Origin of the sequence: Streptomyces similanensis (assembly GCF_039543625.1) — a bacterium.
In the GTDB taxonomy this organism is placed as follows: Bacteria; Actinomycetota; Actinomycetes; order Streptomycetales; family Streptomycetaceae; genus Streptomyces; species Streptomyces similanensis.
In genome coordinates this window covers 1-115343 of record NZ_BAABKC010000001.1, presented here as the reverse complement: position 1 = coordinate 115343, position 115343 = coordinate 1, and the positions used below count along the sequence as shown (strand labels likewise).

Below are 115343 nucleotides of genomic sequence, written 5' to 3'. Positions count from 1 at the left end.
CCGATATGTCGAACGCGAGGATGTTTCCCTGGCCCGTTCGGTACGCGATCTCGGGCGCCGCGGCGGGACAGGGGCGCTCCGGTGTGGTGGTCGCGAAGACGAGGCCGTCGACCGTGTCGATCCCCGCGGACCGCAAGGCGTTCCGGGCGGCTTCGCAGGCCAGGTCGAGCGTCGAGGTCTCGGGGGTCACCCGTCGACGCGATTCGATTCCGGTACGGGTGCGAATCCATTCGTCACTGGTGTCCAGCACTTCCACCAGCGCGGCGTTGTCGACGCTGTGCGAGGGAAGACAGGTACCCAGTCCCGCGATGACGGCCGAGGCCCGTTCTCCCGAATTACTCCGGGCACTTTTGCCGAGGCATGACGCGCTCATACAGCCGCCTCCCGAAGTGCGTGCGTGATCCGCACAGCAGACCCGTGGCATGAGGTGATGCGATGGTGCGGCGACCGTACCCATTCCCGGATCAGGGCACAACCGTCCGGAGGCGACATCCCGGCAGCACCGGAACAGAATTGCCGTGCCGTCTTCCACGACCCCTCCTGAGCCGTGTCGCCGCAGGTCAGGGAGCGGAGTTGTTCAACTGGTGCGACGACGCAGTTGAACGAAGGGTGTGGTGAGCGCCGCTGATTGATTAGCCTCCGATGACGTCGCTGATCGGGGGATGGCCCTGACCGACCGCCTGCTTTGACTACTTCGGAAGGGACCGCGTGGTGACGAATCCATTCGACGACCCCGATGCCAACTACTATGTATTGGTCAATGAGGAGGGGCAGCACTCTCTCTGGCCGGTCTTCGTGGACGCGCCGGACGGCTGGAAGACCGTGTTCGGCGAGGCGGGCCGCACGGAGTGCCTCGACTACATCGAGAGGTCCTGGACCGACATGCGACCCAAGAGCCTGATCGAGGCCATGGAGAGCAGCAAGTAGGAATACGGAAAACCTGTGCCCGGTCCGACGGCGACGTCGGACCGGGCACAGGTCTTTTCCCGCCCGGGACGAGACGGTGCGGTGCGGTGCGCGGTGCGCGGAGGGGGCAGCGGCGGCGCGGCAGGCCGCGCCGCCGCTGCCCCGGGGGCCTCAGCCCGCCGGGCTGGGTGCGGGCACCTCCGCGCCGGCCTGCCGCGGCAGGCCGGGCAGGGCGTCCGCCAGCCGCTCCATCGTCTGGTCCAGGATGAAGTGGCCGGCCTCGATGTGGTGGACCGTGAACGCGGTGCTCGTCTCCTCGCGCCAAGCCGCCAGTCCCTCGAAGTCCACGAAGGGATCGTGCCGGCCGCCCACGGCGGTGATCGAAACGTCCAGCGGCGCCGCGCCCCGGGGCGCGCCCTCCTCCGCGATGCGGAAGTCGGCGCGCAGGGTGGGCTCGAAGACGTCCATGATCTCGGGGTCGGCGAGCACGGACTCGTCGATCCCGCCGTACAGCGCGACCCGTTCGAAGAACGCCTCGCGCGGCAGCAGATGGATGCCGTCCGAGGAGTGCCGGGCGGGCCCCACGATGGAGGAGACGAACAGCGCGGCGGGAAGCCTGCCCCCTCGGTCACGGATCCGGCGCGCCAGCTCCAGCGCGATCAGACTGCCCGAGCAGTGCCCGAGGAAGACGAACGGCCGGTCGGTCAGCGGCGCGATCACCGGTTCGAGGGCGTCCACCATCAGGCGCAGCTCCTCGAAGGGCCGCTCGTCGATCCGGTTCTCCCGCCCCGGGTAGCGGACGGCGCACAGCTCGGCCTCGGGGGGCAGACGCCTGGCCCACGGCGCGAACACGGCCGCCCCGGCGCCCGCGTGCGGGAAGCAGAACACTCTGATCCCCGGGTCGGCGACCCGTCGGGGACGTACGATCCAGCGCTTGGCGGACAGGAGCGCCCGCGGGTCCGGGGCCGGGGAGACGCCCGTCATGTCACACCACCCGCCAGGCGAAGACGGTGTGCAGATCGGTGGTGCGGTACTCCGCGGCCTGGCGGACGGAGGTGGTCAAGCCCTGGCTCTCCAGGAGGGAGACCACCGCGTCGAGTGCCCCGCCGCGATCGGCGACCTCGACGGCGGCGTTCGCGATCCCCGGCCACAGCCGGTCGCCGACGCCCTGGAGGACCCGCAGCTCGAATCCCTCCACGTCCACCTTGAGCAGGTCGACGCGGTCGATGCCGGCCCGCCCGGCGAACGTCTCCACCCGCTGCACGTCGCAGCGCACCAGCCGCCGTTCGCCGAGGCTGTCGTCCACGAGGTCCTCGGCCTCCTGGATGAACTCGTCCCGGAACTCCTCGTCGAGCGCGTCCGCGGCACTGGTGATGAACGCCGACGCGAGCACCTTGTCGACCGCCGGGTCGGCGTCGAAGCCCGACATCATCGTGTAGTGCGGGTAATAGGTCAGCTCGCGCGACTGGTCCTCGTCGCCCAGGGCCAGGTTGTGGACATGAACGCCGGGCAGGTGCCCGGCGTTGCGCCGGAGGGCGTCGAAGACGTCGGGCGCCGGTTCGAAGGAGAACACCCGCGCCCCGGGCCACCGTTGCGTCGCGAAGAGAGTGAACAACCCGATGTTCGCCCCGACGTCCAGAATCACCGGCTTCTCGGGTATGCGCCAACCCTGCGGCGGGATGTAGGACTCGTCGTCGAAGATCTCGCCGTACAGGTAGTCCGTCTCGTTCCCGTTGAGGCTGAAGACGTGCATCCCGTTCGGGAGCCTTCTCCTGTCCAGAGCTGTGGGAGTTCCTCCACCTGGTGTCATCGCACCGAGATTAGGGTGCCGCCGACTCCGGCACCGGCAGTACGGGAGGCGATCCCGAGGCGGTTTCGCCGGTCGCCCGGCCGGGGCCCGGGCCGGGGCGGTACGCGCCGCGCGCCCTGCCGACGAGTCGCCGCCGGAACTGCCGATCACGGCACACGCGGCCTCGTACCGTACTCGGGTGATTCGGCGACGTGGAGGAGCGCACATATGGCTGGGACACAGGATCACGCCGTCCGGCCGCGGCCGATGACGCCCACGGCCCGGATCGTCGCCCCGCCGGACTGGGGGATGGGCGACGGCGACGGCGACCGGTCCGCCACGGCCTGGGCGGCCCTGCCGTCCGACGCGCCCGCCGACGAACGGAGCCTGCGGGCGGCGCTGGCCGTGACGCTGCGGCGCTACGAGGGCGAGGACGACCGGGAGGTCGTCGTCGGGTCCGTCGAAGGCGCCGTGGCGGTCCGGGTGAGCGGCGCCCTCGGCGAGCTGCGCGACCGCCGGCACCCCTCCTCGGAGCAGCCGGTGGTGGCCGGCACGCTGCCCGAGTGCGACGAGGAACCGCCGTACGCCGACGAGGCGCACCCGGCCGCACGTGTGCCGGTCTTCCCGCTGACGTTCTCCCCGGTGCGCCGGGCGGACGGCCGGCTGTGGCTGCGCTGCGACCATCTGCTCAGCCACGCCGGCCGTGCCACCGCCGAGCAGCTGACCCGGCATGTCGCCCACGTCTACGGGCAGGTGACGAACGCGCCGGAGACACCCGCCGCCGACGTGGAGCTGTTCGACGACGACGAACGGCGCCGCATCGTGCGCCTGGGGGCTTCCGCGCCCGCGCCGCCCCACCCGGCGCGGACCGTGCACGAGACCTTCGCCCTGGTCGCGGCCTCCGCCCCCGACGCCCTCGCGGTGACCGACGAACACGTCGAGCTCACCTATGAGCAACTCGACGGGCTCGCCGACGTGTTCGCGGCCGCGCTGCGCACCCGGGGGGTCAGCCCCGGCGACCGGGTCGGCGTGTGCCTGGACCGCTCGGCGGAACTGGTCGCGGTGCTGCTGGGTGTGCTCAAGGCCGGCGCGGCCTACGTCCCGATCGACCCCGCCTACCCGGCGGAACGCGCCATCCACATGCTGGACAACGCGGCGGCGCGGCTGCTGGTGACCCGGTCCGGCGAACTGCCGCGGCAGGGCGAGCACCACCAGGTCACGCCCGACGGGCTGCTCGAGGACGACGTCACCGACGCGCCGGACGGCCAGGGGGACGCCGACGGCACGACCACGGCCTACGTGATCCACACCTCCGGCTCCACCGGGCGGCCCAAGGGCGTCGCCGTGCCGCACGCCAACGTCCTGAGTCTCGTCGAGGCGACCCGCACCGACCTGGGTCTGGGCGCGGCGGACGTCTGGACGTTCTTCCATTCGAGCGCCTTCGACTTCTCGGTGTGGGAGATGTGGGGCTGTCTGCTGACCGGCGGCCGCCTCGTGGTCGTGCCCCACCTCACCTCCCGCGATCCGGAACAGTTCCGCGCACTCGTGGCCGCGCACGGGGTCACCGTCCTGAACCAGACGCCCTCGGCGCTCGCCAACCTGCTCACCGTCGACTACGCGGACCTTCCCGTACGGCTGGTGATCCTGGGCGGGGAACCGCTGGACGCCAGGATGCTCCTGCCCTGGTTCGACGCGTACCCCGACGGCCGGTGCCGGGTGGTGAACATGTTCGGCATCACCGAGACCACCGTCCACGTCACCGCGCAGACGGTCACCCGTGACCTGGCGCTGGGCGCGACGCGCTCGGTGGGCGCGCCGCTGTCCGGATGGCACGTGTACGTCCTGGACCCCGCGGGGCGGCTGCTCCCGCCCGGTGCCGCGGGCGAGATATGCGTCGGCGGCGCCGGTGTCGCCCAGGGCTACGTCGGCCGGCCCGGCCTGACCGAGGAACGGTTCCGGCCCGACCCGTACACCGACGGCCGGATGTACCGCAGCGGCGACCGGGGCCGGCTGCGTCCGGACGGGTCCCTGGAACACCTCGGGCGCCTCGACAACCAGGTGAAGATACGGGGCTTCCGGATCGAACTGGACGAGATCCGCACGGTGTTGCTGGAGGACGCGGCGGTGCGGGCCGCGGCGGTCGTCGTGGGCTCCGCGGACGGCGGCGGCTCCTCCGGCAAGCGCCTGGACGCCTACGTGGTGCTGGACGGCGGTGATGTGCGGGCGGTGCGCGAGCACGCCGCCGCCGTCCTGCCCGACTACATGGTCCCGGCGACGGTGACCGCGGTGGACGCGCTGCCCCTGACCACGAGCGGCAAGGTCGACGTGGCGCGGCTGCCGCGTCCCGAGATCACCACGAGGGCCGCCGAGGACCACACCCCGACGGCCGACGACGCCCTGGCCTCCTGGCTGCAGGAGCTGTGGGCCGGCCTGCTGGGCTTCCCGATCGGGCTCGACGACGACTTCTTCGAGGCCGGCGGGAACTCGATGATCGCGGTGAAGACCTCGGCGGCGATGCGCGCCGAGGGCATGCCCACCCTGCGGCTGCGCGAGTTCTACCGCCATCCCACCGTGCGCCAGGTGGTGGCGGCCCTCAGGACGGCGCAAGCGTGACCGGCCCCGCGCACCGGCGGCGCACCACCTCGGCGACCCCCGTCCGGGGCGCCGGGGCCGGCGGGGCCGGCGGGACCGGAGAGAGATGGACCGGCCGCGGGTGGCCGGGCCCGGCGTTCGCCGCCCCGTCCGGCCGCGGGTGGCCGGGCCCGGCCTTCGCTGCCCCGTCCGGCCGCTACGGCACGTGGGGCACGTGGGGCACGTCCGGCGGCGCCGCGCTCACGACGTCAGCGGCTGGACGTCGCGCAGCGGGGACCACGAGAGCGGCACACCGTAGGACGGCGGCTGCGGACCGGACTCGCCGCGAAGGAGGTGACGTATCAGGTTGAGGACCACGAACCGCTGCGCCTCCCCCGGAGCGGACTTGACGCGGCGCACCAGCCCGCGTGCCCGCAGGTCGTGAACGGCGCTCGCCGCGTCCGCGCCGGAGCCGGCGAGGAGTGCGACGGCGTCGCTCACCGACCAGGGCCCCGAGCCGGCCAGATCGCGCAGGGCGGCCAGCTGGAACGACGGGAGCGAGGCGAGGGCCTGACGCAGCCAGGCGACGAGCGGGGAACCGTTCCCGGACGGAGGTGTCACCAGTCGCGCCGGTGACACCTGGGCCATGCGCAGGAGTTCGGCGGGTTCGTAGATGAGCAGCCAGGAGACGGCCGATTCGAGCGCCGCCGGAATTCCGTCCAGGAGCCAGCAGACGCCGGCGACCGCGGCCACCGTCTCCGGCGACGACGCCTTCTCCGGGTACAGCAGGGCGCAGTGCGAGAGCACGTACCGCAGCACGGGGGAGTCGGCGGCGAGCGCCGCACCCGCCGCCGGGCGGTCCCACTCCGGAACGTCGAGGGGAAAGAGCGTGAAGGTGATCTCCCCGGCGCGCCCGGCTGCGAGGTCGCGGGATTCGATCAGCACCCGAAGGCCCCGGCAGAGCCGCACGAGCGCCCGCAGGTCCCGCTGGTCCCGCTCGTCGAGGTCACGGCCGTCCACGACGAGGAGGACGTCGTCCGCGGCCAGGCGTCCCGCCACGTCGTCCAGCGCGGCGCCGCACCCGATCACCTCCGCGACCCGGCTCACGAGCCGGCGCGGCGCACCGTGCCCGGACCCGGGCGCGCCCCCCGCGCGGTCGAGGAAGACCACCGGGACGAGTCCGGTCCGGTGCAGCTCGCCCGCGACGTTCTGGAGGAGCGTCGTCTTGCCCATGCCCGGGGCGCCCGTCACCCTGACCAGCTGATGGCCGGTGGACCGCAGCAGCCCGATCAGCGAGGCCGTCTCCTCCGCCCTGGCGATGGACGAGGCGAGGGTGGCCGGCGGCGCCGGCAGGTCGTCGTAGAGCGACCGGACCTCCCTCGGACCGGCGACGGCCTCCAGCTCCGCCCGCCGCACTCCGTCCAGCCGCAGGGCGTCGGCGAGCAGCCGGACCGTCTGCACGCGCGGACTGCCGGTGCGCTCGAGTTCGAGGTCGCGAATGGCCCGAATGCTCACCGTCGATATCTCGGCGAGCTGGCTCTGTGTCATTCCTGCGCGTTTCCGCGCGTTGCGCAGCATGGAACCGAACTGCGTCGTCGACATGCGATCGGCGGCCAATGCTCCCCGCTCTCTCTCCCCTTGGACACGGCTCATCCCGCCATACCGTACGCAGGCCCGACTTGTGGTGTCAGCGGCTTGACGCGGGCGTCGCGCCCGAGCGTCCCGGCGGTTTCGGCGGCACACGATCGGGGCCTCTGTTCAAGTGAGTCGCCGCCTCAGTTGAACACGTCGCCCGACCACCTGGATCGTCGTCGCGAGCCCATGCCGCCCGCCGCCCGACGGTATTGATCAGGCACCTGATGTCGCGCATAGTGAACCGCGGCGGTCGTGGCTCCTGCCCGGGTGAACTGTGTCGGTACGAGCGCACCGTAGGGCGCGCGCGGCAGCCGGGCAGCCGGTCACCGGTCAGCAGGCGGGTGACCGCCGGCCGGGGATTCCACAACGCGCTACCGGGGATGTCGGAACATCTCTTCGCAGCTTTGTCATTGAGGACTGGACGGTAATTCAGCATGCCTCGACGGCTGCTGCTCTCCGCTGCTCCAGTCGATGAGTCGGATCGGTTGGGGTGTGCAGGGATGGCTGCATCTGAAGGCGAATACCAGGAACTCATGGCCGGCCAGCTCGCTGTCTGGTACGCACAACAACTCGACCCCGAGAACCCGGTCTACAACATCGCCGAATACGTGGAGATACGCGGCGACCTCGACGCCGGCCTCCTCGTACGAGCCCTGCGCCACACGGTGCACGAGGCCGAGACGGCCCGGCTGCGCTTCCGCGTCGAGGACGACGTTCCGCGGCAGTACCTGGGCGACGCGGACGAGCATCCCGTCGAACTCGTGGACCTCACCGCCGAACCCGACCCGCACGCGGCCGCCGAGACGTGGATGCGGGCCCGACTGCGCCGCCCGGTGGACCTCACCGGCGGCCCCCTGACCGGCTACGCCGTGATCAAGGCCGGCCCGGACCGGCACTACTGGCTGCACTGCGCGCACCACCTCGTCATGGACGGACACAGCGGCCGGCTGTTCGCCGACCGGCTGGCGCGCGTCTACACGGCCCTCGCGGAAGGCCGCGACCCCGGGCAGGACCACCCCCTGGAGCCGATCACGGTGCTCCTGGACGAGGACCGCGCCTACCGGTCCTCCACCACCCTGTCCGAGGACCGGGAGTACTGGCTCGACGCGTTGTCGGACACCGCCCGCGCGGGGCGCGCCGACGGGCACGGGCCGCGTACGCTGCCGCAGGCGCCGGTACGGCACTGGGGCGAGGTCGGCTCCGACGAGGCCGCCGGCCTCAAGCGGGGCGCGCGCAGGCTGCGGACCACCCTGGCCGGCCTGACCATCGCCGCCGCCTGCCTCTACCACCACCGCACCACGGGCGCGCGGGACATCGTCGTCGGCGTCCCGGTGGTGGGCCGCGTCGGACGCCGGGCCCTCGCGGTTCCCGGCATGACGTCGAACATCCTGCCGATCCGGGTCTCCGTCGGCCGGACGACGACGGTGGCGGACCTCCTGGGGCAGATCGCGGCACGGATGCGCACCGCGACCCGGCACCAGCGCTACCGGTACGAGGACATGCTCCGCGACCTCAAGCTCCTCGGCGGCGCCCCGCTGTGCGACCTGGTCGTCAACGTCATGTCGTTCGACTACCGGCTCCGCTTCGGCGACTGCACGGGCACGGCCCGCAACCTCGCCAACGGCCCCATCGACGCGCTCAGCATCGACGTCTACGACCGGCTGGACGGCGCCGGCCTCCAGGTCGACGTCGACGTGCACCGCGGCGCGCGCGACCTGGAGCCGGAGGAGGAGATCTGCCCGCGCTTCCTGCGCATCCTGCGCAGCCTCGCCGGGGCCCAGCCGGGCGACCCGGTCGGCCGGATCGACGTCCTGTCGGCGCGGGAGCGGACGCGCGTCCTCGCCGACTGGAACGACACCGCGGCCGGCGCGGCGCCCCCGCCGTCGGTGGTGGAGCTGTTCGAGACGCGGGCGGCGCGGACGCCGGACACGGCCGTCGGCGGCCCCGGCGGCTCCCACGGCGACGGGATGTCCTTCGCCGAGCTGGACGCGCGGGCCAACCGGCTGGCGCGGTACCTGACCGCTCAGGGCGTGGGCCCGGAATCCGTGGTCGGTCTGCGCACGGCGCGGGACGCCGACGCGGTCGTGGCGACGCTGGCGGTGTGGAAGGCCGGCGCCGCCTGTCTGCCGATCGACCCGGAACTGACGGCCGAGGAGACCACCCGTCTGCTCGCCGACAGCGGGGCGGAACTCGTCGTCGGCGGCCCCGGCGGCGTACCGGACCCGCTGCCGGCGGGCCGGTTCGGGGTCGTGGACCTGGACGATCCGTCGGTGGCGGAGCGGGTGAACGGCCTGGACGCCGGTCCGTCGGCCGTCCGTGTGCCGGGCCAGGCCCTGGCCCAGGTGATCGCCGTGCCGGACCCGACGGGGCGGTCCGTCCCCGTCGGGCTCACCCACGGCGCGCTGGCCAACTACGTCGCCTGGGCGGCGGACGCGTACGCGACGGAGCACGGGACCCGGGTGCCGCCGTACGCGACCCCGCCGGTGCGCCCGAGCGTGCTGCACGCGCTGCTGCCGCAGGCCGCGACCGACGAGAGCGGCCGCGCCGGGAGCACCGTCCACGACGGCCCTCAAGCGCTGCTGGGCTGCTGCGTCCACGCGACGGGGACCGGCGCCGGGCAGGACGGCCCGGACGCGCTCCGGCGCCCGCTGGCGAACAACCGGGCGTACGTGCTGGACGCCGCGCTGCGGCCGGTCGCGCCGGGCGTGCCGGGCGAGCTGTACGTGGCCGGCGCGGGAGTGGCGCGCGGATTCCCGGGCCGGGCCGGGGCGACGGCGCGCCGGTTCGTCGCCGATCCGTTCGCGGCGGACGGCTCCCGGATGTACCGGGCCGGGGTCCGGGTGCGCTGGACCACCGCCGGCGAACTGGAGTTCCCGGCCGACGCGGAGCCGGACCGGCCGGGTGAGCCGGCGGCGGAGCGGCCCACGGGCGCGGACGCGGGCCACGGCCCGGCCGACGCCCGCACGGAGCTGCTGTCCGCGCTGTTCGCCGAGGTCCTGGACCTGGACAGCGTCGACGTCGACGACGACTTCTTCGACCTGGGCGGGCACTCGCTGCTGGCGACGCAGCTGGTGAGCCGCATCCGCAGCACCCTGAACGTCGAACTGCCCATGCGGGCCGTGTTCGAGACGCCGACGATCGCGGGCCTCGCGGGCAGACTGGCGGGCGCGGACGAGGCACGGGTGGTGCTGGTGGGACGTGAGCGCCCCGAGCGGGTGCCGCTGTCGTTCGCGCAGCGCCGACTGTGGTTCCTGAGCCGCCTCGAAGGCCCCAGCGCCACCTACAACACGCCGATCGTGCTGAAGCTGTCCGGCCGGCTGGACGCCGCGGCCCTGAAGAGCGCGATGCGTGACGTGCTCGGCCGCCACGAGGCGCTGCGCACCATCCTGCCCTCCGACGACGGTGAGCCGTACCAGGAGGTCCTCGGCCCGGACGAACTCGACTGGGAGCTGGAGGAGATCACCGTCCACGACTCCGGCCGGGCCTACGAGCAGCTCTCCCGGATGACCGACCTGCCCGAACTGGCCGCGTCCGCCGAGGAGACGCTGTCGGAGCTGGCGAGCGCCGTGGTGGACGCGGCCGGCCACGTCTTCGACCTGGCGGCCGAAGTCCCGGTGCGCGCCTGGCTGTTCCGGACCGGCCGCGAGGACGAACACGTGCTGGTGGTGCTGGTGCACCACATCGCGGGCGACGGCTGGTCCATGGGACCGCTGGCGCGGGACATCTCGACGGCGTACACCGCGCGGTGCGCGGGCCGGGCGCCCGGCTGGGACCCGCTGCCGGTGCAGTACGCGGACTACACCCTGTGGCAGCGGGAGCTGCTGGGCTCGGACGACGACCCGGGAAGCCTGCTGTCGCGGCAGGTGGCGTACTGGCGTGACGCGCTGGCCGGGACACCGGAGGAGCTGGACCTGCCGACGGACCGGCCGCGCCCGGCGGTGGCCGGCCATCGCGGCCGCACCGCCACCTTCAGCGTGCCGGGCGAGGTGCACGCGCGGCTGCTGGAGCTGGCACGGGCCGAGGGCGTGACACCCTTCATGGTGCTGCACGGTGCGCTGGCGGCGCTGCTGTCCCGCCTGGGCGCGGGAGCGGACGTGCCCATCGGGTCGGCGGTGGCCGGCCGCATGGACGAGGCGCTGGACGACCTGGTCGGCTGCTTCGTCAACACCCTCGTCATCCGCACCGACCTGTCCGGCGATCCGACGTTCACCGAGGTGCTCGGCCGGGTGCGCGAGGCCGGCCTCGGCGCCTTCGAGCACCAGGACGTCCCCTTCGAGCGCCTGGTGGAGGAACTGGCCCCGCAGCGCTCCCTCGCCCGCCACCCCCTCTTCCAAGTCGTCCTCACCATGAACGACATCGCCGACGGGCTGATCGAACTCCCCGGGCTGCGCGCGGAGATGATCTCCACCGCGCGCCCCGCGGCCAAGTTCGACCTGGACGTGATGGTGGGCGAGGCGTTCGACGCCGACGGCGCGCCCGCGGGCATCCGGGGCGCGCTGACCGCGGCCGCGGACCTCTTCGGCGAGGGCGCCGCCCAGCGGATCGCGGCCTGGTTCGTCCGGACGCTGACAGAACTGGTGACGGCTCCCGCGACCCGGCTGAGCCGGGTCGCGGTGCTCTCGCCGGACGAGCGGGAACGCGTCCTGACCGGATGGAACGACACCGCCTCCCAGCCGGCGGACGTGCTGCTGCCCGCGCGGTTCGAGGCCCAGGCGGCGCGGACGGCCGACGCGGTGGCCGTGGTGTCGCCCGGCGGTTCGGCGTCGTTCGGGGAACTGGACGGGCGGGCCAACCGGCTGGCGCACTACCTGCGGGCACAGGGCGTGGGCGCGGACTCGGTGGTGGGTCTGTGCCTGCCGCGCGGCGTGGAGACCCTCACCGGCATGCTCGCGGTGTGGAAGGCGGGCGCGGCCTACCTGCCGCTCGACCCGGGCCAGCCGGCGGAACGCATCGCGTTCATGCTGCGCGACAGCCGGGCCGTGCTGACGCTGACCACGGAGGAGATCCTCGACGAACTCCCCGCCGGCCGGCAGCGGCTGGTGGCGATCGACGGCATGATGGTGGCGGCGCAGCTCGCCGCCGCGCCCACGACGGCGCCGGGCGTCGAACCGCTGGCGCGGCAGCTGGCGTACGTGATGTACACCTCCGGTTCGACCGGGCGCCCCAAGGGCGTGGCGGTCACGCACGGGGCCCTGGCCAACTACGTCGCCTCGGTGCCGGCCCGAGTGGGACTCGGCGCGCCGGGCGGCCGGTACGCGGTGCTCCAGGCGCAGGCCACGGACCTCGGGAACACGGTGGTGTTCGCGTCCCTGACCACGGGCGGCGAACTCCACGTACTCGACGCGCGGACGGTCACCGACCCGACCGCGGTCGCCGCCTACCTGGCCGAGCACCGGATCGACTTCCTGAAGGCGGTGCCCTCGCACGTCGCCGCGCTCGGCCCCGACGGCGCGCTGCCCGCCCGGACGCTGGTCCTCGGCGGTGAGGCGGCCTCGCCCGACCTGGTGCGCGCACTCCTCGCGGCCGCCGGGGAGCGGGCGGTCTTCAACCACTACGGGCCCACCGAGACGACGATCGGCGTCGCCACCACACGTCTGACCCCGGAGCACGCCGCCTCCGGAGTGATCCCGGTCGGCACCCCGGCCGCCAACACCCGGCTCTACGTCCTGGACGCCGCACTGGAACCGGTGGCGCCGGGCGTGGTGGGCGAGCTGTACGCCGCGGGCGCGCAGCTGGCGCGCGGCTACCTGGGGCAGCCGGCGCTGACCGCCGAACGCTTCGTGGCGTGCCCGTTCGCCGCCGGCGAGCGCATGTACCGCACGGGTGACCGGGCCCGCTGGACCGCCGACGGGCAGCTCGTGTTCGTCGGTCGGGTCGACGAGCAGACCAAGATCCGCGGGTTCCGGATCGAGCCGGGCGAGGTGCGCGCGGTGCTGGCCGGCCACCCCCAGGTCGCCCGGGCCGCGGTGGTCGCCCGGGAGGACGTCCCCGGCGAGGTGCGCCTGGTCGCCTACGTCGTCGCCGACGACGAGGACACCGACCACGCCGCGCTCGCGGCCGCGCTGCGGGCCTTCGCCGGTGAGCGCCTGCCGGAGCACATGGTGCCGTCGGCGGTGGTGGTCCTGGAGACGCTGCCCCTGACCGGCAACGGCAAGCTCGACCGCGCCGCCCTGCCGGCCCCCGACTACGCGGCGGCCGCCGCGCGCTCCCGCCGGGGCCCGGCCGATCTCCGCGAGGAGATCCTGTGCGGTGCGTTCGCCGAGGTCCTGGGCCTGGAGAGCGTCGGCGTCGACGACGACTTCTTCGAACTGGGCGGGCATTCGCTGCTGGCCACCCGGCTGGTCAGCCGCATCCGCACGGTACTCGGCGTGGAGATGGAGATCAGGACGCTCTTCGACGCCCCGACCCCGGCCGGTGTGGCCGCGGGCCTGGCCGGAGCGGAAGTGGCCCGCGCCGCGCTGGCGGCGCGGCAGCGGCCGGAGCGGACACCGCTGTCGTACGGGCAGCGCAGGCTGTGGTTCATCGGCCAGCTGGAGGGCCCGAGCCAGACCTACAACAGCCCGGTGGTGGTGCGCCTCACCGGGCAGCTGGACCGGCAGGCCCTCGGGCAGGCGCTGACGGACGTCATCGGGCGGCACGAGGTGCTGCGCACGGTGTTCCCCGTCGCGGACGGCGAGCCCTACCAGCGGGTCGTGCCCGTCGGCGCGCTCGACTGGGACCTCACGGTGGTCGAGGTCGGCCAGGGCGGGCAGCCGCAGCGGGACGACCGCCTGCTGGACCTGGACGCCCTGTCGTGGACCGAGTCGGTGATCGACCTGCCGACGATCGAGCCGTCCCCCGAACTGCCGTCCGGACAGGTCGCCCCCGGCGATCTGGCGGCGGCGATGGCCCGGGCCGCCGGTTACGCGTTCGACCTGTCGGTCGAGACGCCCGTGCGGGCGTGGCTGTTCGCGGTGGGCCCGGACGAACACGTACTGGTGCTGGTGGTGCATCACATCGCGGGCGACGGCTGGTCGATGGGACCGCTGGCGCGCGACGTGTCGGTGGCCTACGGGGCGCGGTGCGAGGGTCGGGAGCCCGGGTGGGACGCGTTGCCGGTGCAGTACGCGGATTACGCGTTGTGGCAGCGTGAGCTGCTCGGCTCCGAGCAGGACGCGGACAGCTTGATGTCGCGTCAGGTGGCATACTGGCGTGAGGCGTTGGCGGGGGCTCCGGAGGAGTTGGGTCTTCCGTTCGACCGGCCTCGTCCGGTGGCGGCGTCGCATCAGGGGCATACGGCGGTGTTCGAGATGCCGTCGGAGTTGCACGCGCGGATGGTCGAGGTGGCCCGTGCCGAGGGTGTGACGGTGTTCATGGTGTTGCAGGCGGCGTTGGCGGTGACGTTGTCGCGGTTGGGCGCGGGGACGGACATTCCGATCGGTTCGGCGATCGCGGGGCGTACGGACGAGGCGCTGGACGAGTTGGTCGGCTGCTTCGTGAACACGTTGGTGCTGCGGACGGATCTGTCGGGTGATCCGTCGTTCGGGCAGGTGCTGGAGCGGGTCCGGGAGACGAGTCTTGCCGCGTTCGGGCATCAGGACGTGCCCTTCGAGCGGCTGGTGGAGGAACTGGCGCCGGCCCGGTCGCTGGCCCGGCACCCCCTCTTCCAGGTCGTCCTCACCAAACTGAACGCCTCGTCCGGGTGGGAGTCGGACGCGGCCACACTGACGCTGCCCGGAATCCGGTCCACACCGCTCTTCCTCGGCAAGCCCTCCGCGAAGTTCGACCTGGACGTGATGGTCGAGGAGGAGTTCGACGCACAGGGCGAGCCCGCAGGCGTGCGAGGAGCGGTGACCGTCGCCGCGGACCTGTTCGACGCCGCCGCGGCCGGACGACTGGCGGAGCGGTTCCTCCGTGTCTCGTCCGAGCTGACGGAGGACCCGTCGACGCGCGTGAGCGCGGCCGATGTGCTGGGGGCGGAGGAGCGGGATCGGGTGGTGGTGGAGTGGAACACCACGGAGGTGCCGGTGGCGGCTTCCACGGTGTTGGGGCTGTTCGAGGAGCGGGTGGTGCGGTCGCCGGGTGCGGTGGCGGTGGTGGACGGGGACGGGGTGGTGTCGTTCGGGGAGTTGGATGCGCGGGCGAATCGGCTGGCGCATTATCTGCGGGCGCAGGGTGTGGGTGCGGAGTCGGTGGTGGGGTTGTGTCTGCCGCGGGGTGTGGAGATGGTGGTGGGGATGCTCGCGGTGTGGAAGGCGGGCGCGGGCTATGTGCCGGTGGACGCGGGACTGCCAGCGGAGCGGGTGGCGTTGGTCCTGCGGGACAGCGGCGCGGTGCTCACCCTGACCACGGAAGAGATCCTGGACGATCTCCCGGCGGGACGGCACCGTCTGGTCGCGGTGGACAGTCCGCTGACCGCGATGCAGCTCGCGGCCGCCTCTGAGGCGGCGCCGGGGGTGGAGATACGTCCGGGGCAGGTGGCGTATGTGGTGTTCACGTCTGGCTCGACCGGGCGGCCGAAGGGTGTGGCCGTTACGCATGGCGGGCTGGCGAATTACGTCGCGTCGGTGCCGGAGCGGGTCGGGTTCGATGGCGGTGGCCGGTTCGCGGTGTTGCAGGGTCAGGCGACGGACCTGGCGAACACGACGGTGTTCGCGAGCCTGACGGGCGGGGGTGAGCTGCACTTCCTGGACGAGGAACTCGTCACGGACCCGGCCGCGGTGGCCGCGTATCTGGCGGAACACGACATCGACTGCTTGAAGGCGGTGCCGTCGCATGTGGCGGCGCTGGGCGCTGAGTCGGTGGGGTCGGTGGGGTCGTTGGTTCTGGGTGGTGAGGCGGCTTCGCCGGAGTTGGTGAACGGCCTGTTGGACGCGGTCGGTGAGGGTTCGGCGGTGTTCAATCATTACGGGCCGACGGAGACGACGGTCGGTGTGGCGACGGTGCGTCTGTCGCGGGAGTTGGTGGCCAGTGGGGTGGTGCCGGTGGGTGCTCCGGTGGCGAATACGCGGGTGTATGTGCTGGATGAGCGGTTGCGTCCGGTGCCGGTGGGTGTGGTGGGGGAGTTGTATGTGGCGGGTGCGCAGGTGGCGCGTGGTTATGTGGGTCGGGCTGGGCTGACGGGTGAGCGGTTCGTTGCGTGTCCGTTCGGTGGTGCGGGTGAGCGGATGTATCGGACGGGGGACCGTGCCCGGTGGTCGGGTGAGGGCAATCTGGTGTTCGCGGGGCGTGCGGATGAGCAGGTGAAGATTCGTGGGTTCCGGGTGGAGCCGGGTGAGGTGCAGGCGGTCGTGGCCGCGCATCCGCTGGCCGAGGGGGCCGCGGTGGTCGCCCGGGAGGATGTTCCGGGGGATGTCCGCCTGGTCGCCTACGTCGTCACCGACGAGGTGGACGAGACGGATGCCGCTGAACTGTCCGCCTCGGTGCGGGAGTTCGTGGCGGGTCGGTTGCCGGAGTACATGGTGCCGTCCGCGGTGGTCGTACTCCCGGAGCTGCCGTTGACCAGCAACGGAAAGCTCGACCGCAAGGCGCTTCCCAGCCCCGAGTACGCGGCTGCGGCGTCCGATTCGAGTCGGGCCCCCGTGTCGCTGGAGGAGGAGCTCCTGTGCCAGGCGTTCGCGCAGGTGCTGGGACTGCCCGCGGTGGGTGTGGAGGACGACTTCTTCTCTCTGGGCGGGCACTCCCTGCTCGCGACCCGGCTGGTGAGCCGGATACGGACGCTGCTCGGCGTAGAAGTGGGCATCCGTGAGCTGTTCGAGGCTCCCACGGTGGCGGGACTGGCCGCACAGCTGGCGGAGGCCGGCGAGGCGCGTGCCGCCTTGGTGCCGCTGGGGCGCCCGGAGCGGGTGCCGCTGTCGTACGGGCAGCGTCGGCTCTGGTTCATCGGCCAGTTGGAGGGTCCGAGCCAGACCTACAACAGCCCGGTGGCGCTGAAGCTCACCGGACGGCTGAACCGGCAGGCGCTGGCCGACGCGCTGCGTGACCTGATCGTGCGCCACGAGTCCCTTCGGACGGTCTTCCGCGTGGTGGACGGCGAGCCGTACCAGCACGTCCTGGACGAGGACGAGATCGCCTGGGAGCTGCCGGCGGCCCCGATCACCTCCGCCGAACTGCCCGACGCGCTCGCTCGGATCTCTTCGCACGCCTTCGACCTCGCCACCGAGGCGCCGCTGAAGGCGTGGCTCTTCGAGGTCGCTCCCGAGGAACACGTGCTGGCCCTGGTGGTGCATCACATCGCGGGCGACGGCTGGTCGACCCGGCCGCTGGCGCGCGACGTGTCGATGGCCTACGCGGCGCGGTGCGAGGATCGGGAGCCCGGGTGGGACACGTTGCCGGTGCAGTACGCGGATTACGCGTTGTGGCAGCGGGAACTGCTGGGCTCCGACGACGACGCGGACAGCTTGATGTCACGCCAGGTGGCGTACTGGCGTGCGGCGTTGGCGGGGGCTCCGGAGGAGTTGGGTCTTCCGTTCGACCGGCCTCGTCCGGTGGCGGCGTCGCATCAGGGGCATACGGCGGTGTTCGAGATGCCGTCGGAGTTGCACGCGCGGATGGTCGAGGTGGCCCGTGCCGAGGGTGTGACGGTGTTCATGGTGTTGCAGGCGGCGTTGGCGGTGACGTTGTCGCGGTTGGGCGCGGGGACGGACATTCCGATCGGTTCGGCGATCGCGGGGCGTACGGACGAGGCGCTGGACGAGTTGGTCGGCTGCTTCGTGAACACGTTGGTGCTGCGGACGGATCTGTCGGGTGATCCGACGTTCGGGCAGGTGCTGGAGCGGGTCCGGGAGACGAGTCTTGCCGCGTTCGGGCATCAGGACGTGCCCTTCGAGCGGCTGGTGGAAGAACTCGCGCCGGCCCGGTCGCTGGCCCGGCACCCCCTCTTCCAGGTCGTCCTCACGATGCACAACACCGCGGAAGCGACCGTGTCGCTGCCCGGTCTCGACGTCGAGGTCCTGCCGACCGCTCGTCCGGCGGCCAAGTTCGACCTGGACGTGATGGTCGGTGAGTCGTACGACGCCGACGGGGCGCCGATGGGCGTGCACGGAGCGGTGACGGTCGCGACCGATCTCTTCGACCCGGAGACCGCCCGGACGCTGGCCGACCGCTGGGTCGGAGTGCTGGACCGGTTGCTGGCCGAGCCCGAGTCGCGACTGTCGACGGTGGACGTCGTGGACGAGGCCGAGCGAGATCGTGTGGTGGTGGAGTGGAACGACACGGCGGTGGAGTTGCCGCAGGTGTCGGTGTTGGGGCTGTTCGAGGAGCGGGTGGTGCGGTCGCCGGGTGCGGTGGCGGTGGTCGACGGGGACGGGCGGGTGTCGTTCGGGGAGTTGGATACGCGGGCGAATCGGCTGGCGCATTATCTGCGGGCGCAGGGTGTGGGCGGGGAGTCGGTGGTGGGGTTGTGTCTGCCGCGGGGTGTGGAGATGGTGGTGGGGATGCTCGCGGTGTGGAAGGCGGGCGCGGGCTATGTGCCGGTGGACGCGGGACTGCCGGCGGAGCGGGTGGCGTTGGTCCTGCGCGACAGCGGCGCGGTGCTCACCTTGACCACGGAGGAGATCCTGGACGATCTCCCGGCGGGGCGGCACCGTCTCGTCGCGGTGGACAGTCCGCTGACTGCGATGCAGCTCGCGGCGGCTGCGGAGACGGCGCCGGGGGTGGAGATACGTCCGGGGCAGGTGGCGTATGTGGTGTTCACGTCCGGGTCGACCGGGCGGCCGAAGGGTGTCGCGGTCACGCACGGCGGGCTGGCGAACTATGTGGCGTCGGTGCCGGAGCGGGTCGGGTTCGGTGGGGGTGGCCGGTTCGCGGTGTTGCAGGGTCAGGCGACGGACCTGGCGAACACGACGGTGTTCGCGAGCCTGACGGGCGGGGGTGAGCTGCACTTCCTGGACGAGGAGCTGGTCACGGACCCGGCCGCCGTAGCCCAGTACCTGACCGAGCACCGGATTGACTGCTTGAAGGCGGTGCCGTCGCATGTGGCGGCGCTGGGTGCCGAGTCGGTGGGGTCGGTGCGGTCGTTGGTTCTGGGTGGTGAGGCGGCTTCGCCGGAGTTGGTGAACGGCTTGCTGGACGCGGTCGGTGAGGGTTCGGCGGTGTTCAATCATTACGGGCCGACGGAGACGACGGTCGGTGTGGCGACGGTGCGTCTGTCGCGGGAGTTGGTGGCTGGTGGGGTGGTGCCGGTGGGTGCTCCGGTGGCGAATACGCGGGTGTATGTGCTGGATGAGTGGCTGCGCCCGGTGCCGGTGGGTGTGGTGGGGGAGTTGTATGTGGCGGGTGCGCAGGTGGCGCGTGGTTATGTGGGTCGGCCTGGGCTGACGTCGGAGCGGTTCGTTGCGTGTCCGTTCGGTGGTGCGGGTGAGCGGATGTATCGGACGGGGGACCGTGCCCGGTGGTCGGGTGAGGGCAATCTGGTGTTCGCGGGGCGTGCGGATGAGCAGGTGAAGATTCGTGGGTTCCGGGTGGAGCCGGGTGAGGTGCAGGCGGTCGTGGCCGCGCATCCGCTGGCCGAGGGGGCCGCGGTGGTCGCCCGGGAGGATGTGCCCGGGGATGTCCGCCTGGTCGCCTACGTCGTCACCGATGAGGTGGACGAGACGGATGGCGCTGAACTGTCCGCCTCGGTGCGGGAGTTCGTGGCGGCCCGGTTGCCGGAGTACATGGTGCCGTCCGCGGTGGTCGTGCTGCCGGAGCTGCCGTTGACCAGTAATGGGAAGCTGGATCGTAGGGGGTTGCCGGCGCCTGATTATGGTGCGGCTGCGACGGCGGACAGTGGGCGTGGTCCGGCGACGGTGCAGGAGGAGATTCTGTGCCAGGCGTTCGCAACGGTGCTGGGTCTGTCGGCGGTGGGTGTGGACGACGACTTCTTCACGCTGGGCGGTCATTCGCTGCTGGCGGTGGCCCTGGTGGAGCAGTTGCGGGGGCAGGGTGTGTCGGTGTCGGTGCGGGCGTTGTTCCAGACGCCGACGCCGGCGGGTCTGGCCGCGGTGGCGGCTCCGGACGCGGTCGAGGTGCCGGAGAACCGGATACCTGAGGGCGCCGAGCACCTCACACCGCAGATGCTGCCGTTGGTGGACCTGGACGAGGCCGAGGTGGCGCACATCGTCGGGCGGATCCCGGGCGGCGCGGCCAACATCGCCGACGTCTACCCGCTCGCCCCCCTCCAGGAAGGCATCCTCTTCCACCACCTGGTCGCCGACCAGGAGAACCGCGACGTCTATGTGCTGCCGATCGTGCTCGAACTCGACTCGCGGGAGCGGCTGGACACGTTCCTCGGGGCGTTGCAGCGCGTGGTGGACCGGCACGACATCTACCGCACCGCGATCCTCTGGGAGGACTTGCGCGAGCCGGTCCAGGTGGTGCTGCGCGAGGTGGAGCTGCCCGTCGAGGAGTTCGTGCCCGATCCCGAAAGCGGCGACTCCGTACGGCAGTTGCTGGCGCACGCCGGAGGGTGGATGGACCTGCGCAGCGCTCCGCTGATCCGGGCGCACATCGCCGCCGAGCCGGGCAGCGGGCGGTGGGTGTGTCTGGTCCGCATCCACCAGACGGTGCGCGACCACACGAGTCAGGAAGCCCTGCTGCGTGAGCTGGGCGCGTTCCTGTCCGGGCGGGGCGACGCGCTGCCGGCGGCCCTTCCGTTCCGGGACTTCGTGGCCCAGGCCCGGTTGGGTGTGCCGAGGGAGGAGCACGAGCGGTACTTCGCCGAGCTGCTCGGGGACGTGCACGAGACCACGGCTCCGTACGGGCTGCTCGACGTGCACGGCGACGGCGCCGACGCGGACCGCGCGCGGTGGTCCGTCGAGGAGGAGCTGGCCGGCCGGGTGCGCAGGACGGCGCGGTCGCTGGGCGTGAGCCCGGCCACTCTGTTCCATCTGGCCTGGGCGCGGGTCCTGGCGACGGTCAGCGGCCGCGACGACGTCGTGTTCGGCACGGTGCTGTTCGGGCGGATGAACGCCGGCGCCGGAGCCGATCGTGTGCAGGGGCCCTTCATCAACACGCTCCCCGTACGAGTGCGGGTGGGATCGGCCGAGGTGCGCGACGTCCTGCTCGGCCTGCGCGACCAGCTGGCGGAGCTGCTGGCGCACGAGCACGCGCCGCTGGCTCTGGCGCAGCGGGCCAGCGGTGTGCCGGGCGGCAGCCCGCTGTTCACCTCGATCTTCAACTACCGGCACCATCAGACCGCCGACCAGGCGCCGAAGCCGGGCGGCGGCGCCCTGCTCGAAGGCGTGAACCCGCTGCTGACCCGCGAACGGACCAACTACCCGGTCGCGGTGGCCGTCGACGATCTCGGTTCGGGCTTCGCCCTCACCGTCGACGCGGTGGCTCCCGTGGACGCCGAGTCCGTCTGCGCCATGCTGCACACCGTGGTGGACAACCTGGTGGCGGCGTTGGAGGACGCGCCCGAGACGCGGTTGGCGGCCATCGAGTCGATGCCGGCGCACGAACTGCGGCGGGTGCTGCGGGAATGGACCGGCGGGCAAGCGCCGGTCGCCGCCGAGACGGCGTCGGAGCTGTTCGAGGCGCAGGCGGCCAGGACTCCCGACGCGGTGGCGGTCGCGTCCGGTACGACCGAGGTGTCGTACGCGGAACTCGACGCGCGGGCCAACCGCCTGGCGCACCGGCTGAGGGCGCACGGGGTGGGCGCGGAGTCTGTCGTGGGCCTGTGCCTGCCGCGCGGCGTCGAGGCGATCGCCGCGATCCTGGCCGTGTGGAAGGCGGGGGCGGCGTATCTGCCGCTGGACCCGGAGTACCCGGCCGAGCGGCTGGCGTTCATGCTCTCGGACAGCGGAGCCGAAGTCGTCGTCGGACGCAGTGGTCTGACGCGGCGGTTCTCCGCACCCGGGCCGCGGGCGCTGAACCTGGACGACCCCGAGGTGGCCGCAGCCCTGGAGACCGCGCCGGTGACACCTCCCCGGGTGAGCACGGTGCCCGACCAGATGGCGTACGTGATCTACACGTCCGGTTCCACGGGGCGGCCCAAGGGGGTGGCGGTGTCGCACGCCGGGCTCGCGAACCTGGCCGCCGCACAGACGGACCGGTTCGCCGTGCACGGGTCGAGCAGGCTGCTCCAGTTCGCGTCGATGAGCTTCGACGCGGCGGTCTCGGACGTGGTGGTGGCCTTGTCGTCCGGCGCCTGCCTGGTGGTGGCCGACGCGGAGGAACTCCTGCCCGGCCCCGGGCTGGCGGGAGTCCTGTCCCGGCACGCGGTGACGCACGTGACCCTGCCGCCGGCGGTGCTGGCCGAGATGTCGCCCGAGGACCTGGCGCCGGTGTCGACGCTGGTCTCGGCCGGTGAGGCGCTGGACCGGGAGCTGGTGGCGCGCTGGGCGCCGGGACGGCGGCTGGTCAACGCCTACGGGCCGACGGAGACGACGGTCTGCGCGACGATGTCCCAGGTGCTGGCGCAGGGCGACGTCCCGGACATCGGCGGTCCGATCCGCGGCGTGCGGGCGTTCGTCCTGGACGAGCGCCTGGCCCCCGTGCCGGTCGGGGTGGCGGGCGATCTGTACGTCGCCGGCTCCAGCCTGGCCCGCGGGTACGTGGGACGGCCGGAGCTGACGGCCGAGCGGTTCGTCGCGTGCCCGTACACGCCGGCCGGAGAGCGGATGTACCGGACGGGCGACCGGGTGCGGTGGACGGCCGACGGCCGGCTGGTGTTCGCCGGCCGGGCGGACACCCAGGTGAAGGTCCGCGGCTTCCGCGTGGAGCCCGAGGAGATCGCGGCCGTGCTGACCGGGCACCCCGCGCTGGCCCGGGCCGCCGTCACCGTGCGCGCGGATGCCGCGGGAGACGGCCGGCTGGTGGCCTACGTCGTCCCCGCGGGCGACCGGGCCGACGTCGACGACCGCGCGCTGGGCCGGACGGTGCGTGACCATGTCGCGGGGAAACTGCCGCAGTACATGGTGCCGTCGGCGGTTGTGGTCCTCGACGCGTTGCCGCTGACGGTCAACGGCAAGCTGGACCGTGCGGCGCTGCCGGAGCCGGAGGTCTCCTCGTCGGCGGGGACGGGCCGGGAACCGGCCACGGACGAGGAGCGGATCCTGTGCGAGACCTTCGCACGGGTGCTGAACGTGCCCGTGGTGGGTGTGGACGACGACTTCTTCGCGCTCGGCGGTCACTCGCTGCTGGCCACCCGCCTGGTCAGCCGGGTGCGCACGGTGCTGGGCGAGGAACTGCCGATCCGTACGGTCTTCACCTCGCCCACGCCGGCCGGGCTCGCGGGCTGGCTCGCCGGCCGGGGGAGCCACCGGCCGAAGGCCAGGCCCGCGCTGCGCCGTATGCGTGGGCGGGAGAACGAGTGAGGGAGCTGTCGCGCGGCGACTGACCGCGCCGGGACGGCCGTAGGCCGGTGAGCCCGTCCCGCCCGACCGGGCGGGGCGGGCTCCCGCCCGTGCGGATGGCCCCCGTCCGGCCTTCCGGGTCTCCACGAGGAGGCCGGAAACCCGGGCGGGGGCCACGTGTGTTGGGCCCTGCCGGGGGTGTCGCCCGGCGTACCAGGACCAACGCCCCGGCCCGAGGACGGACGTGCCACCCCGGGTCCCGGAACGCATGAACCGCACGGACCGGGGCCGGGCGGTTCACGTGAGGTGGCGGGTGTTCCGCCGGGTGCTACTCGGTGCGCAGCGCGGTGGCCGTACGGGTCCTGGCCGCCCAGCTGGCCGGGACCAGCGCGCCCAGCATCGCGAGCACGACGCCGCCCAGCCCCAGCAGGAGCAGCTGGCCCGGACCGTACACGTCGATGACCGACGCCGGCATGCTGGTGCCCACGGCACGTCCCATCACGGGCATGACCAGGCGGTGCAGCAGGTATCCCACCGGCACGCCCAGCAGTCCGCCGATCACGCCGATCGCGGCCACCGAGGCGAGCACGAGACTCACCGTCTGCCGCGGCGACATGCCGATCGCCTTGCACACACCCAGGTCGTGGACGCGTTCGCGGGTGTCCAGCACGACGGAGTTGAGCACGCCGAGGCCGGCCACGGAGACCAGCATCAGGGTGAGCAGCACCGCCATCGCGTCCATGATGAGGATGACGCCCTTCTGGTCGGCGGGCGGCACGGTCGTGGCGTCGCCGCCCAGCGGCTGCACCAGCGCCGCCACCTTCTGGGCGTACTCGTCGGCCGAGACGCCGGAGTCGACGTCGACGAGGAACGTGTCGGGCCGGGCCGACGGGAAGTCGGCCATGTCCGCGTGGATCTCCAGCTCGTTGCCCGAGGTGTCGAAGGTCTCGCCCACGATCCGCAGGTCGGCGCTCTCCTTCTCGTAGGTCAACCGCACCGTGTCGCCGACCTTGGTGCTGGTCCGCTCCAGGAAGCGGGACGGCACCACGACCTGCCCCCGGCCGGTGATCCAGTGCCCGGAGAGCATGTCGTAGCTGCCGGCGCGCGAGTCGCCCTCGTAGAGGCTGGCCTGGACCGAGCCGGAGACCCCGGCCACGGCGACGTCGGTCTGGAGCTTGCCGTAGTAGGACTTCAGCCCGGCCACCGACTTGATGGCGGCGCGCACCTTCGCCGGGTCGGCGACCTTGGGCCGGGACGTGGTGGCGGTGCTGCTGGCGGGGGACGGGCTCGGGGCCTCGCCTGCCACGGGAGGCGGCGGCGGGGGAGCCATGCTGTTCAGCCTGACCGTCGTGACCGTGACCGCGGCGCGGCTCTCGGGGTCCTGCGAGGAGCCGACCGCGCTCAGGGACGAGGTCAGTCCGACCGCGAAGGTCGCCGCGACCGTGCCGAACGCCACCGCGAGCAGCATCGCGAGGGCCCGCACCGGATGGGTGAAGGGGGTGGCGAGGCCGTAGGTCACCGGCCGGGGCAGCGGCAGCCGTCCCAGCGCCCGGTGCGCCCACTGCCCGCGTCCGGTGCGCGGCGCCCGGCCGACCGCGATGGCCTCGACCGTGTGCAGCCGTCCGGCCCGCAGCGCGGGAACCAGCGCCGCGAGCGCCACGACGAGCAGTGCGGCGGCCGGCACCGCGATGTCCACCCACCAGGCCACCGACAGCGACACGGTGCCGTACACCGACTCGGTGTCCGACAGCAGCGGCACCGCCAGGACGTTGCCCAGCACCACTCCCACGGCGATGCCGGCGCCGGCCGGGATCAACGCCTGGGCCACGTAGGCGCGGACGACCTCGCGCGGGGTGAAGCCGATGGCCTTGAGGATGCCGATCCTGCGCAGACTGGTGCCGACCGCGCCGCTGATCACACTGCTGACGATGATCACCGACATGACGATGCCGAGCACGCCGAACGCCATCACGAACGGGACGGTCGCCGCCGCGCCCTGGTCCGCCGCGCGCTTGGTGTCCAGCCAGGACTGCGTACCCAGCATCGCGCCGGGCCCCACGGCGGCGGCGAGCTTCGCCCGGTCGGCGAGGATCTGCCGCGCCGTGCCCGCGGAGTCGAAGCGGTAGAGCATCTGGCTCGTCACCGGGCTGCCCTGCGCCGCCAGCGCGTCGACCTGCTCCGGAACCGCCCAGGCGTCGGCGGTCCTGCTGGCCGACACGGCGAAGCCGACGATGGACAGGGTCGGGGCGTTCGCGGTGTCCGACGTCCTCAACGAGGAGCCGATCTCGAACGAGGGTCCCTCGAACGAAGCGCCGAGCACGATCTCGCCCGGCTTCTGCGCCCAGCGGCCCGACTTGAGTTCCACCCGGTCCACGTCACCGTCCGGGCCGGACCGCCCGACCAGGGTCAGCGTGGGCATCTGGAAGCCCGTCCGGTCCACCGGCCGGAACGCCGTGGACGGGTACGGTCCCGCGCTCGCGGTGACGCCGTCCAGGTTCCCGGTCCCCGCCAGCTGCGCCGCGCTCGCCTTGGCCGGATCGAACTGCGCGGTGATGTGCGCGCCCCGCTGCCGGCCGAAGGCGTGGTCGAAGGGCGCGGCCGCGGCGACCATCAGCGACCCGGCGACCACGGCCGAGGCGACGGCCATCATGGTGGCCACGGCGATCACCAGCGTCTGCACTCTGCGCCGGCCCACTCCGGAGCGTACGACCCGGCCCAGTGCGCCGTTCCCGAATACGCTCATCGGACGGCCCGCGCGTACGTGTCGAGGGCGAGGTGACCGTCGACCAGGTGGATCGTGCGGCTCGCGCACGCCTCCGCCAGCGCCAGGTCGTGCGTCACCAGCACGATGCTCTGGCCGCCGCGGTGCAGGTCCACCAAGAGGTCGCGGACGTCGTGACCCGAGGCGGTGTCCAGCGCGCCGGTGGGCTCGTCGGCGAGCAGCAGCGCGGGGCGGTTGATCAACGCCCGCGCCACACCGACCCGTTGGCGCTCGCCTCCGGACAGCCGGCCCGGGTAGGCGCGGGCGTGCTTCTGGATGCCCAGCATCTCCATCAGCTCGTGCGCGCGGGCCGCGGCCGCGCGCCGGCTCGTCCCGGTCAGCTGGGCCGGGAGCTGGATGTTGTCGATGACGGTGAGGTCGTCGAGCAGGTTGAAGAACTGGAAGGCCATGCCGATGTACTCGCGACGGAACTTGGCGAGGGCGTGCTCGCTCAGCTGGTCGATCCGCCGGCCGGCCACGATGACGGCGCCGTCGGTCGGCTTGTCCAGGCCGGCGATGAGGTTCAGCAGCGTGGACTTGCCGCTGCCCGAGGGGCCTGTCACGGCGAGGGCCTCACCCTGGCCGATGCTGAGCGTGAGCGGTCCGAGCGCCGGCGTGCCGGCGCTGTCGTAGCGCTTCGACACACCCTCCAGTTCGATCACTTGATTCATCGGGTTGTCCGTCCTTACGGTCGCGAGAGACACATGCCGTTGCCGACCCTGTGAACCTAGAGGCTGTCAGCTGTGGGGCGCGTCGGCCGCGGAACCCACATCAAGCCCTTCCAGCGGATGATCCAGTCGCGGACTCCTACCTGAGGAGTAGACCTCAGGGCCGATGCCCTGGTCGAACAGGCGGACGCCGACCGGGCGCCGGGCGCAGCACAATGTGGGGATGGAGACGGAAGACCGGCGCAGCCGACGTCAGCGGCTCGTCGACGCGCTGCGCCCCGAGGTGAAGCCCGGCCGACGCCAGCAGCTCCTCGACGCGCTGCGCCCCGAGGCGAAGGCCGCCCCGCTGTCCAGGCGAGCGGTGCGCGTCGACGTGGTGCTGGCGGTCGCGCTGACCGCCCTCGCCCTGTTCGTCGCGGTGCGCTACCCCGGCAACGGGCCCGCGAACATCAACCCCCCCAAGGTGGACATCGGCACCGGGGTCCCGGCCCCGCCCGCGCCGCCCGGCCCCGGCCCCGGTCAGGCGCCCGTGGACGAGCATCCTCCGCCCGTGCCCTGGACCCTGGTCGTCCTGTCGACGCTACCGCTGGCGCTCCGGCGCCGCTACCCGCTGGCCATCTTCGCCGCGGTGCTGGGCGCGGCCCTCGCCATCGGCGCCTCCGCCTCCTGGATCACCGTCCTGGCGTGCGTCGTCGGCGCCTACAGCGCCATCGTGTACAGCCGTTACCGGATCATGGCGATCGCCGTGCTGGTGATCGCCGCCGCGCTGTCCGGCTTCGCCTTCCGGCACGCGGACCCGGTGCTCCCGGGCTGGTCCAGTCCGGGATTCGTGCTGCTGGTGGCCGGGATGCTGGCCAGCCTCGTCCGTTTCCTGCAACTGCGGCTGGCCACCAGCCGGGACCGGGTCACCGAACTGCAGCAGGCCCAGGAGGAGGCCATGCGCCGGGCCGTGGAGGAGGAGCGCGCCCGCATCGCCGCCGAACTGCACGACGTCGTGACCCACAATGTGAGCGTGATGGTGATCCAGGCGGGCGCGGCCCGAAAAGTGATGGACGTGGTGCCCGAGCAGTCCAAGGAGGCGTTGCTGGCGGTCGAGGCGGGCGGCCGCGCCGCGATGGCCGAACTGCGCCATGTGATGGGCCTGTTGGCGGCTCCTGACCACGAGAGGCCGGACGGCCTGGAGCCCCAGCCCGGGCTCGCGCAGCTCGACGGGCTGGTGCAGCGGGTGCGCGCCGCCGGAACGCCCGTGAGCGTCGGCGTGTCGCTGCCGCCGGAGCCGCTGCCACCGGGGGTGGACCTCGCGGCGTACCGCGTCGTGCAGGAGGCGCTGACCAACACGATCAAGCACGCGCGCGGCGCGCGGGCGTCCGTCGCCGTCGGGTACACCGACGACTGCCTGGAGATCGAGGTCACGGACACCGGCGGCGCGAAGGACTCCCCGCCGGTGGAGAGCAACGGCCGGGGCCACATGGGCCTGCGGGAGCGGCTGGCCGTCTACAAGGGCGAGCTGACGGCCGGCCCGACCCGCACCGGCGGCTACCGGGTCGCCGCCCGTATCCCGAGGAGCGCCGAATGACCGAGGAGCGGGCGCCGCTGCGCGCCGTCATCGCCGACGACCAGGCCCTGGTGCGCACCGGTTTCAAGATGATCCTGGCCGCGGACGGCATCGAGGTGACGGCGGAGGCCGCCGACGGGGCGGAGGCCGTGGCCGCGGTCCGCCGCACCCGGCCCGACGTGGTCCTCATGGACATCCGGATGCCGGAGATGGACGGCATCGAGGCCACCCGGCGCATCCTCGGCGGCGACGGCGCGCAGGAGACCCGGGTCATCATCCTCACCACGTACGACCTCGACCACTACGTCTACGCCGCGCTCACGGCCGGCGCCAGCGGCTTCCTGCTCAAGGACGTCACCCCCGAACGCCTGGTCTCCGCCCTGCGGTTGGTGCGCTCCGGCGACGCCCTCCTCGCGCCCACGATCACCCGGCGGCTGATCGAGCGCTTCGCCCAGCACGACGAACCGCAGACCCTCGCCCCGCACCGCGACCTGTCCGGGCTGACCCCGCGCGAACTCGAGGTGCTCCGCCTGCTCGCGACGGGCCTGAGCAACGCCGAACTCGCCGCCCGGCTGTTCCTGAGCCCGACCACGGTCAAGAGCCACGTCGGCCGCATCCTGTCCAAGCTCGACCTGCGCGACCGCGTCCAGGCCGTCGTCTTCGCCTACGAGACGGGCCTGATCGCCCCGGGCGGCGGCGCCTGAGACCACGTCAGCAGTGCGTGCGGCGCCCGGTGGAGGGCGCCCGGCCGGCAGGGCGTTCCGCATTCCGGGTCACGCCCGGCCGGCCCACACGCGCACGCGACTGCCCCGGCTCGATGACGACCGTCAGGGAACGTCGAGGACAGGACTAGACCTGTCCCCGTATATCACGTTCCTCTATCGATCGAATATCACGTTCCTCTACCTGAGGGCTCGACAACCACTGGAGTTGAGCCTGATCCTTGGTGGTAACGCGTGGGCAACATCGCGGAACGGGGTGGAAGGCGATGGTCGAGGTGACGCGGCTGCCATGGGCAGGACGCGGTTCGGGCGGGGACGGCGCGTGCGCCGCACCGGGCCCTTCACCGTTGCGGTCCGAGGATTCCGCTTCGCAGACTCCGCCGAGCTGATCACAGCTCTCGATCCCGTCGGGTGGTGCGCCCGGTGCGTGTGCCGGGACGCCGGCGCGCCCGGTGGTGCTCAACCTTCCGGTTGTCGCGTGCGTCATGTCCTGTGAGCTGTCAATCAACGGGGTAGCAGAATGAATCAGCAGGTCGACGTCCCTCCAGGATCCGCGGGTTCGGTCTTAGTCGGAGCAGCCGCCACCGGAGTCGACGCCCCCCGCGGCGCCGGCCCGACGGAACCCATGATGCCCACGCAGAGGAACGGGCCGGCGGGGGAAGAAGTACCCATATCATCGATCATGCCGGGCGTCTCCTTGCGGTCGCAGGGCCCGGACCGGGAACACGTGGCGCGCCTCGCCGAGGTGGAAGGCCCCCTCCCGCCCATTCTCGTCGACCGCCGCACGCTGCACGTCATCGACGGAATGCACCGTCTGATGGCCGCCTTCGTCCGGGGCGAGCGGGTCATCCGGGTCGAGTACTTCGAGGGCAGCACCGAGGACGCGTTCCTGCGGGCCGTGCAGGCGAACGTGACGCACGGCCTGCCGCTCTCGCAGGCCGACCGACGGGCGGCGGCGGCGAGGATCGTCAAGTCGCACCCCCATCTGTCGGACCGGGCGATCGCGCGCGCGTCCGGCCTCGGGGCCAAGTCGGTGGCCGCCATCCGCCGGCAGTCCGACGGGGTGGTGCGACTGCACGCCAGAATGGGCAGGGACGGCAAGGTCCGCCCGCTCAGCAGCGACGAGGGGCGCAGGCGGGCGGCGGAGCTGATCGCCGAGCGTCCGGACGCCTCGCTGCGTGAGATCGCGCGTCTGGCGGGGCTCTCCCCGGCGACCGTGAGCGATGTGCGCAGACGGCTGCGGGTCGGCGAGGCCCCGGTGATCGCGCCCGACCGCGGAGCGGGTCAGGACGCGCCGGAGTCGTCCGTCCCGCAGGTGCGCGGGCTGCCCACCGCGCACCGGCAGGAGCCGCACGACACCGACCCCCACCACATGCTGGAGAAGCTGCTGCGCGACCCGGCCCTGCGCCACAAGGAGGAGGGCCGGAACCTGCTGCGCCTGCTGCACCAGAACGCCGTCGGGATGCGGCAGCGGTCCGAGCTCACCGCGGCGGTCCCGCCGCACTGCGGCGCCCTGGTGGTGAACCTGGCGCGGCAGTACGCGGAGACCTGGCGGGAGTTCGCCCGCAGCCTCGACGAACAGATCCAGTCGTCGAGTCCGCCGGCGGTGGGCGAGTGAGCGACGCCTGACGGCGCGGCCGCCGCCGTACGGACCAGGTGTGCCGGCCGACGCCGCGATCAGCCGATCGCGGCGTCGGCCGGCCGCGCCAGGAACGCGTCGAGGGCGGCGAACACCGCCGACGGCTCCTCGCGGAGGGGCAGGTGTCCCGCGCCCCGGACGAGCTCGAACCGCGCGTCCGGGAACGCGGCCGCGTAGGCACGGCCGTAGGCGGGGGTCGCCACCCGGTCGTTCTCGCCCCAGATCACCTGGACCGGGCAGGCCACGGCGGACAGCCGGGGCAGCAGACCGGGGTCGCCCAGGTGCGGACCCGCGTAGGCGTGCAGGGCGGCCGGCTGCCGCGCGGCGGGGCCGCCGCGCGGCGCGGGCGCACCGGCCGCGGGTACGGGTCCGGCCGCGGGCGGCGGTCCGCCGGGCGGCGTGATCGGATGGCCGGGCACCTGCGGCCCGATGGCGTCCATGAGCACCAGTCGGCCGATCCTGCCGTCGCGATCGCCGAGGGCGCTCTCGACGGCGACCCACCCGCCGAAGGACGTACCGACGACCGTGACGTCGCGCACGTCGAGCAGTTCGAGCAGGTCGAGGTGGAGTGCGGCCAGGGCGGCCACGGAGTCCAGCGCGTCGGGCCGCGGGGTGTCGTCCCAGCCCGGGTGGGTGGGCGCCAGCACCCGGTGGGCGGCGGAGAGGTGGTCGATCAGGGGCGCGACGCTGTCGGGGCCGGGACCGCCGTGCAGCACGAGCACCGCACCGCCGGTGCCGGCCTCCCGCAGCACGAGGTCGAGGCCGGGACGGGGCCGGACGATACGCGGCAGCGGCGTGGTCATGGTCTCCTCCCGTGGGGCGCGGTCGTCGGGGCGGTGCGGGCGGCGGTCACCGGTCGGCCGGGCCGCTGGTGAAGAAGCCGATCATCTTCTCCAGGCCGTCCTGGCCGAACATCGTGTCCAGGCTGCCGGCGGACTCGGCGGCGGACGCCTCGCCGCGCGGGAAGAGCGCCTCCTCGTACGCGGTCAGGGCGGCCTCCCGGTCGCCGGGGTGCGCGGCGATCGCCCCGGCGAGTTCGGCGCCGTCGAACATGGCCAGGTTGGCGCCCTCGCCGGCGAAGGGCGACATCAGATGCGCGGCGTCGCCCAGCAGCGTCACCCCCGGGGTGCGCGCCCAGCGGTGCCCGACCGGCAGGGCGTGGATGCGGCGCGGCACCAGCGGGCCGTCGGCGTCGGCGACGAGGGCGCGCAGACCGTCGTCCCAGCCCTCGAAGTGGGCCAGGACGGCGGCCTTGGCGGCAGCGCTGTCGCCGAAGTCGATCGTGTCCACCCAGTCCTCGCCGGTCTTGAGCGCGGTGTACACGTGGAGGCTGCCGTCGGTCTCCCGGTGGGCGAGGAACCCGCGCTCGTTCCCGAGGCAGATGAAGAATCCGCCGCCGACGACGGCGGCGCTGCGCGGATGGCGGGTGTCGGCGTCGAGGAGGTCGGTCTCGACGAAGGAGACGCCGGTGTAGGCGGGCCGGGCCGCGGAGACCAGCGGCCGGACGCGGGACCAGGCGCCGTCGGCCCCGATCAGCAGGTCGGTGGTGATCGTGGAGCCGTCGGCGAAGGTCACCGCGTGGCGTCCGCCGTCCAGCGGGCGGGCGCCCGTCACCTTGCTGCCCCAGCGGATCGTGCCGTCCGGGAGGGAGTTGAGGAGCAGGTCCCGCAGGGCGCCGCGGTCCACTTCGGGGCGGGTGCCGCTGTCGTCGTCCGCCGTGGAGACGTGGACGGTGCCGTCCGGTCCGAGCAGCCGCATCGCCTGACCGCCCTCGTGGATCAGCGCGCGGAACTCCTCGTGCAGACCGGCGGCGCGCAGCGCCTTCTGCCCGTTCTCCTCGTGGATGTCGAGCATGCCGCCCTGGACCCGGGCCCGGGCCGACGCCTCCCGTTCGAAGACGGTGGCCTCGATGCCGTGGGTGTGCAGGACCCGGGCCGCGGTCAGGCCGCCGAGGCCGCCGCCGACGACGGCGATGGGGTGGTGGGTGCTCATCTGGCTCCTCCTGGAGTGGTGCGTACGCCGAGGACGACCGCGGCGGCCGGGAGATCCGGCGCGGCGGTCCGTCCGGACGCCTCCGACCGTAGCGAACATGTTCGTGACGAACAAGTTCGTACCAGGGTGTGCGCGTGCCCGGCGCTCCGGAAGCGCGACGGCGCCCGGGCCGCGCGGAGGCTCAGTCCGCCCCGGGCAGCGGGGTCCCCAGGATGCCGTTGATCAGCGCGTCGAAGCCCCAGGACAGCCGGTCCTCGACGGGTCCGGTGAGCAGCTCGGGCAGATGGGCCCTGATCATGGGATGGGAGGTCTCGTCCACGGTGTGCACGGCCTCGGCGAGGGCGTTCCAGTCGTCCGCCACGGCCGGGTCGTGCGCCTGGGTGCCGTGTTCGGCGGCGGTGGCCGTGGCGTACTGCAGCAGCTTGTCGACCCCCCAGGCGGCCTGCCCCCGGCCGGCGCCGCCGCGGGAGAGCAGGCCGAGGACGCGTTCGACCAGGTCGAGGTAGTGCGCGCCGCTGGGGCGGGCCACCAGCGCGGAGCGGGCCAGCTGCGGGTGCGCGAACAGGAGGCGGGTGTAGGAGGTGAGCACCGCGACGAGCTGGTCGCGCCACGCCGGCCCGGCGTCGTCGACGGCGAGGTCGACCTCCCCCAGCAGGGCGTCCAGCACCGCCGCGTGCAGTTCGGCGGTGTTGGCCACGTACACGTACAGCGACGCCGGACCGGTGTCCAGCTCCTGCGCCAGGCGGCGCATCGTCACCTTCTCCAGCCCCTCGGCCCGCATGACGCGCACGGCGGCGTCCACGATGCCGCGCCGGGTGAGGGCGGGCTTGGCGGGCCGCTCGCGGCGGCTCGCCGGTTCTCTCCTGACAGTCATGTCCTCGATCGTAACGAACATGTTCGCACTCGTTCGTCGGGCCCGCGGCGGAGCCGTACGACATGACCTGGACGCGTTCACAAGGGCATTCGTTTACGTCCTCTTTGCCGACGCATGGTGATCTGGCCCGCGTCGAACCACGCATCCGGTCATCGGACGCCCCAAGGAGTCACCTCATGCGCAGACCCACCCGCCGCCACCTCACGGTCGCGACCGCCCTCGTCGCCGCGACCACCGCCGCGGTCGCGGTCACCACGGCCGCCGGCGCCTTCGACGGCAAGGAGCAGGCGAAGCACGCGATCCAGGGCGGGAAGGCGAAGAACGTCATCCTGCTCATCGGCGACGGCATGGGCGACTCGGAGATCACCCTCGCCCGCGACTACTCCGTGGGCGCCGATGGCCGCCTGAACATGGACAAGTTCCCGCTCACCGGCGCTTACACCACGTACGCGGTGCACGCCGACGGCACGCCGGACTACGTCACCGACTCCGCCGCCAGCGGCAGCGGCTGGGCCACCGGAGTCAAGACGGTCAACGGCCGCATCTCCAAGACCCCCGGCACCGACAAGCCGGTGCGGACCCTGCTGGAGCTGGCCCAGCGCAACGGCTACGCCACCGGCAACGTCACCACCTCCGAACTCACCGACGCCACCCCGGCCGTCCTCGCCTCCCACGCCACCGACCGCTCCTGCCAGGGCCCGGCCGACATGGCCAAGTGCCCCGCCGACACGATCGCCGCCGGCGGTCCGGGCTCGATCGCCGAGCAGGAGGTCGCCCACAAGGTGGACGTCCTCTTCGGCGGCGGCAAGCAGCGCTTCGACCAGAAGGTGACCGACGGCCGGTACAAGGGGCTGACGGTCGGCCAGCAGGCGCAGCGGCTCGGCTACCAGATCGTCACCGACGACGCGTCCATGAAGGCGGCCAAGCCGGGCCGGCCGGTCCTCGGTCTCTTCGCCCCGGTCAACGTGCCCACCGAGTGGACCGGCAGGACGGCGGCGGTCGGCGGTACGGACCCGCAGCGGTGCGTCACCTCCAACCCGAACCGCCCGGCCACCACCCCCAGCCTCGCGGACTCCGCCACGAAGGCGATCCAGCTGCTGGAGGCTAAGCAGAAGGCGAACCGCTCCAAGCAGGGCTTCTTCCTCCAGATCGAGGGCGCCTCCATCGACAAGCAGGACCACGCCGCCGACCCCTGCGGCCAGATCGGTGAGACCGTGGCCTTCGACCGCGCGGTGAAGGTGGCCCGCGACTACGCGGCCAAGCACCCCGACACCCTGGTCGTCACCACCGCCGACCACGGCCACACCAGCCAGATCGTGCCCCTGGAGGCCACCCCGCCCGGCCTGTCCTCCACGTTGATCACCGACGAGGGCCAGCAGCTGAAGGTCAACTACTCGACCAACACCCCCGGCCAGTCCCAGGAGCACACCGGCACCGAGGTCCGCATCGCCGCCCAGGGCCCGCAGGCCTACCGCGTCCTCGGCGTCACCAACCAGACCGACCTGTTCACCACGGTCCGCGAGGCGCTGCGGCTGCGCTGAGCGCGGCCGAGCCGCGTGAACGGCGCGGGCGCCGGCGGCCACTGCCGGCGCCCGTACCGCGCCGCGGGTGTGTCGCGCCACGTTGTCTCACGGCGCGGTGGCGCGTTGCCGCACGGCGTGGCGGTGCGCTGCCGCGCGGTCGGGCCGGTCGGGGCGGGGTCTGCGGCCGGGGCCGCATCCTCGGGCGACCACCGGGAGTTGTCGTCCGCGCGCGTTCGTCGTCGGATCACCGGGCGGGTCCCCCCGAGTGCCGTCGCGTGCTCTTCCGGAGCGGTGCGCGATGCGGTGGGATGGGGCGCCATGAGCGCAGACGGAGCCGCACGCGCCGACGGTCACGCCGACGGCCCCGCCGACGGGAACTCCGGCGGACACCCCGGCGGAGTGAATCCCGCCGCCGGTGACCGCGTCCGCCCCCGCCCGCTCCGCCTGGCCGCGCGGGCGGTCGCGGTCGTGGTCACCCTGGTCGTGGTCGGCGCCCTCGCCGTGTTCCTTCTCAGCGTCCGGGTCGACGGGGAGAGCATGGAGCCGACGCTGAGGGACGGGGACCGGCTGCTGGCGATGCCGGGGTCGGGCGACGACGTCCACCGGTTCGACGTGGTGCTGATGCGGACACCGGGCCGGGACACCGTGCTGGTGAAGCGGGTGATCGGCCTGCCGGGCGACCGGGTGGCCATCGAGACGGCGCCGGGCGGCCGGCGGCGGGTCCTGCTCCAGGAGGGCGGTGCGGGGCCCTGGTACCGGCTGATCGGGCCGGGACCCGCGAAGACCGGCGGTGTCGACGCCTGTTGCGGTCCGGACGGCCGGCGCAGCGACCGGGCCGCCCCGCGCACCGTTCCGGCCGGACGGTTCTTCTTCCTCGGCGACCACGCCGACCGTTCCGCCGACTCCCGGACGTACGGGTGGGCCCGGCTGGCCGACGTGTCCGGGCGCGTCAGTCTGCGCGTCTGGCCGTTGGGGGCCGCGCGCGGACTCGGGCCGGGGCCGCGGCTGGAGCCCGTGCCGGACGCACCGGGCGCGGCGCCGGTTCAGCGCGCGGGGTAGCCGGCTATCCGGGCCACGCTCTCCGCGATCCGGCGGGCCGACTCGGCCGGTGACGTGTCGGACTGCATGACGTGGCTGGCGGTGAGCCGGATCGCCGCCTGCACGGCGAGCGCGCGCGAGGCGGGGTCGATCTGCGGCCAGGCACCTGCCGCGTAGGCGTCGGCGGCGGCCTCGGCGGTGGCGAAGGCGGCCTCGGGACGCGTGGTCAGGTAGCGGAGCATCCCGTGGTCGACGCTGCTGGAGAACATGGCCTGGACCAGCGGGTTGTCCGCCGCGAGCCGGAGGGCGAACTCGACGGCGGCGGCCACCGCGGCCCGCAGATCCCCCGGGTGCCGGGCGAGGCTCAGTTCGATGCCGCGCATGCAGCGTTCGACCTCGCGCTGGAAGAGCGCCTCACCCACCTCGTCCTTGGAGCCGAGTTCGCTGTAGAGGGTCTGCCGGCTGACACCCGCCGCCGTCGCGAGGTGCGACATGCGCAGCCGGTCGAATCCGTGCTCGGCGACCAGTGCGTAGGCGGTGTCGAGCAGATGCTCTCTGAGCAGTGACCGGACGGTCTCACGGAACCTCGCCATCGGACGATGGTAGAGCCTGCGGGCGGGGCGCGAACCCCTCGTCCCGGGCCGGGGCGGACTTCGCGCAGCGCTGTGACCAGCGGTGAGACTTTTCGTCAACAAGCTTTGTCTGCAGCCGTCTTGACACTTGCTGACAGGTCGTCCAATTCTCGGACAGGCAGCGCCAGAGTGTCAGGCGGCGCACCGGGGCCGGGTGCGGCGCGTGGAACGCGCACGCCCCGCCACGGCCTGGAATCCGCATCCGCGCGGGAGCGCGGCTCACGGACGGAGAGCACATGCGAGACACCTCGGGAGGCGTCACCCGCTGGCGGAGATCGGCCGTCGTCGCCGTTCCGGCCGCCCTCGCCGTGGCCGGCATGGCCGCGGCCATGCTCCAGGGCGCCCTGGCAGCCAACCTCTCCCTCACCAACGTCCCCTTCACCCTGTCCTCGAAGTCCGTCGCGGCCCCCGGCGGCATCGCCGCCGCGCTCACCACGGTGGACACCGGCAAGAACACCACCGCCGCCTCGGTCGGCATCCCCAAGGCCGGCCTCGACGGCATCTGCGTGCACGCGGCGCAGAAGATCGGGCTGCCCGTCATCGGCGACCTCGGCACCTGGTCGCTGAACATCTCCTCACCCGCGGCCGAGACCCCGCTCACCACGGAGGAACTGGCGTCGGGCAAGGGGCTCCAGGCCGACAAGCTGGTACTGGACGCCCAGGCCGTGAAGGCCGCGCGGGCCCGGCTGAACGCCTCCGAGGGCAGCCCCAACGTCATCGGCGCCGCAGCCGACGGCCCGAACATGCGCTCGGCCGGCATCAAGAACGGCGTCCCCGGCCAGTTCGGCCTGGACGCCACCGGCGGACTCACGGACATCAAGGCGCTGCACGCCGACGCCAACGGCGCCACCCTGTCCGGCGCCATCACCCTGCCCGACCTCACCATCGGTCTGGCCCACGGCGACAAGAGCTGCTGACGACCGGGGGCGCGGCACGGCCGCCGCCCCCGGCCCCGGCCCCGGGAGCCGCCCTCGGCCTCCGCCCTCCCTCCACCGTTCAGGTACCGCGAGGTCGCACCATGACGTCTCCCGCGCCGCACCCGTCCGACTCCGAGTCGCCCGCCTCCGGCCCGTCCGCCTCCGGCCCGTCCGCCTCCGGGCCGTCCGCTTCCGGGCGGTCCGCTCGGGGTGCCGTGCGCCGTGCCCGTTCGGGATTCCGGCGGTGGCGGCGGACGCGGCCGTTCTGGGCGGCGCTCTGGACCGGGCTCGGCGGCTTCGTCATCCTCTTCCTGCCGCTCGCCCCGCTCGGCCGGATCCTCCAGGTCGGCATCGGCGGCATCGCGGGCATGGCGGCCGGGGTCCTGCTCCTGGCCATGGCCCTGCTGATCCTGCTCATGCCCGGGCAGCGCTATACGGCCGGGGTGGTGGCGGTCGTGGCCGGGGTGGCCTCCTTCCCGCTCACCAATCTCGGCGGCCTGGTGGTCGGCATGTTCCTCGCCGTGCTGGGCGGTTCGATGGCCGTCGGCTGGGTGCCCGAACGCCCGCCCCGGCGCCGCCTGTTCCGCCGCCCGCGGAGCGAGAGCGCCTCCTGACCCGCACCGCCCCACCTCACCCCCACCCCGACACCGACTGGAGTAGGCCCATGCGGCTCAGTGATCCCCTGCGCGGGGCCTCGGCCCGGCTCGCGCACCTGCGCTCGGCCGGTGCCCGCCAGGCCGCGGACTGGAACGAACGGATGCTGGCGCAAGCCGGTGACGGGACCCGGCGGGGCACCCGCTGGGGGCGCAGCGCGCTGGCCGCCGTACCGGCCGCGGTGGCGGTCGGGGCCCTCGGGACGGCCCTCGCCGGGGGCGCGCTGGCCGCCGGGTTCAACATCACCCACCAGCCCTTCACCCTCACCTCCAACGGAGTCTCCGGCACCGGGTTCGGCGCGATCGTGAACACCCCGGCCGTCGGCGAGGCGGACGGCACCACCAGCACCCGTACCGGCATGACCCGGGTCGGCTTCTCCCAGGCACGCCTGGCGGGGCTGTGCGGGATCGTCCACCAGAGGTTCGCGGGGGTGCCGTACTCGCTGCTGCTCACCGCCGGGCAGAAGGTCGAGGAGGGCTCCTCGGGGAGTTTCACGCCGGACATCGAGGCGAAGAACCTCTATCTCCAGGCCACCGATCTCGGCTCGCGGGGCGCCACCCGGCTGGAGAACACTGTCATCGGCCAGTCCGCCGACCAGGTCTCGGTGGCCGGCAAGCCGCTGTCCGGAGCCCAGCCCGGAGCCTTCGGCCTGGGCTCCGCCGGAGGCGAGGGCGGGGCCTCGATCAGCCTGCGCGGGCTGGTGGCGCAGGCGCACGACGCGGAGATCGCCGGATCGATGGAGCTGCCGGGGCTCAACCTCCGGGTCGTCCCCGGCTCGGCGACGTCATGCTGAGCCCGGCCGGTCGGCACCCGGCGCGGGAGGCCGCGGACGAGGAGCGCGTGGCCGGCCGGGCCGGCCCGGCGCGCGGCGGGCGGGTGCGGGCGGCGGCGGTCCGCGCGCGCCGGTGGTTCCGGGCGTTCCGGCGGACCCGGCCGTTCTGGGGCGCCCTGTGGATGGTGGCCGGCGGCTGGACGGTGCTCAAGTTCTCGCTGGCGCCGATGCGGCTGGTGGTGAGCACCGGGTTCGACGGCATCGCCGGGTATCTGCTCGGCGGCGGGATGATCCTGTGCGGGCTGATTCCGCTCGCGGCGCCGCGCCAGCGGTTCACCTTCGGCATCCTCGGTTCGGTCCTCGCGGTGGTCTCGCTGGTCGCCTCCAACCTGGGCGGCTTCCTGGTGGGCATGGCCCTCGGGGTGCTCGGGGGAGCGATGACGGTGGGCTGGGGCCCCAAGCGGACGCCTCGCCGCCGACAGGCGCCGGGGGACCCGGCATGACCGCGCGCCGAGGGGGACGTACCGCCCTGATCGCACTGGCGTTCGTGGTGGCGGCCGGATCGGCGGTGGGGCCGCGGCGGGTCGCCGAGGCCGCCGGGGCGCCGACGGCGGGGAAGTCCGCCGCGGACGCGGGCGACGCCCCGTTCCTGCCCCCGGCGCAGCCGCTGCGGGTCACCATCGACGAACTGGTCGCCCAGTCGATGCGGGTGAAGAACGACGTCACCATCCGCCTGGCCGACGGCTCCCAGCGGGTGACCACCCGCTACACCTTCACCCGGCTCGTCGTCACCCACCACATGAAGGTCGTCCACCCCGGTGCCGACGGCGCGCCCACCGTCACCATCGACGTGCCGCACGAGGGCAGTCTCGGCGGCTACGACGGTTTCCTCCAGCCGCAGGAGACGGTGATGTGGGGCGACATCCACCAGGTGTGCCTCAACGTCGTGGTGCGCATCTGCGGCGTGCAGGGGCTGCTCAACGCGTTCGGCTCGGTGATCCCGCTGACGGCGGGCGCCTCGGACTTCGACGGCACGATCTACGCCATCCGCGCCACCTCCCGCCACCCCGGGCCCGGCAACACCGCCGACCCCGTCCACCTGCCCGGAACCATCACGGTGACGCCATGACCGAGCCCGCACACCCGCCGCACGCCCGCGAGCCCGCCCCGGCCGTCGAGGGCCGGACCCACTGGCGCCGGGCGTCCCTGCTGGCGGCGCCGGCCGCCGTGGCCGCCGCGGCGCTGGTCGCGTCGATGGCCACCGGCGCCCTGGCCGTCGAGTTCCGCGCCCAGGGAACGCCGCTCCAGCTGACCACCAGCAGTCTCTACGGGCACGCCTACGGGGCCGCCACCGTCGACCAGCCGGTGACCAGGGCCGACGGCTCCGCCGGCACTGTACCGGTGCTGCGGATGGCGTTCGCGGACGGCCGGGTCAACGGCCTGTGCCTGAGCCAGCGGCAGCGCGCCCTGGGGATGACGTACACGGTGCTGCTGACCCTGGACGACAAGGACCCGGCCACCTGGGAGGTCCGCACCGGGCCGACCGTGATCGACCTGGTCTCGGCGAGCGGGGTGCTCGACCTGGACGGCGTGGTGGACATCAACGTCAACGGCCGGGACGCGGGGGCCGGGGCCGACGGGCCGGGGGTGGCGCTGGGCAGCGGACCGGACCGGTTCGGACTGCGTGCCGACTACGCCAAGTTCCACTCGATCGACGCACGGATCCAGGACATCCAGATCCCGGGGGCGCTCACCACACCCGGTCTGACCATCGACGTCCGGCCGGGCGCCGTCCAGTGCCCCGCGCCGCAGCCGCCCAAGGGCACACCCGCGGGGCCGTGAGCCGGATCGGGCGGGGCAGACCGGACCCCGCCGAGACCCGGGGCGGACGGGTGTGTCAGGCGATGGGACGCCGTACCGGCGCGGCGGCCTCCTCCGTGGCGGCCAGTGAGGCGAGCAGCCGCAGTCCCTCCTCCGAGGGCGAGCCGGGTTCGGCGGTGTAGACGGTCATGCCGAGGCCGGGCTCGGCGGCCAGGTCCAGGACCTCGTAGGCGAGGGTGAGGTCGCCGACCGCCGGGTGGCGGAACCGCTTGGTGCCGGTGCCGTGGCGGCGGACGTCGTGCGCGCCCCACCGGGTGCGGAACTCCTCGCTGCGGGTGGACAGCTCCCCGACGAGGTCGTGCAGGTCCTTGTCGCGGGGGTCGCGGCCGGCCTCGCGGCGCAGGATGGCCACCGCCATGCCCGCGAACAGCTCCCAGTCGGGGTAGAACCGGCGGGAGGCCGGGTCGAGGAAGTTGAAGCGGGCCAGATTGCCCTGGTTGTCCGGGTTGGCGAAGAGGTCGGCGTAGAAGGCGCGGGCGAGCCGGTTGGCGGCCAGGACGTCCGTCCGGCCGTTGCTCACCACCGCGGGCCCCGCCGTGATCGCGTCCAGGGTCCACTGAAGGCCGCGGTGCGGCGTCCACTGCCGGGCGGTGGGCCGGCGGCGGGGGCGGGCGAGGGCGTCGGAGCCGTCGGCGGCCTGGGCCAGGGACAGCAGGTGGGCGCGTTCGGCGTCGTCCAGCTGGAGCGCGCGGGCGACGGCCTCCAGGACGGCCGGGGAGACGCCGGCGAGGACGCCGCGCTCCAGCTTGGCGTAGTACTCCACGCTCATGTCGGCCAGCGCGGCGACCTCGCTCCTGCGCAGCCCGGGCACGCGCCGCCGGGATCCGGCGGGCAGGCCGGCCCGCTCCGGGGTGATCTTCGCTCGCCGCGAGGTCAGGAACTCGCGGACCTCCGCACGGTTGTCCATGCCCCGACCGTACGTCGCGCGCCGCCCCGCAAGGGTGTACCAGCGGTACACCTTTCGGCGGTGACTCGTTCGGCTCCGGCATCGCGGGTTACCTGGTAGGAGGCGCCCCCCGACGGCCACGGTCGCGGCGGGGGCCCGGGGCCCGCCCCGCGCGCGGCCCCTCCCTCCCCCCTCGTGTAAGGACTTTCCCGATGCGCGGAGCAGTGATCCACGCCCCTGGCGACATACGTTTCGAGACCCTGCCCGACCCGAAGATCGTCGATCCGACGGACGCGATCATCCGGACCGCCGTCACCTGCGTGTGCGGCTCCGACCTGTGGGCCTGGCGCGGCCTGGACGCGACCGACGAGGCGCATCCGATGGGCCACGAGTACGTGGGCTTCGTGGAGGAGGTCGGCCCGGAGGTGACCGCGGTCCGGCCGGGCCAGTTCGTCGTCGGCTCGTTCGCGACCTCGGACAACACCTGCGCCAACTGCCGCAACGGCTGGCAGTCCAACTGCCTGAACCGCGAGTTCATGTCCACCTGCCAGGCCGACTATGTACGCATCCCCAACGCCCAGGGCACCCTGGTCGCCACCGACGAGGTGCCGGGCGAGGAGTTCTGGCCCGGTCTGCTGGCCGTCTCCGACGTGATGGGCACCGGCTGGTACGCCGCCGACGCCGCCGAGGTGAGGCCCGGCTCCACCGCCGTGGTCGTCGGCGACGGCGCGGTCGGGCTGTGCGCGGTGATCGCCGCGAAGGAGAGGGGCGCGGAGCGGATCATCGCCATGAGCCGCCACGAGAGCAGGCAGCGGCTCGCCCGCGCGTTCGGCGCCACCGACATCGTCACGGAGCGCGGTGACGAGGGCGTCGCCCGGATCAAGGACCTCACCGACGGGATCGGCGCCGACTCCGTCCTGGAGTGCGTCGGCACCGCCCAGTCCATGAGCCAGGCACTGCGTTCGGCCCGGCCCGGCGGCAACGTCGGCTTCGTCGGCGTGCCCCACGAGGTCGCCGTGGACGGCCAGGAGCTGTTCTTCTCCCACGTCGGCCTGCGCGGCGGCCCCGCCCCGGTACGCCGCTACCTGCCCGACCTCATCGACCGCGTCCTGAGCGGCCGCATCGACCCGGGCCGGGTCTTCGACCTCACCCTGCCCCTGGACCAGGTCGCCGAGGGCTACCGGGCCATGGACGAGCGCCGCGCGATCAAGGCCCTCCTCAAGCCCTGACCCATCCCCGGCCCGCCTCCGTCCGCCGCAGCACGAGCGGCACCGGCAGTTCAAGCGGCACCAACAGCACAAGCGGCACCAGCAGCACCAGCAGCACCAGCAGCACAAGGAGCAGTCACCCCGTGCAGATCACCCGCAGTTCGATCGCCACCGTCAAGGGCCCCGCCGACTGGTTCACCGGCGACGTCTACATCGACGCCGTCGCCGCGGCCCCCGCCCCGTCCCGCGTCAGCGCCAACCTGGTGCACTTCATGCCCGGCGCCCGCACCCACTGGCACCGCCACCCGCTGAGCCAGACCGTCTTCGTCACCGAGGGCGTCGGCCTGTGTCAGCGCCGGGGCGGACCGGTCGAGGTCATCCGGCCCGGCGACCGCGTCCTGTTCGAGGCCGACGAGGAGCACTGGCACGGCGCCGCCCCGAACCGGCTGATGGTCCACCTGGCCCTCAACGAGGCCGACGCCGACCACGACGTCGTGCACTGGCTGACTCCCGTCACCGACGAGGAGTACGCCGCCGCCCCACCCACCGACTGACCCGGGCGGCACGACCGCCGGGGGCCGCGATGCGGCCCCCGGCGGTCTTCGTATGGGACCCGTCAAAGCCGTGACCTGGGACGTAAGAGGGCCGTCAAGGGGTGGTCCGGTCCGGGCGACGCGGAGGTTTCCTCTGAGTGTCCCCGTTTCCCCTTCGCACCTCTCGGGAGTTCACGATGGCCGATCTGGCCTTCGTCGTCACCGTGCTCGCGGCCTTCGCGCTGGTGGCACTCGTCGCCAAGGGGGTGACGAAGCTGTGACCGCCGAGAACGTCGTCGGCCTGATCGCGGCCGTCGCCCTGCTGGGCTATCTCGTCCTCGCCCTGCTCTTCCCGGAGAGGTTCTGAGCGCCGACATGGGTCCCGTCACGTCAGGCGTGCTCCAACTGCTCGCCCTCATCGGCGCACTCGCGCTGGTCCACCTACCCGCCGGCTCCTACATGGCCCGGGTCTACTCCTCCCCACGCCATCTGCGGGTGGAGAAGTGGCTCTACCGGGGCATCGGCGCCGATCCCGACGCCCAGATGACCTGGCCGGCGTATCTGCGTGCCGTCCTCGCCTTCTCGGCCGTGGGCGTCCTCCTCCTCTACCTGCTCCAGCGGCTCCAGGGCGTCCTGCCCGGCTCGCTGGGCTTCTCCTCGGTCGATCCGGCGCAGTCGTTCAACACGGCCGTGTCGTTCGTGACGAACACCAACTGGCAGTCGTACTACGGCGAACAGACCATGGGGCACGTCGTGCAGACGGCCGGTCTGGCCGTGCAGAACTTCGTCTCGGCGGCCGTCGGCATGGCCGTCGCGGTCGCGCTGGTCCGCGGCTTCGCCCGCTCTCGCACCGGCGAACTCGGCAACTTCTGGGCCGACCTGGTGCGCGGCACCCTGCGGATCCTGGTGCCGGTCGCCGCCCTCGCGGCGGTGGTGCTGGTCGCCTGCGGCGCGATCCAGAACTTCTCCGGCATCCACGAGGTCGGCCAGTTCATGGGCGGCTCCCAGCAGTGGAACGGGGGCGCGGTGGCGTCCCAGGAGGCCATCAAGGAACTGGGCACCAACGGCGGCGGCTACTTCAACGCCAACAGCGCCCACCCCTTCGAGAACCCCACCCCCTTCAGCAACCTGCTGGAGATCTTCCTCATCCTGGTGATCCCGTTCTCGCTGACCCGCACCTTCGGCCTGATGGTCGGCAGCGTGCGGCAGGGCTACGCGATCCTCGCCACGATGGCCACCATCTGGGTCGGTTTCGTCGCGCTGATGATGTGGACCGAGTTCGCCCACCACGGACCGGCGCTCCAGGCGGCGGGCGCGGCCATGGAGGGCAAGGAGGTCCGGTTCGGCGTCGGCGGCTCGTCCCTGTTCGCGGTGTCCACGACGCTGACCTCGACGGGCGCGGTGGACTCCTTCCACTCCTCCTTCACCGGCCTCGGCGGCGGGATCGCCATGCTCGGGATGATGCTCGGCGAGATCGCGCCCGGCGGCACCGGCTCCGGCCTCTACGGCATGCTGATCATGGCCGTGATCGCGGTGTTCATCGCCGGCCTGATGGTCGGCCGCACCCCCGAGTACCTGGGCAAGAAGATCGGCGGCCGGGAGATGAAGCTCGCCGCCTGCTACCTCCTGGTCACCCCCACCCTGGTCCTGGTGTGCACCGCCGCCTCCATGGCGCTGCCCACCCCGCCGCACTCCATGCTCAACTCCGGCGCGCACGGCTTCTCCGAGATCCTGTACGCCTTCACCTCCGCGGCCAACAACAACGGCTCGGCCTTCGCCGGGCTGAACGCCGACACCGACTGGTTCAACACCATGACGGGTCTGGCCATGCTGCTCGGCCGCTTCCTGCCGATGGTGTTCGTGCTGGCGCTGGCCGGCTCGCTGGCCCGGCAGCAGCCCGTACCGGTCACCGCCGGCACCCTGCGCACCGAGAAGCCGCTGTTCGCCGGCCTGCTGGTGGGCGCGATCCTGATCATCACCGGTCTCACCTACTTCCCGGCCCTCGCGCTGGGACCGCTCGCCGAAGGGCTGGCGTGATGACGACCCGTACCGAGAATCCAGAGGACTCCATGTCCACAGCCACCCCCGCCCGCGCGCCGCACGGCGAGGCCCCCACCGGGCGCGGGCCCGCCGAAGGCCGGGTCGGAGCGGGCCTGTTCGAGCCCGGCCGGCTGGTCAGGTCGCTGCCCCAGGCCGTCCGCAAGCTCGACCCGCGGGTGATGGTCACGTCGCCCGTGATGTTCGTGGTGTGGGTCGGCTCCCTGCTCACCACCGCCTTCTCCTGTGCGCACCCGGGCGACTGGTTCGGCTGGACGATCAGCGCCTGGCTGTGGCTGACCGTCCTGTTCGCCAACCTGGCCGAGGCCGTCGCCGAGGGCCGCGGCAAGGCCCAGGCCGACACCCTGCGCAAGGCGAAGACCGACACGGTCGCCCGGCGGCAGGTGGACGGCCGCGAGGAGCGGGTGCCCGGCACCGCCCTCGGGATCGGCGACCTGGTGGTCTGCGAGGCCGGTGACGTCATCCCCGGCGACGGCGACGTGGTCGAAGGCGTCGCCTCGGTCGACGAGTCGGCCATCACCGGCGAGTCCGCGCCCGTCATCCGCGAGTCCGGCGGCGACCGCAGCGCCGTCACCGGCGGCACCAAGGTCCTCTCCGACCGCATCGTCGTCAAGATCACGACCAGGCCCGGCGAGACCTTCATCGACCGGATGATCAGCCTGGTAGAGGGCGCGGCCCGGCAGAAGACGCCCAACGAGATCGCGCTGAACATCCTGCTCGCCTCGCTCACCGTCGTCTTCCTGCTGGCCTGCGCCACCCTGCCGCCGCTCGCCGGCTACGCGGGCGCCCACCTGAGCATGGTCGTCCTGGTCGCCCTGCTGGTCTGCCTGATCCCGACCACGATCGGCGCGCTGCTCTCCGCGATCGGCATCGCCGGCATGGACCGGCTGGTGCAGCGCAACGTCCTGGCCATGTCCGGCCGCGCCGTCGAGGCGGCCGGCGACGTCTCCACGCTGCTGCTGGACAAGACCGGCACCATCACCCTCGGCAACCGCAGGGCGGCCCGGTTCGTGCCGGTGCGCGGCGCCACCGAGGCCGAGGTCGCCGACGCCGCACAGCTGTCCTCGCTGGCGGACGAGACCCCGGAGGGGCGTTCCGTCGTCGTCCTGGCCAAGGAGCGCCACGGGCTGCGCGAGCGGCACGAGGGCGAGCTGACCGGCGCGCGGTGGATCGCCTTCACCGCCCAGACCCGGATGTCCGGCGTCGACGTCGACGGCCGCGAGGTCCGCAAGGGCGCCACCGCCTCGGTCCTCGCCTGGGTGGCGGAGCGGGGCGGCACGGTCGCCGAGGACGCGGCCGCCGTCGCCGACCGGATCTCCGAGGCCGGCGGCACCCCGCTGCTCGTCGCCGTCCACGACGAGCGCGGCGCCCGCATCCTCGGCGTCATCCACCTCAAGGACGTCGTCAAGGACGGCATGCGCGAACGCTTCGGGGAACTGCGCCGCATGGGCATCAGGACGGTCATGATCACGGGTGACAACCCGCTGACCGCCAAGGCCATCGCGGAGGAGGCGGGCGTGGACGACTTCCTCGCCGAGGCCACCCCCGAGGACAAGATGGCCCTCATCAAGCGCGAGCAGGCCGGCGGCAAGCTGGTCGCGATGACCGGCGACGGCACCAACGACGCGCCCGCGCTGGCCCAGGCGGACGTGGGCGTGGCGATGAACACCGGCACGTCGGCCGCCAAGGAGGCCGGCAACATGGTCGACCTCGACTCCGACCCCACCAAGCTCATCGAGATCGTGGAGATCGGCAAACAGCTGCTGATCACCCGCGGCGCGCTGACCACCTTCTCCATCGCCAACGACGTGGCGAAGTACTTCGCGATCATCCCGGCGCTGTTCGCGGCCGTCTACCCCGGCCTGGACAAGCTGAACGTCATGCACCTGACCTCGCCGTCCTCGGCGATCCTGTCCGCCGTCGTCTTCAACGCGCTGATCATCGTCGCGCTGGTGCCGCTCTCCCTGAAGGGCGTGCGCTACCGGCCGATGAGCGCCGACCGGATGCTGCGCCGCAACCTCGCGCTGTACGGCGTCGGCGGGCTGATCGCCCCCTTCGTCGGCATCAAGATCATCGACCTGCTCGTCTCCCTCATCCCCGGAATCGGCTGATCGCCATGAACACTTCCGTCACGAACACCGCCCGGCTGCTCGGCGCGGGTCTGCGGGCCCTGCTCGTGCTGACCCTGGTGACCGGCGTCGTCTACCCGCTGGTCGTCACCGGCATCGCCCAGGCCCTGTTCCCCGGCCGGGCGAACGGCTCCGAGATCAGGGCGGACGGCAGGGTCGTGGGCTCGTCCCTGATCGGACAGCCGTACGACCTGCCGCCGGCGAAGGGACAGCAGGCGCCGCGGCCCGATCTCAAATGGTTCCAGGGCCGGCCGGCGAACGGGCTCGGCGCCAACAGCGTCAACACGCGATACCACCTGATCCTGTCCGGCGCCACCAACCTGGCCGCCGACAGCAAGGCGCTGCTCCAGCAGGTCCGGGACGCCAAGGCCGCCGTCGTCAGGGACAACTCCGTACCCGGCTACACCGTCGAGCCGTCCGACGTGCCCGCGGACGCGGTGACCTCCTCCGGCTCCGGCCTCGACCCCGACATCTCCCCGGCCTACGCCGCCCTCCAGACGCACCGGGTCGCCGCCGAGAACCGCCTGCCGCTCGCCCGGGTGCGGCAGCTGGTCGAGGACCACACCACCGGCCGCACCCTCGGCTTCCTGGGCGAGCCGAGGGTGAACGTCCTCGAACTCAACACCGCGCTCAAGGACCTGGCGGCCAAGGGCTGACGGCGCGGCCCGGCGAGGACCGGCGCCCCGCGGGTCAGCGCACGCGCCGCAGGGCGTCGGGCGTGAGGTCGGCCGGCGTGGGATAGCCGTCCACGGCCATCAGCAGATCGGCCTCGGCGAGCAGCGAGCGCAGCACGTGCACGATGCCGTCGGCGCCGCCGAGGGCCGCCCCGTAGACGTAGGGGCGGCCGACGCCCACCGCGGTGGCGCCCAGTGCGAGCGCCTTGACCACGTCGGCCCCGGTGCGCACCCCGGAGTCGAACAGCACCGGCAGGCCGTCGGCGGCGGCCACCACGCCGGGCAGCGCGTCCAGCGCCGGCAGGCCCCCGTCGGCCTGCCGGCCGCCGTGGTTGGAGCAGTAGACGCCGTCCACGCCGCCGTCCCGGGCGCGGCGGACGTCGTCGGGGTGGCAGATGCCCTTGAGGATCAGCGGCAGATCGGTCATCGACCGCAGCCACGACAGGTCGTCCCAGGTGAGCGGGTTGCCGAAGGTCAGCGCCCAGTGCAGTACGGCGGCCTGCGGATCGTCCTCGGGAGCCTTGGCGAGGCGGGAGCGGAAGACCGGGTCGGAGAAGTAGTTGGCCAGGCAGTGGCCGCGCAGCTGGGGGAAGTTGGCGGTCGTCAGGTCGCGCGGCCGCCAGCCGGTGATCCAGGTGTCCAGGGTGACCACGATGCCCTGGAACCCGGCGGCCTCCGCCCGGCGCACCAGACTCTCGGCCACCTCCCGGTCGGTGGGGGTGTAGAGCTGGAAGAAGCCGGGCGTGCCGCCGAACTCGGCGGCCACCTCCTCCAGCGGATCGACCGTGAGGGTGGAGGCGACCATCGGCACGCCGGTGCGGGCGGCGGCGCGGGCGGTGGCCAGGTCGCCGTGGCCGTCCGGCGCGCACAGCCCGATCACCCCGACCGGCGCCATGAACAGCGGGGTGGCCAGGCGCAGGCCGAACAGCTCGACGGACAGGTCACGTTCGGTGGGACTGACCATCATGCGCGGCATGAGGCCCCACCCCTCGAACGCGGCGACGTTGGCCCGCTGGGTGCGCTCGTCGCCCGCGCCGCCCGCCACGTAGGAGCGCACCGACGGCGCCATCGCCGCCTGGGCCGGCGGCTCCAGATCCCGGTAGGTCATCGGCAGGCCCGGCACCACACCGCGCAGCCCGTCGAGGTAGATCTCGTTCTGGTAGTCGGCGAAAGCCATGCCCCGCTCCTCCGGCGTCACATCGGTCCCGGCCCGCCCGGCGCGGACCCCACGGGCCCGGTCCGACGGGCCCGAGCCCTAGAGTGGGAGATGAAGCCCCCGACGCCGCCCAGACGCAGGATTCTCGCCCCGGAGAGGGCCCGGATGCAGGAAACGGCGAAGCCGCTCAGCGAGGACGACCTGGCGCTGATCCACGCCCTGCAACTGCGCCCCAGGGCCTCATGGACCGAACTCGGCCGCGTCCTCGCGGTGGACCCGGTGACCGTCGCCCGGCGCTTCGCCCGGCTGAACGGGCAGGGCGCCGCCTGGGTCGGCCTCTCGCCGGGGGCGCGCCTGTTCGAACAGGTCCATGCCGCCTTCGTCGAGATCGACTGCGCCCCCGGCGCCGCCGCCCGCACCGCCGCCGCCCTCGCGGCGCACCCGCACCTGCTCACCCTCGAACGGTCCGCCGCGGGCCACGACATCCTCGCCACGATCGCCACCGCCGACCTGCCCGCGCTCTCGCGCTACACCCTCGACGTGCTGCCCCGGATCGCGGGGATCACGGCGGTACGGGTCAGGATCGTCACCCACATGTTCACCGAGGGCGGCCGCTGGCGCATCGCCGCCCTCGAACCCGGCCAGCGCAGCCGGCTGACCGCCCCGCCCGCCGCCGGACCGCCCCGCCCCGGCCACCGCGACATCACCGCGTTCGACCGGGCGCTGCTGGCCCGCCTGGCCCACGACGGCCGCGCCTCCTACCAGAGCCTCGCCACCGCACTCGGCGTCAGCCTCTCCAGCGCCCGGCGCCGGGTGGAGCGACTCGTCCGCCTGGACCTGCTGCGCTTCCGCTGCGACTTCGCCCGGCCGCTCGGTGGCTGGCCGGTCGCCGTCACCTTCCGGGCCAGGGCCGCGCCCACCGAGCTGCCCGAGATCGGCCACGCCCTGGTCCGGCGGCCCGAGACCCGCAACTGCGCGGCGGTCACCGGCCCGGACAACCTCGTCCTTCAGGCCAGCCTCCACTGCGTGGAGGACGTGCCGCGCCTGGAGACGCAGCTGGCGGCCGCCCACCCGGGCCTGGACATCGTCGACCGGACCATCACGCTGCGCCACGACAAACTCCTGGGCCGGCTGCTCGACCCGCACGGCCGGTCCGTGGGCGTGGTCCCACCGGACGTCTGGGCGGAACCGGACGTCCGGGCGGAACCGGGAGGCGCGGGGGACGCGGCCGGCGCGGACGACATGGACGTACCGTAAGCGACCGCTTAGTATCCCTGGGGGAAGCACCCGCCCGTCCGACCGCCCCCCGAGAAGCCGAGAAGAGAACCATGGCCTCCCTGCTGCTGTCCCGTCGTGATCTCGACTTCCTGCTGTACGAGTGGCTCGACGTGGAATCCCTCACCGCGCGCCCCCGCTTCGCCGACCACTCGCGGGAGACCTTCGACGCGGCGCTGGACCTCAGCGAGACGATCGCCACCCGGCACTTCGCCCCGCACAACAAGAAGAACGACGCCGAGGAACCGCGCTTCGACGGCACCCGGGTGCACATCATCCCGGAGGTGCGGGAGGCCCTGCGCGTCTTCGCCGACGCCGGACTGATCGGCGGCGCCATGGACGCCGAGGTGGGCGGCATGCAACTGCCCGGCGTGGTGGCCGACGCCTGCTTCGCCTGGTTCCAGGCCGCCAACGTGGGCACCGCCGCCTACCCGTTCCTCACCGTGGGCAACGCCAACCTGCTGCTCGCCCACGGCAGCGCGCCCCAGGTCGACACGTATGTCCGCCCCATGGTCGAGGGCCGCTTCACCGGCACCATGTGCCTCTCCGAGCCGCAGGCGGGCTCCTCGCTGGCCGATGTGCGCACCCGCGCCGAACCGGCGGCCGACGGCTCCTACCGGCTGTTCGGCAACAAGATGTGGATCTCGGGCGGCGACCACGAGCTGACCGAGAACATCGTCCACCTCGTCCTGGCCAGGATCCCCGGCGGCCCGCCCGGGGTGAAGGGCCTGTCGCTGTTCATCGTCCCCAAGTACCTGGTCGAGCCAGACGGCACGCTCGGGGAGCGCAACGACGTCGTCCTGGCCGGCCTCAACCACAAGATGGGCTACCGCGGCACGACCAACACCCTGCTCAACTTCGGCGAGGGCGCGTTCCGCCCCGGCGGCGCCCCCGGAGCCGTCGGCCACCTGGTCGGAGAGCCGCACCGCGGACTGTCGTACATGTTCCACATGATGAACGAGGCCCGGATCGGCGTCGGCCTCGGCGCGACGGCGCTCGGCTACACCGGCTACCTGCACGCCCTGGACTACGCGCGCTCCCGCCCCCAGGGCCGCCCGCTCACCGGCAAGGACGCCGCCGCTCCCCAGGTGCCGATCATCGAGCACGCGGACGTACGGCGCATGCTGCTGGCCCAGAAGTCCTACGTGGAAGGCGCGTTGGCGCTGATCCTGTACTGCGGACGGCTGCTGGACGAGCAGCGCACGGCGGCCTCGGCCGAGGAGCGCGACCGGGCCCGTACCCTGCTCGACGTCCTCACCCCGATCGCCAAGAGCTGGCCCTCCCAGTGGTGCCTGGAGGCCAACAGCCTGGCCATCCAGGTGCACGGGGGCTACGGCTACACCCGCGAGTACGACGTCGAGCAGTTCTACCGCGACAACCGCCTCAACCCCATCCACGAGGGCACGCACGGCATCCACGGCCTCGACCTGCTCGGCCGCAAGGTCGTCGCGGACGGCGGCGCGGGCCTCGGCCTGCTCGCGCGGACCGTCTCCGCCACGACCGCCCGGGCCGCCGCCACGCAGGGCGAACTCGCCGCGTTCGGCGCGCAACTGGACGCCGCAATGGCCCAAGTCATCGCCGTGACAGGCCGGTTGTGGGCCGACGGCGATCCGCAGACCGCCCTCGCCAACGCCTCGGTCTACCTGGAGGCCGTGGGCCACACCGTGCTCGCCTGGATCTGGCTGGAGCAACTGCTCGCGGCCGACGGACACGACGGCGACTTCCACGAGGGCAAGCGGCAGGCCGGACGCTACTTCTTCCGCTACGAACTCCCGCGCACCGGACCCCAGTTCGCCCTGCTGGAGAGCCTGGACCGCACCACCCTCGACATGAACCCCGACCACTTCTGACGGGGAGGGGGCGAAGAACCCCCTCCCACCCGTAGTACTCCAGAGCTACCCCCAGGGTTGGCTCCGTGGAGGGACGCCGACGACACGGGGGCCTGCCTAGCGTCGGTGCGGTAGTCGCAGCACTCAACTCCCGCACCGGAGGTCCAGGTCCGCCATGGTGAACCGTCCCCGCACCCGCCGTCCGCGCCGGGCCGTCCAGGCCGCCCTCGCTGCGGTCCTGGTCACCCTGCCGGTGACCGGGGCCGCCCGCCCGGCGGACGTTCCCGCACCCGCGCCGACCGTGCGGGCCGCGCTGGGCACGGTCACCCCGGCCTCCCTGGCCGCCCGTTACGCCGCCACCCGGCAGGACGTCGAGGCGGCCGAGCAGATGGCCGCCGGGCACGGCGACGGGCGGCGGGCCGCCGCCCTGCACGCCCTCACGGACACCGGACGGCACCTCCTCGCCTTCGACGGCCGCCACGGAGGCCGCAGCGTCGAGGTGTTCGGCGATCTCGCCCGGGCCGAGCGCGTCGCGGTGCTGGTGCCCGGCGCGGACACCACCGTCGACGACTCCTGGCGGCTGCGCGGCGCGGCCCGGGCGATGGAACACGAACTGCCCCCGGAATCCGCCGTGGTGGCCTGGCTCGGCTACCGCACCCCGGCCACCGTCAGCCTGGCCGTGCTGAACGACCGGCGGGGCGCGAACGCAGCGAGCGCCCTGAGCGGGTTCGTCGGCGAGCTGACCCGGGCGCTGCCCCACGCCCGCACCAGTCTGGTCTGCCACTCCTACGGCACCGTGGTCTGCGCCCACGCCGCGGCCCGGGCGGGCGCGGCGGACGTCGTGCTGTGCGGCAGCCCGGGCACCGGCTTCCCGGACGTCGGCTCCCTGCACACCCGCGCCACCGTGTGGGCCGGGCGGGGCGGCGACGACTGGATCGGCGACGTGCCGCACGTGCGCTGGGGGCTCGGCTTCGCCGAGGTCGGCCTCGGCGCTGACCCGGTCTCCGCCGCCTTCGGGGCCCGGGTGTTCGACGCGGGCGACGGCGGCCACGCCGACTACTTCGAGCCCGGCTCGGTGTCCTTGCGGAACATCGCCCGGATCGTCGCGAACGGATCACCGGCGGGCGCGGCTCCGGCAGACCCGGTGGACGCGACCCCGAGCGGCACGGTTCCGACCGGCGCGGCCTCGGCGGCCCGGCACGCGTGATCTCGTCCGGCGGATCGAGCGGGCGACCGATCCGGCCCGGGACCGGAGCCTGGACGGGCTGCGGGCCCTGGCCGTCGCGGGGGTCGTGCTCGGGCACTGGCTGGTGACCGCCCTGGTCATGGACAGCGGCACCCTGCACGGCGACAGCCCCCTGCGCTTCATGCCCCGCCTGGCCCCGGTCTCCTGGGTGTTCCAGACGCCGGCGGTCTTCTTCCTGGTGGCGGGGGAGGCCGGCGCGCGGAGTCACACGTCGGCGTCCCGGTGTTCGCGGCGGCGCTGGCGGTGTACTGGGCGGTGTTCCGCATCTACGAGCGACGGCGGCCGAGCGGACGGGGCCGTGCGGGAAGGCGCGACGGCGACGACACCCGGCGCCGTGCGCCCCGGCCGCGCCCTCGGCGCCGCCGCCCGACCCGGCCGTACGCGGCGGCGCACGGCACGGATGAGGCGGGCGGTCAGTCCTCCGGCGCGTACCTGTTGCGCGGGCGCGGCAGGCCGAGGCGGTCGCGGAGGGTGCCGGGGGCGTACGCGGTGCGGAAGGCTCCGCGCCGGCGCAGCTCCGGCACCAGCCGCCGGGTGATCGCGCCGAGGTCGTGCGGCAGCGCGCCGGGGCGCAGCCGGAAGCCGTCGAGACCGGCGGCGTGCCAGTCGAGCAGCAGATCCGCCAGCTCACCGGGGGTGCCAGTGAAGAGCACGGCGTCCGAGGCGTACTCCGTGCCGTCCAGCGCGTCCAGGCGCTCCTTGCGCCGGGCGGCCGCGCCGGGCTCGTCGTCCAGGAACACCACCGCCTCGGCGAACCTGCGCAGCGGCCGGTCCCGTACGTCCCTGCCCACCCGGGCCACGGCCGCGTCCACCTGCGCGAGCACCGCCCCCACGTCCACGCGGTCGGCCGGGGTGACGAAGACGACGTCGCTGCCGCGCGCCGCGAACTCGTACGGCGTCGACGCGTGGGCGAGGCTCGCCACCACCGGCTGCCCCTGCGGCGGACGCGGGGTGATCGAGGGGCCCTTGACGCTGAACCGGGCGCCCTCGAAGTCGACGTGGTGCAGTTTGGCGCCGTCCAGGAAGCGGCCCGTGGCTGTGTCCCGTATCTCCGCGTCGTCCTCCCAGCTGTCCCACAGCCGCCGGGCCACCTCCACCACGTCGACCGCCTCCGCGAACAGCGGCCGCAGCCGCGCGGCGATCAGCTCCGGGTCGCGCAGGTCGTCGTCGGTCAGCTGCGGCGTGGTGCGGCGGCCGAAGTGGGCGGCGTCGGCGGCGCGCGAGGCGATCTGCGGACGCCAGCCGGCCCGGCCCTTGCTCGCGTGGTCGAGGGTGGCGATGCCCACGGCGACGTGGAACGGCTCGGTGTGCGTGACGTTGACCGTCGGGACCAGGCCGATGTGCCGGGTGAGCGGGGCGAGGAACGCGGCGAGCAGCACCGCGTCCAGGCTGCCTCTGACCTGGTCGGTCCGGTCGTCGGGGCGGTGCGGGGCGTCCGACTGCAGACCGAGGGCGTCCTCCAGGGTGACGAAGTCGAGCAGACCGCGCTCGGCCTCGGCGACCAGGTCCGCCCAGTACGCGGCGGTGAACAGGGCGCCGGGCGCTTCCTGGTCCCGCCAGGCGGCCGGATGCCAGCCGGCGCCGTCCAGGGCGACGGCGAGGTGCGGTGGACGGTCGTTCACGAGGACTCCCCGGTCGCGGCGGCGGCCGCGGTCGCTTCATGGCTGGTGTGCTTGTCGGCGCCGGTGCGCCCGGTGCTGCTGGTGTGCTCGCCTTCGCCCGTGCTCCCGGTCCGGCGTTCCGTGTCCGGGGCGTGCCGCAGGCCCAGGTGGTGCCGCAGTGTCGTCCCGGTGTAGTCCCGGCGCAGGACGCCCTTCTCCTGGAGCAGCGGCACCACGCGGTCGACGAAGTCGTCCAGACCGCCGGGCGTCAGATGCGCGGCGAACACGAACCCGTCCGCGCCCCCGCTCCGCACGAAGTGGTCCACGGCGTCGGCGACGGTGCGCGGACTGCCGACGAAGGTCTGCCCGCCGCCGACCTCGATGACCAGCTCGCGGATGCTCAGCCCGCGCTCCTCGGCAAGGGCCCGCCAGCGCCGGGCGGTTGCGGCCCGGCCCGTGCGGAAGACCGAATGCCCGCGCAGGAACTGCGACGCGGGCTCCGGCTCGACGTCGGGCAGCGGCCCGTCCGGGTCGTACGCCGACAGGTCGCGACCCCAGACGGCCTCCAGATGGGCGATCGCCGTCTGCGGGCTCACCTGCGCCCGGGTGATCTCGTCGGCGTACGCGGCGGCCTCCGCGTCGGTGTCGGCGACGACCACGCTCGCGGCGGGCATGATCAGCAGGTCCTCCGGCGCACGGCCGTACCGGGCCAGCCGCCCCTTCACGTCCCGGTAGAAGGCACGTGCCTCGTCGAGGCGGTGGTACTTGCTGAACACCACCTCCGCGTCCGACGCCGCGAACTCCCGGCCCGCCTCCGACTCCCCGGCCTGAATGATCACCGGACGTCCCTGCGGGCTGCGCGGAGTGGTGAACCGACCCGAGATGTCGAAGTGCCGCCCGTGGTGCGCGAACGCACCGGCCCCGGCCCGCGCGAACCGCCCGGAGACCGGGTCGGCGCTCAGGTCCCGGCGCGCCCAGCTGTCCCACAACTCGCGTGCCGTGGCCAGGAACTCCGCGGCACGGCCGTACCGGTCGGCCTCGGCGAGGAAGCCGCCGCGGCGGAAGTTGGCGCCCGTGAAGGCGTCGTGACTGGTCACCACGTTCCAGGCGGCGCGCCCGCCGCTGAGGTGGTCGAGCGTCGCGAGCCGGCGCGCCACCTCGTACGGCTCGTTGAAGGTGGCGTTGACGGTGGCGGCGACCCCCAGGTGGGTCGTGACGGCGGCCACCGCGGCGAGCATCGTCAGGTTCTCCGGACGGCCCGCCACATCCAATTCGTAGATCGCGCCCTTGTGTTCGCGCAGCCGCAGGCCCTCGGCGAGGAAGAAGAAGTCGAACCGGCCGCGCTCCGCCGTCCGCGCCAGACGCGCGAAGTTGTCGACGGAGATCTGGCTCGTGGAGCGCGGGTCCGACCAGACGGTGACGTTGTGGACGCCGGGCAGTTGGGCGGCGAGACGGATCTGCCGGGGGCTCTGTCCGTTCCGTCCGCTAGGTGTGCGTGTCATACGCCCCTCAGTCCTCCGTTCCGCTGTCCGCGCCGGGGCGGCGGGACGGGAAGCCGTGGTCGCGGGCGGCGAGCACGACGAGGAGCACGGGCAGCAGGAGCAGCAGCACGGTCGGCGGGAAGGACCGGCTGCCGAGCGCGTCGAGCAGGACGCCGCCCAGCACGCCGCCGGCGGCCATCGCCACGTTCCACAGCGTCACCAGCATCGCCTGCGCGGCGTCGGCGTGTTCGCCGCCCGCGTCGCCCGCGGCGGTCTGGAGCAGCGTCGGTACCCCGCCCCAGCCGAGACCCCACAGCGCGGCGGCGACGTAGACCAGGGCGCCGCCGTCGGTGAGCAGCGCGAGCAGCGTGGCGGCCGCCGCCACCAGCAGGGTGCCGGCGACGGTCAGCGCCCGCAGCCGGCGCTGGATGCGGGCCCCGACGACCCAGATGCTCACCAGCGAGGCGGCGCCGAAGACCAGCAGCACCAGATCGGTGCGGTCCTCCATCCCGAGCCCGTCCAGATACGCGGCGACATAGGCGTACAGCACCGTGTGGGCCAGGACGAAGACGAGCGTCACGAACAGCACCGGGCGCACACCGGGGACCCCCAACGCCTGCAGCATGCGCGGCCGTTCGCCGCTGCGCGCGCCCGGGTGGTCGGGCACGGCGGCGACGGTCCACGCGAGCAGCACGACCGTGAGCGCCGACATCGCCAGGAACGCCGTCCGCCAGCCGAGCGCGTGGCCGAGGAAGGTACCGGCGGGCACGCCGAGGGACAACGCCACCGGGATGCCCGCCATGGCGACGGCGATCGCCCGGCCCTGCAAGGGGGCCGGCGCCAGACGCCGCGCGTAGCCGGCGAGCAGCGCCCACGCCAGGCCGGCGGCGACGCCGGCGACGAAGCGGGCCGCCATCGTCAGGGCGTACGCCGACGACAGCGCCGTGACCGTGTTGGCCACGGCGAAGCCCGCCACGGCGGTCAGCAGCAGCCGCTTGCGCCGCCAGCCGGCGGTGGCCGCGGTCAGCGGGATCGCGGTGAGCGCGGTGCCGAGCGCGTAGACGGTGACCGTCTGGCCGGTCGCGGACTCGCTCACCTCCAGGTCGCGGCTCATCGCCGTGAGCAGGCCCGCGGGCAGGGTTTCGGTGAGGCTGGTGAGGAACACCGCGGTGGCCAGGGCGAGGAGGGCCGGCAGGGGGAGCTTCGGGCGTGGTGGCTCGGTTCGGTCCGGTGCGGGGGGCGTCGGTGGGGTGGGGGCGTGCTTCTTGCCGGGGGCGCCGGGCACGTCGGTGGTGTCCGCCGTGCCGCTCGTGTCCGCTGTGCCGGCCGTGTCCGCTGTGCCGGCCGTGTCGGGCGAGGTGCTCATGGGGTGTGCTCCGTATCCGCTGGATCTGCTGGATCTGCTGGATTCGCTGGATTCGCTGGGGGCGGGGTCGCGACGACTGTGCGGGCGGGCACTTCCGGAATGCTTCGGAAATGCTTCGGGAACGCTTCGGAGCGGGCCGCGTACGGACGAACTCGACGATGGGCGACTAGGGTTGCGGGCATGCGGTTTGGCGTGCTCGGACCACTCGCGGTGTGGGACGACGAGGGGGAGCCGGTCCGGGTGCCCGAGACCAAGGTGCGGGCACTGCTGGCCGATCTGCTCGCGCACGACGGCGGACCCGTCTCCGCCGACCGGCTCATCCACGACCTGTGGGGCGACGGCCTCCCCGGCAGTCCGGCGGGCGCGTTGCAGGCCAAGGTCTCCCAACTGCGCCGGGTGGTCGGCCGGGAGCGGCTGGTGCGGCAGCCGCCGGGTTACCGGCTGCGGCTCGACCCGGCCGACGACGTGGACGTGGAGCGCTTCGGGGCGCTCGTCGCCCGCGCCCGCGCCGGCACGGACCCGCGGACCCGGGCGGCGCTGCTCACCGAGGCCCTGGGACTGTGGCGCGGGACGGCGTACGCGGACTTCGCCGACGAGGAGTTCGTCCGGGCGGCCCGCCAGTGCCTGGCGGAACAGCGGCTGGCCGTGCTGGAGGAACGGGCCGAGGCCCGCCTGGCGGCGGGGGACCACCTGCTGCTCGCCGGGGAACTGGCCGCCCTGGTGGCCGAACATCCGCTCCGGGAGCGGCTGCGCGCCGCGCAGATGCGGGCGCTGTACCGGGCCGGCCACCAGAGCGAGGCGCTCGCCTCGTACGAGGCGCTGCGCACCCGTCTCGCCGAGGAACTGGGGGCCTGTCCCGGACCCGCGCTCAGCGCGCTGCACCGGGCGATGCTCCGCCAGGACCCCGAGCTGAACGCCCCCGCCCGGGTCGCGGCGGACGCCCCGGCGCTGCCCGGGGGCGGGGGCCGCCCTCCGGTGTCGCCCCGGTCGGACCCGTCACCGAACCGGGCAGCCCTGCCGGGCGGCACTGGGCCCGCGGTGCCCGGCACTCCCGATCCGGCCGCCGTCGCCGTCGGTCTCCCGGTGCCGCTCACCGCCCTCATCGGCCGTGAACAGGCCCTCGGCCGCCTCTCCCGGCTCCTCCGTCGGCAGCGGCTGGTCACCCTCACCGGCCCCGGCGGCGTCGGCAAGACGCGCCTGGCGGTGGCCGCCGCGCAGGTCGCGGCCTCCGCGGACGAGGACGCCGGGCTTCCCGACGGGGTGTGGTTCGTCGAGTTCGCGGGTCTGCGCACCACCGCCCCCGACGACCTGGCCGAGGTGATCGCCGCGAGCCTCGGCATCCGGGACGCCGCCCCCACCGCCCCACCGGCCACCGGCGGCGCCCCCGTCGCGCCCGTACTGCGGCTGACCGCCGCCCTGCGGGACCGCAGAGCCCTGCTCGTGCTGGACAACTGCGAACACGTCGTCGCGGCCGCCGCCGAACTGGTCGCGTCGCTCCTGCGCCGTGCTCCCCACCTGCGGGTCCTCACCACCAGCCAGGAGCCGCTCGCGCTGGCCGGCGAGACGGTGTTCCTGGTCGAACCCCTGCGACCCGACGACGCCATACGCCTGTTCACGGAACGCGCCGCCGCCTGCGCCCCCGGCTTCCACCTCGACACCGACGACACCCATCACACCGCCGAGCCCGCCGAGCCCGAGGGATGCGGCGAACCCGGCGAACCCGGCGAATACGGCGAACGGGAGCGCGGGGACGGCGACACCATGACCGACGCCGACGCCGACGCCGACGCCGACGCCGACGCCGACGCCGACGACACCGCCGACGCCGACGACACCGCCCGCCGTGCCGCCTCCGACCGTGCCGCCGTCGCCGAGATCTGCCGCCGCCTGGACGGCATCCCCCTCGCCCTGGAACTCGCCGCCACCCGCGTACGCGCCCTGGGTGTGCGGGAGTTGGCCGTCCGTCTCGGCGACCGCTTCCGGGTGCTGACCTCCGGGCAGCGGACCGCGCCCGCCCGCCAGCGCACCCTGCGCGCGATGATCGACTGGAGCTGGGAGCTGCTCGGCCCGCCCGAGCGCGCCGTCCTCGCCCGCCTCGCCGTGCACAGCGACGGCTGCGACCTCGACGCGGCGGAGGCGGTGTGCGCGGGCCCGGACGTGTCCGGCGCCATGGTGCTCGACCTGGTCACCCGACTCGTCGACAAGTCCCTCGTCGTCGTCACGGACGGACCCGCGGGCCCGCGCTACCGGCTCCTGGAGTCGGTCGCCGCGTACTGCGTCGAGCGGCTGCGCGAGCGCGACGAGGAGAGCGCCGTACGCGAGCGCCACCTGCGCCACTACCTGGCCCTGGCCGAACACGCCGAGCCACACCTGCGGGGCGCGCGCCAGCGGGACCGGCTCGCCCGGCTCGACGCCGAGGCGGGCAACCTGCGCTCCGCGCTCGACGAGGCGGTACGACGGGCCGCCGCCGGGAACGCCGAGGAGGCCGTACGGCTCGCCGCCGCCCTGTCCTGGTGGTGGTTGCTGCGCGGACGTCTCACCGAGGGCCGCCGCGCGCTGACCGCCGTCCTCGCGGCCACCGCCGCCCCCGGCCTCGAACTCACGCTCCTGCACAACGCGTTCGTCCTGTTGACCGGCGAGCGCACACCGCTCCCGCCCACCGAACCCGCGTCCGCTCCCACGCACCCTCTCGTGCCCGACCCGCCGCACCTCCGCCGGGCCCGGGCGCTGTGGCTGAACGCCTACGGCATGTTCAGCGTCGGCGACCTGGCCGCCGCCGACGCGCTGAACACCCGCGCCCTCGCCCGTTTCGAGGCCGCGGCGGAGCGGTGGGGCGTCGCGGCGGCGCTCGGACTGCGCGCGGCGCTCGCCCTGGTCCGCGGCGACCTGGACCGACTGGCCCGCGACGGGGAGCGCAGCCGGGAGCTGTTCCGCGAACTGGGCGATCGTTGGGGCGAGTTGCAGAGCGTCTCGCCGCTCGCCGCGCTCGCCGAGATCAAGGGCGAGTACGGGCGGGCGGAGCACTGCCAGCGCGAAGGGCTCGTCATGGCGGAGGAGTTGGGTCTGCGCGCCGAGGTGTCGGCCCGGCTCTCCGGACTCGGCCGTCTCGCGCTGCTCGCCCGTGACTTCGGCCGGGCGCGCGCACTGCACCAGCGGGCCCGGCGTATCGCCGTCGAGCAGGGCTACAAGTACGGGGAGATCCACGCCGACATGGGGCTGGCCCTCGGCGCGCGGCGGCACGGCGACCTCGCCGAGGCCGAGACGCGCCTGCTGCGCATCCGCGACCACCACGCCGACGTCTCCTCCCCGGCGGGCGACCACCTCCTCCACGCCGAGCTGGGCTTCCTCGCCGAACTGCGCGGCGACGCCGGCCGCGCCGCCGCCCACCATCTGCGCGGCCTCGCGATCGCCCGCACACTGGACGAGCCGCGCGCCCTCGCGCTCTGCCTGGAGGGTCTCGCGGGCACGGCCGTCCTGGCCGGGGACCGCACCGGCGCCGTCCGCGCGGCCCGGCTCCTCGGCGCCGCCCACGCCGCGCGCCGTGACGCGGGCGCGCCGCTGCCGCCCGCCGAACGCGGCGACGTCGACCGCGTCACCGCGGCGGCGCGGGCCGTCCTGGGCGTACGCGCCTTCGACCAGGTGTTTGAAAAAGGCACGTCCCTGAGCCCGGCCGAGGCCGAGCGCCGGGCCCGCGCCGCACTGCCCCAGTCGGCGGACCGGACGGACCAGCCGGGCCGGGCGGACGCGACCGACCGGCCGGGTCAAGCGGCCTGACCAGCCTTGACCCTGTCTTTGCCACCTCTTCGTTGTAGTTGCGAGTCATGTGCAGAAACGTGGAATGCGCACACCGCACAGACACCCCGCACAGACACACCGCACAGACATCCCGCACAGTGAGGCCGGCACCCCCATGAGCACCGCCCCCGACTCCGCACCCCCGCGCCCGGCCGTCCCGGACGGCGGGCCGCGCCTGTCGTGGCACCGTGTCCGCGCGTCCATGACCCGCAAGGAGTGGGCCGGCGTCGGCGGTATGGCGGGCTTCGTCCTCGCCCTGCACGTCATCGGCTGGGGCACCCTGGTCGGGATCGTCGCCCCGGAGCACTACAGCCTGGGCACCAAGACCTTCGGCGTCGGCATCGGCGTCACCGCCTACACCCTCGGCATGCGGCACGCCTTCGACGCCGACCACATCGCCGCGATCGACAACACCACCCGCAAGCTGATGGGCGAGGGCAGGCGTCCGCTGTCGGTCGGCTTCTGGTTCTCCCTCGGCCACTCCTCGATCGTCTTCCTGCTCGCCCTCCTGCTCTCGCTGGGCGTCAAGGCGCTGGCGGGACCGGTGGAGGACGACGGCTCGACGCTGCACGCCGTCACCGGCTGGATCGGCACGACCGTCTCCGGGACCTTCCTCTACGCCATCGCGATCGTCAACCTGCTGATCATGGCCGGCATCTGGAAGGTGTTCCGGCAGATGCGCACCGGGCACTTCGACGAGGTTGCGCTCGAAGAGCAGTTGAACAACCGCGGCTTCATGAACCGCCTGCTGGGCCGGCTGACGAAGACGATCACCGAGCCGTGGCAGATGTACCCGCTGGGACTGCTCTTCGGCCTCGGCTTCGACACCGCGACCGAGATCGCCCTCCTCGTCCTGGCCGGGTCGGGAGCGGCCTCCGGGCTGCCCTGGTACGCCATCCTGTGCCTGCCCGTCCTGTTCGCGGCGGGCATGTCGCTGCTGGACACGATCGACGGCTCGTTCATGAACTTCGCCTACGGCTGGGCGTTCTCCAAGCCGGTCCGCAAGGTCTACTACAACCTCACGATGACCGGCCTGTCCGTCGCCGTCGCGCTCATCATCGGCACGGTCGAACTGCTCGGCCTGCTCGTCGACCAGGCGGGTCTGCACGGCGCGTTCTGGAACTGGATCGCGGGGCTCGACCTGAACGTCGTCGGCTACGTCATCGTCGGCCTGTTCTTCGCCACCTGGGCCGTCGCCATCGTGGTGTGGAAGACGGGCCGCATCGAGGAGAAGTGGGAGGCGGGCATGGCCCGCGCGACGGCGTCGGCCGAACCGGAGTGACCCGGCGGCCGGAGACCGACGGCGCTGATGCGATGATGACCGCCGACATGGGCGACGGCGGCCCGAGGAAGTCGGTGTGAATCCGACGCGGTCCCGCCACTGTGACCGGTGAGCGAGTTCCGGCAGGCCACTGCCCCCAGCGGGTGGGAAGGCGGGGCGAGCGGCGATCCGGGAGCCAGGAGACTCACGCGGTCGCCCCCTCGATCGACACCGGGGCGGATCTCCCCGGGAGGGGAGCGGTGCGGCGTGTCCGAACAGGGCGTGAGGGAGAGGGCGGGCGGCGAACCGGTGCCGTGCCGGATCGTCGTGTGCCGGGACTGCTGCTGCGGCAGTCCCAAGGTGCCGGGCGTCGACCACGCGGCGCAGACCGCCCGACTGCGGGCGGCGGCGCCGGTACGGATCTCCGACTGCCTCGACGTGTGCGACCAGGCCAACGTCGTCGTCGTACAGCCGTCCGCCGCAGGCCGGGCCGCCGGGGCGCGGCCGGTGTGGCTGGGGCTGGTCAACGACGCGGACGCGACCGAGGACATCGTCACCTGGGTGCGCGCCGGCGGCCCCGGCGTCGCGCCCCGGCCGGACATCCTCGACCTGTACGCCTTCACCCCGCCACGCCGCCGCACGGACCCCTGAAGCCGTGGCCGTACCCCGGACACCGCGCCGAGAAGACCGTCCGCGACCAGCGGGTGCACCAGACCAGGGAAGGAACCAACGAGAACATGCGCGTCATCGTGGCCCGCGGCCTGACGGAGGCGTTCGGATGAGCGCCACCGAGGCCCCCGTCCTCTTCCACACCGCCGGACGGGCCGCCCACATCACCCTCAACCGGCCCCGAGCCATCAACGCGCTCACCCACGAGATGGTGCGCCGCATCGACGCCGCGCTCACCGTCTGGGAGCACGATCCGGCGGTGGAGACCGTCGTCGTCAGCGGCGCGGGGGAGCGGGGTCTGTGCGCGGGCGGTGACATCCGCGCCATCCACGACGACGCCCGTGACGGCGACGGTTCGGCGGCCGCCGCGTTCTGGCGCGACGAGTACCGGCTCAACGCCCGGATCGCCCGCTACCCCAAGCCGTACGTCGCCCTCATGGACGGCATCGTGATGGGCGGCGGCGTCGGCGTCTCCGCGCACGGCAGCGTGCGGATCGTCACCGAGCGCTCCCGGATCGCCATGCCCGAGACCGGCATCGGCTTCGTCCCGGACGTCGGCGGCACCCACCTGCTGGCCCTCGCCCCGGGCGAACTGGGCACCCACCTCGCCCTGACCGGCGCGCAGATCGGCGCCGACGACGCCCTGCTGTGCGGCCTCGCCGACCACTACCTCCCCTCCACCCACCTCACCGACCTCCTCACCGACCTCGCCGACCTGCCCGTGCACGACGCCCTGGAACGCCACGTACAGCAGCCCGCGGAAGGCGAGTTGGCCGCCCGGCGGGAGTGGATCGACGCCTGCTACGCCGCCGACACCGTCGAGGAGATCGTCGACCGGCTGCGCGGCTACGGCGAACCGGCCGCCGAACAGACCGCGAAAACCCTGCTGACCAGGTCGCCCACCTCCCTGAAGGTGACCCTCGCCGCGCTGCGCCGGGCCCGCCGCCTCGGCTCGCTGGAGCGGGTCCTCGACCAGGAGTACCGCGTCTCCCGCGCCTGCCTGCGCGGCCCCGACCTGGTGGAGGGCATCCGCGCCCAGGTCATCGACAAGGACCGCGACCCGCACTGGTCGCCGCGGACCCTGGCCGAGGTCCCGGAGGCCGACGTCGAGCGTTTCTTCGCACCCCTCGGCGACCGGGAACTCGGGCTGGCCTCGTCCTGAGGGCGCCACCCGGTGCGAGAGGAAGATCACTGCGGGTGGACGCGGTCTTGGCCCTGCCCGTCGCACACGGTACCGTCGACGCGATATAGACGAGGGCAAGACGGAAGCCGGTGCAAGTCCGGCACGGTCGCGCCACTGTGAGCGGACGCCTCGGGGCGGTTCGCGAGTCAGACCCGTAGTCCTCGTCCTGTGCACCACCGAGATGGGACGCGAACTCCCAGAGGAGGCCCTGCCATGGCGCAGCACGTCGCCCAGCCGACCGCCACCACCCCCGTCGTTCCCGCCAAGCTGCCGCTGAAGGCGATAGCTCCCTGGGCGGTCTTCGTCGGCATCCTGATGCTGATCCTGCTCTACTTCGTCGGCGCCGAGCAGGGCGCCACCTCCGTGTTCAGCGGCACGGACGTCCACGAGTGGGTGCACGACGCCCGCCACCTGCTCGGCTTCCCCTGCCACTGACGCGAGGGACGCCGCACGCCCATGAACTCCGCAACCGTCAGAAACCTGCTCGTCCGCGGCATGCTCGCCGGCCTCGCGGCCGGTGTGCTCGCCCTGGTCGTCGCCTATCTCCTCGGTGAGCCGAGCGTCGACAAGGCGATCAGCTTCGAGGACGCCCATTCCCACGAGCACGAGATGGAAGTCGTCTCGCGCTCCTTGCAGTCCACCGCCGGTCTCGCCACCGGCGTCCTGGTCTACGGCGTCGCCTTCGGCGGCATCGCCGCGCTCGCCTACTGCTTCGCGCTCGGCCGCGTCGGCCGCTTCTCGCCGCGGGCCACCGCGCTGCTGCTGTCCGGCTGCGCGCTGCTCGCCGTGTACGTCGTGCCGTTCCTGAAGTACCCGGCCAACCCGCCGTCGGTCGGCGACCCCGACACCATCGGCAAGCGGACCACCCTGTACTTCCTGATGATGGTGCTCAGCGTGCTCCTGGCGGTCGCCGCCGCCATCCTCGGCAAGCGCCTGGCGCCCAGCCTGGGCACCTGGTGGGCGACGGTCGTGGCGGTGGCCGCGTTCGCCGTCGTGATCGGGCTCGCCTACGCGTTCCTGCCGGTCATCAACGAGGTGCCGGCGGACTTCCCGGCCGCCCTGCTGTGGCGGTTCCGGCTCTCCGCACTGGCCATCCAGTCCGCGCTGTGGGGCGGATTCGGTCTGCTCTTCGGCGAGTTGGCCGAGCGGCAGCTCAACCCCAAGCCCGCGAAGGCGGACTCCGGCCGAGCGGTTCCGGCCGCCAACTGAATCCTTCCGAACAGCAAGAGGGCCCGTCGGAACCATCCGGGGGCCCTCTCGCGTTCTCCGGGGCGACCACCCGGGCGAGGAACGGAGAACCCCCGTGGCGAAACGTCGCCAACCGCGCCGCATCACCCTCGGCGGCCGCGAGGCGGTCGCCCTCACGGTGGAGGAGTACGAGCAACTCATCGCCAGCCGACGGCAGATCGGCGGTCAGAGCGCACGGGTGCGGGTCCTCGCCCACGAGGCCAAGCGCACCGAACAGCTCCTGCACGACCTGGAGTCGCTGATCGGCCCGCCGCACGAGAGCTGCGCCCACGAACCGGACACCACCTGCCTGCGGTGCGCGGTGGCGGCCCTGCTCCGCCGCCACCGGACGCCCTCGCCCTGACCAACCGGTGCCCCTGACCACCCGGTGCCCCTGACCACCCGGTGACCCTGACCACCCGGTGACCCTGACGGCCCCGCCGCCCCTGCGACCCCGGCGGGCCGGCCCCCACCCGCCGGGCGGTCACACCGCCGGGCCGAGGAGTTCGGCGACGAGGGCGGCGACCTGCTCCACCTCGATGAGGAAGCCGTCGTGACCGTACGGGGACTCGATCACCCGGAGGCGGTCGGCGGCGGCGATGCCGGCCGCCAACTCGGCCTGCTGGTACAGCGGATAGAGACGGTCCGTGTCCACCCCGGCGACGAGCGTCGGCGCGGTCACCCGCCTCAGGGCGGCGCGCGTCCCGCCGCGACCGCGGCCGACGTCATGGCTGTTCATGGCCTCGGTGAGGGTGACGTAGCTGCCCGCGTCGAAGCGGCGTACGAGCTTGGCGGCGTGGTGGTCGAGATAGGACTCGACCTGGTAGCGGCCGCCGTTCCAGGGGTCCTCCGCGCCCTGCGGCGTCCGGCCGAAGCGGCCGCGCAGCTCCGGTTCGCTGCGGTAGGTGACGTGGGCGAGGCGGCGGGCGAGGCCGAGCCCGGCGTGCGGGCCGCGTCCGGGGCCCGCGTCGTGGTAGTCGCCGCCCCGCCAGTGCGGATCGTCGCGTACGGCGCGCAGCTGGATGTTCGCCCACGCGATCTGCTCCGCGCTCGCCGCGGCCGTCGTGGCGAGCAGCAGCAGCGCCCCCGTCCGCTCCGGATGCGCCACGGCCCACTCCAGCGCCCGCATCCCGCCCATCGACCCGCCGACGACCAGCGCCCAGCGGTCGATGCCGAGCGCGTCGGCCAAGTCCGCCTCGACGGCCACTTGGTCACGTTGCGTCAGGAACGGGAAGCGGCCGCCCCAGTGGCGTCCGCCGGGGTCGGGGGAGGACGGGCCGGTGCTGCCCTGGCAGCCGCCGAGGACGTTCGGCGCGACGACGAACCAGCGGTCCGGGTCGAGCGCGCGCCGGGCGCCGATCAGCCCGTCCCACCAGCCGGGGCTGGGATGGCCGGGGCCGGCCGGGCCCGCGACGTGGCTGTCGCCGGTCAGCGCGTGCAGCACCAGCACCGCGTTGGACCGGTCCGGCGCCGGCCGCCCCCACGTCTCGAACGCCAGCCGCACTCCCGGGAGTTCGCCGCCCGCCTCCAGCGCGAGCGGCGAGGCGCGCTCGTACCACCGGCGGCGGCCGGGCGGGTCCCCCTCCCGCCAGGCCCCGGAGGCCGGCGGGAGGGGGACCTCGGAGGACGTCAGCACGGTGTTCAGGACGCGCCCTTCGCCGCGCGGAACCCCGCCTCCAGGTCGGCCTTCAGATCGGCGAGGTTCTCCAGCCCGACCGACAGGCGCACCAGGCCCGGGGCGGCGCCGGTGGCCGCCGCCTGCTCCTCGTCCAGCTGGCTGTGCGTGGTCGAGGCCGGGTGGATGATCAGGCTGCGCACATCGCCGATGTTGGCGAGGTGGCTGAAGAGCTCGACCGCGTCCACGAACCGCTTCCCCGCCTCCACGCCGTCCCGCAGCTCGAAGGAGACCAGCGCGCCCGCACCCCGGGGCAGGTACGTGCGCCCCGCCTCGTACCACGCGCTGGACTCCAGCCCCGGGTAGTGCACCGCGGCCACCTCGTCCCGCTGCTCCAGCCACTGGGCCAGCGCCAGCGCGTTGGCCGAGTGCCGCTCGATGCGCAGGCTCAGCGTCTCCACGCCTTGCAGCAGCAGGAAGGCGGAGTGCGGGGAGAGGGCCGGACCGAGATCGCGCAGCAGCTGCACCCGCAGCTTGACGGCGAAGGCGCCCGGGCCGAGCGCCGGCCAGTACCGCAGGCCGTGGTAGCTCGGGTCGGGCTCGTCGAAGTCCGTGAACCGCTCGGCGTGCGCACCGAAGTCGAAGGTGCCGCCGTCGACCACCACGCCCGCGATCGCCGTGCCGTGCCCGCCGAGGAACTTGGTCGCCGAGTGCACGACGACGTCCGCCCCGTGCTCGATGGGCCGCAGCAGGTACGGGGTCGGCAGGGTGTTGTCCACGATCAGCGGCAGCCCGGCCGCGTGCGCCACGTCCGCGACCGCCCGCACGTCGAGCACGTCACCGCGCGGGTTGCCCAGCGTCTCGGCGAACAGCGCCTTGGTGTTCGGCCGGATCGCCGCCCGCCACGCCTCGGCGTCGCCCGGGTCGTCCACGAACGACACCTCGACGCCCAGCTTCGGCAGCGTGTGCCGGAACAGGTTGTAGGTGCCGCCGTACAGCGACGTGCTGGAGACGATGTGGTCGCCGGCGCTCGCCACCGTCAGGATCGCCAGTGTCTCCGCCGCCTGCCCGGAGGCGAGCGCGACGGCCGCGACCCCGCCCTCCAGGGCCGCGATCCGCTGTTCGAAGACGTCCTGGGTGGGGTTGTGGATGCGGGTGTAGATGTTGCCCGGCTCGGCCAGCGAGAACAGGTCGGCGGCGTGCCGCGTGTCCCGGAACACGAACGACGTCGTCTGGTAGATGGGCGTCGCCCGGGCGCCGGTCGTCGGGTCGGGCACGGCGCCCGCGTGGATCTGCTTGGTCTCGAACGACCAGGCGGAGGTGTCGGGGCCGGGAGGCTCCTCCTCGGGGGTGTGGCTGGCGGTGACGGAGTCGATGGGCTGGCTCATGTCGTGCTCCCTGGTGCGGAGGGCGAGGACGCCCGCGGTACGGGGACGCCCTGGTGCGGGCGGGTACGGGAAGGACGCGGCGGGACCGCGGAGCGCGAACCGGGCCCGGAACAGGCAGGGTTCGGTGCGCGTGCGATGCGGCGGGGGAGGGGGAGTACGCGGGGGACCGGAGCGCGGACTCAGCTCGCGGCGGGACAACCCGTGGTGGTGACACGCACGTAGTCCACGTGGCGGCGGGTCACGAGCACGGTCATGGGGCCAGGTAACCACATGCACGCGGCGGCGCACCAGCGCATCGCGCTCGTTTCACCCCCGCGACACGTCCCGCGCCTACCCTCACCCGGCCGGCCGCCCCCGAGCCGCTCCCGCTGCCGAGCCGTTGACAGTTCATCCGCCGCGTGTTTGCATCCCGGCATGTCTCCGCTGGAGCCCCTGACCCGCCGCCGCGCCGTGGACCTCGTCCGCGTCGCCGCCGCGCTGTGTCGCCGCCCGCGCTGACCGGCCCGCTCCAGCCCCTCTTGTTTCCCTGTACCGCGCGGGACGCGGTCCAGCTCTGCGGTCGTACGCCGTCCGGCGACCGTGACCCGACCACGCCCGCGCCGCGGACGCACACCCGCGTCGCGGGCGCACCCCGTCCGCCCCACCCACGTACCAAGGAGTGCGCATGACCGTCCAGGACATCGACCGGGGGAGTTTCACGGCGGAGTGGGAGCGGTGGCACCGGCAGAAGGAGGACGTCCTCGCCGGTCCGCACGGCTTCCTCGCGATCACCGGCCTGCACTGGCTGACCGAGGAGCCCACCCGCTTCGAGGACGCGCCCGGAGCGTGGTCGAGCACCGCCGAGGGCGTGGCGGTCGAACTGGCCGACGACGAGGAACTCGTCCTCGACGGCCAAGTGCTGCGCGGCCGGCACGACTTCGGGATCATCGCCGAACGGGACAGCCTCTACCCCGCGGCCGGCGACGCGGTGATCGAGGTCGCCAAGCGCGGCGGCCACGACATCGTCCGCCCCCGCCACCCCGGCAACGCGCTGCGCACCTCCTTCACCCGCACCCCCGCCTACGCGCCGGACCCGCGCTGGGTCGTCGCGGGCCGCTTCCTGCCGTTCGAGGCGCCCCGCCCGGTGACGGTCGGCGCCTCGGTGGAGAGCCTTGAGCACGTCTACGACTCGCCCGGCCAGGTCGAGTTCGAGCTGGACGGCACGGCGCACCGGCTGACCGCGTTCAACGGGACGGCGCCCGGCAGCCTGCTGGTGCTGTTCACGGACCGCACCTCGGGCGTGACGACGTACGCGGCGAACCGCGTCGTGCAGATCGCCGCGCCGGACGCCGACGGCCGGGTGAGCGTCGACTTCAACCGGGCCGGGAACCTGCCGTGCGCCTACACCGACCTGGCCACCTGCCCGCTCCCGCCGGCCGAGAACCGGCTGCCCGTCGCGATCGAGGCGGGCGAGAAGATCCCGCTGGAGCGCGGCGGCCGCGGCTGACACCGGCGTCGCGTCCACGGGCCGAACGGCGGTGCGCCGCATCGCCGTTCGGCCCGTCGGCGGGCTACCGGATCACTCCAGCGGCCGGCCGAGGCGGACGTTCCAGCGGCCGGAGCGGCCGCTGAGCTCCGTGGCCGTCAGCGGGGCCACGTCGAGGCGCCAGAAGGCGGCGGCGGGCAGACCGAGGGCGTGGACGACGGCGGCCCGTACGGCCTCCGGCTCGACCACGGCGACGGTACGGCCGTCGGTCTCGCGCACGCCGTCCAGCCAGCGCCCGATCCGCTCGCACAGCCGCCGGACCGACTCACCATCGTGCGCCGCCCAGTCGGGATCGGTGAGCCAGCGGGTCACCGCCTCCGGCTCTGCGGCGCCCACCTCGTCCAGCGTGCGGCCCCGCCAGCGGCCGACATCGAGACCGGCCAACTCCGGTGTCCGCGGCCCGTCGAGGCCGAGCGCCGCCGCCGTCTCGGCGCACCGCGCACCCGGGGCGACGACCGTACGGGCGGGTGCGGGCAGGGCGCCGGCCGCCGCACGGGCGCGGGCCGCGCCCGTGTCGTCGAGCGAGTCGCCGTCGTAGAAGCGGGCCTGGCGCAGCGACGGGCTCATGGCGGGCGAGACGAGGATGACACGGCTGGTCACGTGAGTGCTCCTGCGGTGACGGACGGGGCGGGTGGACGCCTTCACACGTCCACGGGGCACGGCACGCGGGTGGCTGGGCCGCCGTACGCGCGCACCACCGCCCCGCCTGCCTCCCCGCGGCGAACGTAGCACCGGTCGCGGAAAATCTGGTCCAACCAGTTGACCAGTGATCCGGTGCGGGACACGCTGTCCGCCATGACCCAGCGACACATCCGGCGCGAGGCGGTCTCCGACCAGCTCTTCGCGCTGCTGCGCGACAGGATCCTCGGCGGCCAGGCGCCGCCCGGCACCCCGCTCACCGCCGAACGGGACCTGGCGGCCGAGTTCGGCGTGAACCGGCACGCCGTACGCGAGGCCGTCAAACGGCTCCAGCAGGCCCGGCTCGTCGAGGTGAGCCACGGCGGCCGCACCCTCGTCCTGGACTGGCGGCGCACCGCCGGGCTCGACCTGGCCATGGGCATCGCGGCGGCCGACCGCGGCCTGTCCACCGGCGACCTCACCCGGGACGCCCTGGAGATGCGGGCGTGTGTCGGCGCGGACGCCGCCCGGCTGTGCGCGATCCGCTGCTCACGGCAGGCCGCGGCGGAGATCGTGCGGACCGCCGACCGGTACGCCGACTGCGGCCCCGACCTCGCCGACCTCGGCACCGCCGACATCGCCTGGTGGCGGCTGATCGTGGAGGGCTCGGGGAACCTGGCCTATCTGCTGGCCTTCAACAGCCTGGTGGGCGGCACGCTCCCGGTCGCCGACGTGCCCGACGACCTGCGGACCGCCGAACTCCTTGACGTGGAGGCCCATGTGCGCCTCGCCGAGCACATCGCGGCCCGCGAGGCGCGGGCCGCCGAACGCCTGGCCCGCGAACTGCTGTCGCGCAGCGTTCCGGCGACGGCCGGGAAGGCGGTGCGGTGACATGATCCCGGCCGTGGTCTACGCGATACCCGCCTTCGTGCTCCTGGTCGTCGTCGAGGCGCTGTCGTACCGCTTCCTGCCCGACGACGACGAGCGCGGCTACGAACTGCGCGACACCGTCACCAGCATGTCCATGGGCGCCGGCAGCCAGGTCGTCGGGCTGCCGTGGAAGGCGGTGACGGTCGTGCTGTACGCGGCCCTGTTCACCGTCGCCCCCTGGCACCTGTCCCCGGCCTCGGGCTGGACGTGGCTGCTGCTGTTCTTCGCCGACGACCTCGCGTACTACGTCTTCCACCGCGCCCACCACCGGGTGCGGGTGCTGTGGGCGAGCCATGTGGTGCACCACTCCAGCGTCCGCTACAACCTGTCCACCGCGCTGCGGCAGAGCTGGACGCCGATGACGACCCTGCCGTTCTGGCTGCCGCTCGCGCTGCTCGGCGTGCCGCCGTGGATGATCCTGCTGGAGCAGTCCGTCAGCCTCGTCTACCAGTTCTTCCTGCACACCGAGCGCGTCGACAAGCTGTGGCGGCCGGTGGAGTGGGTGTTCAACACCCCTTCGCACCACCGCGTCCACCACGGCTCCAACAACGTCTACCTGGACCGCAACTACGGCGGCATCCTCATCGTCTGGGACCGCCTGTTCGGCACCTTCGAACCCGAGGGCGAGCGCGTGGTGTACGGGCTGACGAAGAACATCGACTCCTTCAACCCGCTGCGGGTCGCCTTCCACGAGTACGCCGCCGCCTGGCGTGACGTGCGCGCGGCGCGGCGCTGGCGGGACCGGGCGGGCTACGTGTTCGGGCCGCCCGGCTGGTCGCCCCGGACGGAGGGCTGACGTGCCGCCGCTGATCGCGCTCTTCGCCGCGCTGGCCGCCCTGGACGTCACCGGCGTGGCCGCCGGCTGGCCGCTGCTGGAGTGGCTGACCAAGCCCCTGCTGGCGCCGGTGCTCGCCGTGTACCTGTGGCGGCGCACCGGCACGGCACACGTGTGGGTCCTGACCGGGCTCGGGTTCGCCGCCGCCGGGGACGTGGCGCTGCTGCTGTCCGGTCCGGTGGCCTTCGCCGTCGGCCTCGGCTTCTTCCTGGGCGCGCAGGTGTGCTGGATCGCGGCGTTCCGGCGGGCGGGCGCCGTCGGGTATCTGCGCACGCGCCGCCGGGTGTGCGCCGCGCACCTCGCCGTGTGGGTCGCCGCCGTCGCCGCTCTGGCGCCGGCGCTCGGGCCGGTGCTGGGCGTCGCGGTCGCCGGTTACGCGCTGGCCCTGATCGGGATGGCGCTGACCGCGCGGGTGCTGGGAGCGCGGGCGGCCTGGGGCGGACTGGTGTTCGTCGTCTCCGACCTGCTGGTCGGCCTCGGCGCGGCGGGGACCGGCTTCGCGGGGCGCGACGTCCTGGTGATGGTCACGTACGCTCTGGCGCTGGCGTTGCTGGCCACGGCGGTGGAGGCCACCGGTGTCCCCGGTGACCCCCGTCTCAGCGGGCCGGCTCAGCCGGTGAAGGTGTAGTGGGCGGTGGTGTTCTGGTAGGTCTGCGTGGTGGGCTGGTAGTCGAACCAGTACGACAGGGGGTGCCCGGCGGGCACGGTGACGGGCAGCTCCCAGCGGCCGGTGGAACTGTTGTACAGGGCCGGGCCGGCATGGAGCTGATGGGCTCCTGGGAGTACGCCGGCCAGCTCGCCACCGCCCCCGACTTCGTCAAGCAGGGCAAGCTCGGCTGGACCACCTTCCCGACCGTCCCGCACGGCAAGGGCGACCCGAAGAGCATCGTCGGCAACCCCTCCAACTTCTTCTCCGTCACCGCCAAGTCGAAGAACAGGGCCGCCGCCGTCGACTTCATCACCAAGACCGTCACCGAACCGTCCTACGTCAAGGACCTCATCGACATCGGCCAGGTGCCGGCCATCGCCGGCATCGAGGACCAGCTCAAGTCCGGCCCGCACGCCGACTACACCACCTTCGTCTACGACCTGGTCAAGCAGGCCCCCTCCTACACCCAGTCCTGGGACCAGGCCCTCGACCCGGCCACCGCGCAGAAGCTGCTGACCGAACTCCAGAAGGTCTTCGACAAGCAGTCCACCCCGCAGCGGTTCGTCTCCGCCATGGACGCCGAGTGAGCGGCGCCGCGACCCGCCGGAGCGACGGACGGCCCGGAGCCCTCTGGGCCGTCCCCGCCCTGCTGTACTTCGCCCTGTTCGCCGTCGTCCCCATGGCCCTGGTCGTCGTCCTCAGCTTCTGCCGGTGGAGCGGCCTGGGCAGCCCGCAGTGGGCCGGCACGGCCAACTGGTCGCGCCTGCTGCACGATCCCCGACTCGGCCAGTCGCTGCGCCTGTCGCTGCTGCTGACCGTGGTCACCTGGGCCGTGCAGACCCTCATCTGCCTGCCGCTCGGCGTGTGGTGCGCCGGCCACCAGCGCGGCCGCGCCGTCCTCAGCACCCTCTTCTTCGTCCCCCTGCTGATGTCCAGCGCCGCGGTCGCCCTGCTGTTCGCCGCGCTGCTCGACCCCAACTTCGGCCTCGCGCACACCGTCGGACCCTGGCTCGGCGTGGCCGACGGCAACCTCATCGGCGACCCGCACCTCGCGCTGTGGACCGTCATGGCCGTCATCACCTGGCAGTTCGTGCCGTTCCACACCCTGCTCTACCAGGCCGCCGCCCGCCAGGTGCCCGCCCAGCTCTACGAGGCGGCCACCATCGACGGCGCCGGGCGCCGGCGGCAGTTCCTCTCCATCACCCTGCCCCAGCTGCGCAACACCGTCGTCACCTCCTCGGTGCTGATGCTGGTCGGCTCCCTCACCTACTTCGACATCGTGCTGATCCTCACCAACGGCGGCCCCGGCACCTCCACCCGCATCCTGCCGCTGCACATGTACCTGACCGGCTTCAGCAGCTTCGACATGGGCTACGCCAGCGTGCTCGCCGTCCTCCTGCTCGTCGCCGGCACCACCCTGTCCCTGCTGGTCGTACGCGTCACCGGCTTCCGGCGCATGGCCAGCCAGCGGGAAGGACTGTGATGAGCGCCAAGACCCTCGACCCCACCAGGGCCGCCGCCCCGAAGGCGGCGCACCGCCCGGGCCGGCCGCGCACCGCCCACCGTCCCGTCCGCGCACACCCGCGCCGGCGCCCGGACTGGCTCGGCGGCCTCGGCGCCGCGGTGTGGCTGGTGATCGTGGCGGTGCCGCTGTACTACGTGCTCGCCTCCAGCCTGCGCGAGAAGAGCGACTACCTCGACGCCGGACCGCTGTCCGTACCGCACCGCGTCGTGCTGTCGAACTACCGCACCGTCCTCGACTCCGGCTTCGCCGGCTACCTGTGGAACAGCATCCTCGTCACTGTGTGCACCGTCGCCCTGGTGCTCGCCCTGGCGCTGCCGGCCGCGTACGCCATCGTCCGCAGCCGCAGCCGGTTCGTGTCCGCCGGTTTCTCGGTGATGCTGATGGGCCTCGCCATTCCCGCCCAGGCCACCATCGTGCCGGTCTACCTGCTCATCACCCGCCTGCACACCTACGACACACTCACCGCGATCGTCCTGCCGACGGCCGCGTTCTCCCTGCCCATGGCGATCCTCGTGCTCACCTCCACCCTGCGCGACATCCCCGGCGAGCTGTACGAGGCGATGACCGTGGACGGCGCGAACGCCGCCCACGTCCTGCGCTCCCTGGTGCTGCCGCTGACCCGGCCCGGCCTGGTCACCGTCGGCGTCTACACCGCGCTCGGCGCCTGGAACGGCTTCATCTTCCCCCTGGTCCTCACCCAGAGCGACGCCCGCCGCACCGTGACGCTCGGCCTGTGGAACTACCAGGGCCAGCAGGGCGGCATCAACGTCCCCGCCACCATGGCCGCCGTCGTCCTGTCCCTGCTGCCGCTGCTCGCCGCCTACCTCTTCGGCCGCCGCCACCTGCTCAGCGGACTGACCGCCGGCTTCGGCACATGACCGACCACCGCCCCCGCGAAAGGCATCCATGACCACCGGAGCCACCACCGCCGCCGCCCCGTCCGAGACACCCGCGCACCCGAGCGGCGCCCTCACCAACCCCGTCCTGCCCGGCTTCCACCCCGACCCCTCGATCCTGCGCGTCGGCGACGACTACTACCTCGCCACCTCCACCTTCGAGTGGCACCCGGGTGTGCGCGTCCACCACTCGCGCGACCTGGTCCACTGGCGCCCGCTGCCCGGCGTGCTGGACGAGCGCCGGCTGCTCGACCTGTCCGGCGTGCCCGACTCCGGCGGGGTGTGGGCGCCCTGTCTGTCGTACGCGCACGGCCTGTTCCACCTGGTCTTCACCCGGGTCGACAACCACCACGGCGGCTGGTGGGACGCCCAGAACTACGTCACCACCGCGCCCACCGCCTCGGGCCCCTGGTCCGACCCGGTGCCGGTGCACGCCCGAGGCTTCGACCCCTCGCTCTTCCACGACCAGGACGGCGCCTGCTGGATGCTGTCGCTGACCGGCGACTGGCGCCCGCGCCGCGACCCCTTCGCCGGCATCCAGGCCCAGCGCTGGGACTGCGCCGCCGGCCGGCTCACCGGCGAGGTGCACCTGATCTTCCACGGCACCGACGCCGGCGTCACCGAGGGCCCGCACCTGTACCGGCGCGACGGCCACTACTACCTGATGACCGCCGAGGGCGGCACCTCCTACGACCACCAGGTCACCGTCGCCCGCTCCCGCACGCTGCTCGGCCCCTACGAGCCCGACCCCGCCGGCCCCACCCTCACCTCCCGCCACCGCCCCGACCTGCCCCTCCAGAAGGCCGGCCACGGCAGTCTGGTGGAGACCCAGAGCGGCGAGTGGTACCTGGCCCACCTCACCGGCCGCCCCGACGCTCCGCACGGCCGCTGCGTCCTCGGCCGGGAGACGGCCCTCCAGCGGGTCCGCTGGTCCGAGGACGGCTGGCCGCGCGTGACCGACGGCATCCCCGCCGAACGGGTCCCCGCGCCCCGGCTGCCGGCCCACCCCTTCCCGGCCGAGCCCGCCCGCGACGACTTCGACGGCGACCGGCTCGGCCCGCACTGGGCCACCCTGCGCCGCCCCGCCGCCCCCGACTGGCTGGACCTCGCCGCCCGCCCCTCCCACCTGCGTATCCGCGGCGGCCAGTCGCCGCGCGGACTGCGCACCCCGAGCCTGGTGGCCCGGCGCGCGGGCTCGTTCCACTGCTCGCTGGCGGCCTCGGTCGACTTCGACCCGGCCGACGTGCGCCAGCTCGCCGGGATCACCGCGTACTACGACACCCGCAACTGGCACTACGCCTACATCGGCCGCGACGACGACGGACGCCGGGTGCTGTCCGTGCTCAGCTGCGACGACGGCGACCGGGTGGAGGGCGCCGCGGTGGCGCTGCCCGAGACCGGGGCCGTCGAACTGCGGGTGACGCTCGACCTCCCGCGGCTCCGCTTCGAGCACCGGCCGCCGGGACAGCGGTGGACGCCGCTCGGGGCGGCGCTGGACGCGACGATCCTGTCCGACGAGCACGCCGGCGAGAAGCAGGCGCCCGACGGCCGCGCCGCCAGCCCCGCCTTCACCGGCGCCTTCCTCGGCCTGTGGGTCCAGGACATCGGAGCGGACGGCGCGCACGCGGACTTCGACCACGCGACCTACCGCGAGCACTGACCGCCCGAGCACGGCCCGCCCGGACCCGCGCACCCCGCGCGGGCCCACCGCCCGCACCGCTCAAGGAACACCCTCCACGCCACACACCCCCCCCGCACCCCGCGTCGTGCCGCCGCCGGATCCGGCGGCGGCACGACGCCGCGCTCTCGCGTCAACTGGCCGTCCAGCCGCCGTCCAGGGGCAGCGAGGCGCCGGTGATGTAGCCGGTGTGCTCGGCGCACAGCCACAGGGCCGCCGCGGCGACCTCGGCCGGCTCGATCAGACGCTTGATCGCGGTGTGCTCCAGGAACACCTGGTCCACCACATCCGCCGACGGAATGCCGTGGGCCCGCGCCTGCCCCGCGATCTGGTCCTCCACCAGCGGGGTGCGGACATAGCCGGGGTTGATGCAGTTGCTGGTCACCCCGTGCGCGGCGCCCTCCAGGGCGACCACCTTGCTCAGCCCCTCCAGGGCGTGCTTCGCGGCGACGTACGCCGACTTGTAGGCGCTGGCCCGCAGGCCGTGCACCGAGGAGATGTTGACCACCCGGCCCCAGCCCCGCGCGTACATGTGCGGCAGGGTGCGGCGCAGGATCCGGAACGGCGCCTCCACCATCACCCGCTGGATCAGCGCGAACCGGTCCGGCGGGAACTCGTGCACCGGGGCCACGTGCTGGAGCCCCGCGTTGTTCACGACGATGTCGGCGTCGTCCGGCAGCGTGTCCACCGCCTCCGGGTCGGAGAGGTCGACCACGATCGCGCTGCCGCCGGTCGCCGCGGCGACCTCCTTGGCGGCCCGCTCCGCCCGGTCCACCACGTAGACCTCGGCGCCGGCGGCGGCGAAGGCCTCGGCGCAGGCCCGGCCGATCCCGCTGGCCGCCCCGGTGACCAGGACCTTCCGCCCGGACGCGAACCGGGCGCCGACCAGTGCGGACGCGGTGGTGTTTCGCGGCCCGGCGTGCGGGGCCGCGCCCTCGGCGGGGTTCTCGGTGCTCTCCATGGCGGCCACGGTAGGAAGCCGGGCAGGGGTGAGACACGTGGGCCGGTGACACATTTTCCGGCCGGGGCATGGTCGCGGCCACCATGTGCCGCCCGCCATGCCACAGCCTCGGCGCGGACGCCATGGGTGGGCGCGCCATGCGGCCCGCCGCGTTCCTGGCTGCCCCTCACCTGTCACCGCCGGCCGGGCCGGCCGTACGGTCCGCCGCAGTTCCCTCCCCTCCCCGACACCCCACCACCCCACGGGAGTTCCACCATGCGATGGCACACACTGCGCCGGTTCGGCGGCCGCGCCGCCCGGGCCGCGGCGCTCGGCGCCCTGGCCGCGGGCCTGGTCACGCTCGCGCCCGCCGCCCCGGCCGAGGCCGCCGGCACGCTCCAGCAGGTCACGGGATTCGGCTCCAACCCCGGCAACCTGGCGATGTACGAGTACGCGCCGGCCGACCTGCCCGCACACGCGCCCCTGGTGGTGGCCCTGCACGGCTGCACCCAGTCGGCGAGCGACTACCACAGCCACTCCGGCTGGCAGAAGTTCGCCGACCAGTGGGGCTTCGCCGTCGTCTACCCGCAGACCAGCGCGACCAACAACAGCCTCTCCTGCTTCAGTTGGTTCGACGCCGCCAAGGACGCCCGCGGCAAGGGCGAGGCGGCCTCCGTCGTGCAGATGGTCGACCACGCCGTGGCGCAGTACGGCTCCGACCGCGGCCGGATCTTCGTCACCGGCCTGTCCGCGGGCGGCGGCATGACCGCCGACCTGCTCGCCGACTACCCGGACGTGTTCGCCGGCGGCGCCGTGGACTCCGGGCTGCCCGCCCAGTGCGCCACCACCCAGGCCGCCGCCTCCGGCTGCCAGTACAGCGGCCAGAACCTCACCCCGAAGCAGTGGGGCGACAAGGTGCGCGGCTCCTACCCCGGCTACACCGGACCGTGGCCGCGCGTCGCGATCTGGCAGGGCTCCTCCGACACCACCGTCGCCCCCGTCAACGGCACCGAACTGCGCGACCAGTGGACCGACGTCTGGGGCATCGGGCAGACGCCGTCCGCCACCCGGACCCTGACCGGCAACACCACCGAGACCACCTACGACGACTCCGCGGGCCGACCCGCCGTCGCGCTCTTCTCCGTCTCCGGCATGGCCCACGGCCTCGCCGTCGACCCCGGCTCGGGCGCCGACCAGTGCGGCAGCACCGGCTCCTACTACCTCGACACCATCTGCTCCAGCTACCACACCGCGCGGTTCTGGGGCCTGGACCAGTCGGGCGGCGGCAGCGGCAGCACCCTGCCCGCGCCGTCCGCGGTGACCGCCACCGCCACCACCACCAGTACCGCGACGCTGTCCTGGACCGCCGTCGGCGGCGCGGCCTCGTACGCCGTCTACCGCGACGGCGCCAAGGTGGGCGCGCCCACCGGCACGACGTACACCGACACCGGTCTGGCCGCCGGCACGACGTACACCTACACCGTCGCCGCCGTGGACGGCGCCGGCGCCGCGGGCCACGCCTCCGCGCCGGTCACCGCGACGACCACCGGCACCGCCCCCGCGCCCAAGTGCTACACCGACAACAACTACAACCAGGTCAAGGCGGGCCGCGCCCACCAGAGCGGCGGCTACGCCTACGCCAACGGCTCCGACCAGAACATGGGCCTGTACAACGTGGCCGTCACCCACACCCTGAAGGAGACCTCCCCGGCCTACTTCGTCCTCGCCGACTCCGGCTGCTGAACGCCGGGCTCCGCCGGCCGCGGCGAGACCCGCTCCGGTCAGCGGTAGCGGGCCAGCGCCGCCCGGTGCTGACGCAAGGCGGGGGACATGGCCACCCGGGCGTCCTGGAGGAGGTTGCGGGCCATCGGGCCCGCGGCCTTCTCGCCCTTGCCGAACGCCTCGGCGATGTGCTCGGCGTGCGCCGGCTTCAGGCTCTCGCCGAACGGCGCCTCGTAGGGGTCCGTGACCGCCTCGACCAGGCACGGGCCGTCGTGGGCCATCGCCTGCCGGAACACGTCCGCCGCGTCCGCGGGCTCCTCGATCCGGAAGGCCCGCAGACCGCACGCCTCGGCGACGGCCTTGAAGTCGACGGGGTGCAGCTCACACCCGTACTGCGGATTGCCGAGCAGGGCGGTCTGCTCCCACACCTCCAGGGCCAGGGAGTTGTTCCGCAGCACCACCACCCTGACGGGCAGTCCGTACTGGGCGAGCGTGGCGAGCTCGCCCATCCCCATCGACAGCGAGCCGTCGCCGGTGAAGGCGATCACCGGCCGGTCCGGGTGGGCGAACTGGGCGCCGATGGCGTACGGCAGCGCGGCGCCCATCGTGCACAGCGTGCCGGAGAAGGAGTAGTGCATGCCGGCGCGCAGCATCAGCCGGCCGCCCCACGCGGTCACGGTCCCCGCGTCGCCGGTCACGATCGCCCGCTCGGGCAGGGCCTTGGACAGCTCCCAGGTGACCACCTGCGGACGCATCGGCGTACCGGAGGAGGCGGCCTGCTCCCCGATCAGCTCCCACCACGTACGGTACGTGTCCCGGGCCCGGTCGAGGAACGAGCGATCGCTCTTGCGCTCCAGCCGGGGCAGCAGCGCCTCCAGCACGGCCTCGGCGTGGCCGACGAGCCCGACCTCGACGGGGTAGCGCATCCCGATCCGGTCGGCGTTCAGGTCGATCTGCACGGCGCGCGCCTGCCCGGGGACGGGCCAGAAGTCGTAGTACGGGGTCGAGGACCCGACGATCAGGAAGCCGTCGCACTCCTCGAACGCCTGGTGCGAGGCCCGGGTGCCGATCAACCCCATCCCGCCGGTGGTGTACGGGCTGTCGTCCGGCACGCAGTCCTTGCCCAGGCCCGCCTTGGCGATCGGCGCGCCCAGGACCTCGGCCACCCGCTCCAGCGCCGCGCCCGCGCCCCGGGCTCCGGCGCCCGCGCAGATCGCCACCCGGCTACAGGAGTTGAGCACCTCGGCGGCCGCGTCCAGCTGCGCGGCCGGCGGCATCACCTCGAACGGCTGGACGGCCAGGGAGGTGTGTCCGGGCACGTTCTTGTCGGACGGCGTGTCCTGGTCCTCCGTCCACGACTGCACGTCGATCGGGATCGCCAGGTGTGAGGGCGTGCGGTTCATCAGCGCGCTGCGCACCGCGAGGTCGGTGGCGGTGACCGCGTGCGCCGGGCCCATCACCCGCTCGGAGAACATGCACGCGTGCTCGAACAGCCGGTCGGAGGGGATGTCCTGGAGGAAGTGCGCGCCCACCGTGTCGTGGTACGACAGACCGGTGATCGCGATCACCGGCGCGCCGTCGATCCGCGCGTCGTACAGGCCGTTGAGCAGGTGGATCGCGCCGGGGCCCGCGGTGGCCACACACGCGGCGGGACGGCCGGTGAACTTGGCGTACCCGACGCACGCCAGGGCCGCGTTCTCCTCGTGCCGCACGTGCACCAGCCGCATCCGCGACTGCCGGCGCAGGGCCTCGAAGAAGCCGTTGACCTGGTCGCCGCAGATGCCGAAGCAGGTGTCCACCCCCCAGGCCAGGAGCCGTTCGATGATCAGGTCGGAGGTGGTCTTCGGGGCCGTTTCGGGCACGGGGGATCCCTTCGTTCCAGCCGGACATCCGCTCCGTGGAGCCCGAGCCGCGGCGAACCGTCGCCCCGCCAAGGTAACGACGCCGTACCGTGCCCGCGCGCCGAGCCGCCCGTCCGCCGCGGCCGCTCACACGTGTGCGGCGGGGGCGGGCGGCGCACACGTGTGAGCGGCTGCGGCGGATGGAGTACGGCCGAGTCGCGGAGGGCGGGCAGGTCGCGGACGATGAGGGCGATCGTTTCCGTGCGCTGCGAAGGACGACAGGATGCCCCGACCCCACCGCGGTCCCGTGCCACTTTGCTCCCGTGCCGTGCCGGCCGGCGCGGCCGGCTGCCTGCTCGCCGTCGCCGCGCTGACCGGCTGCGGCTCCGGCAACGATCAAGGGGGCGGCACCACCACCGCCCCGGCCACGCCCCAGACCCCCGCCACGGCCTCCTTCTCGGGCATGCCGCCGTCCGCGCTGGCCTCCTCGGCCGCCTCCGCGATCGCGTCCGCGCGGGCCTCCGCCTCGGCGGCGGCCTCCTCGGCGTCCGCACGCGCCTCGCAGTTCGAGGCGTCCGTGGACGCGCAGGCCGCGCACGCGGGAGCCGCGGCCGAGCAGCAGCTGAAGAAGGTCCAGGGGCGGGGGAACGCGCTGGCCGAGGTGGGGATGACGGGCCTGCCCCGGGCGCAGACCGCGGGCCTGACCGCCGCGCTGGTCACCATCACCAACAAGACCGGCAAGAAGGCCTCCTACGCCGCGCAGGTCGACTTCCTCGACGCCTCGGGGAAGGTCGTCGAGACCCGGTTCGTCGGCGCGGAGAACCTCGCCCCGGGCAAGCAGGAACAGCCCATCGCCTTCAGCCGGCAGCCCGCACAGACGCAACTGACCCCCCGTCTCACCAAGGCGCAGCGCTACTGACCGCCGTGCGGGCGCGCCGACGAACGGGGCCGCCGGACGGGCCTGTTCCGCCCCGGTCTACGATTCCGCGATGATCGAAAGCAAGTCGGTGAGGCTTCGTCCCCTGCGTCCCGAGGACGCCGAGCACCATCTGCGGTGGCGCAACGATCCACGGGTGATCCACTGGGCCGCCGCGGGCGACCCGGCCTTCGGACCGGTCACGGCCGAGGCGATCGGGCTCGGCTTCGACACCATGCTGCGGCTGAACCCGAGGGAGTCGGCCGTCTTCACGGTCGAGGACGTCGCCGACGGACGGGTCATCGGCATGGCCGACTACCGCGACCTCGACCCGTTCGGCCAGGTGGCCACGTTGGGCATCACCGTCGGCGAGCCGGAGTTCTGGGGCCGCGGCCACGGCTCGGCGGCGCTGCGGCTGCTCGTGGACCACCTGTTCGGCGCGTACCCCCTGCACCGTCTGGAGCTGGACACCTGGAGCGGCAACGAACGCGCGGTGCGCGCCTTCGGGAAACTGGGTTTCCGCGAGGAGGGCCGGCGACGGTCCGCGGTGCTGGTGGCGGGCGAGCGGTACGACCGCGTGCTCTTCGGCATGCTGCGCGAGGAGTGGGCGAACTCGGCCGTCGAGTGACCGAGTTGCGCCGGCCCCGGCTCGTCGACCCGTCAGAGCCAGAACGCCTGGGCGAGCGCCGCCCCGGTGAAGGCGGAGCCCAGCGCGGCGACCAGGCTGCCGACCGCGTTGGCCGCCGCGAAGAAGCGCGCGCCGTCCTCCGCGAGCCGCAGGGTCTCGTAGGAGAAGGTGGAGTACGTGGTCAGGGCCCCGCACAGTCCGGTGCCCAGCAGGAGCTGGAGGTCGGAGGAGACCCCGCCGGCGGCGACCGCTCCGGTGACCAGGCCCAGGATGAGGCTGCCGGCGACGTTGACGGTGAACGTGCCCCAGGGGAAGACGGTGTCGTGCCGGGACTGCACCGTGCGGTCGGTCAGATAGCGCAGCGGCGCACCCACCGCCGCGCCCGCGATGACCAGCAGCCAGTTCACACGTCCTCCTTCTTGCCGTGCTTCCTGCCCCGGTCGCGGTGCGCGTCCTCGCCCTTGTCGCGGCCGCTGTAGCGGATGACCTCGCAGTCGTCGAGGATCACCAGCCCCTGGCCGATCAGTTCGTTCAGTTCCGGCAGGAACGCGCGGACCCGGTCCTCGGTGTCGACGATCACGATCGCCACCGGCAGGTCCTCGCTCAGCGACAGCAGCCTGCTGGTGTGGATCAGCGAGGACGCCCCGAAGCCCTCGATGCCGCGGAACACACTCGCGCCGGCCAGCCCCGCCCGGTGCGCCCGGTGCACGATCTCCGAGTAGAGGGGCTTGTGGTGCCAGGTGTCGTTCTCGCCGATGAAGACGGTCAGCCGCAGCGCGGTGCCGGTCAGCCTCGTCATGACTGCCTCCACTCGATGACGCGCCGGGTGAGGTTCGCCGCCGCCCACACCGCCGCGAGCGCGGCGAGCAGGGTGGAGGCGAGGTAGAGCAGGCCGGTCCTGGCGTGGCCACCGTCGACCAGGCGCTGGATGTCCACGGCGTACGTGGAGAACGTGGTGAACCCGCCGAGCACGCCGGTGCCGAAGAACGGCCTGACCAGGCGGTGCGCGGCCCACACGTCGGTGATGACCACCATGAAGACGCCGATGACGCCGCAGCCGATCACGTTCACCCACAACGTGGTCCACGGGAAGGCGCCCGTCGCGGTCGGCCACAGCAGGGCGGACGCGTAGCGTGCGCACGCCCCGATCGCGCCGCCGGCGGCCACCACCGCGATGACCGGCCACTGTCCGCGCGCCAGCTCACGGCGCTGCGCGGGCACCCGCAGATCGACGTCGGGATCGGTGGGTTCGCTGTGCACCGGGGATCGGACCTCTCCCACGTGGGTCTCCTACTCGCATCGTCGTCCCGGCCGGGCCGGGACACACTTCCTCGCAAGCAGGGACTGTTGGCGGCGTCGTCGCCGCGGTTGGGTACGGCGAGCCCCACCGCCGTGCGACCGCTCCCGCGGCCACCCCTCAAGGGTAGCGTGGGCCGGAACCGGCCCGTGACCTGGACCCCCGCCCCGCCGCCCGGCCGGGACCGGGCCGCTCCCCGGCACCGCACCGCCCCGCCGCCCGTTTCCCGCACCGTACGGCGGATTGCACCGGCGGCCGCCGCGACAACAATGGGGATGATGAAGCGGGAACCCCCACCGCCGGAAGCGGCCGCGACGGAGCTGTTGCCCGAGGTCGCCGCCGCCCGCCTGCGGCTGCTCGCCGAGGCGAGCCGGGCGCTGGCCTCGGGCCTGGACGCAGAGGAGTCGCTGCGCCGCCTGGCCCGCCTGGTGGTGTCCCAGCTCGCCGACGCCTGCGTGGTCGACGTGGTCGAGGGCGAGGGCGTACGCCGGCTCACAGTCACCGACCGGGACCCGGAACGGGCGCTGCGCCTGCTGCCCACCGGGTTCCTGCCCGGCCCCGACGACTCGGCCGCCGCCCTGGCCAAGGTGCTGCGCGGCGCGGGCCCCATGGTGGTGAACGGCGTCGACACACCCGACCCGGCCGACCCGCTGCGCTGCGCCCAGTGGGCCCTGTACCGCACCCTGGGCGCCGAGACGGCGCTGATCGTGCCCATGCGCGTACGCCGGCAGGCGCTGGGCGCGCTCACCTTCGTCCGCCGCGCCCCGGCCGCCCCCTTCGACGAGGAGGAACAGGCGCTCGCCGCCGACCTCGGCCACCGCGCGGGCCTCGCCCTCGACAACGCCCGGCTGTACGCGCTCCAGCAGTACACCGCCGAGCAGTTGCAGCTCTCCCTGCTGCCCGACCTGACCGGACTGGCCGACCTCCAGCTCGCCGCCCGCTACGTGGCCGCCCGCGAACGGGCCGAGGTGGGCGGCGACTGGTACGACGCGTTCCGGCTCCCCGACGGCTCGGTGATCCTCGCCATCGGCGACGTGGTCGGCCACGACCTGGCCGCCGCCGTCCGCATGGGCCAGCTGCGCAACATGCTGCGCGCGCTCGCCTACGACAGCGGCGACGACCCGGCGGGCATCATGCGCCGCCTGGACAACGTCATGCAGGGCCTGACCGGCGTCGAACTCGTCACGGCCGTCCTCGTCCGCCTGACGACGCCCTCGAACGGCCCGTGGCGGATCGACTGGACCAACGCAGGTCACCCGCCGCCGCTGCTGGCCCAGCCCGACGGCCGGACCCGGCTGCTGGAGGAGGGCCTCGCCCCCGTCCTCGGGGTCGATCCCGGGCTCGCCCGCGACACCGTGAGCCTCGCGCTGCCGCCGGGCGCCACCCTGCTCCTGTACACCGACGGCCTCGTGGAGCGCCCCGGCGAGGACATCGGCCGCGGCCTGACCCGGCTGCGCCAGCACGCGGCGGCGCTCGCCCGTGAACCGCTGGGCGTGTTCCGCGACGAGCTGCTGGACCGGCTGATCGACGACCAGCACGACGACGTGGCCGTCCTGGCCCTGCGCGTCCCCTGAGAGGCGGCGCCGTCCGGGCGCGGCGCTACGCCGCCATCGTGCCGGCGAGGCGGCGCAGGCAGCGCACCGCGAGGGCGGCGGGGGAGTCGGGGCCCTCGGCCGCCGCCTCGGTGGCCGCCCACGTCTCCAGCGCGATCCGGATCGCGTCGGTGGCGGCGGCCGCGACGAGCCGTACCTCCAGCGGTTCCCGGTCCTCGCCCGCGAGCCGGGCGATCACCGGGACGAGCCGTTCCTCCGACTCCTGGTTCACCCGATACCAGACCGCCCGCAGCGCCGGGTCGTCCGCCGCGGCCCGCAGCAGCCCGCGGATGCGCAGCAGGCCCTGGACGCCCTCCTCGTCCGGAGCGGCCAGCGCCCGTTCGACCGCGGTCTCCAGCGCCCGCGGCAGGGGCGTGCCCGGCTCCGTCTCCTCCAGCAGCGACCGCCAGCGGTCGGCCCCGGAGGCCAGCAGCGGGCTCACCGCGTCCTGCTTGGACCTGAAGTAGCGGTAGAAGGTGCGCAGCGCGACCCCCGCCCGCCCCGCGATCTCCTCGGCCGTCGTGCCGTCCGGGCCGCGGGTGGCGAACAGCTCCGCCGCCGCGAGGGCGATGTCGAGCTGCGTGGCGGCCTTGCGGCGCTCGGTCAGGGAGGGGGAGGCGTCGGTGTTCACCCGCAGAAGCGTACGCCCCGCTGTCCCTGATTGGCACTGAGTGACGTAGTGGCAAAACGTGCCACTCGGGCGTAACGTGACGGCCGTCGAGAGCGTCGGCCGATCAGGAGGCCGACGCCGTACGGCCGTGCCGCGGCAAGACGGCACGGCCTGCTGTCGAACAGGGAGTACGCATGAACCGCTATGAAGGCCGCCGCGCGCTGATCACCGGCGGTGGCTCGGGCATCGGCCAGGCCACCGTGCTGCGCGTCCTCGCCGAGGGCGGCGCCGTGGTGGCCGCCGACGTCAGCGAGCGCGGGCTGCGGGACACCGCCGAGAAGGCCGGCGCCCACGCCGACCGGCTCACCACGCGCGTCCTCGACGTCGCCGACGAGGCTTCGGTACGCGACGGGGTCGCCGCCGCCGTCGCCGCCCTCGGCGGCCTGGACGTCCTGGTCAACGCCGCCGGCATCCTGCGCTCCTCGCACACCCACGAGACGAGCCTCGAAGCGTTCAACCGGGTCCTCCAGGTCAACCTGGCCGGCACCTTCCTGGTGATCCGCGAGGCCGTCCCCGCGCTGCTGGCGGGCCGGGACGCGGCGGTCGTCAACTTCAGCTCCACCTCCGCGACGTTCGCGCACCCCTACATGGCGGCGTACGCGGCGAGCAAGGGCGGCATCCAGTCCATGACGCACGCCCTCGCCGCCGAGTACGCCAAGCGGGGCATACGGTTCACCGCCGTGCAGCCCGGCTCCATCTCGTCGGGCATGACCGACGGCAGCGGCGCCAGCGGCCAGAGTATGGGTCCGGGGCTGCCCGAGGACGCCGACATGAGCCTGTTCGCCAAGCTCTCCCCGGCGCTCGGGCAGGGTTTCGCGGGCCCCGAGACGGTGGCGTCCGTGGTGGCGATGCTCGGCAGCGCGGACGGCCGCTTCATCACCGGCACCGAGATCCGCGTCGACGGCGGCACCCACTTCTGAGCAGCGAGGAGCACATCATGAACGATCTCACCGGCAAGACCGTCATCATCACCGGCGGCGCCCGCGGCCTCGGCGCCGAGACGGCCCGCCAGGCGATCGGGGCCGGAGCCAAGGTGGTGATCACCGACGTCCTGTCCGACGAGGGCGAGGCCACCGCGGCCGAGCTCGGCGCGAACGCCCGCTTCGTGCGGCACGACGTCACCTCCGAGGACGACTGGCGGCAGGTCGCCGACGTCGCGCGCGCCGAGTTCGGCGGCGTGCACGGCCTCGTCAACAACGCCGGCGTCTCCACCGGCCAGTACCTGGAGGCCGAGTCCGTCGCGTACTTCCGCAAGGTGCTCGACATCAACCTCACCGGCGTCTTCATCGGCATGAAGACGGTGATCCCCGCGATGCGGGAGAACGGCGGCGGCTCGATCGTCAACGTCTCCTCCGCCGCCGGTTTGATGGGCCTCGCGCTGACGGCCGGCTACGGCGCCTCCAAGTGGGGCGTACGCGGCCTGACGAAGATCGGCGCGGTGGAGCTGGGCACGGCCGGGATCCGGGTGAACTCGGTCCACCCGGGCATGACGTACACCCCGATGACCGCCTCCGTCGGCATCGAGCGGGGCGAGGGCAACTACCCCAACACGCCCATGGGCCGCGTCGGCGAGCCGCACGAGATCGCGAGCGCGGTGGTGTACCTGCTCTCCGACGCGGCCTCCTACGTCACCGGCGCCGAACTCGCGGTGGACGGCGGCTGGACCACCGGCCCGACCGTCCGGTACGTCATGGGGCAGTGAGCCGCCCACCGGTCCCGCGCGGGTGTGGCACGCTCGTCGGGGCCGGGTTCTCCGGCCGGGGCCGCGGCCCGCAGGAGGCACGAGGAGGAAGCATGCCGCTGACCCGCAAGGGCGCCGCCACCCGGCAGCGCATCATCGAGGGCGCCGCCGGACAGATCCGGGAGCAGGGCGTCTTCGGGGTGCGGCTGGAGGACGTCATGGACCGCACGGCCACCAGCAAGAGCCAGTTGTTCCACTACTTCCCCGGCGGCAAGGAAGAACTGATGCTGGCCGTGGCCCGGCACGAGGCGGCGCGGGTGATCGCGGACCAGCAGCCGGAGCTGGGCGCGCTCACCTCCTGGGACGCCTGGCGGCAGTGGCGCGACAAGGTCGTGCGCCGCTACCGCGAGCAGGGCCTCACCTGCCCGCTGCACGTGGCGATGTCGCAGTTGGAGACGGCGACGGAGGCGAGAGGGCTCGTGGTCGGCGAGCTGATCCGGCACTGGCAGGGCGAACTGGCCGCGGGAATCCGCCACATGCGGTCCCTCGGCGAGACCTACCCCGACCTGGACGCCGACCGGGAGGCCGCCGCCCTGCTGGCCGGCGTCCAGGGCGGCGTGCTCATCTACCTCTCCACCGGCAGCCTCACCCACCTGGAAGCAGCCCTGGACCAGGGCATCGCCCACCTGCGCCGCCGGCCGACGCGCTCCTCGGCCATGGGGGAGTGAACGCTGGTGAGCGGCACGGGAAGCGGGCCGGCCGACTGAGCGCCGTCGAAGCCTGCACCGCCCCGCGCGTGAGCGTCGGCCACAATGGCGGGATGGACCATCGCTACGCCGGGACGGCGGAGTTGACCGGGACGCCGCGTGTGGCGGTCGTGGTCGACGTGATGCGGGCCTTCACCGTGGCCGCGTGGGCGTTCGCGCGAGGAGCCGCGAGGATCGTCCTGGCGGCCTCGGAGGGCGAGGCGCTGGACCTGAAGCGGACCCGCCCCGGCTGGCTCGCCCTGAAGGACGGCGCCCCGGCCCCGGGCTTCGACACGGTGAACTCACCCGGGTTGGTACAGGCGTTGGATCTGCGAGGGCGGACCGTCGTGCAGAAGACGACGGCGGGGACCGTCGGCGCCCTGGCCGTCGCGGACGCGCCGCTGGTGCTGTGCGCGGGCTTCGTCGTCGCCGAGGCCACGGCGCGGTTCCTGCGGGCGAGTGGCGCCGGTGCGGTGACGTTCGTCGTCACCGGCGAACAGGGGCGGGCCGCCGAGGACCTGGCCTGCGCCGAGTACATCGCCCACCGCCTCGCCGACGACACCGCCGACCCGGCCCCCTACCTCCGCCGCGCTACGGCCTCCCGGGCGGCCGCGGACCTCGCCGAGGGCCTGCGCCTCGGTTACCGGGGCGTCCACCCGGACGACGTCGCACTGTGCCTGGAGGCCGGCAGGTTCCCCTTCGCGATGCGGGTCCGCCGGGAGGGCTCCCTCGTGGTGCTGCGGCCCACCGCGGCGCCGCACCGCTCGTCGGACGGCCCGGGCGCTCTCTTCTCCCCTCTCCTTGCAACGTTGTAAAGTGCGGACGGCGGCCAGGTGTCCGCCGTTCGATCTTCCGCTTCCCGTGAGGAGAACCATGGCTGTGTGCACGGCTACGCGGGAGGTCCTGCCCGCTGACGCCTTCGAGGAGCCGGTCGAGCGCTGGACGCTCCGCTCGCCCAGCGGCGTCGAGGCCCGCGTCCTCACCCTCGGCGCCGTGCTGCACTCCCTGCGCGTGCCCGACGCCGCCGGCACCGCCGTGGACGACGTGGTGCTGCGGCTGCCGGGACCGCGCGAGTACGCCGGTGACAGCGCCTACCTCGGAGCCGTCGTCGGACGGTACGCCAACCGCATCGCCGGCGGGCGGTTCCGCCTCGACGGCGCCGAGCACCAGGTGCCCGTGAACGACCGGGGCAACGCCCTGCACGGCGGGACCGACGGGTTCGACCGGCGGGTGTGGCGGGCGCGGCCGGTGGCGTACGAGGACGGGTCGGCGGGGGTGCGGCTGACGCTCGACAGCCCGGACGGGGACCAGGGCTTCCCCGGCGAGCTGGCCGTCACCGTCGAGTACGTATTGCGCCCGGACGGGACCCTCGTCCTGGACGGCACGGCCCGCACCGACCGCCCCACCGTCGTCAACCTGACCCACCACGCCTACTTCAACCTCACCGGCCGCCCCGAACTCGGCGTCCTGGACCATGTGCTGACCGTCGACGCCGACGCCTACCTGCCGATCGACGACACGGCCGTACCGCTGCCGGGCGCACCCCGGCCGGTGCACGGCACCCCCTTCGACTTCACCGCGCCCCACCCGCTCGGCGAGCGCATCGGCGCGCCGGACCCGCAGCTCACCACCGCGGGCGGCTACGACCACTGCTGGGTGCTGCGCGGCCATCCGTGGGACCGGGCGCGAAGCGGCGCGGCGACGGAAGGGGACGTCGGCGCCGAGGGCGCGGCGCCGCACCGGGCGGCGCCGCACCGGGCGGCGCGGCTGGCGGACCCGGCCAGCGGACGGATCATGGAGGTGCGCACCACCGAACCCGGACTTCAGGTGTACACCGGGCAGCAACTGGACGGCTCCCTCAAGGACGTCGACGGACGGCCGCTGGCCGCGCACGCCGGCGTGTGCCTGGAGACGCAGCACTTCCCCGACTCGCCGAACCGGCCGGAGTACCCCAGCACCGAGGTGCGGCCGGGGCGACCGCTGCGCACCCGCACCGAGTTCGGCTTCCCGCACCTGCGCGGCGGCGGTCCGGACGGCACACCCGAGGGCGGCTGACGGCGCCGTACGCCGGCCCCGTCGCCCCTCACCGCCCGCGCTCGACCGTGGACTCCCGTACCACCAGCTCGAATCCGGGCAGGATGCGCCGCGGCACCGGCGGGGTGCGGGCGGCGATGCGCTCCACCACGCAGTCGACGGCGATCTGCGCGATGGCCTGCTTGTCGGGGGCGACCGTGGTCAGCGCCACCGCCGCGTACCGGGCCTCCTCGATGTCGTCGAACCCGGCCACCGCGATGTCCCGCGGCACGCGCAGGCCGCGTTCGGCGAGCACCCGCATCGCGCCCAGGGCGACCATGTCGTTGAAGGCGAAGACGGCGTCGGGGCGTTCGCCCCGGTCCAGCAGGGCGGCCATGCCCGCCGCGCCGTCCTGGCGGTCGAAACCGTCGGTGGCGACGATCAGGGCCTCCGGTGGCTTCAGCCCCGCCGAGGTGTGCGCCTCCCGCCAGCCGCGCAGCCGCAGGTGCGCCGGGGTGCGCGCGCTCTCCCGGCGGGCGCCCAGGAAGGCGATGCGGCGGCGCCCGGTGTCCAGCAGGTGCTGGACCGCGGCGCGCGCCGCCGCCACGTTGTCGATGGCGATGTGGTCGAAGGGCGCCTCGTACTCCCGCTCCCCGAGCAGCACCAGGGGAGAGGTGTCGGTGCGCGAGAGCAGGTCCTCGGTCTCCATCCGGATCGGGCTGAGGATCAGCCCGTCGATGATCTGGGCGCGGAAGCCCTGGCAGACCAGGACCTCCTTCTCGCGCAGCCCCGCCGTGTGGTCGAGCAGCACCGTGTAGTCGTGCCGCGCCGCCGCGTCGATGACGGCGCCGGCCACCTCGGAGAAGTACGGGTTGCCCAGTTCGGGGACGGCCAGGGCGATGATGCCGGTGCGGCCGTTGCGCAGGTGGCGGGCGACGAGGTTGGGCCGGTAGCCGAGTTCGTCGATGGCCCGTTGCACCCGCGCCCGGGTCCGGGGGGAGACATGGACATAGTTGTTGACGACGTTCGACACAGTCTTGACGGAGACCCCGGCGCGCTGTGCGACGTCCTTCAGGCTGACGCCCACTGAACTCCTTCGGTCGGGCGGCGGCGTCCCCGGGCCGGCGCGGATCGCGGTCCGCCGGCCCCGTGGGCCCGGCGCGCCGAACGGTCGGCCGGACCACGGGACGGCGTCCCGGTGCGGGCGGTCAGTCCGTCTGCCGCGTGCGGCTGAGCAGGGTCTGCGCCAGGACCACCACGGCCAGGAAGGCGCCGTTGACCGTGTCGGTGAAGGCGGAGCCGTACTGGGAGAAGTAGTGGTCGATGAGGTTGTGGATGACGGCCAGCACCAGCACACCGCTCGCCGTGCCGCCGATCGAGCCGCTGCCGCCGGTCAGGAGCGTGCCGCCGATCACCACGGAGGCGATCGCGGTCAGTTCGTAGCCGACGCCGATCGTGGTGACGCCGGAGCCCAGCCGGGCGCTGCCGAGCGCGCCGGCCGCCGCGGCGAGGGTGGCCGACAGGACGTAGACGAGCACCTTGGTGCGGGCGACGGGCAGGCCCATCAGCGTGGCCGCGCTCTCGTTGCCGCCCAGCGCGGTGACCGTGGCGCCGAACCGGGTGCGGGTGAGCAGCAGCGCGCCGAGCACGAACAGCGCGGCCACGATCAGCACCGGCGTCCAGGTGCCCTCGCCCAGGCTCCGGAAGGCGGCGCCGGGCGGGACGAGATACGTGGTGGCGCCCTCGTCCGTCAGGGCCTGCAACAGCCCCCGCGCGCCCAGCAGTCCGGCGAGGGTGACGATGAACGGCGCCATCCCCGCCCGGGAGACCAGCAGTCCCTGCACCGAGCCCCACGCCGCGCCGACGGCCAGCGGCAGCACGATGGCGAGCCATGTGCCCCCGGCGTGCGCCCCGTAGGCGCCGAGGACCCCGCCGAGCGCGTACAGGGAGCCCACCGACAGGTCGATGCCGCCGGTGAGGATGACGAAGGTCATGCCGAGGGCCAGCAGCCACACGAAGGCGTTGTTGCCGAGGATGCTGGAGATGTTGGACCAGGTCGGGAAGGTGTCGGAGGTCGCCGAGGCGATGGCGACCATCAGCACCAGCACGGCCAGGGCGCCCCGGCGCTGGATGTGGGAGGCCAGGCGTTCGCGCAGCGCGGCCGGCTGCGCCGCGTCGGGCGCGGCACCGGCCGGCGCCGTGGCGGGTCGCAGGGCGGAGGGGCTCATCGAGTACCACGCTCCTGTGAGGCGTAGACCGCGCAGCAGATGATGGCGGCCTCCACGAGTTGGGTGTAGGACGTGTGCACGTTGTGCTGGGTGAGGACGGCGGTGATCAGCTGCATGAACAGCGCGCCCGCCACCGTGCCGAGCACCCGTACCCGGCCGCCGGTCAGCGGGGTGCCGCCGACCACGACCGCGGTGATGGCGTTCAGCTCCATGTTCAGGCCCTGGTTGGCGGGGTCGGCCTCGGCGCCGTGGCCGACGATCATCGCGCCCGCGAAGGCGGCGAGGACGCCGGACAGGACGTAGACGGTGACGAGGACGCGGCGCACCGGCAGACCGGCCAGCTTGCTCGCCTGCCGGTTGTCGCCGATGGCCACCAGCTGCCGGCCGAACGTGGTGCGGCGCACCAGCAGCGCGGTCAGCACGGCGCACACCCCGGCGATCCACGCCATGAGCGGCACCCCCGCGAAACCGTCGGACCCCAGGCTCAGCAGCCCCGAGTCCATGACCGGCTTGGCGGAGTTGCCGTTGATCAGCTCGGCGACCCCGCGCAGGCCGATCATCAGCGAGAGGGTGGCGACGATCGGCTGGATGCGGGCGAAGGCCACCATCGTGCCGCCGAGCGCGCCCGAGACCGCGCCGAACACCAGGGCGATCAGGATCGCGAGCGGCGCGCCGTAGCCGACGTAGAGGGGGACGACCGAGGCGGCCAGGGCGATGACCGCGCCCACCGACAGGTCGACGCCCTCGGTGCCGATGACCAGGGCCATGCCGAGCGCGACCATCAGGGTCGGCGCGACCTGGAACAGCTGGATGCGGACGTTGCCCGCGGACAGGAACGAGCTGTCCAGGACGGCGGCCACCACGAACAGGGCGACCAGCGCCGCGTAGACGCCGTACGCCTGGAGCAGTCGGGTCAGCCGGGCGCGGTCCAGCAGGTCCGGGCCGGGCCAGGTGGTGGGAGTCATCGGGGCTCCTCCTTCGTCACGGCCGGGTCGCTCGGCCGCTTCCGGCCCGGTCCGTCTTCGGCTTCGGCCGCGCCGTCTTCGGTCTCGGTTTCGGTCCCGGCTTCGGTGTCGGCTGGGGTGACGGCTTCGTCGTCGGCGGAGGCGAGGGTGTCGAGCACGGCCCGCTCGGTCACGTCCTCGCCCTGGAGGTGGCCGACGGCCCGGCCGTCCTTGAGGACGACGATCCGGTCCGAGCCCTCGATCAGCTCCTCCAGGTCCGAGGAGATCAGCAGCACCCCGAGCCCCTGCTCGGCGAGTTCGTCGATGAGCGCCTGCACCTCGGCCTTGGCGCCCACGTCGATGCCGCGGGTGGGCTCGTCCAGCAACAGCACCTTGGGATCCAGGCACAGCCAGCGGGCCAGCAGCACCTTCTGCTGGTTGCCGCCGGACAGATCGCTGACCTTCTGGTCGGGGCCGGACGCCTTGATGCGCAGCCGTTCCATGAAGAAGCGCACCACCTCGTCCTGCTTGGCCTGCGAGACCACGCCCGCCCGGGCGAGCCGGGGCAGCAGGGCCAGCGAGATGTTCTCCCGCACCGACAGGTTGGGCAGGATGCCTTCCGTCTTGCGGTCCTCGGCGAGCATCACCACGCCCGCCTTGATGGCGGCGGCCGGGCTGCGGCGGGCCAGCACGGCCCCGTCCACCTCGACGGCGCCGCCGTCCGTGGCCAGCGCCCCGGTGATCGCCTTGGCGGTCTCGCTGCGCCCGGCGCCCAGCAGTCCGCCGAGCCCGACGACCTCGCCGCGGTGGATGTCGACGTCGACGCCGTGCACCCGGTGGCGCACGGTCAGCCCGGTGGCCCGCAGCGCCGGCACGCCCCCGCGCCGCTCGTGCTGCTCGGCGCCGAACGCGGTGGCGCCCTTGGCCCGGACCGTGGACATCTCCCGGCCCAGCATCAGCGAGATCAGCTTCAGCCGTTCGAGGCCGGCCATCTCGCCGGTGTGCACGACCGCCCCGTCCCGCATCACGGTGACCCGGTCGCAGATCGCGTACAGCTCGTCCAGGCGGTGACTGACGTAGACGACGGCGATGCCCTGCCGCCTGAGGTCGCGGATCACCGAGAACAGCGTCTCCACCTCGCGCGGTTCGAGCGACGAGGTCGGCTCGTCCATCACGACCACCCGGGCGTCGATCTGCACGGCGCGGGCCAGCGCCACCATCTGCTGGGCGCCCAGGCCCAGCGAGCCCAGCGGCCGGGTCACGTCCACGTCCACGCCGTAGCGCCGCAGGGCCTCGGCGGCCAGGCGGTTCATCGCCCGCACGTCGACCAGGCCGAAACGGCGCGGCTCGCGGCCCAGGCACAGGTTGCGGGCCACCGACATCAGCGGGACGAGGTTGACCTCCTGGTAGATGGTCGAGATGCCGGCCGCCTGCGCCTCCAGCGGGTTGCGGAAGGCACGGTCCTCACCCGCGAAGCGGACGTGACCCGCGTCGGGCCGGTACACGCCGGTCATCACCTTGATCAGCGTCGACTTGCCGGCGCCGTTCTCGCCGATGAGGGCGTGCACCTCACCGGGGCGCAGATGGAAGTCCACCCCGCGCAGGGCGTGGACGCCCGCGAAGCTCTTGTCCACCCCGGCGACTTCCACGATCCAGTCGCTGCGAGGTGCCGGGTCCTGCTGGACCAACGTCGTCCTCCTCATGCGGGCTGCCGCGGGCAGCCGCCGGTCGGCCGGGCCGGCCGGGGCCACGGCGTCACGGCCCGGCCCCGGCGCGCCCGGTGCGGTGCGGCCTCAGTACACGAGGCCCTGGTCGAGGGCCTGCTTGGCGTTGTCGGCGGTGAAGTGACCGTCCTTGATGATCACCTTGGGCTGGACGCCGGTGTCGCCGTAGAAGTCCTGCAACGCCTGGAAGGCCAGCGGGCCGAAGCGCGGGTTGGTCTCGATGTCGGAGACCATCTGGCCGGCGGCGACGTTCTTGACGGCCTGCTCGATGCCGTCGATGGAGACCACCTTGACGTCCTTGCCGGGCGTCTTGCCGGCCGACCGGACGGCCTGGATCGCGCCGAGCGCCATCTCGTCGTTCTCCGCGTAGACCGCGTTGATGTCGGAGTGCGACTGGAGCAGCTGCTCCATCACCTTCTGGCCGTCGGTCTGGGCGAAGTTGCCGGTCTGCGAGGCCACGATCTTCATCTTCGGGTACTTGGCCTTGGCCTGGTCCTGGAAGCCCTTGGTCCGGTCGGTGGTGACGTTGTTGCCGGGGGTGCCGGTCAGGATGGCGACATGGGCCTCGCCGCCGGTGGCGCCGGCCAGGTCGTCGGCCGCGATCTGCGCCTGGTGGTAGAAGTCGGAGCCGATGAAGGCCATGAAGTCCGTGCAGGCGCTGCCGCCGACGGTGCGGTCGATGGTGAGCACCGGGACCTTGGCGGCCTTGGCCTTGGCGAGGGCCGGACCGAGGCCGTCGGAGTTCTCCGGCGCCACGACGAGCACCTTGGCGCCCTGCGCGATCATGTCCTCGATCTGCGAGTTCTGCGCGTTGACGTCGGCGTTGGCGTTGCGCTGGATGAGCTTGACGCCCAGCTTCTTCGCCTGCTGCTCGATGCTCTTGGTCTCGGTCGCGCGGAACGGGTTGGAGGTGGACTCCGACTGCGAGAAGCCGACCACCGTCTTGCCGTCGGTGATGTCCAGCTTGGGGACACCGCCGCCGTAGGTCTTGTAGGTGCAGCCGGGGCCGGACGCGGAGGGCGAGGCGACCTGCTGCGAGGCGGCCGCGTTGTCGTTCGCGGCGGCCGAGGACTTGGAGTCGCCGCCGGAGTCGGACGAGTCCGACTTGGTGCATCCGGTGACGGCCAGGCACAGCCCGGCGGCCAGCACTGCGGCAGAGAAGGTCTTGGACTGGACGTTCACGCGCCGATCACATCCTCAACGGGGTGGACGAAGGGGGCGGGGCGGAAAAGGCGGGGGACCACCTGGGCCCCTCGAACGAAGGGTGCGGTGCCGACAGGCGGGCTTTTCAACGTTGTAGACATTGAGGGAACGTCAAACCGGATGTCAACCCGCGGTACGCAACCTTTCTGACGGCGGTTTCCCCGGGTCCGGGCGGCCACCGCACACCGGCCGTCCCGCCGCCGCCCGTGGCCCCGTGCGGCACTGACCGGGCCGTCAAATCCCTTCTGAGCAGCGGGATTTCCACGTTTTCCGAGGCCCCGGCGGGGAGCGCGAGAAGAATCGTGCACGGGGGTGGACACCCCGATCGGGGCTGTGCTGTCATGTGGCTGCTTTCGTTTACAACGTTGTTAGGTGCCCGTCACCGCCGAGGGCCGCGGCGCGGACGGGCCGAGCCGTCCACACCTCCGCGGCGGCCACCTGACGGGCCCGCCCCGGCGGCGGCGCACGCACGGCCGACGCGCCGTCAGGACCGCGCCCCGACACGGCCGCACCGCGCCTCCCGCCCCCCTCTTCGTGATCCCTCGCGTGAACCCCCACAAGCCCCGCACCCCGCTGGACACGGTCCCCGAACAGGAAGGGCAGTTCATGGAACGCCGCACGTTCCTGACCGGCTCCATGTCGGTCGCCGGCACCGTCGCCCTGGCCGGCGCCACCACACCCGCCCACGCCACCACCCCCACAGCCCCCACCGCCCCCACAGGCCCCGCCGCTCCGGACGCCGGCCGCCGCCCCCACTACACCGCCAACCGGGCTCCGCTGCGCCCGGAACCCTTCCTGCGGCTGCCGCCCGGCAGCATCACCCCGGGCGGCTGGCTGCGCACCCAGCTCGACCTGCAACTGGACGGACTGAACGGGCGGATGCCCGAGGTGTCCGACTATTTGGACCCGAAGACCAGTGGCTGGTCCGTCCCGGCCAACGACGGCTGGGAGGAACTCCCTTACTGGCTGCGCGGGTTCGGCGACCTCGGCTACGTCACCCAGGACGCCCGCGTGCTGGAGCTGACCCGCGCCTGGATCGACCGCGTCCTCGCCACCCGGCAGTCCGACGGCTTCTTCGGCCCCGCCCGGCTGCGCACCTCGCTGGGCGGCGGACCGGACTTCTGGCCGCACATGCCGGTCCTGGACGCGCTGCGCACCTGGCACGAGTTCAGCGGCGACGACCGGGTCCTGCCCACCCTGACCGGCTGGCTGAAGTTCCTGCACGCCCAGCCCGGCACGCTCTTCGGGCAGGGCTGGGGCGCCGCCCGCGTCGGGGACACCATCGACACCGCCTACTGGGTCTACAACCGCACCGGCGAGGACTGGCTGCTCGACCTGGTCCGCACGATGCACACCCACAGCGCCGACTACACCCATACCATCCCGACCTGGCACAACGTCAACCTCGCCCAGGGCTTCCGGGAACCCGCCCAGTACGGCGTCCTGGCCGGCGACGACTCCTTCCTCGCCGCCACCCGGCGCGTCTACGACACCGTCATGAACGCCTACGGCCAGTTCCCCGGCGGCGGATTCGCCGCCGACGAGAACGCGCGCCCCGGCTACCACGACCCGCGCCAGGGCTTCGAGACCTGCGGCATCGTCGAGTTCATGCACAGCCACCAGCTGCTCGCCCGGATGACCGGGGACACGGTGTGGGCCGACCGCTGCGAGGACCTCGCCCTCAACATGCTGCCCGCCGCCTTCGACCCGCTCCAGAAGGGCACCCACTACGTCACCGCGGCCAACGGCGTCCAGCTGGACAACGTTGCCAAGAGCCACGGCCAGTTCGACAACTCCTTCGCCATGCAGGCGTACATGCCCGGCGTCCACCAGTACCGCTGCTGCCCGCACAACTACGGCATGGGCTGGCCGTACTACGCCGAGGAGATGTGGCTCGCGAGCGTCGACGGCGGGCTGTGCGCCTCGCTGTACGGAGAGTCCAGCGTCCGCGCGAAGGTCGGCGACGGCACCACCGTGACCGTCACCGAGCACACCGAGTACCCCTTCCAGGACACCGTCACCTTCAAGGTGTCCACACCGCGCGCCGTCTCCTTCCCGCTGTACCTGCGCGTCCCCGGCTGGTGCGGGAAACCCTCGGTCACCCTCGGCGGCCTGCCCGCCGACGTGCGGCGCAGCGGCGGCCACCTCGTCCTGGACCGCCGCTGGCACGACGGCGACACACTGGTGCTGCGGCTGCCGATGCGGACGACGGTGCGCACCTGGGGCGCCAACGACGACTCCGTCTCCGTCCACCACGGCCCGCTCGCCTACTCCCTGCGCATCGAGGAGACCTGGCAGCGCTCCGGCGGCACCGACGCCTGGCCGGAGTACGAGGTGCGTCCCGCCTCGCCCTGGAATCACGCGCTGGAGCTGGACCCGCGCGACCCCGCCCGCTCCCTGGTCGTGGAACGCACCCGAGCCCACGCCGCCAACCCCTTCACCCCGGACGGCACACCGGTCCGCATCCGGGCCAGGGGCCGCAGGCTGCCCGGCTGGACCACCGACGACCAGGACGTCCTCGCCCCGCTCCAGCCGGGCCCCGCCCGCACCACGCGGCCGGTGGAACGGCTCACCCTGATCCCGGCCGGCGCCGCACGGCTGCGCATCACCTCCTTCCCGACCGCCGCCACCTCGGCCAAGGCGCGCGAATGGGCGGCCGTCACCGCCTCGTTCAGCGGCGTCGACAGCCCGCAGGCGCTGCTCATGAACGCCGCCGTCGAGCCGTCCGGCTCCTACGACCAGACGGTGCCGCGCTTCACCTGGTGGGACCGCACCGGCACCGAGGAGTGGGTGCGGTACACCTACGCCGAACCCGTCCGCGTCGGCGCGGTGTCGGTGTACTGGTACGACGACACCGGACACGGCGCCTGCCGCGTCCCCACGTCCTGGCGGCTGGAGTACCTGGCCGCGGACGGCGGTTGGCGACCGGCCGGCGCGGACGCCGAGCACGGCACCGCCGCCGACCGCTTCAACCGGGTCGCCTTCCCCGCCGTGACCACCACCGCCCTGCGCGTCACCGCGCAGCTGAAGACCGGTTTCTCCGGCGGCCTGCTGGCCTGGCGCACCGAGCCGGACGGCCCGGACGCCTGACCACGCGACCGAAGCACCGAGCCCCGACGCGCCCCAGTCCGGCGCATCGAGCCCGACGCGCCCCAGTCCGGCGCATCGAGCCCGACGCGCCCAGTCCGGCGCACCGAGCCGGACGCCTCCGACGCGGCGCACGGACTCCGACGGCCCGAGCCCGACGGCCCCGGACCCGAGGTCCGCGCGCCCGCCGGAGAACCCCCGAGGGCCTGCCACCGATCCCCGGCAGAGCCGCCCGGCAGCCCCTCACACCGCTCCGAACGAAAGGTGAACCCCCTTTGAGTCCCGGAAGAAACCGCACCCCGCTGTCCCGCCCCCTGGCCGCCCTCGCCCCGCTGCTGCTCGGCGCGGCGCTTCTCACCCCGGCCACCCTCGCGCACGCGGCCCCGGCCGCCGAGGCCGCCCCGAGCGTCACCGCGCAGGGACTGCGCAGCGACTGCTACCTCAGCTCCGACAGCACCTCACTGGACTTCGCCACCTACACCAGCAGCGGGATCCAGCCCTCCCTGAACGTCAAGGACCTGCTGCCGACCCTGCGCAGCTGCGCCGGCTCCACCCTGAACGTCGCCGTGCACTGGACCGGCGAGCTGGACGTGCCGACCGGGGGGTCGTACACGTTCTACATCAAGGGTGACAACGGCTTCCGCATGTCGCTCGACGGCGCCAGTGTCATCGACCACTGGACCACCGACTGGGACGTGCAGACCCAGTCCCAGCCCGTCACCCTGACCGCCGGGGAGCACCAGCTCTCCTTCGACTACAACCAGGGCAACGGCGGCGCCTACATCCAGACCGAGTGGTCGGGCCCCGGCATCGACCGCCAGCCCGTCCCCGACTCCGCCCTGCACCTGCCCGACGACTACGCGCCGCTCGACCTGCACAGCACGGTCGACACCACCGGCCGCAAGGCCGTCGTGCAACTGCCCGGCAAGGTCGCCGCGCTGCCCGCGGACCTCACCAAGCACCTGTCGGTGATCGCCGGCGGCCGGCGCTGGTCCCCGACCGTGACCACCGACCCCGCCGACCGCTCCAAGCTGGTCCTCACCGCCGCCGAGGACGACACCCCGGCGGCCATGAAGTCCGAGGTCCGCGTCAGCTACGACGGCCAGGGCGGACTGACCACCGCCGCCGGTCCGCTCGGCGTGTTCGCCAGCGTGGCGCAGAACAACTCCACCTGGTACTTCGCGACCAAGTGGGCCAAGGACGTCTCCCCGTCCAACGCGCTGCCCGACTACCCGCGTCCGCAGCAGACCCGCAAGCAGTGGGCCAACCTCAACGGCACCTGGCAGTTCCAGGGGACCACCGAGGCCGCCGCGCTGCCCAAGGGCCGGCTGAGCGGCAAGATCCTGGTGCCCTACCCGATGGAGGCGCCGCTGTCCGGCGTCGCCGAGCACCACGACTGGTCGCTGTACCAGCGCACCTTCAAGGTCCCGGCCGGCTGGCGGGTCGGCTCGGGCAACCGGCTGCACCTCAACTTCGGCGCGGTCGACTACGAGGCCTGGGTCTACGTCAACGGCAAGCAGGTCGCCCACCACCTCGGCGGCTACGAGGCGTTCACGGCGGACATCACCGACGCCGTCACCCGCCACGGCGACCAGACGGTGCTGCTGAAGATCAAGGACACCACCGACTCCTCCCAGCAGGCCACCGGCAAGCAGTCCAGCGACCCGAGCGGCATCTGGTACACCCCCACCTCCGGCATCTGGCAGACCGTGTGGCTGGAACCGGTGCCCGAGGAGAGCGTCGACTCGCTGGTGCTCACCCCGAACCTGAACGACGGCACCCTGTCCGTCACGGTGCGCCCGAGCGCCGGTACCCAGCGCACGGCCCGCGTCACCGCGACCGCGTACGACGGCCACAAGCGCGTCGGCTCGGTCTCCGGTGCCGCCGGCGCCGCCCTGCGGCTGCGCATCCCGCACCCGAAGCTGTGGAGCCCGGACAACCCCTTCCTCTACGACCTGAAGGTCACCCTCGACGACGGCCGCTCGCACGACAGCGTCGGCTCCTACTTCGGCATGCGGTCGATCTCCGTCGGCAAGGTCGGCGGCGTCAACAAGATCGAGCTCAACGGCAAGCCCACCTTCCTGCTGTCCACCCTGGACCAGGGCTTCTGGCCCGACGGCGTCTACACCGCGCCGACGGACGCCGCGCTCAAGTCCGACCTCCAGCTGCACAAGCAGCTCGGCTTCAACGCCGTGCGCAAGCACATCAAGGTGGAGCCGGCCCGCTGGTACTACTGGGCCGACAAGCTCGGCCTGATGGTCTGGCAGGACATGCCCAGCCGCAACACCGACAAGGCGAGCGCGGCGAGCAACGAGGAGTTCGCCAAGGAGGTCCACGAGATCGTGGACCAGCACATCAGCAGCCCCTCCATCGTCATGTGGACCATGATGAACGAGGGCTGGGGCGAGCAGAGCAAGCAGTCCACCGGTGAACTCGCCGACGCCGTCAAGCAGCAGGACCCGGCGCGCCTGGTCGACGCCCACTCGGGAGTCAACTGCTGTGCGTCCAAGGGCGATTCGGGCCGCGGTGACGTCATCGACCACCACCTCTACCACGGGCCGGCCAACCCCGCCCCGGACGCCGCCCGGGCGGCCGTCGACGGCGAGCACGGCGGCTACTCGCTCACCATTCCCGGGCACATCTCCGGTACCGCGGGCGGCCAGGACTACGGCGACGGCCCCACCGACATCGCCGCGATGACCAAGACGTACGTGGAGAACACCAGCCAGCTCATCCCGAACGCCGCCGCCGGGCTCTCCGGCTCGGTCTACACCCAGATCAGCGATGTGGAGGGCGAGCTCAACGGCCTGATCACCTACGACCGCGCGGTCCTGAAGGTCTACCCCGACCAGGTCAGGGACATCAACCGCCGGCTCATCGCGGCCGGCGCCGCTGCGGGCACGACGGCGCCCTGACAGCGCCCTGACGGCGGCCGCGAGCCGGCACGCCGCCCTCAGGGGCCCGGTACCCACCGGGCCCCTGAGGGCTGCCCGGCATCGGTCCGGACCAAGGTGCGGTGCCTAACAGAAGGCAACAGATCCGGACGTGTCTCCGGCGGCTAAAGAAAAGTTAAGCAACAAATATTGACGCGATCGACCCGTGCGCGTAACTTCCCGGCGAAGGTGTCGAGCGGCGTGAACTCTGCCGCCGCCTCGGCAGGTTGAGCTCCATTCCCCTCCCCACAGTCACGGGAGCACACCATGCGCAGAGCAAGATCCACCGCCGCGCGAACCAGCGGGCGGCCCATCACGGGAAGGGCGGCCCGCCGCCCCCTCCGGCACCTGCTGTCCGCCCTGGCGGCCCTCGGCCTCGTCCTCGGCGCCCTGATCGCCTTCCCCGCCGTGTCGCAGGCGGCCGGCTCGCTGCCGTGCGACGTCTACGGCTCGGCCGGCACCCCCTGCGTCGCCGCGCACAGCACCACGCGCGCCCTGCTGTCGTCCTACAACGGCCCCCTCTACCAGGTCACACGTGCCTCCGACGGGGCCCGCGCCGACATCGGACTGCTGGCCCCCGGGGGCTACGCCAACGCCGCCCAGCAGGACGTGTTCTGCCAGAACACCACGTGCCGCATCTCCAAGGTCTACGACCAGACCGCGCGCCACAACGACCTCACCCCCGGCCCGGCCGGCACCGCCGGCATGGGCGCCGACCGCGGCGCCGACGCCGGTGAGATCGCGGTGACGGCCGGCGGGCACAAGGTCTACGGCATCTGGATCTCCCCGGGCGTCGGCTACCGCTACACCGGTGTGGCCTCCGGCGTCGCCGTCAACGGCCAGCCCGAGGGCGCCTACATGGTGGCCTCCGGCACCCATGTCGGCTCCGACTGCTGCTTTGACTACGGCAACGCCGAGAGCACCCCGGCCGACACCGGCAACGGCCACATGGACGCCGTTTCCATCGCCACCACTTGCTACTTCGCACCGTGCACCGGTTCCGGCCCTTGGATCGAGGCCGACCTGGAGAACGGCATGTTCCAGGGCGACAACGGCTCCAACACCGCCAACCGCGGCAACAACAGCCCCTTCGTCACCGCCGTGCTGAAGAACGACGGACAGACCAAGTACGCCCTCAAGGGCGGCAACTCCCAGACCGGCGCCCTGACCACCTGGTGGGACGGCGGACTGCCCACCCGCGGCGGCTACAAGCCCATGCACCAGGAGGGCGGCATCATCCTGGGCACCGGCGGCGACAACAGCAACTGGAACCGGGGCACCTTCTTCGAGGGCGTCATGGTCGCCGGCTACCCGAGCGACGCCGCCGAGAACGCCGTCCAGACCAACATCGTCTCCGTCGGCTACGCCGGCCGGACGGACGTGCCCAACGGCCCGCAGGGCACCGTCACCGGACCCGGCGGCAAGTGCGTCGACGTGGCCGCCGACGACACCGGCGTCAACGGCACCGCCGTCAACCTGTGGGACTGCCAGACCTGGGCCGAGGACCAGCACTGGCAGCACAACGCCGACGGCTCCCTGAGCACCATCGGCCGCTGCCTGGACATCGAGGGCAACGGCACCGCCAACGGCGCCAAGGTCGAGCTGTGGGACTGCAACGGCGTCGGCGGCCAGAAGTGGGTCCAGCAGGCCGACGGTTCGCTGCGCAACCCGCAGTCGGGCCGCTGCCTGGACTCGCCGAGCGGTGCCACCGCCAACGGCACCCGGCTCCAGATCTGGGACTGCAACGGCGCCGCCGCGCAGAAGTTCTCCGTCAACGGCGGCGCCCCGGTCGCCGCGCCCGGCGGCAAGTGCCTCGACGTGGCCGCCGACGACAGCGGCGTCAACGGCAGCGCGGTCCAGCTGTGGGACTGCCAGTCCTACGCCGTCGACCAGCACTGGTCCCACAACGCCGACGGCTCGCTGCGTTCGCTCGGCCGCTGCCTGGACATCAACGGCAACGGCACCGCCAACGGCACCGAGGTCGAGCTGTGGGACTGCAACGGCGCCGGCGGCCAGAACTGGCAGCAGCGCGCGGACGGTTCCCTGTTCAACCCGCAGTCGGGCCGCTGCCTGGACTCGCCGAACGGCGCCACCGCCAACGGCACCCGGCTGCGCATCTGGGACTGCAACGCCTCGGCGGCACAGAAGTTCACGCTGAGCTGACCCGGCCTCCGGCAACGGGGAGGGGGTGCGGGACCGGTCTCCGGTCCCGCACCCCCCTCTTGTGCTGCTGGGCTCAGTCGACGTACACCTCCGCCCGGTCGACGCTGACGAACGACGCCCCGGACTGCCCGTCGTGCTCGCCCGTCACCCGCACCCGCAGGGTGTGCTGCCCGTAGGACAGGCGCGGGCTGAGGTACTGGAGCGTCTCGCCGGTGCGGATCGCGCCGTAGTAGTCGAGACGCTGCTCGGCGCCGCCGTCGATGCTGAGCGCCGCGTAGCCGTTGCCGGTGTCGCGGACGGACAGCAGGGCGATCCGGGTGCCGGTGAAGGTGTACGTGGCGGTGTTCCCGGCCCGGTCGCTCCAGTGGTCGTCGCCCCAGAAGCACTGCGCGGCACACCCGGTGCCGGAGTTCCAGGCGCCGGTGTAGGCGACGGTGCCGGCGCCGTTGGAGCGGCCGTCGTCGTTGATCCAGTAGCCGCCCGGTCCGGGGTCGCCGGACGGGAGGTCCTGGGTGGCGCCGGTCGCGAGCGGGACGCCGAGGTTCGGACTGCCGTCGGCGTTCCAGCCGATGCGCTGCGCGCGGGTGGTGCGGTCCGAGTAGGTGAACACCGAGGTGGTCTTGGCGTGGTAGACGATCCAGTCCTGGGTGCCGTCGGGCGACCGGAAGAAGGCGTGGTGGCCGGGTCCGAAGACGCCGTGGTCGTCGGCGCGGGAGAACACCGGGCCCTGGCGCTGCGTCCAGTTGCCCGGCACCAGCGGGTCGGCGGTGGACGGCAGCGACATCATCCACACCTGGTAGTCCGGCTTCCCGGTGTCGCAGGTGGAATACGTCATCCAGGTGCGGCCATTGCGATACAGGAACTCCGGCCCCTCGCGGACCTCGGGGCAGCCGCCGGCCGCGTTGATCGCCACGGCGTCGCCCGAGACGGTGTACGGGTTCGACAGGGGCGCGATGTTGAGACCGTTGTGCTGGTAGGCGTTGATGCCGCTGTAGGCCAGGTAGAGGCGGCCGTTGTGCTGGAGGATGCCGGGGTCGATGGCGAAGTCGGCGGCGTGGTTGGGCGGCGCCAGCTTCGCCTTGAAGTGGTACGGCCCGGCCGGGTCGTCGCGGTCGGACTCGGCGACGTAGATCCGGTGGTGGTCGTCGGTGCCGTCGTCGGCGGTGTAGTAGAGGTACCAGCGGTCGCCGAAGCGGTAGAACTCCGGCGCCCACACGTCCCGGTCGCGGGAGGCGTCGGTGTCGGTCCACACGGTGACGGGGTCGGCGGTGAGCAGGGTGCTCAGGGACGGCGAGCGCCACATGCGGGTGCTGCCGCCCTGGGTGGTGGTGAGGTAGTAGTTCCCGTTCCAGTACGTCATGAACGGGTCCGGGCCGGTGTTGAGCGGGTTGCGGAACGTGCCGGTGGCGGCGGCCTGCTGGGCCGCGGACCGGATCGCCGGCCGCTCCGTCTGGGCCGCGGCGGCCGGGGTGGGCCGTACGGCGCTCAGCGCGGCGAGGACCAGCCCGAGCACGGCCAGCACGCCGAACAGGCGTCGCGGGCTCGGTCGGGGCACGGTCGTGCGGGATTGCGTGCGCATGAGGGACTCCTTCTGCGGGAGCGCTTTCGCACAGGGGCGGGGGGACGGGGCGTGTTCGGCACGGGGCCGAGGTGGCGCTTTGCATCGTTGTAATGCCGACGGTGCGTCACCGTAGGGAGGCGCTGACGAGGCGTCAAGGCGTCCGTGCCGAGTCTGGCCGAGGCTTGCCAGGGCGCGGCCGTGCCCCGTATAACGTTGGAAAGGGGAGGAACATCGTGCGGGTCAGCCTGAAGGACGTCGCGTTGCACGCGGGCGTCTCCATCAAGACCGTCTCCAACGTGGTCAACGACCAGCCCCATGTCACTCCCACCATGCGGGCGCGGGTGCAGAAGTCCATCGACGAGCTGGGCTACCGCCCCAACCTCACCGCCCGGCACCTGCGCAAGGGCCGCACCGGGATCGTCGCCCTCGCCCTGCCCGAACTGGGCAACCCCTACTTCGCCGAACTGGCCGCCGAGGTCGTCGACGCGGCGGCCGAGCACGACTACACCGTCCTGCTCGACCACACCGGCGGCCGTCGGGACCAGGAGACCCTGGTCAGCCAGGGCTTTCGCGCCCGGGTGATCGACGGGCTGATCCTGAGCCCCATCGAGCTGGAGGCGGAGGACCTGCGCGAGCGCTCCGCACAGGTCCCGCTCGTCCTGCTGGGCGAACGCGAGTACGACCTTCCGTACGACCACATCTCCATCGACAACGTCGCCGCCGCCCGCGAGGCGGTGCGCCATCTGATCTCCCTGGGGCGGCGGGAGATCGCCTTCCTGGGCGCTCGCCGGGGGCGGAGCCAGCCGGCGTACCTGCGGCTGCGCGGCTGGCGGGAGGCGCTGGACGCCGCCGGGCTCGTCGCCGACCACCGGCTGGTGGCGGCCACCGACGGCTGGGGCCACGCCGACGGAGCGGCGGCCATGGCCCGTCTGCTGGACGCCGGGCACCGGCCGGACGCGGTCTTCGCCTACAACGACCTCATCGCCATCGGCGCGATGCGCGTCCTGTCGGAGCGGGGGCTGCGGATCCCCGAGGACGTCGCCGTGGTCGGCTTCGACGACGTGGTGGAGGGCCGGTTCGGCGCCGTCACCCTCACCTCGGTCTCCCCCGACAAGGCGTCCATCGCCCGGATGGCCGTCGAGTCGGTGCTGTCCCAGCTGAACGGCGCCCCCCGCCATCAGGCCCGCCGCATCCACGCCGGTTACTCCCTGGTCCAGCGGGAGAGCACCCTCGGCCGCGAGTGAGGAGCCGGCCCGGCGGATGAGGAGCCGGCCCACCGTATGAGGGGGCGTCGTACCACCGGCGCGGCCGGTGGCCGGGTGGCCGGGTGGCGGCTCCCGCTCGTCTCAGTAGCCGCTGAGCAGGGCCCGCACCCGGCGCAGGGCCTCGGGTCCGGCGTCACTGTGCCAGCGCGACGGGTCGGCGGGGCGTCGCCCCCACAGCAGCAGCACCCGTACGGCCGCGTCGCTCTCGATGGTGGCGGGGCCCTCGGGTGCGACCAGCCGGATGCCGGTGCCCTCGGCGTCGGCGGTCACGACGACGTCGTCCATGCCCGGGGTGCGCAGCCGCCCCTCCACCCGTCCCTCGGGTCCCAGGTCCAGACCGGCACTGCCGCGCGCCAGCAGCGGCCGGCCGACCGACACCACGCTGTGCTCCGTCATCCACGGCTCGTTGAGCGCCTGTACGGCGGTCCGGTCGTCGCCGGTCAGGTCCCAGCGGTGCAGGATCAGCTCCTCGCGCAGGTGCTCCGCGAAGAAGGGCGCCGTCACGGTCCGGCCCGTCCACCTCACCTCCGTGTCGGGTGACAGGTCGCGCGCGGCGGCCGCGGCGACCTCGGTGAGCCGTTCGCAGCGGTCGAGGAAGGCCGTCCACAGTTCGGCGTCGGACATCCGCCGGTAGGGGGCCTCCCGCTCGAAGCCCCGCGTCTCCACCGGCTCGGCCGCGAGGAACGCCTGGAGCACCCGGGCCAGTTCCTCGGCGTTGCCCGTCTGGTGGACCAGGACGTCCCGCACCGTCCACGCCTCGCACCACGTGCCGTCGTCGGGGCGCCGTGCCTGGACCGCGTGGACGAAGGGCGCCAGCTCCGGCAGGGTCTCCTCGACCCGGGAGGGAATCATGTGCGATGGGTATCCCGACCGGCCCGCCCGCCAAACCAGCGCCCCCGGGGGGCATGGCGAGCGGGACATGTGCCCCCCGGGGCGGATCGCGCCCCGTTCGCCGTGCCCGGCTGGGCGGCTCCTCCGCCGCCGCCCAGCCGTCCCGCGCACCGACCCGCCTCAGGGCTCAGTGCCCCGCGGAATCCTCCGGACGGGCGTGGCGCGGGAGGAGGAAGGCGAGCAGGAAGGTCAGGGCGAGCATGCCGTCCACGATCCACAGCACCGTCTGCATCACCGAGCCGAAACCGCTCCGGAAGGCCGACGAAGCGGTGTCCTGGAGCGCGGCGGGTATGCGGGCGGCGTCCTGGGGCGACGTCACGGCGGACCGGGTGTCCTTCTCCAGGCGGGCACAGGAGGCCGGGGTCGCGGCCGGGTCCTTGGCCACGGCGCGGTCGGAGGCGCAGGTGCGCAGATCCGCCACGATGCGGTCCCGGGCGGCGGGCGCGACGTGCGCGGCGGTCAACCGGCTGCGCAGGTCGTCGGAGTGGTGGTCGACCGCGTCGGCTATTCCGCCGCCCAGCAGGCCGAAGAACACGGTGCCGAGCAGCGCCACGCCGAAGGCCCCGCCGAGCTGCTGGACCGCGGTCATCGTGCCGGACGCGGAACCCGTCTCGTGCTGTTCGACGCTGGCGAGCACGATGTTGAAGAACGGCGCCATGAGCAGGCCCATGCCGATACCGGTGACCAGCAGCGACGGCAGGAGCTGCCAGGGGCCGACGCCGCCGCCCACCTGGTCGAGGGTCAGCCACACGCCGAACACGCCGACCGCCATGACCAGGGTGCCCGCCTGGAGGACGGCCCGGCCGAACTTGGCCACGCCCTGGGCGATGCCGAAACCGACGATCATGCCGCCGGACCAGGGCACCATCACCAGGCCCGCCTTGAGCGGCGAGTAGCCGAGGCCGATCTGGGTGTAGAGGTTGAAGACCAGCATGAAGCCCTGCATGGTCGAGAAGAAGACCAGTCCGAGGGTCATGCCGCCGCTGAATCCGCGCTTGCGGAACAGGCTCGGGATGACCAGCGGGTCCAGGCCGGCCCTGCTGCGCCGCGACTCGTAGGCGCCGAAGGCGATGAAGACGGCCACCGAGGCGGCCATCATCACGAACGTCCACACGGGCCAGTCGTACTCCCGGCCCTGGACCAGCGGGAAGATGATGAGCAGCGCGGCCAGCGAGATCAGGATCATGCCGGGGATGTCCAGGCGCGGCTTGTCGCCGGAACGGCCCCTGGGCAGGAAGCGCAGGGCGCCGAGGAGGGCGGCGGCGCCGAGCGGCAGGTTGATGAGGAAGATCATCCGCCAGCCGGTGCCGAAGTAGTCGGCGTCCACGAGCCAGCCCGCCAGGATCGGCCCGCAGACCGCGGACAGCCCCATGACCGGGCCGAACAGGCCGAACGCCTTCTGGGACTCCTTCGGCGGGAACATCTCCTTGATCATGCCGAGGCCCTGCGGCAGCATCACCGCGCCGAACAGGCCCTGCACGACGCGCGCGCCGATCAGCATCTCGGGCGACACGGCCGTCGCGCACAGCAGTGATCCGACGGTGAAGCCGGCGGCCCCGATCAGGAACATCCGGCGGCGCCCGTGTATGTCCCCGAGCCGCCCTCCGGTGACGAGCCCGACGGCCATCGAGAGGGTGTACGCGGCGGCGAGCCACTGGAGTGTGGAGGCGCCGCCGCCGAGGTCGGCCCGCATGGCGGGGCCGGCGATGTTCGTGACGACGGCGTCGAGGAGATCCATCACCTCGGCCGCCAGGATCACGAAGAGCGCGGCCCAGCGCCACCGGTAGGGCGCTGGTGAGTCGGTGGGCGTCTCGGCGGACGCGACGCCGGTGGTGGACATCGGAATGACTCCTCGTGGGACGGGTGACAGTCGGAGAACGGTGTTCACCGTAGCAGAACACCGCTCACTGAGAGAACGACGTTCATCAAGATATAGCGCAACTGTCCGGCCGGGACAAGATATATCGCGTGCTGTTCACTCGTGCGGGCGCGCGTCCCCCTCAGAGGAGAACACTGTTCTCCGAACGCCTAGACTGGCTCCCATGAACGACGCGGCCGCCCACACCCCCGCATCCCCTCCGCCGACCCCCTGGGAGCGCGGACGCCCGGCCCGCGCCCGGGTGTCGGCGCGCACGCCGCTGTCACGCGAGCGCGTCGTGGAGGCGGCCCTCACCGTGCTGGACCGGCAGGGGCTGGACGGCCTGTCGATGCGTCAGGTGGCGGCCGAACTGGGGGTCACGGTCTCCGCCCTCTATGCCCACGTCCGCTCCAAGGACGACCTGCTGGAGCTGATGTACACCCGGCTGTTCGACGGCGCCGCCCTGCCCGAGCCCGACCCCGAGCGGTGGCAGGAGCAACTGCGGGACTACGCCCGCACCGGACGCGAGCGCCTGCTCTCGCACCGGGACATGGCCAGGATCTCCATGGCCTACGCCCCCTTCACGGCCGAACTGCTGCCGCACGTCGAGGCGTTCCTCGGCCTGCTGCGGACCGCCGGGCTGCCCGACCGCATCGCGGCGGAGGCCGGCGACCTCATCTCCACCTACATCGACGGGTTCGTCCTGGGCGAGACCATGTGGCGGGAACGGGCCGCCGAGGCGGCCGGTGAGGACGCCGAGGACGCCTCTGACCACCCCGACGTGAACGGGATGGCCGCGGAGATGCAGGACTACTTCGCGTCGCTGCCCGAGAGCGACTTCCCCCATCTGCACGCCCTGGCCGGCCTGATGGTGACGGACTCCGCCGACGAACGGTTCGGCATCGGCGTGGAGATCATCCTGCGCGGCCTGGCGAGCTACCTGCCGGACGCGGCGGCCGGCCGAAGGGTTCCGAGCGAGCCCGATCACGACTGACCGGATCCGATCCCGGCCGATCGGCCCTGGCCGATCGGCCGGATCAGATCCCGCTGCCGCGCAGCTCCGCCAGGCTGTCCTCGGTCAGCGGGCGGGGCGTGTGCTCCGCGTCGACGAGGACGACGGTGCACTCGGCGGTGTGGGCGAGCGCGGTGGTGAAGCTGCCGTCGGTGAACTGCGCGACGGGCCCGCGCGGCGAGCGGCCCACGGCGACCACGCGGGCGTGGACGTCCGCCGCGTGCCGGGCCAGGGCCCGGCCGGCGGCGGCGTGGTCGCCGACGCTGGTCAGTATCCGGCCGCTGGCGGCCACTCCGGCGGCGGCGAGCCGGTCGAGGTGGGCGGTGACGGCCGCCTTCGCCCCATCGGAGGACTCGACGTCGACGGCCTGCTCCTCCACGACGGCCGTCTGCTGGACGTGGACGACCTCCAGCGGGCTGCCGCTGTCGCGGGCGATCCGCGCGGCCGCGTCGACGATGGCCTCGGCCCGGTCATGGGCGCCGACGGCGACGATGACGGGCGGCACGTCGGCCGGTACGGGCGCGCCGACGGCGGTGAGCGACGGCTCCACGGGCTCCGGCCCGGGGGTGTGCTGCTCCGCCTTCCGCAGCAGCCCGTGCCCGCTGGCCAGCACCGGGATGGCGAGCACGAAGGTGGCGGCGCCGACGTAGAAGGGGACGCTCAGGTCGGTGGCGTCGGCGAGCTTGCCGGCGACGTAGGGTGCCAGACCGCCGCCGATGAACCGCAGGAAGCCGTACGCGGAGGAGGCCACCGGGCGCTCGACCGGGGAGACGAGCATGACGGCCTGGGTGGTGAGGGTGTTGTTGATGCCGATGAACGCGCCGCTGACGACGACCGCGACGATGACGGTCGTGGGCGAGGCGACACCGGCGGCGATGACGGCCATGACGATGCCGAGGCCCAGCAGGTTGGCGTACAGGACCGGGGCGGTGCCGTAGCGGGCCTGGAGCCGCGGGGCGACGAACACGCTGAAGGCGGCGACCAGCAGGCCCCAGCCGGTGAAGACCAGACCGAGCTGATGGGCGCTCAGCTTCATCGGGTACGGCGCGTAGCCGAGCATCGTGAAGAAGCCCCAGTTGTACAGCAGGGCCATGATGCCCATGGTCAGCAGGCCGCGGTGGCGCAGCGCCCTGAGCGGGGCGACGGGCGAGGTCGGGCGCGCTGGCTTGGGCAGCGAGGGGACGAAGACGAGGGTGGCGACCAGAGCCACGGCCATGAGTACGGCGACGCCGAAGAACGGGCCGCGCCAGCTGATCGCGCCCAGTTCGCCGCCGAGCAGCGGACCGACGGCGATGCCGAGGCCGAGCGCGGTCTCGTACAGGATGATCGCCCCGGCGAAGCCGCCGCTGGCGGAGGCGACGATCACGGCCAGGGAGGTGGCGATGAACAGGGCGTTGCCCAGGCCCCAGCCGGCCCGGAAGCCGACGATGCCGTTGATGGAGTCGGTGCTGCCCGCCAGGGCGGCGAAGACGACGATCACGGCCAGACCTATGACGAGTGTGCGCTTGGCGCCGAACCGGCTGGAGAACCAGCCGACGAACAGCATCGCCACGGCGGTGACGATCAGGTAGCTGCTGAACAGCAGCGAGACCTGGCTCGGCGTGGCGTGCAGGCTCTCGGCCAGGGCGGGCAGGATCGGGTCGACCAGACCGATGCCCATGAACGAGATCACGCAGGCGAACGCCACGGCCCAGACGGCCTTCGGCTGCTTGAAGGGGCTGACCGCCTCTCCACGCGGTGCACTCGCCTCTCCACGCGGTGCACTCGCCTCTCCGTGCGGTGTAGTCATGGCCGCTTCTCTCCGGTCGTGTGGGTGACGGGGACGGTGGAACGGTCCTGGACGGCGCGGGCCAGGGCCGGCAGCGCGAGCCGCACCGCGTCCTGTTCCGGTTCCGTCAGCTGTTCGACGAGTTGCCGCAGGGCGTCGGCGCGCTCGGCCCGCCGCCGACGGAACACTTCGAGGCCGGTGTCGGTGGCCGCCACCAGGACGCCCCGGCCGTCGGTGCGGTCGGCGGTGCGCCGCACCAGTCCGGCCCGCTCCATGCGGGTGACGAGCTGGGTCATGTTCGGCTGCGAGACGTTCTCGGCGCGGGCCAGCTCGGTGAGCCGCTGCGGCCCCTCGCTGCCCAGCCGGCCCAGCGCGGAGGAGGCCGCGGTGCTCAGGCCGCCGGCGGTGGCGCTGCGACGTACGTACCGGACCAACCGCTCCACGGCGAGCATCAGCTCCTCGGAGGCCGCGTCGCCAGGTGCAGAGTCCATAACCCGCTTATGCATAAGCGCATTATGCATCTACGTGTACGGTGAAGCAAAGACCGTGGCGAAGACTGTGGCAAAGACCGAGGCGCCCGGCCGGTTCGCTGTCGCGGGTCGGCCGGGCGCCTCGTCTGTCACGCCGGGGTGGGGGTCA

At 73.3% G+C, this 115343-nt stretch carries 87 protein-coding genes, 1 pseudogene and 2 riboswitches (1 of these 90 running past the window's edge); of the genes and pseudogenes, 54 read left to right on the top strand and 34 right to left on the bottom strand.

Annotation, left to right across the window (positions count from 1 at the left end; all coding sequences use genetic code 11):
• A protein-coding gene (locus ABEB07_RS00440) for a beta-ketoacyl-ACP synthase III (RefSeq protein ID WP_345666502.1) crosses the window boundary here: on the bottom strand, positions 1–373 show its beginning. Its footprint begins 662 nt before the window's first position; 373 of the gene's 1035 nt are visible here — the first part of the coding sequence; its start codon is at positions 371–373; the stop codon falls past the left edge of the window.
• Between the two features lie 338 nt (positions 374–711).
• Here ABEB07_RS00440 and ABEB07_RS00435 point away from each other — a divergent pair, with 338 nt between their 5' ends.
• Complete coding sequence (locus ABEB07_RS00435) at positions 712–927, top strand: MbtH family NRPS accessory protein (protein WP_164589845.1); 216 nt, start codon at positions 712–714, stop codon at positions 925–927.
• A 150-nt stretch (positions 928–1077) separates the two neighbouring features.
• On the opposite strand, the gene ABEB07_RS00430 is transcribed toward ABEB07_RS00435, so the two are convergent.
• Complete coding sequence (locus ABEB07_RS00430) at positions 1078–1890, bottom strand: thioesterase II family protein (protein WP_345666501.1); 813 nt, start codon at positions 1888–1890, stop codon at positions 1078–1080.
• A gap of 1 nt (position 1891) precedes the next feature.
• A complete protein-coding gene (locus tag ABEB07_RS00425) occupies positions 1892–2659 on the bottom strand; it encodes an FkbM family methyltransferase (RefSeq protein ID WP_345666500.1) in 768 nt (255 codons plus the stop codon).
• Positions 2660–2923: 264 nt separating this feature from the next.
• Between ABEB07_RS00425 and ABEB07_RS00420 the strand changes: the two genes are divergently transcribed.
• The gene (locus ABEB07_RS00420) at positions 2924–5308 is read left to right on the top strand and encodes a non-ribosomal peptide synthetase (protein WP_345666499.1); all 2385 of its coding nucleotides are present in this window, start codon (positions 2924–2926) and stop codon (positions 5306–5308) included.
• A gap of 219 nt (positions 5309–5527) precedes the next feature.
• On the opposite strand, the gene ABEB07_RS00415 is transcribed toward ABEB07_RS00420, so the two are convergent.
• Positions 5528–6844 carry a helix-turn-helix domain-containing protein gene (locus ABEB07_RS00415; RefSeq protein ID WP_345666508.1) on the bottom strand — a complete coding sequence of 439 codons (1317 nt, stop codon included), beginning with the start codon at positions 6842–6844 and terminating at the stop codon, positions 5528–5530.
• Between the two features lie 557 nt (positions 6845–7401).
• On the opposite strand from ABEB07_RS00415, the gene ABEB07_RS00410 reads away from it, so the two are divergent.
• Complete coding sequence (locus ABEB07_RS00410) at positions 7402–23178, top strand: non-ribosomal peptide synthetase (protein WP_345666498.1); 15777 nt, start codon at positions 7402–7404, stop codon at positions 23176–23178.
• A 307-nt stretch (positions 23179–23485) separates the two neighbouring features.
• On the opposite strand, the gene ABEB07_RS00405 is transcribed toward ABEB07_RS00410, so the two are convergent.
• Together ABEB07_RS00405 and ABEB07_RS00400 are read right to left on the bottom strand one after the other, a co-directional pair.
• On the bottom strand, positions 23486–25900 hold the full coding sequence (locus tag ABEB07_RS00405; protein WP_345666497.1) for an FtsX-like permease family protein: 2415 nt from the start codon (positions 25898–25900) through the stop codon (positions 23486–23488).
• A complete protein-coding gene (locus ABEB07_RS00400; protein WP_345666496.1) occupies positions 25897–26589 on the bottom strand; it encodes an ABC transporter ATP-binding protein in 693 nt (230 codons plus the stop codon). The genes ABEB07_RS00405 and ABEB07_RS00400 overlap by 4 nt, the downstream gene beginning before the upstream one ends.
• A 220-nt stretch (positions 26590–26809) precedes the next feature.
• Here ABEB07_RS00400 and ABEB07_RS00395 point away from each other — a divergent pair, with 220 nt between their 5' ends.
• From ABEB07_RS00395 to ABEB07_RS00385, 3 genes are all read left to right on the top strand, one after another.
• Positions 26810–28162 carry a sensor histidine kinase gene (locus ABEB07_RS00395; protein WP_345666495.1) on the top strand — a complete coding sequence of 451 codons (1353 nt, stop codon included), beginning with the start codon at positions 26810–26812 and terminating at the stop codon, positions 28160–28162.
• Positions 28159–28845 (top strand): response regulator, encoded by a 687-nt coding sequence (locus ABEB07_RS00390; protein ID WP_176147296.1) that lies wholly within the window; start codon positions 28159–28161, stop codon positions 28843–28845. The genes ABEB07_RS00395 and ABEB07_RS00390 overlap by 4 nt, the downstream gene beginning before the upstream one ends.
• A gap of 700 nt (positions 28846–29545) precedes the next feature.
• A complete protein-coding gene (locus ABEB07_RS00385; RefSeq protein ID WP_345666494.1) occupies positions 29546–30481 on the top strand; it encodes a transcriptional regulator in 936 nt (311 codons plus the stop codon).
• 59 nt (positions 30482–30540) lie between these two features.
• Here the strand turns inward: ABEB07_RS00385 and ABEB07_RS00380 are convergent, their stop codons facing one another.
• The 3 genes from ABEB07_RS00380 to ABEB07_RS00370 all read right to left on the bottom strand — a co-directional run bounded on the left by ABEB07_RS00380 (position 30541) and on the right by ABEB07_RS00370 (position 33368).
• Positions 30541–31305, bottom strand: a complete 765-nt coding sequence (locus ABEB07_RS00380) for an alpha/beta fold hydrolase (protein ID WP_345666493.1) — start codon at positions 31303–31305, stop codon at positions 30541–30543.
• A gap of 46 nt (positions 31306–31351) precedes the next feature.
• Positions 31352–32494 carry an FAD-dependent oxidoreductase gene (locus tag ABEB07_RS00375; protein WP_345666492.1) on the bottom strand — a complete coding sequence of 381 codons (1143 nt, stop codon included), beginning with the start codon at positions 32492–32494 and terminating at the stop codon, positions 31352–31354.
• 181 nt (positions 32495–32675) lie between these two features.
• Entirely contained in the window at positions 32676–33368 is a 693-nt protein-coding gene (locus ABEB07_RS00370; RefSeq protein ID WP_345666491.1) for a TetR/AcrR family transcriptional regulator, read from the bottom strand.
• A gap of 176 nt (positions 33369–33544) precedes the next feature.
• Between ABEB07_RS00370 and ABEB07_RS00365 the strand changes: the two genes are divergently transcribed.
• Together ABEB07_RS00365 and lepB are read left to right on the top strand one after the other, a co-directional pair.
• Positions 33545–34909: an alkaline phosphatase gene (locus tag ABEB07_RS00365; RefSeq protein ID WP_345666490.1), complete on the top strand. Its 1365-nt coding sequence runs from the start codon at positions 33545–33547 to the stop codon at positions 34907–34909.
• 300 nt (positions 34910–35209) lie between these two features.
• The gene (gene lepB / locus ABEB07_RS00360; protein WP_345666489.1) at positions 35210–35950 is read left to right on the top strand and encodes a signal peptidase I; all 741 of its coding nucleotides are present in this window, start codon (positions 35210–35212) and stop codon (positions 35948–35950) included.
• Here lepB and ABEB07_RS00355 read toward each other — a convergent pair.
• The gene (locus ABEB07_RS00355) at positions 35935–36522 is read right to left on the bottom strand and encodes a TetR/AcrR family transcriptional regulator (protein WP_176147301.1); all 588 of its coding nucleotides are present in this window, start codon (positions 36520–36522) and stop codon (positions 35935–35937) included. The genes lepB and ABEB07_RS00355 overlap by 16 nt on opposite strands.
• Before the next feature lie 275 nt (positions 36523–36797).
• Here ABEB07_RS00355 and ABEB07_RS00350 point away from each other — a divergent pair, with 275 nt between their 5' ends.
• The 6 genes from ABEB07_RS00350 (at position 36798) to ABEB07_RS00325 (ending at position 40746) form a co-directional block, all read left to right on the top strand.
• A complete protein-coding gene (locus ABEB07_RS00350) occupies positions 36798–37478 on the top strand; it encodes a DUF6230 family protein (RefSeq protein WP_176147302.1) in 681 nt (226 codons plus the stop codon).
• 215 nt (positions 37479–37693) lie between these two features.
• Entirely contained in the window at positions 37694–38092 is a 399-nt protein-coding gene (locus ABEB07_RS00345; protein WP_176147303.1) for a DUF6114 domain-containing protein, read from the top strand.
• 50 nt (positions 38093–38142) lie between these two features.
• Positions 38143–38925, top strand: coding sequence for a DUF6230 family protein (locus ABEB07_RS00340; RefSeq protein ID WP_176147304.1), 783 nt, complete (start codon positions 38143–38145; stop codon positions 38923–38925).
• Positions 38919–39407: a DUF6114 domain-containing protein gene (locus ABEB07_RS00335; protein ID WP_345666488.1), complete on the top strand. Its 489-nt coding sequence runs from the start codon at positions 38919–38921 to the stop codon at positions 39405–39407. The genes ABEB07_RS00340 and ABEB07_RS00335 overlap by 7 nt, the downstream gene beginning before the upstream one ends.
• Positions 39404–40033 (top strand): hypothetical protein, encoded by a 630-nt coding sequence (locus tag ABEB07_RS00330; protein ID WP_345666487.1) that lies wholly within the window; start codon positions 39404–39406, stop codon positions 40031–40033. Before ABEB07_RS00335 ends, ABEB07_RS00330 begins: the two co-directional genes overlap by 4 nt.
• Positions 40030–40746 carry a DUF6230 family protein gene (locus tag ABEB07_RS00325; RefSeq protein WP_345666486.1) on the top strand — a complete coding sequence of 239 codons (717 nt, stop codon included), beginning with the start codon at positions 40030–40032 and terminating at the stop codon, positions 40744–40746. Before ABEB07_RS00330 ends, ABEB07_RS00325 begins: the two co-directional genes overlap by 4 nt.
• Before the next feature lie 55 nt (positions 40747–40801).
• Here the strand turns inward: ABEB07_RS00325 and ABEB07_RS00320 are convergent, their stop codons facing one another.
• Positions 40802–41692: a helix-turn-helix transcriptional regulator gene (locus ABEB07_RS00320; protein WP_345666485.1), complete on the bottom strand. Its 891-nt coding sequence runs from the start codon at positions 41690–41692 to the stop codon at positions 40802–40804.
• 191 nt (positions 41693–41883) lie between these two features.
• On the opposite strand from ABEB07_RS00320, the gene ABEB07_RS00315 reads away from it, so the two are divergent.
• The 7 genes from ABEB07_RS00315 (at position 41884) to ABEB07_RS00285 (ending at position 48255) form a co-directional block, all read left to right on the top strand.
• Positions 41884–42900, top strand: a complete 1017-nt coding sequence (locus ABEB07_RS00315; protein WP_176147308.1) for a zinc-dependent alcohol dehydrogenase family protein — start codon at positions 41884–41886, stop codon at positions 42898–42900.
• A 122-nt stretch (positions 42901–43022) separates the two neighbouring features.
• Positions 43023–43433, top strand: a complete 411-nt coding sequence (locus ABEB07_RS00310; protein WP_345666484.1) for a (R)-mandelonitrile lyase — start codon at positions 43023–43025, stop codon at positions 43431–43433.
• Between the two features lie 137 nt (positions 43434–43570).
• Positions 43571–43693 carry a hypothetical protein gene (locus tag ABEB07_RS00305; protein ID WP_345666483.1) on the top strand — a complete coding sequence of 41 codons (123 nt, stop codon included), beginning with the start codon at positions 43571–43573 and terminating at the stop codon, positions 43691–43693.
• Positions 43690–43779, top strand: coding sequence for a K(+)-transporting ATPase subunit F (gene kdpF, locus ABEB07_RS00300; RefSeq protein ID WP_176147310.1), 90 nt, complete (start codon positions 43690–43692; stop codon positions 43777–43779). The genes ABEB07_RS00305 and kdpF overlap by 4 nt, the downstream gene beginning before the upstream one ends.
• A gap of 8 nt (positions 43780–43787) precedes the next feature.
• On the top strand, positions 43788–45449 hold the full coding sequence (gene kdpA, locus ABEB07_RS00295; protein WP_345666482.1) for a potassium-transporting ATPase subunit KdpA: 1662 nt from the start codon (positions 43788–43790) through the stop codon (positions 45447–45449).
• A 32-nt stretch (positions 45450–45481) separates the two neighbouring features.
• A complete protein-coding gene (gene kdpB, locus ABEB07_RS00290; protein ID WP_345666481.1) occupies positions 45482–47581 on the top strand; it encodes a potassium-transporting ATPase subunit KdpB in 2100 nt (699 codons plus the stop codon).
• A gap of 5 nt (positions 47582–47586) precedes the next feature.
• On the top strand, positions 47587–48255 hold the full coding sequence (locus tag ABEB07_RS00285) for a potassium-transporting ATPase subunit C (protein ID WP_176147313.1): 669 nt from the start codon (positions 47587–47589) through the stop codon (positions 48253–48255).
• 34 nt (positions 48256–48289) lie between these two features.
• On the opposite strand, the gene ABEB07_RS00280 is transcribed toward ABEB07_RS00285, so the two are convergent.
• The gene (locus ABEB07_RS00280) at positions 48290–49450 is read right to left on the bottom strand and encodes an alpha-hydroxy-acid oxidizing protein (RefSeq protein WP_345666480.1); all 1161 of its coding nucleotides are present in this window, start codon (positions 49448–49450) and stop codon (positions 48290–48292) included.
• Positions 49451–49594: 144 nt separating this feature from the next.
• Between ABEB07_RS00280 and ABEB07_RS00275 the strand changes: the two genes are divergently transcribed.
• The 4 genes and pseudogenes from ABEB07_RS00275 to ABEB07_RS00260 all read left to right on the top strand — a co-directional run.
• Positions 49595–50686 carry an AsnC family transcriptional regulator gene (locus tag ABEB07_RS00275; RefSeq protein ID WP_345666479.1) on the top strand — a complete coding sequence of 364 codons (1092 nt, stop codon included), beginning with the start codon at positions 49595–49597 and terminating at the stop codon, positions 50684–50686.
• A 71-nt stretch (positions 50687–50757) separates the two neighbouring features.
• The gene (locus ABEB07_RS00270) at positions 50758–52554 is read left to right on the top strand and encodes an acyl-CoA dehydrogenase (protein WP_345666478.1); all 1797 of its coding nucleotides are present in this window, start codon (positions 50758–50760) and stop codon (positions 52552–52554) included.
• Between the two features lie 154 nt (positions 52555–52708).
• Complete coding sequence (locus tag ABEB07_RS00265) at positions 52709–53740, top strand: alpha/beta hydrolase (protein WP_345666477.1); 1032 nt, start codon at positions 52709–52711, stop codon at positions 53738–53740.
• Between the two features lie 13 nt (positions 53741–53753).
• Positions 53754–53996, top strand: a pseudogene (locus ABEB07_RS00260) (acyltransferase family protein); the annotation flags it as partial.
• Between the two features lie 196 nt (positions 53997–54192).
• Here ABEB07_RS00260 and ABEB07_RS00255 read toward each other — a convergent pair.
• The 3 genes from ABEB07_RS00255 to ABEB07_RS00245 are packed head-to-tail and all read right to left on the bottom strand — an operon-like array spanning position 54193 to position 58227.
• Positions 54193–55401, bottom strand: a complete 1209-nt coding sequence (locus tag ABEB07_RS00255; RefSeq protein ID WP_345666476.1) for an LLM class flavin-dependent oxidoreductase — start codon at positions 55399–55401, stop codon at positions 54193–54195.
• Positions 55398–56882 carry an NtaA/DmoA family FMN-dependent monooxygenase gene (locus tag ABEB07_RS00250; protein ID WP_345666475.1) on the bottom strand — a complete coding sequence of 495 codons (1485 nt, stop codon included), beginning with the start codon at positions 56880–56882 and terminating at the stop codon, positions 55398–55400. Before ABEB07_RS00250 ends, ABEB07_RS00255 begins: the two co-directional genes overlap by 4 nt.
• Positions 56883–56889: 7 nt before the next feature.
• Complete coding sequence (locus tag ABEB07_RS00245; RefSeq protein ID WP_345666474.1) at positions 56890–58227, bottom strand: MFS transporter; 1338 nt, start codon at positions 58225–58227, stop codon at positions 56890–56892.
• A 180-nt stretch (positions 58228–58407) separates the two neighbouring features.
• Here ABEB07_RS00245 and ABEB07_RS00240 point away from each other — a divergent pair, with 180 nt between their 5' ends.
• From ABEB07_RS00240 to ABEB07_RS00210, 7 genes are all read left to right on the top strand, one after another.
• Positions 58408–62001, top strand: a complete 3594-nt coding sequence (locus ABEB07_RS00240; RefSeq protein ID WP_345666473.1) for an AfsR/SARP family transcriptional regulator — start codon at positions 58408–58410, stop codon at positions 61999–62001.
• Between the two features lie 136 nt (positions 62002–62137).
• Positions 62138–63304, top strand: a complete 1167-nt coding sequence (nicT, locus tag ABEB07_RS00235) for a Nickel transporter NicT (RefSeq protein ID WP_345666472.1) — start codon at positions 62138–62140, stop codon at positions 63302–63304.
• Between the two features lie 64 nt (positions 63305–63368).
• Positions 63369–63490, top strand: a riboswitch (cobalamin riboswitch).
• A 60-nt stretch (positions 63491–63550) separates the two neighbouring features.
• Positions 63551–63934 (top strand): (2Fe-2S) ferredoxin domain-containing protein, encoded by a 384-nt coding sequence (locus ABEB07_RS00230; RefSeq protein WP_345666471.1) that lies wholly within the window; start codon positions 63551–63553, stop codon positions 63932–63934.
• 127 nt (positions 63935–64061) lie between these two features.
• A complete protein-coding gene (locus tag ABEB07_RS00225) occupies positions 64062–65114 on the top strand; it encodes an enoyl-CoA hydratase/isomerase family protein (RefSeq protein ID WP_345666470.1) in 1053 nt (350 codons plus the stop codon).
• Positions 65115–65164: 50 nt separating this feature from the next.
• Positions 65165–65313, top strand: a riboswitch (cobalamin riboswitch).
• 35 nt (positions 65314–65348) lie between these two features.
• Positions 65349–65570: a CbtB domain-containing protein gene (locus ABEB07_RS00220; protein WP_164589181.1), complete on the top strand. Its 222-nt coding sequence runs from the start codon at positions 65349–65351 to the stop codon at positions 65568–65570.
• A 21-nt stretch (positions 65571–65591) separates the two neighbouring features.
• A complete protein-coding gene (locus ABEB07_RS00215; RefSeq protein ID WP_345666469.1) occupies positions 65592–66344 on the top strand; it encodes a CbtA family protein in 753 nt (250 codons plus the stop codon).
• Between the two features lie 94 nt (positions 66345–66438).
• Complete coding sequence (locus tag ABEB07_RS00210) at positions 66439–66726, top strand: hypothetical protein (RefSeq protein WP_345666468.1); 288 nt, start codon at positions 66439–66441, stop codon at positions 66724–66726.
• Positions 66727–66846: 120 nt separating this feature from the next.
• Here the strand turns inward: ABEB07_RS00210 and metX are convergent, their stop codons facing one another.
• A complete protein-coding gene (metX, locus tag ABEB07_RS00205) occupies positions 66847–67998 on the bottom strand; it encodes a homoserine O-acetyltransferase MetX (RefSeq protein ID WP_345666467.1) in 1152 nt (383 codons plus the stop codon).
• Positions 67999–68003: 5 nt separating this feature from the next.
• On the bottom strand, positions 68004–69365 hold the full coding sequence (locus ABEB07_RS00200; RefSeq protein WP_345666466.1) for a bifunctional o-acetylhomoserine/o-acetylserine sulfhydrylase: 1362 nt from the start codon (positions 69363–69365) through the stop codon (positions 68004–68006).
• Between the two features lie 664 nt (positions 69366–70029).
• Between ABEB07_RS00200 and ABEB07_RS00195 the strand changes: the two genes are divergently transcribed.
• The gene (locus tag ABEB07_RS00195; RefSeq protein WP_345666465.1) at positions 70030–70851 is read left to right on the top strand and encodes a DUF1684 domain-containing protein; all 822 of its coding nucleotides are present in this window, start codon (positions 70030–70032) and stop codon (positions 70849–70851) included.
• Between the two features lie 72 nt (positions 70852–70923).
• On the opposite strand, the gene ABEB07_RS00190 is transcribed toward ABEB07_RS00195, so the two are convergent.
• Positions 70924–71490 (bottom strand): histidine phosphatase family protein, encoded by a 567-nt coding sequence (locus ABEB07_RS00190; RefSeq protein WP_345666464.1) that lies wholly within the window; start codon positions 71488–71490, stop codon positions 70924–70926.
• 195 nt (positions 71491–71685) lie between these two features.
• On the opposite strand from ABEB07_RS00190, the gene ABEB07_RS00185 reads away from it, so the two are divergent.
• The 7 genes from ABEB07_RS00185 (at position 71686) to ABEB07_RS00155 (ending at position 78003) form a co-directional block, all read left to right on the top strand.
• Entirely contained in the window at positions 71686–72399 is a 714-nt protein-coding gene (locus ABEB07_RS00185) for a FadR/GntR family transcriptional regulator (RefSeq protein ID WP_345666463.1), read from the top strand.
• A 1-nt stretch (position 72400) separates the two neighbouring features.
• Entirely contained in the window at positions 72401–73234 is an 834-nt protein-coding gene (locus ABEB07_RS00180) for a sterol desaturase family protein (protein ID WP_345666462.1), read from the top strand.
• Between the two features lies 1 nt (position 73235).
• Positions 73236–73901 (top strand): lysoplasmalogenase family protein, encoded by a 666-nt coding sequence (locus tag ABEB07_RS00175; protein ID WP_176147331.1) that lies wholly within the window; start codon positions 73236–73238, stop codon positions 73899–73901.
• A 131-nt stretch (positions 73902–74032) separates the two neighbouring features.
• Positions 74033–74509 carry a type 2 periplasmic-binding domain-containing protein gene (locus ABEB07_RS00170; protein WP_345666461.1) on the top strand — a complete coding sequence of 159 codons (477 nt, stop codon included), beginning with the start codon at positions 74033–74035 and terminating at the stop codon, positions 74507–74509.
• The gene (locus tag ABEB07_RS00165; RefSeq protein ID WP_345666460.1) at positions 74506–75405 is read left to right on the top strand and encodes a carbohydrate ABC transporter permease; all 900 of its coding nucleotides are present in this window, start codon (positions 74506–74508) and stop codon (positions 75403–75405) included. Before ABEB07_RS00170 ends, ABEB07_RS00165 begins: the two co-directional genes overlap by 4 nt.
• Positions 75405–76325 (top strand): carbohydrate ABC transporter permease, encoded by a 921-nt coding sequence (locus ABEB07_RS00160; protein ID WP_345666459.1) that lies wholly within the window; start codon positions 75405–75407, stop codon positions 76323–76325. The genes ABEB07_RS00165 and ABEB07_RS00160 overlap by 1 nt, the downstream gene beginning before the upstream one ends.
• A gap of 28 nt (positions 76326–76353) precedes the next feature.
• Positions 76354–78003 (top strand): glycoside hydrolase family 43 protein, encoded by a 1650-nt coding sequence (locus ABEB07_RS00155; RefSeq protein WP_345666458.1) that lies wholly within the window; start codon positions 76354–76356, stop codon positions 78001–78003.
• Positions 78004–78154: 151 nt separating this feature from the next.
• On the opposite strand, the gene ABEB07_RS00150 is transcribed toward ABEB07_RS00155, so the two are convergent.
• Positions 78155–78982 (bottom strand): 3-hydroxybutyrate dehydrogenase, encoded by an 828-nt coding sequence (locus ABEB07_RS00150; RefSeq protein ID WP_164588341.1) that lies wholly within the window; start codon positions 78980–78982, stop codon positions 78155–78157.
• A gap of 255 nt (positions 78983–79237) precedes the next feature.
• Between ABEB07_RS00150 and ABEB07_RS00145 the strand changes: the two genes are divergently transcribed.
• On the top strand, positions 79238–80704 hold the full coding sequence (locus ABEB07_RS00145; RefSeq protein WP_345666457.1) for an extracellular catalytic domain type 1 short-chain-length polyhydroxyalkanoate depolymerase: 1467 nt from the start codon (positions 79238–79240) through the stop codon (positions 80702–80704).
• A 38-nt stretch (positions 80705–80742) separates the two neighbouring features.
• Here ABEB07_RS00145 and ABEB07_RS00140 read toward each other — a convergent pair whose 3' ends face one another.
• Positions 80743–82545: a thiamine pyrophosphate-dependent enzyme gene (locus tag ABEB07_RS00140; protein WP_345666456.1), complete on the bottom strand. Its 1803-nt coding sequence runs from the start codon at positions 82543–82545 to the stop codon at positions 80743–80745.
• Positions 82546–82807: 262 nt separating this feature from the next.
• Between ABEB07_RS00140 and ABEB07_RS00135 the strand changes: the two genes are divergently transcribed.
• Together ABEB07_RS00135 and ABEB07_RS00130 are read left to right on the top strand one after the other, a co-directional pair.
• Entirely contained in the window at positions 82808–83443 is a 636-nt protein-coding gene (locus ABEB07_RS00135) for a hypothetical protein (protein WP_345666455.1), read from the top strand.
• A gap of 70 nt (positions 83444–83513) precedes the next feature.
• On the top strand, positions 83514–84068 hold the full coding sequence (locus ABEB07_RS00130) for a GNAT family N-acetyltransferase (RefSeq protein ID WP_176147337.1): 555 nt from the start codon (positions 83514–83516) through the stop codon (positions 84066–84068).
• Between the two features lie 32 nt (positions 84069–84100).
• On the opposite strand, the gene crcB (ABEB07_RS00125) is transcribed toward ABEB07_RS00130, so the two are convergent.
• Genes crcB (ABEB07_RS00125) through crcB (ABEB07_RS00115) form a run of 3 tightly spaced genes read right to left on the bottom strand, consistent with a single transcriptional unit; the run spans position 84101 to position 85328 of the window.
• A complete protein-coding gene (crcB, locus tag ABEB07_RS00125; RefSeq protein WP_176147338.1) occupies positions 84101–84475 on the bottom strand; it encodes a fluoride efflux transporter CrcB in 375 nt (124 codons plus the stop codon).
• Positions 84472–84867 carry a DUF190 domain-containing protein gene (locus ABEB07_RS00120; protein WP_345666454.1) on the bottom strand — a complete coding sequence of 132 codons (396 nt, stop codon included), beginning with the start codon at positions 84865–84867 and terminating at the stop codon, positions 84472–84474. The genes crcB (ABEB07_RS00125) and ABEB07_RS00120 overlap by 4 nt, the downstream gene beginning before the upstream one ends.
• The gene (gene crcB / locus ABEB07_RS00115) at positions 84864–85328 is read right to left on the bottom strand and encodes a fluoride efflux transporter CrcB (RefSeq protein ID WP_176151769.1); all 465 of its coding nucleotides are present in this window, start codon (positions 85326–85328) and stop codon (positions 84864–84866) included. Before crcB (ABEB07_RS00115) ends, ABEB07_RS00120 begins: the two co-directional genes overlap by 4 nt.
• 315 nt (positions 85329–85643) lie before the next feature.
• Between crcB (ABEB07_RS00115) and ABEB07_RS00110 the strand changes: the two genes are divergently transcribed.
• A complete protein-coding gene (locus tag ABEB07_RS00110; protein WP_345666453.1) occupies positions 85644–86939 on the top strand; it encodes a PP2C family protein-serine/threonine phosphatase in 1296 nt (431 codons plus the stop codon).
• A gap of 25 nt (positions 86940–86964) precedes the next feature.
• On the opposite strand, the gene ABEB07_RS00105 is transcribed toward ABEB07_RS00110, so the two are convergent.
• Positions 86965–87588: a TetR family transcriptional regulator gene (locus tag ABEB07_RS00105; RefSeq protein WP_345666452.1), complete on the bottom strand. Its 624-nt coding sequence runs from the start codon at positions 87586–87588 to the stop codon at positions 86965–86967.
• Positions 87589–87761: 173 nt separating this feature from the next.
• Between ABEB07_RS00105 and ABEB07_RS00100 the strand changes: the two genes are divergently transcribed.
• The 5 genes from ABEB07_RS00100 (at position 87762) to ABEB07_RS00080 (ending at position 92109) form a co-directional block, all read left to right on the top strand.
• Positions 87762–88547, top strand: coding sequence for an SDR family NAD(P)-dependent oxidoreductase (locus tag ABEB07_RS00100; RefSeq protein ID WP_345666451.1), 786 nt, complete (start codon positions 87762–87764; stop codon positions 88545–88547).
• A gap of 17 nt (positions 88548–88564) precedes the next feature.
• Positions 88565–89329, top strand: a complete 765-nt coding sequence (locus ABEB07_RS00095; RefSeq protein ID WP_345666450.1) for a glucose 1-dehydrogenase — start codon at positions 88565–88567, stop codon at positions 89327–89329.
• Between the two features lie 92 nt (positions 89330–89421).
• On the top strand, positions 89422–90036 hold the full coding sequence (locus ABEB07_RS00090; RefSeq protein ID WP_176147344.1) for a TetR/AcrR family transcriptional regulator: 615 nt from the start codon (positions 89422–89424) through the stop codon (positions 90034–90036).
• A gap of 92 nt (positions 90037–90128) precedes the next feature.
• Complete coding sequence (locus ABEB07_RS00085) at positions 90129–90869, top strand: 2-phosphosulfolactate phosphatase (protein WP_345666449.1); 741 nt, start codon at positions 90129–90131, stop codon at positions 90867–90869.
• Positions 90870–90927: 58 nt separating this feature from the next.
• Positions 90928–92109 carry an aldose epimerase family protein gene (locus tag ABEB07_RS00080; RefSeq protein WP_345666448.1) on the top strand — a complete coding sequence of 394 codons (1182 nt, stop codon included), beginning with the start codon at positions 90928–90930 and terminating at the stop codon, positions 92107–92109.
• A 28-nt stretch (positions 92110–92137) separates the two neighbouring features.
• Here ABEB07_RS00080 and ABEB07_RS00075 read toward each other — a convergent pair whose 3' ends face one another.
• The 5 genes from ABEB07_RS00075 to ABEB07_RS00055 form a co-directional block, all read right to left on the bottom strand.
• On the bottom strand, positions 92138–93154 hold the full coding sequence (locus tag ABEB07_RS00075) for a LacI family DNA-binding transcriptional regulator (RefSeq protein ID WP_345666447.1): 1017 nt from the start codon (positions 93152–93154) through the stop codon (positions 92138–92140).
• Between the two features lie 121 nt (positions 93155–93275).
• Positions 93276–94295 carry an ABC transporter permease gene (locus tag ABEB07_RS00070; RefSeq protein WP_345666446.1) on the bottom strand — a complete coding sequence of 340 codons (1020 nt, stop codon included), beginning with the start codon at positions 94293–94295 and terminating at the stop codon, positions 93276–93278.
• Positions 94292–95260: an ABC transporter permease gene (locus ABEB07_RS00065; RefSeq protein ID WP_176147349.1), complete on the bottom strand. Its 969-nt coding sequence runs from the start codon at positions 95258–95260 to the stop codon at positions 94292–94294. Before ABEB07_RS00065 ends, ABEB07_RS00070 begins: the two co-directional genes overlap by 4 nt.
• A complete protein-coding gene (locus tag ABEB07_RS00060; protein ID WP_345666445.1) occupies positions 95257–96942 on the bottom strand; it encodes a sugar ABC transporter ATP-binding protein in 1686 nt (561 codons plus the stop codon). Before ABEB07_RS00060 ends, ABEB07_RS00065 begins: the two co-directional genes overlap by 4 nt.
• Before the next feature lie 90 nt (positions 96943–97032).
• Positions 97033–98145 carry an ABC transporter substrate-binding protein gene (locus ABEB07_RS00055; RefSeq protein ID WP_345666444.1) on the bottom strand — a complete coding sequence of 371 codons (1113 nt, stop codon included), beginning with the start codon at positions 98143–98145 and terminating at the stop codon, positions 97033–97035.
• 567 nt (positions 98146–98712) lie between these two features.
• On the opposite strand from ABEB07_RS00055, the gene ABEB07_RS00050 reads away from it, so the two are divergent.
• The 3 genes from ABEB07_RS00050 to ABEB07_RS00040 all read left to right on the top strand — a co-directional run bounded on the left by ABEB07_RS00050 (position 98713) and on the right by ABEB07_RS00040 (position 106349).
• Positions 98713–101256 (top strand): beta-L-arabinofuranosidase domain-containing protein, encoded by a 2544-nt coding sequence (locus tag ABEB07_RS00050; RefSeq protein ID WP_345666443.1) that lies wholly within the window; start codon positions 98713–98715, stop codon positions 101254–101256.
• 272 nt (positions 101257–101528) lie between these two features.
• On the top strand, positions 101529–104168 hold the full coding sequence (locus tag ABEB07_RS00045) for a PA14 domain-containing protein (RefSeq protein ID WP_345666442.1): 2640 nt from the start codon (positions 101529–101531) through the stop codon (positions 104166–104168).
• Positions 104169–104453: 285 nt separating this feature from the next.
• Positions 104454–106349, top strand: a complete 1896-nt coding sequence (locus ABEB07_RS00040) for an arabinofuranosidase catalytic domain-containing protein (RefSeq protein WP_345666441.1) — start codon at positions 104454–104456, stop codon at positions 106347–106349.
• 73 nt (positions 106350–106422) lie between these two features.
• Here the strand turns inward: ABEB07_RS00040 and ABEB07_RS00035 are convergent, their stop codons facing one another.
• Entirely contained in the window at positions 106423–107928 is a 1506-nt protein-coding gene (locus ABEB07_RS00035) for a glycoside hydrolase family 43 protein (RefSeq protein ID WP_345666440.1), read from the bottom strand.
• A 215-nt stretch (positions 107929–108143) separates the two neighbouring features.
• Between ABEB07_RS00035 and ABEB07_RS00030 the strand changes: the two genes are divergently transcribed.
• Entirely contained in the window at positions 108144–109154 is a 1011-nt protein-coding gene (locus ABEB07_RS00030; protein ID WP_345666439.1) for a LacI family DNA-binding transcriptional regulator, read from the top strand.
• Positions 109155–109256: 102 nt separating this feature from the next.
• Here ABEB07_RS00030 and ABEB07_RS00025 read toward each other — a convergent pair whose 3' ends face one another.
• Both ABEB07_RS00025 and ABEB07_RS00020 read right to left on the bottom strand, forming a co-directional pair.
• Positions 109257–110027, bottom strand: a complete 771-nt coding sequence (locus tag ABEB07_RS00025; RefSeq protein ID WP_345666438.1) for a maleylpyruvate isomerase N-terminal domain-containing protein — start codon at positions 110025–110027, stop codon at positions 109257–109259.
• A 166-nt stretch (positions 110028–110193) separates the two neighbouring features.
• The gene (locus ABEB07_RS00020) at positions 110194–111906 is read right to left on the bottom strand and encodes an MFS transporter (RefSeq protein WP_345666437.1); all 1713 of its coding nucleotides are present in this window, start codon (positions 111904–111906) and stop codon (positions 110194–110196) included.
• Between the two features lie 202 nt (positions 111907–112108).
• Between ABEB07_RS00020 and ABEB07_RS00015 the strand changes: the two genes are divergently transcribed.
• Positions 112109–112918 carry a TetR/AcrR family transcriptional regulator gene (locus ABEB07_RS00015; protein ID WP_345666436.1) on the top strand — a complete coding sequence of 270 codons (810 nt, stop codon included), beginning with the start codon at positions 112109–112111 and terminating at the stop codon, positions 112916–112918.
• Between the two features lie 43 nt (positions 112919–112961).
• Here ABEB07_RS00015 and ABEB07_RS00010 read toward each other — a convergent pair whose 3' ends face one another.
• Positions 112962–114725 carry an MFS transporter gene (locus ABEB07_RS00010; RefSeq protein WP_345666435.1) on the bottom strand — a complete coding sequence of 588 codons (1764 nt, stop codon included), beginning with the start codon at positions 114723–114725 and terminating at the stop codon, positions 112962–112964.
• Positions 114722–115195 (bottom strand): MarR family winged helix-turn-helix transcriptional regulator, encoded by a 474-nt coding sequence (locus ABEB07_RS00005; RefSeq protein ID WP_425588924.1) that lies wholly within the window; start codon positions 115193–115195, stop codon positions 114722–114724. Before ABEB07_RS00005 ends, ABEB07_RS00010 begins: the two co-directional genes overlap by 4 nt.
• Between the last annotated feature and the right edge of the window lie 148 nt (positions 115196–115343).

Coding starts and splice junctions, on each gene's coding strand:
- ABEB07_RS00040 (WP_345666441.1), top strand. CDS start 104,454: ATGCGCAGAGCAAGATCCACCGCCGCGCGAACCAGCGGGCGGCCCATC.
- ABEB07_RS00320 (WP_345666485.1), bottom strand. CDS start 41,692: ATGGACAACCGTGCGGAGGTCCGCGAGTTCCTGACCTCGCGGCGAGCG.
- ABEB07_RS00335 (WP_345666488.1), top strand. CDS start 38,919: ATGCTGAGCCCGGCCGGTCGGCACCCGGCGCGGGAGGCCGCGGACGAG.
- ABEB07_RS00245 (WP_345666474.1), bottom strand. CDS start 58,227: ATGAGCACCTCGCCCGACACGGCCGGCACAGCGGACACGGCCGGCACA.
- ABEB07_RS00090 (WP_176147344.1), top strand. CDS start 89,422: ATGCCGCTGACCCGCAAGGGCGCCGCCACCCGGCAGCGCATCATCGAG.
- ABEB07_RS00080 (WP_345666448.1), top strand. CDS start 90,928: ATGGCTGTGTGCACGGCTACGCGGGAGGTCCTGCCCGCTGACGCCTTC.
- ABEB07_RS00315 (WP_176147308.1), top strand. CDS start 41,884: ATGCGCGGAGCAGTGATCCACGCCCCTGGCGACATACGTTTCGAGACC.
- ABEB07_RS00025 (WP_345666438.1), bottom strand. CDS start 110,027: ATGATTCCCTCCCGGGTCGAGGAGACCCTGCCGGAGCTGGCGCCCTTC.
- ABEB07_RS00415 (WP_345666508.1), bottom strand. CDS start 6,844: ATGCTGCGCAACGCGCGGAAACGCGCAGGAATGACACAGAGCCAGCTC.
- ABEB07_RS00400 (WP_345666496.1), bottom strand. CDS start 26,589: ATGAATCAAGTGATCGAACTGGAGGGTGTGTCGAAGCGCTACGACAGC.
- ABEB07_RS00120 (WP_345666454.1), bottom strand. CDS start 84,867: ATGACGAGGCTGACCGGCACCGCGCTGCGGCTGACCGTCTTCATCGGC.
- ABEB07_RS00100 (WP_345666451.1), top strand. CDS start 87,762: ATGAACCGCTATGAAGGCCGCCGCGCGCTGATCACCGGCGGTGGCTCG.
- ABEB07_RS00130 (WP_176147337.1), top strand. CDS start 83,514: ATGATCGAAAGCAAGTCGGTGAGGCTTCGTCCCCTGCGTCCCGAGGAC.
- ABEB07_RS00180 (WP_345666462.1), top strand. CDS start 72,401: ATGATCCCGGCCGTGGTCTACGCGATACCCGCCTTCGTGCTCCTGGTC.
- ABEB07_RS00375 (WP_345666492.1), bottom strand. CDS start 32,494: ATGAGCACCCACCACCCCATCGCCGTCGTCGGCGGCGGCCTCGGCGGC.
- ABEB07_RS00035 (WP_345666440.1), bottom strand. CDS start 107,928: ATGCGCACGCAATCCCGCACGACCGTGCCCCGACCGAGCCCGCGACGC.
- ABEB07_RS00395 (WP_345666495.1), top strand. CDS start 26,810: ATGGAGACGGAAGACCGGCGCAGCCGACGTCAGCGGCTCGTCGACGCG.
- ABEB07_RS00135 (WP_345666455.1), top strand. CDS start 82,808: ATGCCCCGACCCCACCGCGGTCCCGTGCCACTTTGCTCCCGTGCCGTG.
- ABEB07_RS00065 (WP_176147349.1), bottom strand. CDS start 95,260: ATGACTCCCACCACCTGGCCCGGCCCGGACCTGCTGGACCGCGCCCGG.
- ABEB07_RS00155 (WP_345666458.1), top strand. CDS start 76,354: ATGACCACCGGAGCCACCACCGCCGCCGCCCCGTCCGAGACACCCGCG.
- ABEB07_RS00425 (WP_345666500.1), bottom strand. CDS start 2,659: ATGCACGTCTTCAGCCTCAACGGGAACGAGACGGACTACCTGTACGGC.
- ABEB07_RS00185 (WP_345666463.1), top strand. CDS start 71,686: ATGACCCAGCGACACATCCGGCGCGAGGCGGTCTCCGACCAGCTCTTC.
- ABEB07_RS00250 (WP_345666475.1), bottom strand. CDS start 56,882: ATGACACGCACACCTAGCGGACGGAACGGACAGAGCCCCCGGCAGATC.
- ABEB07_RS00020 (WP_345666437.1), bottom strand. CDS start 111,906: ATGTCCACCACCGGCGTCGCGTCCGCCGAGACGCCCACCGACTCACCA.
- ABEB07_RS00005 (WP_425588924.1), bottom strand. CDS start 115,195: ATGGACTCTGCACCTGGCGACGCGGCCTCCGAGGAGCTGATGCTCGCC.
- ABEB07_RS00340 (WP_176147304.1), top strand. CDS start 38,143: ATGCGGCTCAGTGATCCCCTGCGCGGGGCCTCGGCCCGGCTCGCGCAC.
- ABEB07_RS00420 (WP_345666499.1), top strand. CDS start 2,924: ATGGCTGGGACACAGGATCACGCCGTCCGGCCGCGGCCGATGACGCCC.
- ABEB07_RS00215 (WP_345666469.1), top strand. CDS start 65,592: ATGAACTCCGCAACCGTCAGAAACCTGCTCGTCCGCGGCATGCTCGCC.
- ABEB07_RS00385 (WP_345666494.1), top strand. CDS start 29,546: ATGCCGGGCGTCTCCTTGCGGTCGCAGGGCCCGGACCGGGAACACGTG.
- ABEB07_RS00390 (WP_176147296.1), top strand. CDS start 28,159: ATGACCGAGGAGCGGGCGCCGCTGCGCGCCGTCATCGCCGACGACCAG.
- ABEB07_RS00410 (WP_345666498.1), top strand. CDS start 7,402: ATGGCTGCATCTGAAGGCGAATACCAGGAACTCATGGCCGGCCAGCTC.
- ABEB07_RS00355 (WP_176147301.1), bottom strand. CDS start 36,522: ATGGCGAGGTTCCGTGAGACCGTCCGGTCACTGCTCAGAGAGCATCTG.
- ABEB07_RS00070 (WP_345666446.1), bottom strand. CDS start 94,295: ATGAGCCCCTCCGCCCTGCGACCCGCCACGGCGCCGGCCGGTGCCGCG.
- ABEB07_RS00325 (WP_345666486.1), top strand. CDS start 40,030: ATGACCGAGCCCGCACACCCGCCGCACGCCCGCGAGCCCGCCCCGGCC.
- lepB (WP_345666489.1), top strand. CDS start 35,210: ATGAGCGCAGACGGAGCCGCACGCGCCGACGGTCACGCCGACGGCCCC.
- kdpA (WP_345666482.1), top strand. CDS start 43,788: ATGGGTCCCGTCACGTCAGGCGTGCTCCAACTGCTCGCCCTCATCGGC.
- kdpB (WP_345666481.1), top strand. CDS start 45,482: ATGTCCACAGCCACCCCCGCCCGCGCGCCGCACGGCGAGGCCCCCACC.
- ABEB07_RS00280 (WP_345666480.1), bottom strand. CDS start 49,450: ATGGCTTTCGCCGACTACCAGAACGAGATCTACCTCGACGGGCTGCGC.
- ABEB07_RS00370 (WP_345666491.1), bottom strand. CDS start 33,368: ATGACTGTCAGGAGAGAACCGGCGAGCCGCCGCGAGCGGCCCGCCAAG.
- ABEB07_RS00085 (WP_345666449.1), top strand. CDS start 90,129: ATGGACCATCGCTACGCCGGGACGGCGGAGTTGACCGGGACGCCGCGT.
- ABEB07_RS00200 (WP_345666466.1), bottom strand. CDS start 69,365: ATGAGCCAGCCCATCGACTCCGTCACCGCCAGCCACACCCCCGAGGAG.
- ABEB07_RS00380 (WP_345666493.1), bottom strand. CDS start 31,305: ATGACCACGCCGCTGCCGCGTATCGTCCGGCCCCGTCCCGGCCTCGAC.
- ABEB07_RS00430 (WP_345666501.1), bottom strand. CDS start 1,890: ATGACGGGCGTCTCCCCGGCCCCGGACCCGCGGGCGCTCCTGTCCGCC.
- ABEB07_RS00170 (WP_345666461.1), top strand. CDS start 74,033: ATGGAGCTGATGGGCTCCTGGGAGTACGCCGGCCAGCTCGCCACCGCC.
- ABEB07_RS00195 (WP_345666465.1), top strand. CDS start 70,030: ATGACCGTCCAGGACATCGACCGGGGGAGTTTCACGGCGGAGTGGGAG.
- ABEB07_RS00160 (WP_345666459.1), top strand. CDS start 75,405: ATGAGCGCCAAGACCCTCGACCCCACCAGGGCCGCCGCCCCGAAGGCG.
- ABEB07_RS00270 (WP_345666478.1), top strand. CDS start 50,758: ATGGCCTCCCTGCTGCTGTCCCGTCGTGATCTCGACTTCCTGCTGTAC.
- ABEB07_RS00405 (WP_345666497.1), bottom strand. CDS start 25,900: ATGAGCGTATTCGGGAACGGCGCACTGGGCCGGGTCGTACGCTCCGGA.
- ABEB07_RS00365 (WP_345666490.1), top strand. CDS start 33,545: ATGCGCAGACCCACCCGCCGCCACCTCACGGTCGCGACCGCCCTCGTC.
- ABEB07_RS00015 (WP_345666436.1), top strand. CDS start 112,109: ATGAACGACGCGGCCGCCCACACCCCCGCATCCCCTCCGCCGACCCCC.
- ABEB07_RS00275 (WP_345666479.1), top strand. CDS start 49,595: ATGCAGGAAACGGCGAAGCCGCTCAGCGAGGACGACCTGGCGCTGATC.
- ABEB07_RS00095 (WP_345666450.1), top strand. CDS start 88,565: ATGAACGATCTCACCGGCAAGACCGTCATCATCACCGGCGGCGCCCGC.
- ABEB07_RS00010 (WP_345666435.1), bottom strand. CDS start 114,725: ATGACTACACCGCACGGAGAGGCGAGTGCACCGCGTGGAGAGGCGAGT.
- ABEB07_RS00060 (WP_345666445.1), bottom strand. CDS start 96,942: ATGAGGAGGACGACGTTGGTCCAGCAGGACCCGGCACCTCGCAGCGAC.
- ABEB07_RS00285 (WP_176147313.1), top strand. CDS start 47,587: ATGAACACTTCCGTCACGAACACCGCCCGGCTGCTCGGCGCGGGTCTG.
- ABEB07_RS00145 (WP_345666457.1), top strand. CDS start 79,238: ATGCGATGGCACACACTGCGCCGGTTCGGCGGCCGCGCCGCCCGGGCC.
- ABEB07_RS00150 (WP_164588341.1), bottom strand. CDS start 78,982: ATGGAGAGCACCGAGAACCCCGCCGAGGGCGCGGCCCCGCACGCCGGG.
- ABEB07_RS00220 (WP_164589181.1), top strand. CDS start 65,349: ATGGCGCAGCACGTCGCCCAGCCGACCGCCACCACCCCCGTCGTTCCC.
- ABEB07_RS00240 (WP_345666473.1), top strand. CDS start 58,408: ATGCGGTTTGGCGTGCTCGGACCACTCGCGGTGTGGGACGACGAGGGG.
- nicT (WP_345666472.1), top strand. CDS start 62,138: ATGAGCACCGCCCCCGACTCCGCACCCCCGCGCCCGGCCGTCCCGGAC.
- ABEB07_RS00265 (WP_345666477.1), top strand. CDS start 52,709: ATGGTGAACCGTCCCCGCACCCGCCGTCCGCGCCGGGCCGTCCAGGCC.
- ABEB07_RS00330 (WP_345666487.1), top strand. CDS start 39,404: ATGACCGCGCGCCGAGGGGGACGTACCGCCCTGATCGCACTGGCGTTC.
- ABEB07_RS00110 (WP_345666453.1), top strand. CDS start 85,644: ATGAAGCGGGAACCCCCACCGCCGGAAGCGGCCGCGACGGAGCTGTTG.
- ABEB07_RS00225 (WP_345666470.1), top strand. CDS start 64,062: ATGAGCGCCACCGAGGCCCCCGTCCTCTTCCACACCGCCGGACGGGCC.
- ABEB07_RS00350 (WP_176147302.1), top strand. CDS start 36,798: ATGCGAGACACCTCGGGAGGCGTCACCCGCTGGCGGAGATCGGCCGTC.